The sequence below is a fragment of the Lutispora saccharofermentans genome, from assembly GCF_024363565.1.
Taxonomy (GTDB): domain Bacteria; phylum Bacillota; class Clostridia; order Lutisporales; family Lutisporaceae; genus Lutispora; species Lutispora saccharofermentans.
Window position 1 is genome coordinate 57,672 of record NZ_JAJEKE010000006.1, and the last position, 115,343, is coordinate 173,014.

A 115,343-nucleotide genomic window follows, 5' to 3' on the forward strand; every position below is an offset into this window, starting at 1 on the left:
GAGATTAAAATTATATACAGCGTCATACTTCATATATCTTTCCTTTAATACCAATGCCGAATCACCTACTAAGCCTATTCCCCTCCATAGACCTTTAGAAGCGGTGAATACCTCCCCCATCAATGATTTTGCCTTTTCATTGCCATTAAAGCTGACACAGCGCTTATATATATTCTTTAGTTCTGGCTTTTTGTCCCCGCATTTGCTTTGCACTATTAAATATATTGCCCCCAATATATCGGCGGCATCAAAGCCTGATATGACGGAGCAGATATCATGCTTATCAGGCAGGAAGCGGAAATATTCCTCCCCCATTACGGTGGCTACATGACCGGGGCATATCATTCCGCCGAGCTCTCCATCATGTTTTTCCAGCACTATTTCCAGAATCGGCGGCATCAGCCTTATGGAGGTCAATACGTTAATATTGTGTATCGATTTTTCTTCAGCATGCCTTATCATAGCTGCAATAGCAGGCGCTGTGGTTTCAAAGCCGACTGCAAGGAAAACGACCGTCCTATCCCTGTTATTTTCAGCTATTTCCAATGCTTCTAGAGGCGAGTAAACAACTGCCGGCTTTTTATCCTTTGTCCTGCTATTATCCAGACTTGTTTCTGTCCCTTTAACCCTTACCATATCTCCGAAGGTGGCTACAATGACATTGTCCATCATCATAAGCCTGACCGCATCATCAATAAAGCTTGCCGGAGCGACACAGATAGGGCAGCCCGGACCGGATAAAAGCTTTATACCGGGAGGCAGCACCGAGGAAATGCCGTATTTTGCAATAGATTGGGTATGAGTTCCGCAAACTTCCATTATTTTTATTTCTTTGACCTCAGCCATATATGTCCATATAGCCTTTATCAGCTCAGCAATAAGGTTGTTACCCATATTTCAATGAACCTCTTCCTGCATAACAGTAAATACTTTTTCCAGATAAGAAAAATGCTCTTGATCAATCCTTTGAATTGCACATCCTGCATGAATCAATACCATATCCTCTTCCTTCGGATCTTCCAATAATCCGATAAACACCGAAGCCATAACCCCCATAATATCAACAGCAGCATAATAGCCGCTTATTGATATTATTTTGCCAGGCACCGCAATGCACATTATGGCACCTCCCTGTTGTATAAGGCGGATGCTGCAGCCAACTGGCCTATGGATATGCCATTGTCATTTATTGGGATATGCTGATTATAATACACATCAAAGCCCTCCCCTCTCAGCCTCTCCAAAACGCCCTTCAATAGATACGTATTTTCAAAGCAGCCGCCGCTCAATACCACGGTCTCAACATTTGATATTTTCCTTATCTTTAACGCCATATCCAGCGTTATATCGCATATGGTATTGTGAAACCTTGAGGATATTGTCCCGATTGCTATATTATTATCCATATCCCTCATTATGCCTTCAATTATTCCTTTATAATCTATTTCAAGCCGTCCTCCATTATTTTCATATATTTTATATTCATAGCCTGCTTTCTCATAGGGGTTCAATATGCTCTCCAGCAATATTGCAGCCTGGGCATCATAATTAATCCGTTGGCAAATGCCAAGCAAGGAAGCTGCACAGTCAAACAACCTTCCAAGGCTTGAAGAAGCATAGCAATTATAGCCGGTTTTTAGGGCCTGCTCCACAACGGCTGATTTTTCCTTATTCCATTGGGAAATATTCCGCTTCTCTGCATAACCAATAGAATGCAGATAGCTTAATGCGGTTCTCCAGGGCTCCTTGACGGATTGATCGCCGCCTTGAAGGCTTACATACTTAAAATGCCCTGCCCTATGGAAGGCTTCTCTGCTGCCGATAAAAAATTCTCCTCCCCATATTGCACCGTCTGTTCCCCAGCCGGTACCGTCATATATTATCCCTATTGTCTTCCGGTGAAGGCTATGCTCTGCCATACAGCTTGCCATATGGGCATGATGATGCTGGACGGCCGCCTTTATCCCTTCCAGCTTTGATGCATATTGGGCCGTGGTATAATAGGGATGCATATCATAGGCAATGACTGAAGGCTGTGAACCTATATCCTGCAAATATCTGTCTAAGGCATGCTGATATATTTCAAAGACCTCCTTATTTCCTAAGTCTCCAAAGCATCTGCTCAAGTATCCATATCCGTCTTTTAAAACGCTGAAAGCGCCTTTTAGTTCCGAACCTAAGGCAAGTACCTCATATCTCCCCTTCCCCATATGGATTTTAAAAGGAGCAAAGCCTCTTCCTCCTCTTATTACGGATTCCCTGCCTTCAAAGACTTTGAAAACCGAATCCTCCAGAGGTATATCGATCTCATTATCATGATATAGAAAGTAATCAGCTATACCCGATAAGTGGGCTATTGCACCGGCATCCTTATATTGTATCGGTGAGTTGCTTATATTGCCGCTGGTCATTATCAATAAATCCAGGTCATCACAAAACAGCGAAGCATGGATATCAGTATAGGGCAGCATTATTCCCAATCTTTTCATGCCTGGCGCTATATTTCCGGTCAAGTCACAGGAAGCCTTTTTGTGAAGCAAGACAATAGGCATCCTGCAGCTTTGAAGAAGACATTCCTCTTCGCAGCTTACCAGGCACTCCTTTTTGACCGTCTCCATATCCTTAGCCATCAATGCAAAAGGCTTGTCTTTTCTTCTTTTTCTGTCTCTAAGCTTTTGGACTGCTCCCTCATTCCTCGCATTGCAGGCAAGATGATATCCGCTGATCCCTTTTACTGCAACTATATTTCCTCCCGCAAGAAGCTCCCCAGCTTTGACAAGCACATTGCTGCAGCTTATTTCTTTTCCATCGTTAGTTTTCAATGACAGCATCATTTCTTTTTCCTTCCAGAACATATATTATTGCCGTATTTTCCTCAATATCCTCTTTTCTTATATCCGCTGTTGTCCATTCTCCCATTATTGAATCGTTCTGCTCCTTTAGAAATTCAATAAACTCCTCCTCGTCAATATGGCTGTTTCTGCTGACTTCCATGACAACCCTATCAAGCCTTATGATATCGTACTTATCGCATATTTTTATTAATTCCTCATATATGCCCTTGATTAAAAATGTATCATGCATGATATCCCTCCCCCAAAATAAATATAATCTTATCCTTCACCCTCTCACAAACTATTGGCAGAATCTCCTCCATGGCCCGGCTCAATCCCCAATTCGGCTCAATGTCATAAATCTCAATAGCCAATACGGCGCCTTTAATCTCAATGCCGTATATATTCAGCCAAAGCAACAGGTTTGCTTCATGCTGGGAATTGCATCTACCGCATCTCATCATTGCTTCTTCGATAGGTATGAGCCTCACAGTTCCCGGTGTCTCTCCACTGCAGGCAGCGTCCAGAATTATTATAAAATCTCCTTTTTTTATTGTTCTCAAGCAATATTCAACATCCGTCTCTCCCAATACAACTTCAAAGCCGGATTCTACTAAAAAATCCTCCAGTTGTTCAGCCACCGATAAGCCTATAGCATCATCCCCCATGATCCTGTTCCCTATTGCAATTACCTTCTTATGCATAGGGCTTATACAATCTTAATTTTGAAGGGCTCTGCTTCATCGCTTATAACATGGGTAGCACAGGATACGCAGGGGTCAAAGGTTCTTGCAATTCTTCCAAGCTCAACAGGATTTTTTATATCTTCGACTCTTGTACCTGCTAAAGCCTTTTCAACCGGCCCCAAAAGGCCCTTTGAATCATGGGGAGATAAGTTCCAGGCCGTGGGAGTTATGATATCATAATTAGAAATCTTTTTATCCTCAATGGCGATCCAATGCCCCAAAGCACCCCGTGTTGTATCAATAAGTCCCGTGCCTTTTGCGCTTTGCGGAATGTCATATATTCTCTGGGATGACCTTTTCAATTCTATCCTATTCAGCAGGGCCTTCATTATATGCCCTATTTTATCAATCTCCAATACCCTTGCCATGGTCCTGTCCATTGCAGAGATGCCTCTTCTGTAATCGCCGCTCAGGAACATCCTTGCCAGGGGGCCCACTTCCATTGGCAGCCCTTCATAGCGAGGGCATTTCACCCATGTGTACGCATCATCCTTGTGAAAATCTTCCTCAACGGGCTGCCCCGGCGGCTGCCTTTCATTTACCGGAGCTTTGTACCAGGAGCTATAGATGCTTTCTGTAACCTTGCTCAGGTCAGCCTTTTCATATATTCCGTCATAAAACACCCTTGGACTTATATATCTGATCTCTTTGTCTTGATAATCAAAAACTCCATAGCTTAAAAGATTCCCATACCCTTCTCCCATAAAATAATATTCAGGGTAATACTCTCCAATGATATTTGCATCATAAATCATGACAATCTCAACGAAGGCAATTATTTTATCCAATATTGATTTCACTTTTATATATTTATCTGCTTCCATATCCACCGTGACCCCTCCGGCAAATATGCCGTGATTATGCGGAGCCTTTCCGCCCAAGGCCGCCAGCATCTCATGGGCCATCCGGCTGTATTCCAGGGATTCAAAGTAATGCTTGGTCAGCAAATTATCCAGCTTCTGAGGTAATCTGAAATCGTCATGGGATTCATACCTCAGAGCGGATATATTCACTCCTCTTACATAATCGGGTAAGGTATACTGGTAAAAATGCCTTATATGATTTTGTATAAATTCACATCCATGCATAAAGTCTCTGATATATTTATCATTTAGCTCCGGAAGTACTCCGAGCGCTTCTTCCAGGGCCAAAGACGAAGCCATGGAATGTGCCGTCGAACAAATGCCGCAGATCCTTTCTGTAAAATATATTGCATCTAAAGGCGGCCTGCCTTTAAGCATGCGTTCGAAGCCTCTGAACAAAAGACCGCTGCATTTCGCATCCGCAACTATATGGTTTTCTATCTCCACCTTTATCTCCATAAAACCGCTTATTCTTGTAACCGGATTGATGATTACGGTTTCTGCCATGATGCACCTCCACTCGTTCAATATCTCACAAAAGGTTCCATCCCATCAGGGAATCTTTCCTGAGCACATCCTATGCAGGGGGTATTATCCCTTATAGGCCAGCTCACATAGCTGTTCCACTGCCTTACAGGACAGTCCGTCTTGGTAGCAGGCCCCCTGCAGCCTATTTTAAACATGCATTCTTTATCACCCAGCTTTTTTGCAAATATTCCCCGGTCAAAATACGACCTCCTGGTGCAGCGGTCATGAATAGTGATCCCATAGAATATTACAGGCCTGTTTTGCTCATCAAGCTCCGGCCTGCCAAAGTACAGCAGGTGGGCAATGGTGCCGATAACCCAATCGGGATGGCCTGGACAGCCCGGAACTTTTATAACCTCTCTGCTTAGGACATTGTCTATGCTGACACTCCCTGATGGGTTCGGCTCTGCTGCCGACAGCCCCCCGTAAGAGGCGCAGGTTCCTGCAGCCAACACGTATTTAGCTTTCTCCCCGGCTGCTTTGATTGCTTCCAATGCAGTGATAAATCTGCCGCCATGGCGGGCTATAATATTGTAATTTCCGTTGTCCTTTGTTGCTGCTGCCCCTTCAACAACTAAAATAAATTCCGTGTTAAGAGTATCTGCGAGCTTTTCATAAGCCATTTCACCCTCAGCCTGCATCAAGCTGTTGGAATAAGTCATATTCACCATGCTTTTCAGCAGGTATCCCACACCCGGATTATCCGCATTCAGGAGTGATATGATATTTCCTGAACATCCCGCAGCCTCAAGCCATATCAGATTCATCTTGCTCTCCGGCATTTGCCGGCTCTTTTCTATGGCTAAATCGATTATTCTTGCTGCGGTCACATTTTTAGCATCAACAACAGGGCATAGAACAGGATTTTTCATCAACACACCTCCGAGTCTAAGCCTTTATTATGCCAACCTTAGGCAGTACGCTCAATATTTTGGGATTGCCATGGCAGCTTAGGAATTGACTTGTCAGGTCCTTGCCCGCATAAAGCCCGAAATGTGTGCCTCCGCCCCAGAAAGCTTCATTGCTCACATCATAAACAATACTATTTACAGCCACATATGCAGGCCTGCCTCCGCTTCCATTATACATAGCCAATTCATCCAGAGTAAATTCCTTTCGATAAGCTCTCATCATCTTATGTCCTAAATTGTAGTAATAACACCGTAAACATCTTCTATACAATGGACAATTCCACATCTGCTGACCTCCCCTTATATCTTTCTGTAAATTATATGAGATAAAATTTATATAAATTCAATTCAAAAACTATTTGACAATTTATACTTTCTTTTGTATACTTAATCATAAATATCAATGGCTATGAAGAGGATCAGTAAATAGAAGGATTCTAAAAGGAAGGAAGACTCACCGACTGAAAGGTTTTCCAAGATTATTTCTATTGAACCCGCCCTCCAAGCTGCAAATGAAAAGTTTGTCCGCTTCGCCTGCGTTATGGGCTTTGAGAGGAATAGATGCTTTTTTAGCTTATCTATTTAACTTGGGTGGCACCGCGAATTACCTTCGTCCCTTGTTTGGGATGAAGGTTTTTTTATCAGGTTGAACAAAAGACCATTCATTTTTAAATAGATGTATTAAGCTTATTTATTCAACTTGGGTGGTACCGCGAATTGCCTTCGTCCCTTGTCCGGGATGAGGGTTTTATTTTTTTGAATTAAGAGGAGGAAATACTATGATGGATGTCAACACTCAAAAATCAGTAATTTTAAAGGCTTCTGAAAAGGATAAAAATGTTCCCGACGATTTTTATTCAACCACTAATTACACGACTAAAATTTTTTATGGAAACAAATGGCTCACAGTTCATAATCAAAGGATGGATGCTCTTATAGTTGTGGACAACGGAATTGCTTCATGCAAAAAATTGAGAGAAATCAAAAAAGGAGATATGGTCGTATGCGGCGATACAGGTGTAAAACTTGTCATGGATAATGAAGAGGCCGATTCAGACGGTTCCTTTAACTTCATGAATAACTGCGTTTCTTCCGAGAGGAGAAATGAGCTGCTGATAAAGGAGCTGGCCGGTGAGCTTTTTAATGAAGACAAACGCTTGACAGTAGTAGCAGGACCGGTTGTCGTCCATACAGGAGGCGATTATTACCTGTCTCAGCTCATCCGCAGAGGATATATCTCCAGCATTCTTGCAGGCAATGCAGTTGCTGTACATGATATAGAAAAAAACCTTTTTGGTACTTCCCTGGGGATATGTGCTAAATCAGGAAAGGTAACTCACAACGGCTATAGGAATCATATGCGGGCTATAAACCAAGTAATGAGATATGGCTCTATAAAGAAAACCGCTGAAGCAGGAGTGCTCCGTTCTGGCATCATGTATGAATGCGTGAAGCATAATGTGCCCTTTGTGCTTGCCGGAAGCTTAAGAGATGATGGTCCCCTTCCGGATACGATCACCGATATGATAGAAGCTCAGAACGCTTACAATGATCAGCTTAGGAAAGCCGATATCGTTTTGATACTCGGCACAATGCTGCATGGCATAGCCAGCGGCAATATGCTTCCTGCGAAAATTAAGATGATATGTGTGGACATCAACTCTGCAGTAGTAACAAAGCTCAGCGACAGGGGAAGCGGTCAGGCTTTAGGAATCGTTACGGATGTTGGTTTATTCCTGAACCTTTTAGATAATGAGCTTTGCAAGCTTGAGAACATGCCGAAGTTCGCCGCACAAGGGATTTAGGAAGTATAATAAAAATAATGGTTGGCTGATATTGAGAAGCAATAATCAGTCAACCATTATTTGTCAGGGGGTCATATATTACATTGGTATCAATACTCCCATCAATGGCGCGTGCTGCTGGGCACCGTATACATCGGTCTCTCCTATGCTGCCTGAATCGATGGGTCTCCTGATAGTAATCTTAAATGCCATCGCAGGGTCGAAAAATACCAAAGTGGAAATATCCTTTTCTTCAATATTATAAAGCTTGCAGACCAACTCTTTTGTTATGATCCCTGAATCCTTAACCTTATTGTAATAATCTCTATTGTCAAATATTACATCCATTGTCAGCTCGAAGGGACCGGAGTTCTTGCTCCTCAGCACCTTCGCCAGCTCATACAAAGTCTTATTTTCTGTCATGCTAAAGCCTCCTTTTTAAAGCTCCACAAATTCTGTTGGGAATAGTTCGCAAGTATCATCTATATCCATAAGATGATATACAGTGAACTTATATACCGGGCCGAATTCTATATCTGAAGGTGAATACAACAGGGCTATATTGCCTGCAGTAGCTTTTCTTCCCTTATAGGGAAAGTGCATCAATGTGGATCTTGCACTGGAGCAAATGGTGTTTGCCAGTTCCTGGCTTGAGGCAATGACTTCCATGACTATGCCTAACTCGTGAGCCGGAGTTTGTACAGGCTCTAACGATCCCATTACCCCATTTTTGCCATACAAGTGGAATAAAATCTGATATTCTGATCTCGGAATGTCATCAAAATAAGCTGCTACCTGCTCCCTGATATCGTTTTGAATATCATCTATATTCTGTATAGCTATAGGGTCTCTCGTTCCGCCTATTACTAAAGTTCTATATGCTACCTTTGCGGAGCCTTCCAGCTTAACGGCATAAGGCTGTTTTACAAATTTGCTTCCTGATACCTTTACCACTCCATCTGCATGCTGCTCAAACTTGCAATCAGATAGATCCAATGCGAAGCCTGGCCCGTGAAGGTAGTACGGATGATCCTTTTCATATAGTGTGTGCGCGGCTACAGAGCTGATGTAGCATTTTCTTTTTGGATTTAGGGGTTCTACAAGAAAATGATCTTCTCTTAGATAACCCATCATGCAATCCTTGGTAGTGCCGGGTTCGGCACATAATGCACCGCATTCAAGTATCTTGCCCAAGTGATATGCCAGACCTGCATCAAAGCCCTTCATTATCGGATATGCCGCAAATACCGAAGGATCATAGGCTCTGCCCGCTATGACTATTTGAGCGCCTTCCTCCAGAGCTTTTACGATTGGTTCATGACCCATCTGAGCTACTACGCTGTTTGTCTTATCCAGGTCTTCTACGGTCAACTCAGGTACATAGTTCATGGGATGGATTTTATTTTCGGCCATTTTATTTTTAATATAGTTCTTATCAATATCTGCCCATACTATGGCGGTTTTCATCTTAAGCTTTTTTTCTTCAAGTATCTCTTTTATGACAGCCATGGTCCAGTCGACATGAGGCTTGGCTCCTGAACCTCCTGCAGAGCCCACTATTACAGGGATATTTAAGTCATATCCCGCCTGTATCATCAATTCCAAATCTTTTTTGGCTGCTTTTTTACTTACTATGCCTACTCCCGCACCTAATTTATGAGGACCCGCATCTGTGGAGCCTGCATCAACGGCTATTAAGTCAGGCTTCTTGCTTAAACCGTTATAAAAGGATTCTTTAGGATATCCATAGCCCAAAATTCCACATGGCGATAAGATCTTAAGTTCTTTCATTGCTATCCCTCCTGGTATTCTGCATGCGCCTTACAGCCTGCTGCATTTTAATACATCGCATCTTAAGCATCTATTTGTCTCTTTTAACATTGATTCTTCTTCATATCCTTTTTCTATTTCAGAGAAGTCTTTTATACCCTTGCATGCCATGTTTTCCATTGGCTGCCTTATTGCTTTGTTTTCATCTACAGGCCTTGACAATTCTCTTTTATGTTTCTTTATCGATATTACTTGCCCATCGCCGCCTAAGTATTTATCTATAGAGGCCGCCGCATATTTCCCTTCGCTTGTGGCCCTGACAACAGAATCCGGACCCGTTACGCAATCTCCTCCTGCAAATACATAGGGTATATTTGTGTAGCCTCCGAAGCTAGCCTTGATGTAATTGCCTCTCAGTTCAACTTTTTGATTTTCTTTTTCATTAAAGGTTCTTTCCATGGCTTGTCCAATAGAAACTATTATATAATCCGCTTCAACCGTATTTGTACTGTATTCATCGAAGCTTGGATTAAATCTGCCTTCACCGTCGAAAACATCCAGGCACTTTTTGAAGCTTATTGCTGCAGCCCTATTGTTTTTTGCTAAAATTTCTTTTGGGCCCCAGGAAACGTTGATTTCTACGCCTTCTTTCTCTGCATCCTCTATTTCCCATCTATGTGCAGGCATTTCCTCTCTTTTTTCAAGGCAGAACAGCATAACTTTTTCCGCTTCCAGGCGCAATGCACTTCTTGCTACGTCAATAGCTACATTTCCTCCGCCTATAACTGCAACTTTTTTATCCTTAAAGCTTATGTTTTCCCCTAAATTCAGCTTTCTTAAAAATTCTACACCGGATAACACACCTTCGGCATTTTCACCGGGTATGTTGAGCTTTCTGTCCCCATGAGTTCCCACGCCTATATATACAGCCTTATAACCCATGCTCTTTAAGTCCTCTATAGACATATCAGCTCCGAGGCGTTTATTTATTACAAACTCTACTCCCATTTCCCTGAACACATCAAACTCTTTCTCCAAGAGATTTCTTGGCAATCTATAAGCGGGCAGACCCACGGAAAGCATGCCTCCGATTACCGGCAAAGCCTCAAATACTGTAACACTGTAGCCTTTTTTCTGAAGAAAAAAAGCGCAGGACAAACCGGAAGGCCCGGAGCCTATCACAGCAACTTTTTTCCCATTCGGCTTTTCCATTTCAGGCAACGGCAGCTTGCCGTACTCTTCAAGCACAGCATCGGTAACATATCTTTTAATCCCTCTTATCGACATAGGCTCATCAATCTTAACCCTGTTGCACAAAGATTCGCATGGATGATGGCAAACCCTTCCGCATACAAGAGGAAGCGGATTTTCTGATTGTATGACCTGATATGCCTCTTTATATCTCTTCTGCGACGCCAAATCTATATAAACCGGCACTTCTACATTGGCCGGACATGCATTTTGACATGTGTATCTCATGCAGTGTATATACGCTTCGGGATCATGTCTTTCGTATAAACATTCTGTGCAGTACAGGCATTCTTTTATAAGGTCATACCTGTTTTCCTTTACCTTGCGGACCCACATAGAATCTGCAATCAAAGGCCTTGCCAAAGCCACCATGTCTGCTTTGCCCTCTTCGATTACACTCTTTGCTACTACTGGATTCCCCAGCTTGCCCACAGTTATTACAGGTATAGATATGTGTTTCTTTATGTCTTCAGCCAGATATACATTCGGACCGTCCGGATATTCTATGGTAGGCTTGCCCCTTTGGTCGCTATATCCCTTGAGTCCTCCGTCATCAAATCTTACACCGGCTGATACATCCATGCAGTCTATACCGTACTTTTCCAATTCCTTTGCGAATATTCTGGTTTGAACAAGAGTATTCCCGCCTACAATGAATTCTTCTGCACTGATCCTTACAAATAAAGGATAATCTTTGCCAACCAATTCTCTTATTCTCTTTAATATTTCAATATGAATAAACATTCTGCCATAGATATCTCCGCCGAATTCATCAGTTCTGGTATTAGTCCTTCTTGAAATAAAATCTGCCATAGTATAGGTATGTGCGTAATGAAGTTCTATGGCATCAAAGCCCGCTTCCTTTGCCCTCCTTGCTCCGTTGACAAAGTCTTCAATTATTTCATAGCACTGCTCGTTGGTCAAATCAGATGGCTTTAAACCTGCTCCATATATGGAATGGGCTATCTGAAGTCCTATTTTGCAATCCTCTTGATGAACGGCATCAACAAGTCTTTTAAACCCTTTGACATGCTCATCTCTGCTGATCTGAAGCCTGTTTCCAGGGTGAATATATATTGAGCTTACACTTGTATGCTCTGTCATAATAAGGCCTACACCTGACCTGGCTCTGTCTACATAATGCTTAATAGTATTATTTGTAACAAATCCATCCTTAGTTGCTGAATTTGAAAACATTGGTGACATTATAATCCTGTTTGGCAGCTCCAATGTATTTATCTTTATCGGCGTAAATAGTCCAACCTTTTGCATATGCTTCCCTCCAATCTCCATCATCTCTGGCAGTGTACCTTTTAAATCACATTACTTTTTATGAAGTTTCTCTGCTGCAATCCTTACCGCGTCTATGAATTGGACATAGCCTGTACATCTGCAGAGGTGGCCGGACAGCTCATCTTTTATAGTTTCTTCACCGGGCATCTCATCCAGATCCAGCAGAGCTTTCGCCGACAGGATGACTCCGGGGGTGCAAAAACCGCATTGTACAGCACCCGCTTCAATAAATGCTTCCTGTATAGGGTGCAATTCACCATTTTGTGATAAACCTTCTATAGTAACTACTTTCTTCCCCTCAACTTTGGCTGCAGGGACAATGCATGAATTTACAGGCTTGCCCTCCAAAAGGACTGTGCAAGCTCCGCACTCCCCCTCTTCGCAGCCTTTTTTCGTACCCGTGAGGGCCAGATTTCTCCTTAGCACGTTAGCCAAGGTATCCCAAGCATTTATTGACAGCGTAACATCCTTGCCATTTATATTAAAGGTCAGTGCCTGCATACTTATAGCACCTCCATATTCTTCAATATGTTTTTCGCTGCATTACCAAGGGCATTATTTACAAGATCCTCTGCCAAAGCTTTTCTATATTTGCTTGACCCTCTAAGCAGGCTATCCCTGGGGTTAGCCTCGCCGGCGGCTATTTTTGCGGCTTCTTTAAAAATCTCCGGCGTTTGTATATCTCTGCCCAACAGATATTGTTCAGCTTTTTTAGGTCTTAAGGGGGTGGTTGCAACAGGCGCCATAGCGATCCTTATATCCTTTATGATGTTATCTTCTATCTCCAGTTTCACTGCCGTATTTGCTATAGGGAGGGCCAGTGCTTCTCTCGGTGCGAATCTGGTCAGTGAAGTTCCATATCTGGAGTCAGGCCTTGGAACAATTATCCTGATAAGAATCTCTCGTGTACTGTCAATCTTGCTTTTTCCGACTCCTGCATATAGTTCTTCCAGTGGATCCTTCCTCAGACCATCTTCCGTCAAAATTTCACATACGGCGCCCAGAGCTATAAGAGGTATGGCCGAATCAGCAGCAGGCTGAGCACTAACGATATTTCCTCCGACTGTACCTATATTCCTTATCTGAGGAGATCCCACGTACCTGCAGCCATCCGACAGGCAAGGAAAGCATTTTTTTATATTTTCATTAGAAGCTATCTCTGCATGAGTAACAGCTGCACCAATGATCATTTCGCTTTCTGTAAATTCAATGTGTCTCAACTCATCTATCTCTGTAATATCTATCAATGCATTCGCCTGGACTTTTCCTTCTTTAATCCAAAGCATTAGGTCTGTGCCACCGGCAATCACTTTAGCCTTTCCGGAATACCGGCAAAGATAATCAATGGCTTCCTCCACATTTTTTGGTATGAGATACCTATCAACCTTCATCACCTGCCACCCTCTTCCTTTTCTTTAATTGCCCAGAATACCTTTTCTGAGGTTATCGGTAAGTCCTTGATTCTTATTCCTATGGCATCTTCAATAGCATTGGCAATTGCAGGAGCTGTCGGTATAAGAGTAGGCTCCCCGATGCCCTTTGCGCCAAAAGGACCGATGGGGTCATTTGTTTCAACCACTACGCTTGCAATTTCAGGCATATCCTTTATGGTCATCAGTATATAGTTTTTCAAACCGTTGCTAAGGGGCTTGCCGTCTTGAAACACCATATTCTCATACAGAGTCCAGCCTATACCCTGTGCGACTCCGCCGTTTATTTGCCCTAGGACGCCATTCTTGTTTATGATTTTCCCCACATCATGAGCAGCTACAATCCTGAGGACTTTTACCTTTCCGGTCATTGTGTCGACTTCCACCTCTACCCCGTGTGCCCCATAAGTATATGCACTGGAGTAATCTCCGTAGAAGCTTGCATCCGTGCCTTCTGTGGGCGGGTCATAAGTTATATAGGCAGTAAAGGGGATGGCATCTCTGGTCCTTATCCCGGATTCGCATAGCTTTTTGAGAGTAATGCCGATATTTTCATCCTCCATGAACATTATCCTGCCATTCTTTATGATCAGCTTATCCTCTGGCTTTTCCAATACTTTTGAAGCATATTCCATTATTTGCTTTTTAACTTTTCCCGCGGCCAGATATACCGCTTTTCCACCTACTGTAGTTACTCTGCTTGAGTAAGTGCCCAGCCCAAATGGACTGATGTCTGTGTCAAGAGGCATGACCGTAATATCGGCTATATCGACTCCAAGAACTTCCGCAGCAATTTGGGCAAACACTGTTTTTGCACCTTGCCCCATATCGGCCTCTCCTGAAAATACAAATACTTTTCCATCCTCGTGTATGCGTATCATAGCGGAAGAACCGTCAAATTTCGTTCCGCCTCTGTTGCCGGATACGTGATTCATGCACGCTATACCGATACCACGCTTAATGCGTCCATTTTGCTCCTCTTTAGGGAGCCTGTTTTCTTGAATATATTTATATGCTTTATCGATGCACTCGGTAAGACCGCAGCTTTTTATTTTCCATCCGTGCAATGTCAAGTCTCCCCGCTGTACCGCATTTTTAAGCTTTACTTTCACAGGATCGAGTCCTATACGCCTGCAGCATGTATCTATAAAGGATTCCAATGCGAAATGCATCTGGCTGTTGCCATAACCTCTGAATCCACTGGTAGGTATAAGGTTTGTATAAACCAGATAGGCATCTGTCCTGGTTGATTTAAATCTATACAGGCAATCCGTTCTCATGGCCATATTAAGCAGCACCTTAGGCGCGGCCCAGCTATAAGCACCATTGTCCGCTATTATTTTTGATTCCTTGCATACCAAAGTCCCATCCTTCATCATGCCCAGCTTCAGCTTGATCTTTGGCGCTACCCTTGGCCTGGTTGTCAGCATTTCCTCTTCTCTGGTCAGTACATATTTTACAGGTGCATTTGTTTTTTGAGCCAGCACTGCAACAATAGGATGGAAGTTTCTGATCCATATTTTTGCTCCGAAGCCTCCGCCAATGAAAGGTGATTTTACAGTTATCCTGCTGGGTTCAATTCCTAACGCCTTTGCTATCTCATTTCTTCCCTGGAACAAGGATTGCAGCCCGGTCCATATGGTCAGCCTTCCATTTTCTTCCCACTTTGCCACAGCCCCGAAGGGTTCCATATAGCAGCCGGACACTCTATGAGTACTGAATTCGCTTTCAAATACATAATCGCATCTGGAAAAATCCTCATCTACATTGTCTCTTGAAATGTGATATTCTTTAACTATATTGTTTTTTATATTTTCATGAACTAATGCTGACTCCGGGAGCATGGCTTTTTCTACATCATCTACGACATTAAGCAGCTCGTATTTTACATCTATAAGCTTTATGGCTTCTTCCGCAATTTCTTCTGAATCTGCTGCCAAAGCTGCGATTTCATCTCCTACATACCTTACCTTATCTATAGCCAGCATGGTTACATCGGCTATCTCCATGCCAAATTTATTAGCGGGGCAATCCTTGGCAGTTATTACTGCTTTGACCCCAGGCAGTTCCTCCGCTTTTGAAACATCTATGCTTAAAATCCTGGCGTGAGGATGTGGTGAACGAAGTATCTTTGCATAAAGCATACCGGGAAAATTCATATCATCCAAGTATTTTGCTTTTCCGGTTACTTTTTCCTTAGCATCAATAAAATCTTGCTTGCATCCAATATAAGAACAATCATTTTTCATGCATATACCTCCGTAATAATATTTTTGCCTAGTATATTGCACTGATAGCGAAATCTGCTGAATTTTCAGGATAAACAGCCATATGATCCTTGAGGAAAATCACTGCACCCAGTATCACTTTTTTTTCAAATAAGGCCTTTGCTCTCTTTAAGCCATTTCTAACGGCAATTTCAATATTTTCCTGTTTGATATGCCCAATATTCTTTGTTACCATCGCACCTCTGATATCCGTATCATAATCCAATTCTTCCGCCAAACATCTCTCAATAGGGGCGTCCTCGCAATATGTTGCATTGGCTATGGAAGTCGCAGCTGCATCTGCCAGACTTCCTGTGGCCGCCAGCGCTGTCACGGCTGACGCAATACCTTTAGTCAGACTTCTGCCTCCAAAGCCGCTTGTAGCAGCACCATGGATTTCACTACTGCCTTTTATCCTGATCACGTGTGTTGGCTTATTGCCTGATAAGTCGCTTATTATACCGATCCTCATATATTCACGATTATGAGGCATTTGATATGATATATCTCCTCCGTTATTTACAACTACATAGTCAGCACCGGCTTCGAACACTTTTTCCTTGACCAGATCCGAAAATGTGCCTGCTACAGAAGCCATTGGAGTAAAGTCAGATTCATCCAATCGTTCCACTGACTCTATCATTTTTTTGAGCGCTAAGGAGCATTTATTTTTTTCATCATATCCAATTCCTGTTATATACTTTTTAGCTACATATAATTCCTTTGCTAATTGTTCCAACAGTTCCAAGGCTTTATTGGCACCAGCAACAGCTGCATAGGTATAAGGTTCTTCCCTGAGCCCCGCCTCGATAACCATGGTTATGGGTCCGTGGTCTACCAATACCTTGCCTTCTTTTATTATTTTAAATCTTTCATCCAAATCAAATCCGATTCCCTTCCGATTGGATTGCTAACACTGACCTAATCTGTTGTGCCAGCTGATATAAGAGTGCAGCACTGAACTAACTCGCCCTAAGGCCCATACCGCTATAGGCGGCGTGTGCCTAAGGGCGGCTAAGTCCAGTATGGACTCGACTAACATTCAGTGGAGTTGAAACCCCACTGAATGAAGCCTCGTTTTCATATTCTAGAGCACGCCTTTTTCCTTATAGTATTTTTCAGCACCGGGATGCAGCAGCACTGGTGAAACCTCTGTCATCTTTTTTAAATCCAGATCAGCCAGGGAAGCATGTATGCCTTTGAAATAGCTCAGGTTTTCATCTAATGATTTAACTATCGCATAAGCTTCTCCATCACTAAGATCAGTGCTTGCAAATAGGATAACTGTTGCTGCTACAGTAGGAACATCATTCTCAAGGAAAGAATATTTATCCTTCGGTATTACTGTTTTATAAGTTCCGAGTTCTGCATTTACCTTCTCTATGGCTTCATCCGACAAAGGAAGAAGGTCCAGCTTTAAATTTGTGGAAGCATCTACTATGTGGCTTGACGGAACTTGAATGACATTGCTATATGCCTGTAACTTTCCGTCTCTCATCAAATCGATGGAATTACCCATTGACATGAAATCAACCGATCCACCCCAAGCCTTTATATCCTCGTAGGTGATACCGCTTGCCTTCAATGCTTCTTTGCCCACTATCTCCATAAAGGAGTCTGCAGTATTGAGGTTAAGCTTCAAGGGATATTTCTTCTCTCTTAGATCATCAAAGTTCTTGATCCCCGTATCTGCTTTGATGAGGAAGTGCTGTGCAGCCTCACCGTATAAAACAGTTAAAGCTCTCAGGTTGTCCATGTTTTTGTTAAAAGGTGCCTTGCCTTCGGAAGCCATCTTTATAAGACCTGTATGAGCTATGCCTAATTGAATCTTTCCGGCAGAGACCAGAGCGATATTGGCGGCTTCTTGTCCAACTTCATATGCTGTATTGGAGCCGGAATAGCTTCTGCGTATAACTTCTCCCACACCTTCTCCTATTGCAGCCCAGGCGCCTCCAATGGAGCCCCCTACAATCGTGACATCGATTTTATCTGGTACTTTGAATTCGGCAGCCTCACCGGATTTTTCTGCGGGAGCCTTGTCTCCCCCTGAGCATGCTGTTACCAAGCTCATCGCCATGATAATGGAAAGGATCACACTTATTAGTTTTGTAAATTTTCGTTTCATAAGATACCCCTTTCATAAATTTTTTTATAATAATAGTTTAGGCTGCTAAACTATTATTTTTTATTTTGATTCTTTGATAAGCATATATTGCAGCGAATACAATCAGTCCGGCAACAGTAGTCATAGTTTCCGGATATAGCATCATTAATCCTGATATGAACAGCGCTATACGGGTAATTTTTCCGGCCCTGTCCCTGAGCCAGCCTTCCATGCCTGCAGCCATGGCAATAACGCCCAGCATGCATCCAAACATTACAAATAAAGTGTGAAGGCTGAATGTCTTTATATTGATCAGTAGAACCGGTTGATAGATGAAAATGAAAGGTACGATAAAGGATACTATGCCCATCCAGCAAGCATACCAGCCTACTTTCGAAGCATTGGCTTCGGCAATGCCCGCTGCTGCATAAGCCGCAACGGCAACAGGCGGTGTAATAGCGGATAATGTCGAGAAATAAACTACAAACATATGTGCAGGCATTGGAGGTATTCCAAGCTCATATAGGGAGGGTACGGCTAGTGACACCGTAAGTGCATATGCTGCAGCTACAGGCATGCCCATCCCTAATATGGTGCATAAAACTGCGGTTATTAAAAGGGCGCCAAATATATTGCCTCCGCCTACGCTTAATACAAGACTTGCTATCTTGCCACCCAATCCGGTTATCATCAGGCCATTGATCACTATGCCTGCTATGGCACAGGATAAGGATACTATGACGGATTGAAGAGCTCCATCTTCTAAGGATTTCAATATTTTCTCCATCGACATCCTTGTTTCTTTTCTAAAAAAGCTTGCTGCAATTACGGATACAATGCCGGCAACAGCTGCGAGTGAAGGTGTATAGCCCTTTATAAGCATAGCAACTAGAACTACCAAAGGGAGAATAAAGGGAAAGCCCTCCTTCAGTGTTTTGCCGACGGGCGGCAGATCTTTGGGATCCACTGCGGTCAAACCTAATTTTTTGGCTCTGAAATGTACCATGAAGCCAAGTGCCAGGTAAAATAGTATTCCAGGAAGAGCCGCAGCAACCGCTATATCGATATAGGGAATGCCCGCCATCTCTACCATCAGAAAGGCTGCTGTGCCCATAATAGGGGGCATTATTCCTCCGCCTGTCGCTGCTACTGCATTTACAGCTCCTGCAAACTTAGAATCATACCCTACCTTCTTCATCATAGGTATCGTAAAAGAGCCTGTAGTAACAACGTTGGCTGTGGGGCTGCCATTGATCATGCCAAATAGTGCGCTGGCAACCACAGCAACCTTACCTGCACCACCTGTATACCGTCCTGCTACTGACATAGAGAATTTATAAAAGAAATCCCCCGCACCTGAGTTTGCGAAGAAAGAACCAAACAAGACAAAAAGGAATACATAAGTGGATGCCACAACTATAGGTGAAGTAAATACTCCATTGGTGGTAAATACCAACTGATCCAGCACATCTATAGGAACTATTCTCCTGTGCCCTATATAACCGGGTATCAGATGACCAAACAGTGCATACAAGAGGAATATTACCCCAATAGATGGCAGTACAGAACCCATTGTCCTTTTTGTCAGTTCAATCACAAATAGAACAATAATAATGCCTGCAACAATATCCAACGCAAGAAGCGGGTCCACTTGAGGCCATCTCAGCAGATATCTGGGTATCTGAGTAGCATAATATATACCTGATAATGCTGCCATTATAGCCAGCAAATAATCATGCTTAGGTATCTTGGTTATGTCACAGCCCTCATATGGTGTATAAAGCATATAGCCTAATACTAGGATAAAAGTTAAATGTATACTGTAATGAAGCAAAGGCTGTATACTGGAAAAAGTGCTTTGCCAAAGCTGATAAAGCGACATTATTATAGCTACGGCGCTGATTATTCTTTTATCTTTTCCGGTAAGTTTTCTCTTTTGACCTTCTTTCGTTATATTAGCTAAGTACTTTAGCATAACATTTATACACCTGCCTTTTTTTACTTAGATTTCTCTAGTCTAATTATTTGATAGCGGTCTTCTTTGATAACTTCATCCATTTTTCTTACAGCTTTTATATGTCCTCCAATATCTCCATATTTGTCTTTCACTATGGTATATTCGATTGGAGCGACTACCGCAGGTGATGCTGTATAATTGAAAGGCTTTTCCACCATTTTTTCCACATCCGCCAGGAAGGTTATTCCTCCCCCAGGCATCACATATGCAGGAGCTCCTGCAATGGTCAATACTGCATCGCCTTTATGCACGGCTTGAGTCAGCTTGATCGGGTCCACGGTCACTCCTGCTCTGGCGCTGCCGCCTACCCCGGCATAATACATAGCGGACACCCTGCTGTCCTCACAATTATCAGCCGCCAGCTTTCTGAACTCTTCAAGTTCTTTTGTCAGAGGTATCTGAACCGGCTTCCCTTCTTCGTTAACGCTGAACAACGCGACCTTTCTCCAGGTAGTTTCTGCTACAAGTATTTTCATTCCAGGTTTTGCATAATTCATATCTATGGATTTTATTGCTTCTATAGGTTCTTTGATATTTGTGCCGCCCCATCCGTCTCCATGCTCGAAGAAATACCTTCCCGGCGTTGCCAGCCTGCCTACAGGAGTTACGCCGCTGTATGGAAGCTGCTCAGCTCCTGCCGGATGTTTGGTAAACAAGCCTGTAATGTGGTGGTCCAGTATTATCGCCTCATCAATCAATTGACCCAAATGTTTGGCGAACAAACCGCAGCATGCCCCGCCGCAGCCGACTCTCATCTTTTCGTCTTTCACGCCGTTTATTATAGGCGCCTTACCTACTTCTAACTCTAGGACTGCTCCATTATCTATCTTTAAGATAACTTTTTCCTTATTGCCCAGCTGAGTCATGGTTTTTACTACCAACATTCCATCAGGCCCTTTAACCCTGTTGACTCCGCCTATGATAATGATGTGAGACCCATACTGTTCTGTAGTCACTATTCCCATTACCTTGCCGTCTCTTCTCACCAAAGCGCCTTCATCGCCTATATAGAAGTTTGTATCGATCTTGACCATCATAGAGCTATAGGATACCGGAGCTTCAGTAACTACGGTAACAACATCATAATCATCTATGTTTTCCTGCACTATGTAAGGGGCCGGATGATAATCCGGATAGCTTGCTCCGGCCCCTACAGCAGTGATCAAAGGTTTGCTGATAGCTATTTTTTCTTTGTCTACAGGTGTTTTTTCAGGTATTTGCAAGGGTCTGCTCCTTACTAAGCTTCCATTATCATTAACGAACCTTTTGCAGGCTCCAAATAATCCGTTAGGAATTTCACATTTTACACCGCAGTTGGTACAGACCACTATTTCCTCTTGCGCCTTTACTTCTGAGAGAGCATCAAATTTGCATACCTTAATGCAGGTTTTACAGTTTACGCATTCTTTGCTGACCTTCGCTTTTTTGTCAATAATCTTGATCGCATCCATAGGGCAGTTCTTTTCGCATGCTTTGCAACCCATGCACTTTTCTACATTAACCTGTATCATACTTCAATCTCCTCTTATTAAATTAAGCCTTCTTTCTTTGCTTTAAGTATTGCAAGCAATCTCTGCTGCTCGTTATTTACTATCATGACGCCTTCGTCAACACCCATTCCCGGCTTGCCTGCCATTGCAAAGGGCTGGGTAGCCACTGCCAGATTCACGCATACAAGGGCTGATTTGTCTGTTTCGTTGCAGGTACCGCCTTGATATGCCAGAACCCCATTCTTCTTGCAGTACAGAACTGCCTCTACTATATTATTGATTCCGCCTAGATCTATTGTCTTTACCTGGACCATATCAGCACCTTTTGCGTCGACCCATTGTACTATCTCTTCATAGGTGTTTGCATATTCATCGATTATAAGCTTCAATTTTGAACCGGCTTCGTCAAGTTTTTTGCGGAGATATTTCATTCCCTTTAATTGTTCTTCATTGGATTTTAAGTCTATAGGCATTTCAACAAATACCTCATAAGGCTGGCATGCTTTTTCTACTTCTATAAGATATTCCACAACTTTGTCCAGATCATTGTTGAAAGCTTTACCCATGCAGCCGTATACGTCATATCTCATTACCGGTTTGTAGTTCGGGTCACCGATATCCTGTATTCTATTTTTTACCCACTTGACCCAGTCAAGGAACTTCTTGCCGTCTTTGCCCAGCTTGTCTTCTACATTGTTTATGAGTCCATGAGGCATCATACCGACTTGTTTTAAGATCATCTTATCAACATTTGTATATCTTTCATCGCCTGACTGGGCATTGATCCTAACAGGCTTCAGCTCCAGTTTAAGGCCGTACTCATTTGCAATGACCTCGGTCATTGTAATATGCTGTTCTTTAGCCACAGTCTCCAATATGGCCTGTGTCACGCCATATCTTATGGGAGCAGGCAGCCTTACTCCGTCGAACAGCTTCTTGTCGAATTCTTCAGCTGTCTTTTTGAACTCTTTTATGTCCTTGCCTTCAAAATAAGGAATTACTTCTCTGTTTATAATTTTGATCAAGGCTTGGGCTGTGTTTGGGACTTCCCTTCCGCCGCTTGCAGCGTATTGAGCCACCGCACAATCTCCATAGGCTATGTCGCCGTTTTCCAGCACAAACATTACCGATACGGCTTGTCCCGACTGTCTTACTGTTTTGAAACCGGGAGTTTTGGGCTCGCCTCTGTATATAAAACCGTCCGGCTTAGCCCCCTCTTTTATTGCCTCTTTGTCATCCATGTAGAATCCTGTCAAACCTTCTGTGCATAATACTTTTTTTACTATCATCGCTGTCTTCCTCCTATAATTATTTATTGATCTGTTATGCTATATGTGAAAAATGTAAAGCATAAGGGGGAAACGGAGAACACGGATTAACACGGAATCTTCCGCTGCAATGGCTATAAAATCCTGCTTTAATGTCATCCTGAAGGAGGAACGACTGAAGGATCTTTTCGTGCTGGTAAAGATTCTTCGCTCACGCTCAGAATGACCGCAATGCTAGGCTTTTACGACATTTTATAAAAATCTCTCAGTGCTTTTTAGTGTAAAATTCCGTGTCCTTCAGTGTTCTCCGTAACCTTGGACTATGTCACATTTTTTATAAATTACGATTTAGAGTTTAATAACCGTTTCCCATCTTTAGCGACCAGCCTGCCATCGATATATATCCTCTCAACCTTTGATACCTGAGGATAAGCGGTAACCAATATATCCGCTGTATAGCCTTTTTGCAGCAGGCCTAAATTCGGTGCGAGCAACGGCAACGCTTCTGTAACATTTTTTGTGCCTTGAGCTATAGCCTTTGGAAGGCTTACAAGCTTTCTCTCAACGGCATGCTCAATAGCTTCAAGCATCGAATCAAAGCTTCCTGCCGCAAAGTCTGTAGAGATAATGTCTATAAGGTCTTCTTCATAGAAGGCAAATAAGTTATCCGGTGTTGCTACCAACCTCTTGGCACCGAAAGGATCATGTACTGCAGCATCAATGATCACGCCCGGATACTGTCTCAGCTTCTTTGTATTTTCAACAGCCTCGTCTTTTGTAAACAAATAGTTGGAATGGCAGGCTATGAATTTTTTAACCCCCACCTTTGCCACTTCATGAACTATTTTCATTGATGTAGGTGCATTATGGCACATCAGCGGGACATCCAGATCCTTTGCCAGCTTTGCTGCTTCCATATATCCGTCTAAAGCTACTTGTACTGACGCCAGTGTTGTTCTATAAACAATGTCTCTTGTCTGCTCAGGGGTGAGGAAGCTGTCAAGGTTGTGTTCTTTTAATGCTTTTGCTACCCTGTCCCTGTCGTAATAGGATTTCTCTATATATCTTCCTAAAACCGAAAGCTTCATAGCTCTTGCCTGGAGATAATCAATATCCCTTCCTGTTTCATTCTTTACTGCTCTTGGTATATAAAGATAATCCTGTCCTCCGCCGCCAAGGGTATGGCCTCCGCCAACCTCTCCGATACATACGGCTCCGTCTTCAAGCATTTTTTCAACTGTCATCCTTTTGTGTTTTTCAGTCAAGCCTTTTCCATCGCATAGCATTCCGGCCTGCAGATTAATAGGGGCGTGTGTAGTAGCGGTTTTTATCCTTATGGGATGATGTTTTTGTGTTTCTTCAACCTCATCCATGGTTACAAATCCATCAACATTCAATACTGTTGTATGGCCTTGAAGCAGGTTTCTGTCCAGCAATTCAAGGATTCTTTCCCTTCCATAGTTTTCAGCACCGCTTGCAAATATGGGGCCGAAGGTCACTCCATGCTGATGGTGATTGATCATACCGGGAATTATCGCTTTGCCTGTACAATCGATCACTTCATCTGCGTTTTGCTCGGCAGAAGGATCAAGCTTCTCTGTCACTTCCACAATTTTTGTTCCTTCCACTATTACATGGCCCTTCTCCAGCAATGTCTTACCATCACCTGTTATGACTGTACCGTTTTTGAATACTATCATCGATTCTTGCCTCCTTATAATTGGTGTTGTGCTAACTGATAACGATTGCGAATGCTCCGAAGCTAAGACTTTGTAAGCTTGTATAGGGTTGCGTCAAAACTCGCATGCAACGTTTGTTATTACTATTAAGGATCAAGTAAGTTATGTGGTTTTCTGATTTAATGCATATAGGCTCAAACAGTTGACGCAACTGATCCTATACTGCGCTAACAAACTCTAAGCTCCTTCACAATGCACTCTTATATCAGTTAGCACAACAGGTTATTACAATGCAATCAAATTTATATAAACTGATTGCATGAGATTATTTAGCGAATTATCATTCAAATACCACCGTGGCCTTTCTAGGATCAAAGCAGCAGCCTACCCTGAGAGATACTACTCTGACTCCGCTTGCCCTTTGAGGGCCGACCTTTATGAATGTGGCTAAAACCGTATTCTTGCCACCCAGCCCTAAAGCCCCATAGCCTTCTTTGTTAACAGCTTCAGTAACTCTTCTTTCCATATCCGACTGAACCAAGAAATTCCCATTTTTCATAGCCTCCAATGCTAAAGAAGCAGCCTCAACATTAGTACGCCCTATTCCGAAGCCTAAAACGCACGGCAAGCACCCAAGCTTCTGCGCTCCGTCTTTTGCCCATGCTATCATCTCATCCAAAACTGTATCCACAGAATGCTTGTGGAATACCCGCAATGTCTTGCCCCTTATTTCAGGACCCCCGCCCAGCATCAGTACCGTCAATGCTATCTTGCTCCCGGATGTGCGCCTCATTTGAACAGGTGCCATACTGAGGTCCCATGGATCATCAGATAGCCCTGCCGACTGGCTTATTCGCTGCTTATCATCTCCCAGCACAGCCATAGGTCTGCCTGGAAGATCCTTGAGGCCCTTTGCTATGCCTTCTTCCACAGCAGCAAAGAAACCCGCAGGCACCTCGCACTCATCACCAATTTCCAAAAATACATGGGGTATGCCTGTGTCATCACACAGCGGCAACATACCAACCTGTGCTATTCTTGCATTCTCTAATATGCTTTCCAGAACCCATTTAGCGTGGGGATTATCTTCATTAGCTGCTGCCCTTTCATAAGCTTCAATTTGGTCCGGCCTAAAGACAGTACTTGCTTTAACCAATGCTTCTGCCGTTTTATTTACAACGTCATCATATTTAAGCATTTTTCTCACCCCTTATTTATCGAATATTGATTTACCATGTGCCACAGCAATAATTACAGGAAATTTTACTACCTGGAGCATGTGTAATGCTTCCATTCCTTCTTGGGGAAAAGCTGCTATCCTTTTATCAACTACCGTTGAGGTAAGCAATGCTGTGACCGGTGGCGTAACGGCAAAAACAGAATTATATTCCTTCAAGGCTTCTACAGTATTTTTTCCCAGGCTGCCCTTTCCTATATGAATCTTTACGCCTGCTTTTGATAGCGCCGGTATAGAGCCCTCAATTTCCAGCTTATTGCTTGAAGTCGGCCCTATCCCGGCTACGCTGACCGCCGTATGGAAAACAGCAGAGCCATTTAAATCTATTCCTATTTCATTCAGCCTGTTGTTTTCGATTAGCTTTACTATCTTAGGCAAGACCGCATCCCTGCCCGTATATATCACCCCTGTAATTTCGAGAGTGTCATATACTTTTAGCTCTTTTAACAAAGCATTTGAAATTGGTGTCGAAACTTGCACTGTATTTCCTCCTTCATTTTAAATTTCGCCTGCGTCCGATTTTTGAACGGTGCTTTTCAAATTTTGAACATTATCTTTTTATAATAGTTCTTGCCGATTGTGATGGATAAGGGCTGATAAAGACGCCTTCCGGAACGAATGCCAACTTCAACATTACTGGTCTTGAAGCACTTCACACACATATATAATGCATATCTTATGCCAAAACATAAATATTCGCATAATTTTATAAATTTTTTCTTTTTTCATCATTTTTCGACATTTTAATGTAATAGAAAAGCCATGGAAAGGATGCCATTTCCTATTCCATGGCTTCTTATGGTTTAAAGCTATTTAATTTTTTCTATTTCCTTAAGCTTAGTCCAAAGGCTTGTCCTGCTTATGCCCAGCTTTCTTGCCAGAGATGCCTTATCCTCGGGATATTTCTGAGACAAAGCCTCTATTATTTCCAATTCCATATCTCTCATAGTCCCTATATTTATGCTTATCTTATCATCGCAGAAAGTCGATGCATGCATTTCAGAGCTTATGAGGTCAAAATACAATTCCTCCAGGAGCTTGAAAGAATCTTCGGTATCCTGAGATAATATCACGAATTTTTCAACAAAGTTTTCTAATTCCCTGACATTTCCGTACCATTCGTAATTTTGCAGCTTTTTCATGAATATACTGGGAATGTCTATGGACTTATTCCTCATATGCATTCCTATAAAATAGTTGATCAAATGAGGTATATCGTCTCTTCTTTGCCTTAAAGGAGGTATATGGAGATTCAATACATTAAGTCTATGATAAAGGTCCTCTCTAAATTGCCCCATCCTAATCCTTTCAGCCAGGTTTGCATTCGTCGCAGCTATTATTCTCACATCCACAGGTATGGGCTTATTACCTCCCACCCTCATGAGCACTCTTTCCTGAATTACTCTGAGAAGTTGGGCCTGAGCCGCTAAAGTTATTTCAGAAATCTCATCCAAAAATACCGTGCCTCTCTGAGCAAGTTCAAAAATTCCTATTTTGCCGCCCTTTTTAGCGCCGGTAAAAGCGCCCTCTTCGTAGCCGAACAGTTCACTTTCAAGAAGACTTTGAGGAAGAGCAGCACAATTTATTGCCACAAATGGTCCGCCTTTTCTGGGGCTTTCATTATGGACGCCATTAGCAAGAACCTCTTTCCCCGTACCGCTTTCACCTATTATCAGGATATTCGCATCTGTCTTACTATAGCTCTTTGCTTTTTTTATCAGGGCCTCGACCGCTTCAGATTTTCCTATATAATCATCAAAGGTATATCTGGCCTTTAACCCTGCTTTATTTGTAGTATTTTTAGCATTGCCTGCTTCCAGCTCTTTCATGCTCAAAACATCACTGCTATAGCTGGCATATTGAATTTTGATGGCATAACCTATTATTTCTCCATTGCTCTGCAGGGTAGTTTTCTTTACAAACAGATCACTGCCCATGCAATTTGCCTTATAACTGTTTTTATTATCCAGCAGCGGTTGAAATAATGGTATATCTTTAAACACATCATCTATACTTCTATCTATAAGCAGGCTTGGATTTATTTTTAAATACCGGGATATGCTTTCGCAAAGATATGTGATCTTCCTGCTGCTATCCAAAAATATTAAGCCCAAAAAGCTTTCTTGTATAAATGCATCGAAGGATTTGTTCACCTTTCGAAGATCATGAACCGCCTCAATCATTTTTTCGGCTTGGGTAAACGCATTATAGATAGCTTCGCTCTGGGACCGAACCATGGCAGTTTTCATCCCGTAGCCCTTCGCTATTTCAATTGTATATGCTCCTATGCCAATAACCGTGCCGATACCGTCATAATAAGCTTTTGCCACTTTTTCCTTTAGTTCGGATACATCCTCAAAATAATAAATGCTTAAATCCTCTTTGTTGATATTAAGGACTTTTCTTATGAAATCAAAATCATTATATCTTAAATCGCTGTCATATAAATAAAAAGCCATTTTTGTACCTTGCGCCTTGGCTTTATAAAGAGTCTTTATTATATCAAAATTTGTTATCTCTATATCTACTACAGGGATATCCACAGCTTTGCTTATCAATCTCCCGGTAGCCCCACGGCTTATGATAACATCAAAGCCCTTGGCTTCATATTCTCTGGCTACCTCAACCGCTTTATTCAAAACACAATTTTGAACCTCTACATGATAACCCTTCTTTACCTCATATTCATGTGCAATCTTTTCCAATTCAGGATAAGTAGAATATATTACTGCAATTTTATGCATATCCACAACTCCTTTTTCTGCTGCATTGATTGAAACCTTTGTATAAGTCCGTTCGAATTGCCGGACTTGCAAAGCATACAAGCCTTCCTGCAATTCAAACCTGCATCGAACTAAAACAGCCGGTTAGAAAATTAGTATATTATTTATTCTTTGCACCGGCATAAAAATCCTTCTTTCATCGTTATTTAATTATCAAGAAAATTTTATTAACCTTACTATTCAGTCATGCTTGCCTGATTTTTCTTTTTCCCGCTGTCAAAGATCCTGGCGAACAGCAAGATCGCAGTTATATATAATACAGCGGTTATATAATAGGGAAGCTCATAGCTGATGTTGGCCATTATAAAGCCTGCAACCGATGCGCTGATGCCTCTGGTTATATGATTGGATAAATTCATAAGGCTGCTTAAGGCCGATCTTTCTTCATCTCCTACAATCTCCATGGTGAGGCTTTGCAAGGCAGGCTGGGCCATATTCATAAGAGCGCTCCTCATGAAGAATACAAAGGTTGTGAGCCATACATTACCGGCTATGGATATGATCAATAGAAATGGAATGGACAATACCTGGCAAAGCTGAACAGTAAACACCCTCCCCAGCTTTTTAGAAACATAGGGCACCAAAAAGGCACCGATTATTGTAGCTACCTGAGAATAAGCCATTATTGTGCCGACTACTCCGGTTCCCACATTCAGCTTGTAATGAAGAAACAGGTTGAAAAAAGGTATAACAAGCCCGGCACCGAAGCCTATCAGCATATTATAAATTATTATCAACACTACGTTTTTTCTTTTTAAGAGAGAGAAAAAGCTTCCTTCTCTGCGGATACTATCACTTTTCTTCTCATTTTTGATCTTGCATAGAGGAACTAACGCGAGCAAGGCAAGCAATGCGAAAAACACTTGAGTACCTCTGAGGATGCTTATGCTTTCGCCGCCAAATAATTCAGGTATCCTTCCCCCGCTATAGGAGCCAAAAATAGAAGCAAGCTGATTTATTATAAAATTGATGCTAAACAGATTGATTCTTTTTTCTTCCTCACAATTCTCAGCCAGAAACGGCGCGTCATTAACATACATAACGGCTGATCCTATACCGTTCAGGCAAGCAAAAAAATAAATAAGCAGCTGGGATGTAAAAACACATTGCCCCAAATATCCTAGACTGCTTATTATCACTCCCAGCATTACTGCCCGCTTCCTCCCGATAATATCCGACAGCATTCCTACGGGCACAGCACTTAAGCCAATCAATACGGTCTTAAGCGCTATAACGTTCCCTATAAAGCCTTCTTCAAAGCCTAAGCCCTTAAAATATATGCCTTGCAGCACATTTGCGAAAGCCGACATTACAAGATAGCTGATGAAGGTGTTGGACATATATAGTTTTACTTGCTTGCTGAAGCTTCCATTATGTTTAAATCTATATAGAATGTTAGACATGTAAAATTACCTCTGCCATTTTAGTTATTAACAATATTCTTGATTATTCTTGGTTTGAAAGGGCTTGCATCGCCTATCTTCCGCTTGACAAAAGCCGAAGTATCAACGGCAATAGCCGGCGCATGAGTTCTACTATTAATTATAGCATAGCTGCATCCTATATTAACAGCATTCTTAGTTCAGATGGAGTTTTTAATGGTGGTTAGCCATGAGATAAATACGTAAAAGCAATATGCCGTAAATAGTTTTTGGTTGGTTATAGTTCAATTAACAATTTTCTATATATTTCTAATTCCTTGGTATTAAATAATTCTATTGAGGTGTGGCTTTTATTTGGTTGGTGTAATATAATAGTTATTGGTTGGAGACCTATACCGTTATGCATATTAAAATATATATGAATACTGAATTAGCAGCATCCATTGTCCAATTGAGGTTTATAGATCTACCTGAGGTTTAGAAGATACTATTCTAGAGCCTAGCGCTTCTTATCTCCTATTTTATGAAGGAACAGGAGTATCGGCGATAATCCACCAGGGGATAAGCTTTACAAAAAGGAGGGGTACGTAATGATTGATTATGTGCTTTTTATATTATATTTTTTTATACTGATATCTGTTTGTTCTTTTGGTACGGCTGTTTTAGCGAAGGATTTTGAAAGATGCAATGGGCTGAGGAGCTTCATACATATACTTTTCATTGCAAAGTCCGCCATATTGATAGGATATCATGGCTGGTTTGAGGTACTGCTAGATAAAGAAATGTTTTTTAGATACACTTTTGATACTATATTTGTGATACTTACCACGAGTTCCATTGTAGAGTCAAAGCTTAGACAGATGAGAAGTTGAGTGTTGAAATCGAATATGTCCATATAATATGCTATACTGTATATAATAACCCAATGATACTAAGCAGGGGTGGAAGCCATGTCCGTCAGTGAAAATTGGATGCCTGATAAAAGCTCCGGCATTCCTTTATATCAGCAGATCAAAGATTATATAAGATATAAAATTTCTAATGGTCATTGGGCAATAGGCACCCGGATTCCCACTCAAAGAGAGTTTGCCCGGATGTTTGACGTCAATAGGAGCACTATAGTAACCGCAATAGATGAGCTGATAGCCGAAGGCTTGCTTGAAGGCAAAACCAAAGGGGGCACCATTGTTAAAAATAACACCTGGTCCCTGCTTTCTAAGACTCCTCCTCCGGATTGGCTGTCTTACGTAAGATCCGGAACCCACCAGCCCAATTTCAGTACCGTACAACAAATAAACAGATATGAATTTGAACCTGAAATAATACGATTAGGTACGGGAGAGTTGTCTCCGGAGCTATTCCCTAAAAAGATGATGGATTTGGTAACCGGCAGCTTTTCAAAATCCGTCAAATCCCTTGGCTATGAAGAGCCTAAGGGTTCCTATGAGTTGAGAAGAGAAGTAAGTTCATATCTGAATACTTTGGGAATAAATGCATCACCCTCTCAAATACTCATCGTATCAGGAGCTCTTCAGGCTTTGCATTTGATATCCGTTGGGATTTTATACAAAGGTTCTACCATACTTACGGAAAACCCATCCTATATATATTCCATCAATGTATTTCAATCTGCAGGAATGAAGCTTTATGGCATACCAATGGATGAAGAGAGTATACAGATAAATAAGATAATCAGGTGCAGAAGGCAAACCAATGCTGCCATCTTGTACGCCATTCCTTCCTTTCAAAACCCTACGGGGGTATGTATGAAGGATGAAAGAAGAAAAAAGCTGTTAGGAATATGTGAGGACGAAAGGCTTCCCATCATCGAAGACGATGCTTACAGAGAGCTGTATATTGATAAAGAAGCGCCAAGGCCTCTAAAGTCAATGGACAATAAAGATTTGGTGCTTTTTCTGGGCAGCATGTCCAAGAGTTTGTGCCCCGGGCTTCGTATCGGCTGGGTAGTCGGTCAGGAGGCTGTGATCGAGCGTCTGGCAGACATCAAGATGCAGACCGATTACGGCTCCAGTTCATTATCTCAAAGGGCTGCAGCAGAATGGTTGTCCTCCGGATTATATTTCGATCATTTGGTCCGTATAAGAAAAGAGCTTAAAATTCGAAGAGATATCGCATTAGATATTTTGAACCAATATTTTTCAGACATAGCAGAGTGGAAAAAGCCCGAAGGAGGCTTTTATATCTGGCTGTGCCTTAAAAAGCCCCTTTCTCTCCAAAAGCTTTTCAACAACTGCTTGAAAAAGGGTATACTGATAAATCCAGGAAATGTTTACCAGCATATGTCAAATCAACACATAAGAATATCCTATTCCTATGCTTCCCACGAAGATTTGAAGCATGGTTTGGTTGTGCTTTCCCAGGCCATACGTGAATTATATTAAAAGGATTGAATTGGGCATGGTCATTTCTCCCTTCTGCTAATCAATTCTTTCCTAATGTCCTCTATGCCCACATTCTCATTGACCATCAATACCAAAACATGATATACCAGATCGCTTAATTCATAAACCAGCTCTTCCTTGCTCTTATTTTTTGCACCTATTATGACTTCACTGGTTTCCTCCCCAACTTTTTTCAGTATTTTGTCCAGGCCCTTTTCAAATAAGTAATTCGTATAAGAGCCTTCTATAGGATTTTTCTTTCTATCCTGCAAAAGGCTATACAATTCTTTTAAAACATCGGCTTTTCCATTTCCCGTTCCCGGCTTCAGAACTTCGTTAAAAAAGCAGGAGAACTCTCCTGTGTGGCAAGCAGCACCCCTTTGCTCCACAACAAGCAATATGCTGTCTTTATCGCAATCATAATAAAAGCCTTTTACTTTCTGTATATTTCCGGAGGTTTCACCCTTTTTCCAGAGCTTCTGCCTGCTTCTGCTGAAATACCAGGCTTCTCTTTCCTCAAGGGTCTTCCTTATGGATTCCTTATTCATATATGCAAGCATCAATACTTTTTGAGTTTCTGCATCCTGCACTATTGCAGGTACAAGTCCCCTATCGTCAAACTTTATTTCTTCAATTACTTTATCTATGTCCATTTCCATCCCCCTTAAAATTTTTCATTATACTCTGTATTAAGCAAGGCATCTATATATAACGCATTAAAAATTCTACATAGCTGTTATGCTGACTGATAACGCTTGCCAAAGTTCCGGGACTAAGACTTTGTAAGCTTGCATAGGGTTGCGTCAAAACTAACAAATTCTAAGCTCCTTCACAATGCACCCTTATATCAATCAGGATAACATTATTGCTGTAAAATCTTTTTCACGTTATATATACATATGGGGTAAATATATATGCTTATTCCTCAGCTGCAGCAGGCTCCGTTCCCCTATGACCCCGGAGCCCAGCCCTAATGCCAGAGGCTAGCGGCCAGAAGCTAGTGGCTTTTATATCCTTACTTCTACATTTCTATCTTTAAGATACTTTTTCAGATCCTCTATCTTAATTTGCCCATAGTGAAATACCGAAGCTGCCAACACTGCGTCTGCGCCGCCACATTCTATGGCATCATAAAAATGCTCCGGTTCCCCCGCTCCCCCTGATGCTATGACAGGCACATTGACAGACTCCGTTATCCTTTTTAGAAGCTCAATATCATAGCCCTTTTTCATTCCATCCTCATCTATGCTATTGACAACTATTTCCCCGGCACCCAGCTTAACACCCATTACAGCCCATTCCACCGCATCCAGATAGGTTTTTTCCCTTCCGCCTTTTACATATACGCTCCAGGAGCCTTCATCATTTCTCTTGGCATCAATGGATAAGACCACGCATTGAGCTCCATATTTCAAGGATGCTTCCCTTATCAGTTCAGGTTTTCTTACTGCTGCAGAATTGACAGATACCTTGTCTGCCCCTTTTCTTAAAATATCCGTAAAATCATCTACCGATGATACGCCGCCGCCTACGCAGAAAGGTATGTTTATATTGGCTGCCACCTTTTCGACAAATTCCAAGGAGGTCTTTCTTTCCTCATTGGAAGCGGTTATATCGTAGAATACCAGTTCATCCGCTCCGCAGTTGCTGTAATACTTGCCCAATATTTCAGGGCTGTCCACATCCACTATGTTTTTAAACTTTTGTCCCTTTACTACCCTTCCATTCCTGACATCCAGACAGGGTATTATTCTTTTTGCAAGCATCCCATTACCTCCTCAAAATCCAGCAAATTATCATAAAAGGCCTTTCCTATTATTCCGCCGTATATGTTCATTGATTTAAGCCTCTTAACATCTTCAATAGAGCTTATGCCGCCGGAGGCTATGATATCCAGGCAGGTTTCTTCTGCCAAAGCTTTATAGATATCAAAATTAGGCCCTTCCAGCATTCCGTCCCTGGCTATATCGGTGTATACTATAGTCTTTACACCTATTTCTTCAAGCTCCTTGCATAGATCCAACGAATCAACGGAGCTTACCACCTTCCATCCTCTTGTGGCTGCCTTGCCGTCCTTTGCGTCTATGGATACAACTATTTTTTCTTTATACTCCCCAACCAGTTTTTTTAGGAGTTCTCTATTTTCAATGGCCATGGTACCCACTATCACTCTGCTTACTCCCATATTCAGCAGTTCATCAACCCTGGCTTCACTCCTTATCCCTCCGCCGATTTGCACCGGGATATTTAAATTCTTTGCTATCTCCTCTATGGATTTTTTATTGACAAAGCCTTCACCCTTTGCTCCGTCCAGATCCACCAGGTGCAAGAACTCCGCTCCTCTTCGCTCCCATTCCGATGCTATCTCTAAAGGTTTATCAGAGTATATCTTGATCCTCTGAAAATCTCCCTGGCAGAGCCTCACACATCTATTATCCTTCATATCAACCGCTGGAAATATTATCATCTTATCATCTCCCCATACGCTTTTAGCAGGTTTAACCCGACCTGAGCACTCTTCTCAGGGTGGAATTGCATCCCGAATATATTGTCCTTCCTCACTATTGCAGGAACCGTCACCCCATAATCAGCATATGCCACCAGCTCACTGCCCGAGGATTTTATATAATAGGAATGTACAAAGTACACATAGTCCTTCTCATTTATATACCTTAAAATCGGGTCCTGCTTATTAAACTTCAGATCGTTCCAGCCCATATGAGGCACTTTCAGGCCTGCCCCCAGCTTCTCCACGCTGCCCTCTATGAGCCCCATCCCTTCATGCTCTCCATATTCGTAGCTTTTTTCATATAAAAGCTGCATGCCTAAGCATATCCCTATAATTTTTTTGCCTCGATCCGCCTGCTCCTTTATCACAGGTATGAGCTCCAGCTCTTCAAGAGACTTGATAGCATCCCTGAAGGCTCCTACTCCGGGAAGTATAAGCGAATCTGCATTTATTATATCTTCCTTGTCACTGGAAATTTTGCATTCTATACCCGCTTTATCAAAGGCCCTGGATACTGAAGCCAGATTCCCCAGGCCATAATCTATTATTATGTTCAATCACAGGACCCCCTTTGATGATGATATGGTACCGGATTGCACCTGCACTGCTTCCTTGAGCGCTCTTGCAAAAGCCTTAAATGCTGCCTCTATCTTGTGATGATCGTTTTCGCCATACAACACATTCAGGTGCAAGGTCACTCCGGCTTCATTGGCAAAGGCTCTGAAAAATTCCTTAAAGTCCTGGGTGCTCATCTCTCCGAGCCTTTCGCTTTTAAAATCTGCATCAAAAACCAAGTAAGGCCGGCTGCTGATATCCAATGCTGCCCTGCACAAGGCTTCATCCATAGGTATATAGAGACTGCCATATCTCTTTATTCCTTTTTTATTCCCTAAAGCCTTATTAAAAGCCTGGCCCAAGGTTATTCCCACATCCTCTGCGGAGTGATGTCCATCCACATGCAGATCTCCATTGCATTCTATATTCAAATCAAAGGAGCCATGGAAGGCAACCAAATTCAACATATGATCGAGAAAGCCTATACCTGTCCTTATTTGGCTTTCGCCCTTCCCGTCCAGATCTATTTCCACCTTCACCTTTGTTTCAAGGGTATTTCTCTCAACCTTAGCTTTTCTCATTTTTTACTATCTCCTTAAGCGATTTTATAAGCTCTGTATTTTCAGCCCTGCTGCCTACGGTAACCCTGTAATATCCCTTCAAATCCCCGGAAAAGCTTCGGATCAGTATGCCGTCCTCCTTCAGCCTTTTATCCAAATCATCGATACCAGAGCTGAAGAATATAAAATTAGCGTGTGACTTATATACTTCAAAGGGCAGTTCTCCTAATTCGCCGGACAGAAAATCTCTCTCTTTTTTCACTTCTTCCACATAACCGGTGATCTCATCTTTTTTTCTGAGTGCCATTGCACCTATATACTGGGTAACGGCATTCAGGTTATAAGGGGACCTTACATTGTTGATTATATTGATGATCTCTTCATTGGAAATCATATACCCAAGCCTTATAGCTGCAAGGCCCAATGCCTTTGACAAGGTCCGCAATACTATCAGGTTTTTGTATTTTAAGACCTCCTGTGCCATAGAGCCCTCTGCAAACTCCATATATGCTTCATCCACAACCACTATGGAATCAACCTCTGATAAAAGCTTCTCTATATCCTTCTTAGCTATCAAAAAACCCGTAGGATTGTTGGGGTTGCATATCAAAATGAGCTTTGGATTTATTTCCCCGGCCTTCTTTATCATGAGGTCCATATCAAGAGAAAAGTCCTCATTGCTTTCCACCCCTATGAAATCAGCCGAATATATGCTGCTGAATACAGAGTACATGCTGAAGCTGGGCACAAAGCTCATCATCGCCTCATCCTTATCCACAAAGGTTTTTATCACCAGCTCTATCATCTCGCTGGAGCCGTTGCCGGCAATGATATTTGAAGGGCTGATGCCAATATATCCTCCCATCTCTTTTCTCAGCAGCACTGCGTCATTGTCAGGATAAAAATTGATGTTGAAATCTTCTCCAAAGCTTAAGCCTTCTGATATATCCTTAAATAGAATATTTTTACCCTCATTGGCATCAAGCTTTATTCGAAAAGGCACTTGATTCGCATTATATGCCTTAAGCCCTTTTACACTCTCTTTTACCTTCTGCATTTTACCGCTGCCTCCTTGAACGAAACTTCACTGTCAAACCTCACTCTTATGGAATTTGCATGACCTGTCAGTCCTTCTTCTTCAGCTATCCTCATGATTGAATCCTTGGATCTTTCCAGAGCATTCTTGCTGTAATAGATCAATGAGGTTTTCTTTATAAAATCATCTACGCACAAGGGCGAAGAAAATCTGGAGGTTGAACTAGTAGGCAATGTGTGGTTCGGCCCTGCAAAGTAGTCCCCTACTGGCTCAGGAGAATATTCTCCCAAGAATATGGCTCCGGCGTTTTTGACTCCCCGGTATACATCAAAGGGATTTCTGGTAAGCACCTCCAGGTGTTCCGGTGCTATTTCATTTGCTACATCAACGGACTCTCCCAGACAGCTTGTTATTATGATTGCTCCGTAGCTTTCCAGGGATTTTTCTATTATCTCTCTCCTCTCAAGGCCCTGAAGCTGTATTTCCAGTTCCTCCGCTACCTTAGCCGCCAATGGTTCCCAATCCGTTACCAATATGGCAGCTGCCATTTCATCATGTTCTGCCTGGGAGATCAAGTCGGCGGCTATATACTTGGGATTCGCCCATTGATCTGCAATTATCAAAATTTCACTGGGCCCGGCTATCATATCTATGCCCACCAAGCCCATGACCCTCTTTTTCGCCATTGCCACATAAATATTGCCAGGGCCCGTTATTTTGTCCACTTTGGGTATGCTTTCCGTTCCGAAGGCCAAGGCAGCTATACCCTGGGCCCCTCCTGCCTTAAATATTTTATCCGCTCCCGCTATGGAAGCAGCTGCAAGTATTGAAGGCTTTACCTTACCATTTCTGTCTGGCGGTGTTATCATTATTATCTCATTTACGCCTGCAATCCTGGCAGGCACAGCATTCATCAGAACTGTTGAAGGATAAGCTGCGCTCCCGCCGGGAATATAGATGCCCACTCTTTCTATGGGCCTCACCAGCTGGCCAAGTATTATATCTTCTCCTTCATAAAGAGAGTAAGAGTTCTTCATCTGTTTTCTATGGTACTTTTCAATGTTTTCCCTGGCTCTTGCCAGGTCTTCCAGCAAAGCCTTGCTTGTGCAATCTATGGCCTCTTCTATCTCTTGCCGGGTTACCAGAAAATCCTCCAGTACAACTCCGTCAAATTCCCGGGTATATTCTCTCAATGCGCTGTCCTTGTCCCGCCTTACATTGGCTAGAATATCATCCACAGACTTGTTTACCTCGTCAATCTCCAGCTTATTTCTATCCAATAACTTTGCCAGGAACTCCCTGTCCTTTGAAATATCAATTATCCTCACAATACTGAACCTCCATTTCTTCCAAACATTTAATCAGATCATTTATCCTGTCAAATTTAAACCTATAGCTGACTCTATTGCAGATAAGCTTGGCACTGACCTCAAACATGTCCTCAATAACCTCAAGGCCGTTAGCCTTCAGCGTTTTTCCCGTTTCAACCAGGTCCACTATCACATCGGAGAGCCCCACCAAAGGCGCCAGCTCCACAGAGCCATTCAGCTTTATCAGCCTGATCTTCTGCCCTCTTTCGTCAAAGTACTTTTTTGAAATCCTAGGATATTTGGTAGCTACTCGAAGAATCTCATCCTTCTTATAAATTTTTTCTCCCTTCACTCCTGCTACTGCAAATCTGCATTTCCCAAAGCCTAGATCCAGAATCTCGTAAACATCATTATCGCTTTCCAGGATGACATCCTTGCCTGCTACCCCCAGGTCTGCAACCCCATTTTGCACATAGGTCACTACATCCGAGGGCTTAACATATACAAAGCTTATTTTTTTCTCTTCATCCTTAAAAATCAGCTTTCTCGAATCAGGATCTATGGACCCTCCCAATCCAGCCGCCTTTAACAGCTTATAAGCTTCGTCCCCAAGCCTGCCTTTAGCGAGTGCAATATTTATAAAGTCCAATTTATTGAGCCTCCTCGAATTTTATTTCCGTCAATTCATCTATGTCTATAGAAAAGCCTATTGCAGGCACCCTTTTCCCGAAAATCTCTGTAAAGGAATCGTATCTTCCTCCGCTTATGATAGCCCTATAAGAATTTGGCAGATATCCCTTGAATATCAGTCCATCATAGTAATCCAGTTCTGTCACCATGGATAGATCATAATGCACATAGCTTTTACCCCCCTCTTTTTCTATAAAGTCATTCAATTCCTCAAGCTCTTTTAAGGCTTCTTCCATCTCCTCATTCAGGCAATGCTTCCTCGCTGCAGCTTTTACAGCTTCGATGCTCCCTTGAATATTCATTATGTCAGCCAAAGCATCATATATTTCTTTTGACAGCTTCATATCCTCCATATGATTTATCATCTCATACCTGTTCTTGCGATAAATCAGTTCCTTTAGCTGCTTCTGCCGGACTTCGTCAGCATGGATTTCCTTTAAGAGTCCATTTATATATTTACTGCTCGACATTTCCAGGATGAATCTGCCGTTAAAGCTTTCTAAAACTTTCAAGGCTGATAATATTACATCCTTATCCGCATCCAATGAAGCCTCTCCCAAATATTCCGCCCCCATTTGCCTTATCTCCCTGACGTTCGAGGCTTCATTGCTCCGGAAAACCGTCGAGCTGTAAAACAGCCTGAGCTTTAAACCATCCTGCCATCTTGGAACCAAGCTTTTTATGATATTGGTGGTTATATCAGGGCGAAGTATCAAGACATCAGAGCCTCCGCTTATCACCTTCACCATGGATTCCCTTTTTATCCTTTTGTTTAATAATGTGTATTTGCTGAAATCCTCAAAGGCTGAAGGCTCGATTTGAATGAATCCTTCATTTAAGAACATATCCTCGATCCTTCTTCTGATTTCACATCTTTTCTTCGAATAGCCTATTTCATCCTCAATCCTCAAATATTGCATTTATTCCACCTGACCTTTGCTGTTTTTATTCATGTTGGCCGTAGAAGGCCTTATCCGGATAAAAAAAGAATCCATATAGGTATTACCTATATGGATTCTTTTTTTATCTCTCAACCATCATAGGTACAATCCCTAAATTCAAACAGAACCAGGGATTGCACCTATGAGTTATTATAGACTCAAGTTACAAACCCTCTTACTATGATGGTGATAAAGTTTTGTATTTAAATTTTTAAAAGCCAAAGTCAACATGGTTGACTCCCCTTTCACAGTTTAAAAATATTGTTTATAGTATACTACCATCAGAATAATATTGCAACACTTTTGCATAATTATATATAATGTATTAAATATTCTATATAGATGTTATCCTGACTGATAACGATTGCAAATGCTCCAGAGCTAAGACTTTGTAAGCTTGCATAGGGTTGCGTCAAAACTCGCTTCGGCTCAAACAGTTGACGCAACTCGTCCTATTGCCCCAGGGCACCTTCTCTTGCTCCTGTGTCGCAATTCACCTTGCCTTCGCTAACAAACTCTAAGCTCCTTCACAATGCACTCTTATATCAGTCAGGATAACATTATTGCTGTAAAATCTTTTTCACATTATATATATTTATCTGCTGTTTTACTGAAGCCCCTTAGACTCTAAATATTCGTCATAGGTCATCCTTCTGTCGATGAAGCCTTCGGAGGTTATCTCTATCACCCTATTGGCTATCGTCTGCATGAGCTGATGGTCATGGGATGCAAATAAAATATTGCTCTTATAGTCAGCCAGCCCGTTATTGAGAGCTGTAATGGTCTCCAGATCCAGATGATTGGTAGGCTGGTCTAAAATAAGCACATTAGCGCCGCTCAGCATCATCTTAGAAAGCATGCAGCGAACCTTTTCTCCGCCGGACAGCACCTTTGCCTGCTTTAATGCTTCCTCTCCGGAAAAAAGCATTCTCCCCAAAAAGCCTCTTACATATGTTTCCGTCTGATCTACCGAAAACTGCCTCATCCAATCCACCAAGCTCAGATCACATCCATCGAAGAACTCGGAATTTTCTTTAGGAAAATATGATCTGGTTATGGTCAGTCCCCATTTAAATTCTCCTGAATCCGCTTCCATCTCGCCCATGAGGATTTTAAACAAAGCGGTAATAGCTTTTTCATCCCCCACAAAGGCAATCTTATCATCCTTGTTCACCATAAAGCTTACATTGTTCAATAAGGTATTTCCTTCTACAGACTTGGTAAGGCCATCAACCTTCAGTATATCATTTCCAACCTCTCTATCCATTCTAAAGCCAACAAAGGGGTATCTTCGGGAAGAAGGCTGTATATCTTCCAATGAGATTTTCTCCAAAAGCTTTTTCCTCGATGTAGCCTGCTTCGACTTAGAAGCGTTGGCGCTGAACCTCTCGATAAAAGCCTGGAGCTCCTTTATTTTCTCTTCCTTTTTCTTGTTCTGGTCCTTTGTCATCTGCAGTGCCAATTGACTGGATTCATACCAGAAATCATAATTTCCTACATACAGCTTGATTTTGCCGAAGTCAACATCACACATATGTGTGCATACCTTGTTCAGAAAATGCCTGTCATGGGATACAACGATAACAGTGCCTTCAAATTCTATCAAGAATTCTTCAAGCCAGTTTATTGCCTTAATATCCAGGTTATTGGTAGGCTCATCCAGGATCAATATCCCGGGCTTTCCAAATAAAGCTTGAGCCAGCAAAACTTTGATTTTTTCTGCTCCGGTCAGCTCATGCATGTATTTCTCATGAAGCTCAGTCCCCAGGCCCAGGCCTTGGAGGAGTATGGAAGCATCCGACTCCGCTTCCCAGCCGTTCAGCTCGGCAAATTCAGCCTCAAGCTCCGCAGCCTTTATGCCGTCTTCATCGGTGAAGTCTGCTTTTGCATACAGCACATCCTTCTCCTTCCCTATCTCATAGAGCCTGGCATTTCCCATTATCACAGCCTCAATAACCTTATATTGATCATATTGAAAGTGATCCTGCTTCAAAACAGACATCCGGCTCTGTGCATCGATTATCACTTCTCCTGTATTCGCCTCTATTTCGCCGGACAGAATCTTGAGGAATGTGGATTTGCCGGCTCCGTTCGCTCCTATAACCCCATAGCAATTGCCCGGAGTAAATTTAATATTTACATCATCAAAAAGCTTTCTTTCTCCATATCTCAAGCTAACGTTTACTGCGCTGATCATATCTAATCCCCTTTATTAATTTTTGCATACTTGGCTATTATATCACAAAATTCCTGTATTGTATCATAAAAAATCACTGCCGGAAATATTGAAGGCAGCTCGTATTTAAATATCAGAAGCTTCAGAAAGGAATATGATAAAGGAGACAAAAATCAATACAGATTTGTCATATGTTAAAAGATTAGCGGAAAAATTCTTTTTCAAATATATATGATTCGGTAGGCTTGCTTATCAAATAGCCTTGAATCTGATCACAGCCCCTATCTTTAAGGAAGATTAACTGCTCTTCCGTTTCCACACCTTCTGCAGTGGATTTCATATTCATAGTTTTTGCCATGCTTATTATTGTGTTGGCTATAGCCTTTGCGGTTTCATCATCAGATAGATTTTTGACGAAAGAACGATCAATCTTTAAGGTATCTATGGGAAACTCCGTTAAATAAGCCATAGATGAATATCCTGTGCCGAAATCATCAATGGCGATGCCAACTCCCATATCCTTGAGTATTTTCATCTTCTGCAGCTTCTCAGACACCCCGTCCATAGCAGCGGTTTCAGTGATCTCCAGCTGCAGGTAGCCAGGCTCTAAATCGGTTTCATTGAGAACTTCCCTCACCATATTGACAAAGTTAGGCTGGTCAAATTGAAAAGCCGACACATTGACTGACACGGTTATAGGCTTCTTTCCTTTTGATTGCCATTCCTTATTTTGCCTGCAGGCCTCCTTTAAGACCCAATTTCCTAAATCGACGATGAATCCGCTTTTTTCTGCTATATCGATGAGATTGGGTATGGACATGCCGCCAAATTCCTTATGTCTCCACCTGAGCAACGCTTCAGCTCCTGTTGCTTCTCCGGTCCTGACATCGATAATAGGCTGGTACAGCATATACAGTTCATTCTTTTCAATTGAATGATACAGCTCGTTTTCGATATACTGTTCTTCTCTCACTACGTCGTCAATGCTTGAGCTATAAAGATTGTATTTATTTCCTCCGGCCTTTTTAGCCATAAGCTTGGCCAATGTTGCCTGATGTATCACTTCCGAATACTCGCGCTCCTTATCTGGAATCAGGCTTACGCCTATACTGACCTTTATGATAAATTCATATCCTTTGATCCTGATCATTCTGCAGCAATTCTTCCATAGGCTTTCGATGCGCTTTTCCATGGTTTCAGCATCCTTTTCCCATATAAGGAATATGAACTCATCGCCAAAAAATCTCCCTAAGGACTCGTCCGGATTTATAAATGCCTTCAGTCTGCGGGATATGATGGAAAGGGCTTCATTTCCGCCTTCATAACCGATGATGCCGTTTATCTTCTTAAAATCATCTACCGATACAATTCCGACAGCTATTGCTCCAAGCTTGTCTCTCAATAGTTCAACCTTGCTAGACAATTCTGCCAAAAAACCTATATAGTTATATAAGCCCGTCACTTCGTCTCTGTATGTAAGGTTTTTTATTCTATCAAGCATCAGATTAAAGCTTTTTCCGGCATCCCCAATTTCATTGGGCAGCCCTTCATCTGCTTTCACGTGCAAATCCCCATCGGCGGCTTGCTCAAAAACCTTTTTCAATTTCATAATCGGTCTGGTAACCCTGCCGGAATATATATAGTAAAACAATACGATCAATGCAAAGCATATAAAAAATAATGCCAGGATAGTATTCCTTACCTTAGCAACTTCCCTATAAACCTCATCCTTAGATATTGAGATAATAAAAGTCCAATCCGGCGAGCCTTTTATTTTCTTAAAGAATGCCAGCCTCTTGGAGCCATCGGCATTATTGTACTCAACTGTGCCTGATTCTCTGCTCAAAACAGATCGAACGGCTTCCTTATCATCAGATATGTATTCCCGGGCATTATTGCTTGCTACTACCAAGCCCTCGCTGTTCAATATTAAGCCGTATCCTGTATCACCTAAATTCATCTGTCCGATTATTTTATTTAGGAAATTTACTTCGATAACAATATTGACAAGGCCTGTAATTTCTTCTCCATCTTTTACGGAATGGGAAATAATGATTATCGGTGTGTCCGGCTCTGCAAAGGGACTGAGAAAGGGCTGAGAAATATGGTGTTCCTTTTTTTCCACGAATATTTTTTCGTATTGCTCCTGCTGCGATATGTCCACATCAACATCCAGAGTGCTCCAGCCTGTGCCATCCGGCCTGGCTATCGTCATATTCCTGATATTGTCACTTATTACAAACTCAGGAAGATACGTTTTTATTTTTTCCAGATCCATTGATTTTATCAAAGAGGCTTGAGAGACCACCTTTACCTGATCTACAAATCCGGATAATTCCTTCTCAACTTCCCCGGCTCTGGAATTTGCTATTTCATTATATTGAGCCTTTATTATTTCTGGCAGTTCTTTTAGTTCTGCATTAGTTGCTAATATTAGAACAGAAAAAAATACTATAGAACCGGCCAGCAGGTAAATAAGCATCTGCCACCTTATGGATTTAAGCATTTTGTCACCTGCAATATATAAATATTATCACTAAATTTTATAAATTTACTGATTACTTTTAGTTTTTTCTACATATTTATCAAAATTCTAACATTATTATAGCAAATTCTTCTAACCATTGGTAGTATGATTTATTCACGAATGATCTTTAACTTCACATGGCGATGTTCGAAAACTGGCTGGAGTAGAGCCTGTAGTATTTTCCCTTCTTATCCAGCAGCTCCTTATGACTTCCGCTTTCAACAATCTTACCATCGTCTACAAACATTATGACATCTGCATCTTTTATAGTGCTGAGCCTATGGGCAATGATAAAGCTGGTGCGGCCTTTCATAAGAGTCAGCATAGCTTCTTGAATCTTTGATTCCGTCCTTGTATCGATGCTGCTGGTGGCTTCATCCAATATCAGTATCGAAGGGTTCGATAATATGGCTCTTGCTATAGCCAACAGCTGCCTTTCACCCTGGCTGAGGTTGATGCCGCCCTCAGAAAGCTTTGTATCATAGCCTTTTGGCAATCTTGCTATGAATTGATGTGCATTAGCTACTCTGGCGGCTTCCATGACTTCTTCATCTGTTGCATCTGTCTTCCCGTATCTTATATTCTCTTTTACGGTATCAGAGAAAAGATATGTGTCCTGCAATACTATTCCAAAGCATTTTCTCAGGCTATCCTTTGTATATTCTTTAATATCCTTGCCGTCTATGAGTATCTCACCTTCGGTGACCTCATAGAAGCTTGTCAGCAGGTTTACAATCGTTGTCTTGCCTGCGCCCGTGGAACCTACCAGAGCAATGGTGCTCCCCGGCTTAACGGCAAAGTCTATGTCTTTGAGCACCGGTACGCCGGTTTTATACCCAAAGCTTACATTTTTAAACTCAACCTCTCCCCTCACATCTGCTAAAGTCTCCGCTCCCTCTTCATCCTTCCGTTCTTCCTTTTCATCCATGATGTCAAACACCCTCTCAGCCCCGGCAACAGCAGATTGAAGGGTATTGAATATATTTGCAATATCGTTCAATGGCCTTGCAAACTGTCTGGAGTAGCTCAAAAAGCTGGCTATCACTCCGATGGTTATGATGTCCTTTACGGCCAGGACCCCGCCTGCGGCGGCTACAACAGCAAAACCTATATTATTTATTACATTCATGAGGGGCATGATGTATCCTGACCATATCTGAGCCCTGATCCCCACATTACACAGGCTTGAATTTATATCATCAAATTCATCAATAATTTTATCTTCCCTGTTAAAGGCTTTAACGACCAAGATCCCCGATATGTTTTCCTCGATATGCCCGTTTAGTTTGCCCAGAGCCGCTTGCTGCTGTTTAAAAAGCGAGCTTGTTCTTTTAGCTACATTTCTTGTCATAATAAGCACCAAAGGTATGGTGATTATGCTTGCAAGAGTTAAAACAGGGCTCAAGACCATCATCATGGCAAAAGCACCTGCAATGTTTACTATACTGGACATAAGCTGTATGGTTGACTGGGATATGGTTGTGCTCACATTTTCTATATCATTGGATAATCTGCTCATTATCTCTCCATGGGTATGAGCATCGAAGAAGGCCACAGGCAGCCTTTGAAGCTTTCTGAAAAGGCTGTCCCTAAGGGAATAAACCACTCTCTGGGATAGGCCTGCCATGATCCAGCCCTGCATAAACACTATTAAAACATCAGATACATAAATAGCCGTTAAAATACCCACGATTGCAGCCAATGTCTTAAAATCAACCCCCATTTTCCCCAAGGACATGGCATCGATAGCTTTGCCTATGAAATAGGGCACCAGCAGCCCAAGGCCTGAGCTCAACATCACCAGTACAAATATCAGCATCAGCCTTTTTCTTTCTACTCCAAAATACCTCCACAGCCTTTTCATCGTTTCGCTGAAATTCCTGGGCTTCACCGCCGGCTGTCCATGCCTCCCTCTTATACTCCCAGCTCTAAGCATATGCCTGCTCCCTCCTTCCGATCTGCGAGCGGAATATGTCCTGATAGATCCGGCAGCTTTCCAGCAATTCTTCATGGGTGCCCATGCCTGCAACTGAACCGCTATCCAATACAACTATCCTATCGGCTCCCATAACCGAAGTTATACGCTGTGCGATCACTATACATGTCGCATCCTGGATATATTCCTTCAACCCTTCTCTGATTTTGGCTTCTGTGGCTGCATCCACAGCACTTGTGCTGTCATCAAGTATGAGCACCTTGAGTTTTTTTATCAAGGCCCTGGCAATGGAAAGCCTTTGCTTCTGTCCGCCCGAGAGGTTTACACCGCCCTGACCCAGCACGGTTTTGTACCCTTCCGGGAAAGCTGATATGAACTCATGGGCTTGAGACAGGATTGATGCTTTTTCTACTTCATCCATACCGGCATCATCATTACCCCATTTTATATTTTCAAGGATTGTTCCCGTAAAGAGGACGGTCTTTTGAGGGACTATGCCGACAGCCTGCCTCAGTTCCTTGATATCCATGTCCCTCACATCTATTCCGTCCACTTTTACAGTTCCGGAAGAAACATCATAAAAGCGCGGTATCAAATTGACGAGACTGCTTTTTCCCGAGGCTGTGGGCCCTATTATTCCGATGGTCTCCCCCGGTAAGCAGGTAAATGATACATTCTTAAGGACAGGCTCGTTATCATTGCCGTCATATGCAAAGGTGACATTTTCAAAATCGATCCGTCCTTTTATCTCACTTTTCTCCATGCTATGCTCATCGGCCTTCATGGTGCTTTCCTGGGAAAAAACCTCGTCTATACGCTCGGCAGAAGCCTTGGCTCTGATAAACATGTTGAATACATGGGAAAGCATGACCAGCGAAAACAGTATCTGAGTCATATAGTTTATAAAAGCGATGATCTGGCCCACTTGCATATTGCCGTCGCTGACCCGCAGGCCTCCGAACCAGAGGATGAGGACAATGCCTGTATTTACCGTAAGCGTTATGGCAGGATTGAACAACGCCATAGCTCGCATCCCCTTGACGGACACATCTGTGAGCTGCCTGTTTGCATCTTGAAAACGCTCTACTTCGTAATCGTAGCGGTTGAAAGCCTTTACAACCCTGACCCCTGCAAGATATTCCCTCATAACGCTGTTCACGTTGTCCAGCGAGCTTTGTATCCTCCTGAAGAAGGGATAGCTGACGCGCATATTGATAAAGATGATCAATCCTATTATCGGCACTATCCCCAGAAGCACCACAGCTAAATGCGGATTTATAAGAAATGCCATTATCAGGCTTCCGATACATAAGATGGGCGCCTTGACGAATATCCTCATCATTCCGTGAGCAAAATTCTGAACCTGAGTTATATCATTGGTCAATCTGGTGATAAGCGAAGCAGTATAGAACTTATCGATGTCACCTAAAGAAAAGCTTTGTATCTTCTTGAACAGATCTCCCCTGAGCTGGGCTCCGAATTTCTGTGATACTATGCTGGATACGGAATTGCGTCCGACAGCCGCTCCGGCTCCTATTGCCGTAACTAAAAGCATGACTCCCCCCATGCTGAGCACGTAAGTCATGTCTTTACCGGCTACTCCATGATCCACGATCCTCGACATTATTGTCGGCTGCAGAAGATCACAAAGAGCTTCTATCGTTAAAAATACCAAAGCTGCCATGAATCTTCTCCAATATATTTTTATATACTTATTTAAAAAGCCCATTTTATTACCTCTATATTTCATACTTATATATAACGCATTAAATATTTTACAGCAGTAAATTTATATTAACTGATAAAAGAGTGCATTGTGAAGAAGCTTAGAGTTTGTTAGCGAAGTCAAGGTGAATTGCGACACAGGAGCAAGAGAAGGTGCCCTGGGGCAATAGGAAAAGTTGCGTCAACTGTTTGAGCCTAAGCGAGTTTTGACGCAACCCTATGCAAGCTTACAAACTCTTAGTGCCGGAACTCTCGCAATCGTTATCAGTCAATATAAAAAGTTATGTAACGTATTTTTGCAACTTATATAGCAAGCTTCGCATATGCCGCCATACAGTATGATTATAGCAATTTTTTCGGATAGAAAAAAGACTGACTTATAAAGCAAAAGATTCTGAGGTGCTCTTTTCCCCAGAACCTTGAACTGTTTTTGATTTTATACGCTCTTTTTTTTAGATTTGCTCTTCGGCTTGATAAGCTTTATTATCAAAATTCCTGCCCCAATTATTATGATGTTGCCCATCTTTAACCCCGCATCTCTTTCTAATGCGTTTATCTCCGGCAAAGCTTTTAAATATCTGATGTGAGCGGTGTTCATGTTTGAGCCGGTCACCTTGACATAAACAGCATTTCCGATTTTATAAGCAAACCCGTCTATGCTTCTGCCATCGGGAAGATTAAAGGAATAGCTTATAACATATGTGTATCTGTTGGGCACCGGCTCATTTCTTTCGCCGCCTTGCCTTCTTATGCCTGTGATGACAGCCCTGTCCTTCACCCCGAAAAATCCAAGATATATATGCATCGAGCCGTATAAAACAAACATAATAGCAATAAACAAAACCAATATCTGACCAATTTTTTTATTCGCTTTAATCTTAAACATATGCCTACTCTCCGTTCAGGTCTGCCTTGCTCAAAATGATGTCTCTAACAAGCTCAAAATTATCATCATTGCAAAACAAAGCTATTCTCTCAGTAAAGCCTCCCTTGACTATTATGGATTTTGACTTTGAATAAATCTTAACCCGCTTTATTCTTTTCCATTTAACGAATACAGCTTGCCTGGATTGAGCTAAAATGCCTGCTCCTGCCGCAGAGGGCCTGCCTGAAAATATTCCCGTAAGGACTAGCAAAGCATTTATTATTTTATTCCTCTTGGCCTGTTTTTCCTGAGTATAATTCAAAATTCCTTTGCTGTTTATCACATAACCCGCATCATATTTGCCGCCATAAATGAGCATGATGAATAGAAATGCCGCAATAAAAAAGATACCTATGAAGATCAACGGATAAGCTATTCCATCGACGAATAAGTCTCCCTCTGATGCGATCAAAAGCATTATGATCAAAATCCCAAAAGGAATCCCTAATGCTAAGCCCAGCTCCTTCAAAATGATCATATTTTTAAATAAAGGGATCTTGATCTCCCAGCGAAGCTCTTCTTCATCCCATCTTTTCACAGCCTTTTCACCCCGTCCGCTCAAGCAGATATAAATAAGTGGTTAATATATGCCTGGTCATGATTCTAAGATTTATTCCTCATATACTATAACTATTTCCTTGGTGCTGTTGATCCAATCCACCTTGCAGTTTAGATTTTCTGCCGCAAACCTGATGGGTACAAAGGTCCTGTTGTTCTTTCCCATAGGCGCTACGTCCATTTGACTGCTCACTCCGTTTACCTTCAGGTCTTTTTTGTTAAGCCACATTTCAACCGTGTTTTCTCTTGCCTTCATAGTGATCTTCTGGGTGCTTCCTTCCCATTCTATGGTACCGCCCATGGCTTCAACAACGGCCTTTATGGGGATCATGGTCTTTCCGGTCAAAGCCAAAGGTGTTGTGCCTCTGCCCGGGTCCACCTCTTGATTTACACCGTCAACACTCATATATGGGCTTTCCATCTTCAGCACGATAAAGTGCTTGTAGCTTCCGGGCTTATAGGTCTGATCACCTGTTGTTACGGTAAATTTGGCTATGACATTCCCCAGCTTTTCTGCTGCGCCTTCAAAGGGTTTTGCTTCTGTAAGCACCGGCTTGACGGAATAATAGTAGGTAGTATTGGGCTCCACATTTACATCCGCATAGGAGGTGCTGGTCAGATAAAAGTCCGTTACCGATGCACCAAGGCTGTTTGGCGAGATAGACCTGAAAAGTCTGTATCCAAGGCCATCAGCCGGCTGCCACATTATCCTGGCTCCAGATTCAAAGGCTTCCGCACCGCTGCCCGCTGCCGGAGTTGGGGCTGTCGGAGCTGCCGGAGTTGTAGGCGCCAATATAACCTCAGTTATGCGCTTGCCGCCTTCCCAGTTGCCCCAGCTTCCTTCAGAGCCGTAACGCCACTTGCCGGAAAAGCTTTTCCCATCAGCGGCCATAGTGAATTCGATGTCTCCTGCATCACTGGGCGGTGCATAGGAAGGAGATTCAGACCAGGTACCTGTGAGAGTATTTCCAGAAATAGTTCCGCTGATCTTTCCTTTATCATGAGTATATGTTCCTGTGACAGCAGATCCGCTTTGAATCAACACCATCTTGCCCCAGTTGCTGTCCCATTCGCCTTCCCATGAATATTTCCCCAAGTCTGAGCTTCCTGTAGTTAATGCTGTTACCGTTATAGTAGTAGGATTGCTAATTTGCTTCCATTCGTAAGTGTATCTTACGCCTACTTTACCCGGAGGTCCTGCATAGGCACCAATATAAAGCGCCCATCTATCACCTGCGGAACCTTTATCTTTGAACTTCAAAGTCATATTAGCACTACATGAAGTTTGAGATCGGTCGTCTTGGCCATATCCTATACCAAACCACCTTGTTTCAGTACCATCTTCATAAATAACCTTAGCCTCAACTCCACTTGCAGTTCCATAGCCTAAACCTATTAGGTCCGCTACATCCAAAGATAAAAACGGGCTTATAGCTACGCCGAAGTTTCCTGTCTTATTGCTAAAAACCTCTTGTTCAAAAGCTATTGATATGGTTTCATTAGCTTGGATAATGGTGGGAGGATTGCTCCAGGTATATTTTACATGAAGATTTCCGGGATTGCTTTCATCTTTTGAAGCGTAAATTCCTAACCCATAGGGTATTGTAGTTTGAAGTTCAGCAGTATTCCCCTCTAAGCTTGCAAAATAGCTCCATGGATCTCCCGGTTTAAAATCTTCAGGTATTGGAAATTGATAAGTATCTACTAATACCCAAGCATAACCGCTTTCATCTGCAGATACATTTATTGCAAATCCATTCACCATGCTTAGAATGATTGTTAATGCAATAAATAATGATAATAATCTTTTCATGCTTTATCTCCCTTCTTAATCTTATATATTGAATAATTGTGCCTAGATTTAAGTTAATAACCAAGTATGCTGTCAGTCTTAAATATAGTTTATATATTTGGAAAAGTCGCCACCTAAAAAGGGTGAATCATGCATAAAGCTCCTCACCCATTTCGGGTGAGGAGCTTTATAGCGCCCTGTTTTCAAAGGTTTCTTCATCAGTTTATGTACTGTTTTTTTCCGTAAGCAGATTCACAAGTTCTGCTTTGCTTTGAATATTGAGTTTAGAATAGATATTTTTAATATGGGTTTTGACCGTATTTTCGCTCAGATGCAGTTCATCGGCGACCATTTTATAAGTCCTTCCCTTTAACAGCAATGCCACTATCTCACTTTCCCGTACAGTCAATTTGCCCATGATCGTTAAGCTGTCTATAGCGTCATTTTGCTTTGATGGTGCTATTTCATACAATGCCGATAAAAAAACATGACTTTTCAGCAGCATTGAAAGATATTTATTAAGCAATGGAAGTATAACAAGAATAATAAAAACTATAACCAGCGCCAGCACTGACGGACTATACGCCCTTGCACCCGAAGCAACAATAGCATTTCCCAGCATTCCTCCGATCAATACGCCCAGTACATTTGCCGAAAGGCCTATCCCCAGGATTTTTACCGGATTATCATGGAAATCCAGCATTTCCCCCAAAATACTCCACCAGAAAAGGTCATAGACCCCGCAGGCTCCCAGCATCAAAGTATTTACAACAAGGTAGCTGGCAACGGAGCGATCCAACACCATGAATGCTGTAAAAGAAAGACCTATCATAGCAATGGCAACATATAGCAGGTAATTTCTATCGGTTTTGCCGGGAAGATTCTTAACAATATATAATGCAACTATATAAGGAATGGCCCAATACCAGCTTACAAGCCACTTATGATGTGCAAATGCAGGATTGATGACTTGATACATCAGACCGGAATTGATAGTGATTATTATAATAAATATGCACAAGAAAGCAAGAGGCTTTATAGGGCTTATGGTTTTTTTATATTCGGCACCGGAACACCGTGAATCCGTCTCCGCATCTTCCGGTAATCTGGCTGCAAAAAATAAAGCTCCGCAAAGCATGATAATGGACAATCCAAGGCCCGCATATGCAGACAAATGTATAGCCGTCATGTTTATAAGGATCATTAATATATTTGAATATATCAATGCATCTGCAGCAGTCTTAATTCTTCCACTTGAGGGTGTATAGGCATTATAATAAAAGCCCCAGGCTGCCACACAGCAGCTTGCCATAAGAGACAGCAAAAACAATAAAATATTCCAGAGAATTGAAGGCGATAAAAAGAAAGGCAGGCTCCCTATTATGCAAAATATGATAGAAAATATCATCAATTTTTTTGTGGCTTTAATGGATTTAATGAAGAACCCGCAAAAAAACAAACCTATAAAATGAGCAGCTATCGCCCCAAAAACCATTGAGCGGGCATTTATATTGAATTTACCGGTGACAGCATACAAAACCTGGCCTTCAAAGGGGAAAGCCAGCAACCAGGAGAAGAACAGCGAAAATACAATGACCGATAATGTCTTTTTATCCATATTTGATATTTTTTCAGTTATTTTCTTCCTTGACAAATATATCCCCCCGCAAAATGACTCATAGCAGTCACTATAATTAATTATAATTGCTTATAAAAAATATTCCAAGCCATATAAATTAATTTTTAAAAACCGGGGAAGATCCCCGGCTGTTCTACTGTCTATCCTTCTTGCATTTATTATACTGAGGCATTATCTTTCTTATTTCCTCAGCTTGCTTTTCATTTATGACCTTGTCATCTATCATTTTCTGAACCACATCTTTGCGTGACTTTTTATAATTCTGGAAGAATTCCTTTTTCTGCTCTTCAGTCATATCCTTAAGCTGCTCAAACATTTTTCTGCGCTCTTCTCTTTCAACCTTCAAATAGTCTTTTATTTTTTCAACATCCCTCGATTTAATGATTCCTTTCTCAACTAAGCCGTTTAAATCCTTTGCGATCTTCTCTTCATGGATCTGCCTTCGCTTTTCCCTTATCAGGCCGGCTTCCTCATCTGTGATGATCCCTTCTTTTTTCAGCTCATCCAGCAGGCCTATCCTCTTAGATTTTATCTGGGCCTTCCTTTGTTCTTCGGTCATATTTTTTCTTTCTTGATTTCTTTTCTCAATATATTGCATTATTTTATCTGCTTTTTCACGGGTTATGGTTCTTTCTTCCACCAGACTGTCCAAAACCGCTTTCATGCCTGCACCATTTTTCTTATATGCGCTTTTGAACTCAGGACCGGCTTTATAATCGACAGATATACCATATTTTATATTTCCATATTTTTGCGAAGCCTCATTGGCATGTTCTCCAAAAACCGGAGCCCCCATAGGAAATAGCAAAGCTACAGACAGCAGTCCGATGATCAATTTGTTGCTGCTTGGATTTTTATCCATTTCATATCTCCTTTCTTCACGTGATTGTCATTCAATCTGACAAATATATTATTTGCTTTTTGGCTTATTATGTTGTGATGAATGATATGGATATTTTATTATTAGCAGCACATTGCTTCAAATGGTTTTTAGGTAAAATATGGAAATGCAAAATTTGCTTTAAGAGCAAAAGGAAATGGTGAGGATTAAATATTATCCCTCACCATTTTTTATTCCTACTGAACTTTGGCTCCCAGATAAGCTTCCCGTACTGCCGGGTTGTCAGCAATATACTTTGCAGAGCCTTCCATCTTGATCCTGCCCTGCTCCAATACATATGCCCTGTCAGCTATAGACAAAGCCTTATAGGCGTTTTGCTCAACCAGCAATATGGTTTTATCCATTTTCCTTATGTCTATTATTATATCGAATACCGTCTGTACCAAAAGCGGTGCCAACCCAAGGGAGGGCTCATCCAGAAGCATTATTTCAGGATCGCTCATAAGGCCTCTGCCCATAGCAAGCATCTGCTGCTCTCCCCCGCTCAAAGTCCCTGCTATCTGCTTTTCTCTTTCCTTCAATCTTGGAAAGAGCTCATATACCTTCTCAAGATCTTCTTTTATCTTGTTCTTATCCTTCCTCAAGTATGCTCCAAGCATAATATTATCCTCGACAGTGAGGTTTGCAAAAACCAGTCTCCCCTCAGGCACCTGGCATATTCCCATTTTTACTACCTTATTAGGGCTTATAGGCAGCTTTTCGCCTTTATATTCTATAACTCCCTGCTTATATTTCAAAAATCCGGATATTGCATTGAGCAGCGTTGATTTGCCTGCCCCGTTTGAACCGATTATAGTCACTATCTCGCCCTTATTTATATCCAGGCTGACGCCCTTTAGTGCGTGAATGCCGCCATAGAATACATTTAAATCTTGAACCTTTAACATTCTCTACCCCTCCACTCCCAAATATGCTTCAACTACCTTAGGATTATTCTGAATATCCTGAGGGGTTCCTTCTGCCAGCTTGCATCCGAAATTGAGGACCATGATCTTTTCACATATTCCCATAACCAGGTCCATATGATGATCGATTATTAAAACGCTCAAATCAAACTTGGGGCGCATCTCGGAAATCAAGCTCATAAGCTGAGCCGTTTCATCCGGATTCATACCTGCCGCCGGCTCATCAAGAAGCAAAAGCTCGGGGTTCAATGCCAAAGCCCTGGCAATTTCCAGCCTTCGCTGCAGTCCATAGGGCAAGTTGTTTGCGATCAGATCCTTCCTGTCCTGAAGCCCCATTATTTCCAATAAATTATCTGCTTTCTGCTTCAGCTCCCTTTCCTGTTTTCTGCACCTGGGAAGGCGAAGCACGGATTCCAAAATATTATAGCTGCCGTTGCTATGACAGGCTATCAAAACATTTTCATATACGGTGAGCTTCTTAAAAAGCCTTATATTTTGAAAGGTTCTCGTGATCCCTTGACCTGCAATGAAATGGGGCTCCTTGCCGGTGATATCCCTATCCTTAAACATTATCTTCCCTTCTGAAACCTTGTAGACACCTGTTATAAGATTGAATATGGTGGTCTTGCCTGCACCATTGGGGCCGATGAGCCCGCTTATTTTTCCTTTCGGGACTTCAAAATCAACATTGCCGACAGCAGTAAGGCCTCCAAAGGTCTTTGTCAGATTCTGCAGCTCAAGAATATTCATAGTGGCTTTCCTCCTTCCATCTGACTTGGAAGGTCTTCCCGCTTATTCTTCAATCTTGTAAGAAGCCGCTTCATGCTTGATGGGGTAAATTCATATCCGCCCATAAGACCTTCTGGCCTTGATATCATTATTATGATAACTGATAATCCGTATATTACCAGACGCCAATTGGAGAAGCTTCTTAATATCTCCGGCAGAGACGTGAGCACCAAAGCCCCCAATACGCTTCCGGATATGCTTCCCAAGCCTCCGAATATAACGATTATTGTTAACTCTGTAGATTTAACAAGGCTGAACATTTTAGGCTGGAGAAAGGTCATATAGTGGGCCATAAGGCCTCCCGCTATTCCCGCATAGGCTGCGCTTATCATCAAGGATATGAGCTTATACTTAAATACATTTATTCCTACTATTTGAGATGCAAGCTCTTCCTCCCTCACAGCTATCATATTCCTTCCATGCCTTGATCTTATTAAATTAGCTAAAATTATAACAGCTACCACATTTATTATTACAACATTTGTCAGGTTTGTATAATTAGGTATTCCGGGCCAACCCCTTGCTCCTCCAAAATACTGGACGTTGTCCAGAACAAGCCTTATTGCCTCTCCAAAACCCAAGGTAGCTATACAGAAATAATCTCCTTTAAGATTCAATGTAAGCTTGCCTATTATTGCACTGACCAATGCTGCTGCCAAAGCTCCCATAAGCAATGCAGGTATAAAGGGCCAGCCATACTTTACGGTCATCATGGCTGAAGCATAGCCCCCTATGGCCATAAAACCTGCATGACCGAAAGAAAACAACCCTGTAAAGCCGGTGAGCAAAGACAGGCCGAGGACTGCCATAAGATTTATGCCTGCCAGCAGCAATATGCCCTGAATGTAATATAGATCCATAGTATTGCCTCCCTCCTAAGCCTTATCTTCAGTTACTTTGCCCATCAAGCCCCTGGGTCTGAATACCAATATAGCGATGAGCAAGACAAAAGCAATGAGGTCTCTATAATTGGAGGATAAGTACCCGGAGGTCATGGTCTCTATTATGCCCAGCAATATGGAGCCGACAACCGCTCCTGGAAGGCTTCCCAGGCCTCCGAACACCGCAGCTATAAATGATTTGTTAGTTATTATCCCTATTTGGGGATAAACAGTGTATTTCATTCCGAACAACACGCCTGCAATGCCTGCAAAGAATCCGCCAAGGGCAAATACAACTATTATTACAAGGTCAGTATTGATTCCCATCAACGCACTGGCCTTTACACTATAGGAGGTAGCTTGTATAGCTTTTCCCATCTTTGTAAAATCAATAAAAAATACCAATAGCGCCAAGCAAATAGCAGAGATGATAAACATGGCCAAATCCAGTCTGCCCAGTGTCACACTGCCCAATTGAATAGGAGTCCTGGATAAAATCTCGGGATAGCTTTTGAATGTAGGACCTATTGTTGCTATTACGATATTTTCGAGAAATATTGAAGCTCCCATGGCAGATATTATAAAGTACAAAAATGGAGCTCTTCTTTCTCTCAGAGGTTTATAGGCCCCTCTTTCGATCACTACTGCAAGGACACAAGTGGTCAATGCAGCTGCAATAAAAGCCGCAAAAAAGGGTAAGCCCAGCTTGGTCAGATAATAATATCCAAAATATGCCCCCAGCATTATTACACCGCCATGGGCAAAATTACTGAAATTCATTATGCTGTAAACCAGTGAATATCCTACCGCCATAAGTGCATAAACACTGCCTATAGACAGGCCGTTGATAAGCTGCTGTAAAAAAAACTGTGACATCCCTTCACCCCTAACTGTTAAAATAGAGGCTGTTGCAAAATTCAAATGTTGAACGCGTTATGCAACAGCCCCAGCCCATTCATACTGTTGATAGACTATTTAGCAGAGTATTTCTGCTGGAATACGTATTTGTCTCCTTCGATTTTAACGATAGCAGCATCCTTGCCCTCAGGATTATGAGTCTCCTTGCTTATATTGATCTGCCCTGTAACACCCTTAACCTTTGTGGTTTCCAGAGCCTCGGTTATCTTAACAGAATCTGCTGATCCGGCTCTCTCTATTGCGTCTACCAATACAACTACCGCATCATGAACCAAGTAGCCGTTTAATTCTAATTCTTTATTATATTTTGTTCTGTATCTGCTCTTGAGATCCTGAACTTCCGGATCATCATAGTCTACGTGGTTTACTATATAGGTGCCCTGAACTGCATCCTTAGCCATTGTGAACAGCTGCTCGGAAGGCAGTCCATCTCCGCCCATCAACGGTATAGTTATTCCTAATTCCCTTGCTTGATTCGCGATCAATGCTGCTTCTTTAAAGAATATAGGCAGGAATAAAACTTCCGGATTTGCTTCTTTTATTTTGCTGAGCTGTGGTCTGAAATCCACATCACCGAATTTGAAAGCTTCCTTGGCAACTACGGTGCCGCCCTTGGAAACGAAGAATTCTTCAAAGAATTGAGTTAAGCCTTGTGAATAATCATCAGCTACGTCATAGAGTATAGCAGCTTTCTTAAAGCCCAATACATCGTAGGCATAGCCTGCTGCAACTGCACCTTGATAGGGGTCTATAAAGCATACTCTGAAGTTGTAAGGTTTAACCTTGCCATCTAATACAGTAACCTTGGGATTTGTAGCAACAGTGGCTATATCCGGCACCTTGGCCTGCTCCAATACCGGAGCTATAGGAATAGCATTGCCGCTTGCATTTGGCCCTAATATTGCAACAACTTTATCTTGCCCGGTAAGCCTCTTAGCTACGTTTACCGCTTCCTGCGGGTCTCCCTTGGTATCATAGCCTATTACTTCAAGCTTTTTGCCCAGAAGGCCGCCTTTGGCGTTTATTTCTTCAAAGAGCATCTTTACCGTGTCAAGCTCACACTGTCCCCATACTGCCTGGTCCCCTGTCAATGAACCCATCCAGCCGACTTTTATGATTTCTTCTGCCGGAGCAGCAGTCTCTGTCTGCGGCTTTGAACAACCTGTGAAAGCCATTGTCAGAATCATTAAGCTCACTAATAATAATGCAAGAGTCCTTTTATACATCCTTACCCCTCCTTATTTAAGCAAAGCTTTTCAGCTTTTATTCACTATATGATTGAATATTCAAAAATCTTCAAAAATACTCATAATTGTTCAAAATATTTTTTAATTTTTATCGCAAAGCAATAGCAAACCTTCAAAAAATTTGCTCATATTTACCTTTCCGCCGCTGTTTCTCTTACCTCTGATAAAGTCCATCTCAGCTTTTACATTTTCAAAATCAAACAGCATATTTGAGTATCTTTGAAAATTATCGGCGAAATAATCTTCCAGTCCTGCATTTGCAAGATTTGTCAAGCCTTCCTTCATCGCTCTTCTCATTCTTTGCTTTACGGTTTTGGAGTTGTCCGGCAGGTATTTGCATAATTCGTCTATGGCACACTCATCATAGGTTTTCTTCGCATTGATTATATAGGCGCATACATTTATAATATCGTTGGTGCCCTTCTCGCCCAGCATCCCAAGCATGCTCAAAATATATTTTATTTCTTTGATTTTATCCTCGCCTTGATTGTTCTCTTCCTTGCTCATTGTACTGTTGAACACCTTTTTTATATTGTTCAGCATATCTTCCAGCCTTATTTTTTCAGCAACCTTTTTAGCAACCTTTTCCACTTCGATCTTATTTAACGGCTTGCTTATAAAGAACTCTATTCCCGATTCATAGGATTCTGTTATCAGCTCATGGTCAGAAACCTGGGAAATCATTATAAAGTTAATTTTGGGCCTCATCGATTTTATCTCTTTTACCAAAGTATTGCCGTCAAGCTTCGGCATGAGAAGGTCCACCAGTACAATATCGGGATTATTGGCTAAAATTTCATTGTATGCTGTATCTCCATCATAATCGCACCCAATTACCTCGCCTAAATTATTGTCTTCAATGATATTGCTCAAAATTTTTACAACATTTATATCATCATCTACAATATAGTATCTCAAAGCTCTTTCCTCCCAAAAATTCTGCCGGGAACAGTTATATTAAAGCTTGTCCCCTTATTTAATTCAGACTTTACTGAAATGCTCCCCTGGAAAACATCTCTGGTCAAATCTCTTACTAAAGCAAGTCCAAGACCCCTTTCAATATCTCCTGTATTTTCATCAAATTTGGTTGAAAAGCCGGGATTAAATATGTAATCTATATTGTCTTTCTTTATGCCCTCTCCGTTATCAACTACAGAAATTACATAGTCATCCCCATCCTCAAATATATTAAGCTTGAGCACTCCCTTCCTTCTTTTCTCCATAGCCTCTATGGAGTTATTGATCAGATTTCTTAAAACGGACATGAGATAAAAATGCTCCGCTACATTAAAGTCAGCTTTGATATTAAATAATAATTCAATGTCCAGTTTATTCAATCTTATATATTCCTTGGTATCAATCTCTAGAATATTGATGATATCCTTGATGCTCATGCAAGTGCCGTCGGTTTTATCCCTGGCCATCTGTTCCAAGCCGTTTATTACCCTTATATAGCCTTTTTTTATCTCATGGACATCCTTGGCAATATCCAATGCCAGATGCTTGAGCTCATGAGGGTAGTCATTTTCAGATATGACCTTGTAGGCAAAATATGATTTCTTCATTACGTCTTCTATTTCGCTTATATTCTTATTCATAAAATATATCTCGCTCTTGAAGCTTGAAGTGAGAAGCATCAATCTCCTATATCTCTCTTCATGCTCCTGCTTTGCCAAAAAGCCTCTGTAATGCTTTATGGATATGATCACTCCCATGGCTATGAAGGCTCTCACCGCTGCAATCACTATCAAATTCTTTATTATCTCCATAGTCATGCCCACGATGCTGGTCCTTACGCTCATCTCCACCATGTTGGACAGAAAATCACAGAAAAATGCCGTGACGGTAAACCTTGTAATATTCTTCTCGACCGTATTGAAATATAAAAAATAGTATATTACACCATAAGCAAAATAGAAAAAAACATCCGGACCTACCATTATCCAGGTAATAGGCAGGTCCTTGATCTCCATGTATTCAATAATCCCTCTGAACAGAGGAGATACTATGCCGGTGACAAAGCCAACGATTATCGGGTTCAGTTCTGCATAGTTATATAAAAATATCGGAAGCAAAATTACTGAAAGTGTTATTATGAATCCTTGAACAAAATAATTAAAATGAAATTGGGATGCTAAGGCCACACAAGCTGCTATAAGTAATGTGTGCTTTAATTTATTCATCAAATTCACCTATGCATATTTATAGAGTTTAATGCAAGAATTGTCTTTATGCGTTGAAATAATAATAACATACTTGAAAGTCAAATAGAAGTGAATATATTCTCAATTTTCGCAACTGTCATGCAAATATAGTCTGAGGTACTGCTACTCTCTGAGAGTAGCCTTTAATCTGCTGTCTTTAAGCAAAATATCAATAGCATCCATGATCGAACACACCACCACGTCCGCATGAGCCAAAAGCTTGCCGCTGCATCCTTCACGCTCAATAACAGCTATGGATAGCCTGGCTGATTTAAACATTTCTATGTCATTAAAGCCGTTGCCTATGCAAATAGTCTTGTCTGCTCCTATGCTTTCGACTATTTCTTTTTTAAAATCGGCGGCCTTTCCTTTAGGAAAGGTCCTGACAGATACGCTGGATTGAGCGCATTCGGCTTCAACGGTTCCATAGGTATCGGCAGTCAATATGTAAATATTGGCACGAGATTTAAGCTCCGCCAGAAGCCCCTTCACCCCGTCTGTAAGCTTTCCGTCCGTCGCTATCGTGCCGTTATAATCAAACACTATGTTTTCTATCTCAATTACTCCTAAACCTGGTATATCGTAAATCAGCATTCAATTGTCCCTCCAAATTTTACCCATATATGCCTTCAATATATTCTCTCGTCCTTCTGTCCTGAGGCGAAGAAAACATCCTGACTGTCTCATCATATTCCACCAGTTCTCCGTCCAGCATGAATGCGGTGTAATCCGATATCCTCTTTGCCTGATAAAGATTATGAGTGACTATTACTATAGTATAATCTCCGGCTAAATTTATCAACATTTTTTCGATATTAGCAGTGTTTTTCACATCCAGAGCGGAGCAAGGCTCATCCAGAAGCAATACCTCCGGCTCCACTGTCAGCGCTCTTGCAATGCAAAGCCTCTGCTGCTGGCCTCCCGAAAGCTTCAATGCAGACATGCCAAGCTCGTCCTTCACTTCATCATAAAGGCCCGAAATCTTAAGCTTATCAAGGGCTATTTCTCTCAATCTGCTTTTATCCCTTATTCCATAGAAAATTGGAGCATAGGTCAGGTTCTTATATATGGAAAAGGGAAATGGCGCAGGTTTTTGAAAAACTATGCCTATCCTCTTTCTTATTTCTTCTTTGGCCATGGAATAAATATCCTTGCCGTTAAATAAAATATTGCCTGCAGCTCTTCCTCCGCTTTCCTCCAGCATCCTGTTCAATGATAAAAGAAATGTGGATTTGCCGCATCCCGACGGGCCTATTATTGCAGTTATTTTATTCTTTTCTATTTTCATATTTATATCATTTATTATCTTTTTATCTCCATAATAAGCATAAAAGGATCTTAACTCCAGTACATTCATTTCGCCGCTTCCTTTCTCCAAAAGGTTAAGGATATTGAAACCGAGTTTATGATGAATAGCAATAATATGAGCACCAATGCTGTCCCATAGGATTTCTCTGTGGATATGCCCTCCCCCGTTAAAATATACAGATGAAAGGGCAATGCCATAACAGGCGAGGACAACGATTTGGGAATAGGTGCAAATATTACAGCGCCTGTAAGTATGATAGGTGCGGCAGCACCCATTGCAAAGCCTCCTGCCAGGGTCACTGAAGATACTATATCCTTTATGCTTTGGGGCAGCACCAATCTTAATAATGTATAAAGCTTAGTTGTCCCCAGAGCATATGAAGAAAACAGCATCGAACTGCTGAATTCCCTGAAAGTCTTCTCAACTCTGGCCTGTATGAAAGGAAATATCATTATGCCCGAGGTCAGGCCCGCGGATATAAGGCTTCTTCCCATTTTCAGATTAGCCACCATAAACGTATAACCAAAAAGGCCAAGTATAATGGACGGAACTCCTGCCATGCATTGTATCACCACATGGGCAAGGCTCTCCATCCTTTTGGATTTGCAATAAAACACTATGTATACAGCAGTTGAGATTGCCAGTATAGACGCAAAAACGCATGAGATAAGCATGAGCAGCAGGCTTCCTATGATCGCAGGCAATATGCCGCCCTCAGATCCCAGGGGTATGCCCGCCGGATTGGATAAAATAAACTCCCAGGTCATCGCCTTGAACCCGTTTTTTACAATATAGATGAAGATGAAAGCTGCACTCAAAAGAGCCAAAAGGCCGCTGAGCAATATCCATGCATTGAAAAGTATTGAGCTTATCTTCTTCATAATTGACTCATGCTCCTTTTAATATAAAATAGAGCTATATTTATTATGAGCAATATAGCCATCAGCACAAAGCCTGCCGCAAAGAGGGCATGATAATGCAGGCTGCCTACCTCTGCCATGCCCATTTCAAGGGCGATGAGCGAAGGTATGGTCTGACACTTTCCTAAAAGCTTAGGCATTATCGGTGCATTTCCGATAACCATCATCACCGCCATGGTTTCCCCCATGGCTCTTCCCAAGGCTAAAACTGCAGCTGCTGTTATTCCCTTTATGCTCTGAGACAGCACTATGGTCCTGATAATGTAACCTTTGGATATGCCTAATGCCTTAGCGGCTATCGAATACTTTTCATACATCTTTCCCATGGTTTCATCACATGTAGATATTATATACGGCAAGACCATGATCGAAAGCAGTATCCCTCCTGCAAGAACGGATTCACCCGAGGAGAAGTCAAATACCCTCTCAAAAAATTTGACCAATACAAGCAACCCGATGAACCCATATATTACTGAAGGCACTCCTGCCATCACATCTATCAATCCTCTCAATATCAGCCTCGGCTTTTCCTTAACATAGCCGGACAGCAAAAGCGAGCTTCCTACCCCTATCGGCAAAGCAATGATTATGGCAACTATGGATACATACAAAGTGCCGAGTATGATATTGAGTATCGATAGATTTTCCGGAGCCGCCAGAGGATTCCATGTGTTTCTAGTTATAAATTTCAATATGGGCACCGCTCTGAAAAATATCAAGCTTTCTTTAAATATAAAAAGTATTATAAAGGATAACAGCAATAATGAAATAAAAGCCAACAGTTTAATACTTTTTTCAAATAACCTGTCAAGGACCTCCCACATTCTATCACCTCAAAAAAGGGGCTGTCGCATAACGGATTCAACCTGTCATTCCGAAGGAGCAAAGCGACTGAAGAATCTTTTTTATTGCAATGTCTTAAAGATTCTTCGCTGTGCTCAGAATTACTAAATTATCATTTTGCAACAGCCTCAACGATCAAATTCTATTTTACAGGCACAAAGCCCATCTGTTCTATAATTTCCGCTCCCTTTTCCGATGTCACAACATCCATGAAGGCCTTTTGTTCAGGAGTCAATTCTCCTCTTTTTACCACTATAAGGGGTCTTGAGATCTTGTAGGAGCCATTCACTATGTTTTCCTCTGTGGGCTCTACTCCATCCACTTTAAGCGGTATCAGCTTGCCTTTGTTCTGATTGACCATGCCGAAGGACGCATAACCAATGGCATCCTTATTTTCAATTACCTTGGTCACCAGCGCTCCCATAGAAGGAGACTGTATAGCGTCAGGCCTTATTTGAGTTTCGCCCATCACGCTCTTTTGAAAGACTTCATGTGCTCCGCCGCTTAAATCTCTTATAACCACAACAATTTCCTTATGAGGAAGCTTGCTGTCGAGCTCATCCCAAAATTTATACTCCCCGGCAAAGATTTTTTTCACTTCTTCCGTCGTCAAGCTGTCTCTCAGCTTTACCAATGGATTTTCCGGGTTTATCGATATGGTAAGAGCATCTATTCCAAGTGTGAAATCTTTTGCATCTCCAATTTTCTCTTTTTCTTCGCTCTTGATTTCCCTGGCCAACATACCAAAATCGCTGGTGTCTTCCAGCACTGCTTTAACTCCTGCTCCTGAACCGCCGGCAGAAACATAAATAGCTATATTTTCTTCCGGAAAGCTTGGATCTACCTTGTTCCAGGTAGTATATCCTTCGATAAAATCAGTGGCAATAGCCGATATTACCGGTGCCAGTGTGGACGAGCCGTTAAATGTTATTTGTGCTTTAAATTCAGTTTTCATTTCATCCGGCTTATCTCCGGCAGCAGGCTCGCTATCTGCAGGCGTTGTTGGCGCCTGGCTTGTACAGCCTGTTAAAGCCATCGTAAAAACCAGCAGCATACATAATAAAATACTCCAAAATCTTTTCATCGTAAATCCCTCCACGTTGATATATTATGACAACTATCCATAGTGATTTTATTATGATTGCCAGGATTTTACCAATCGATATAATTTATAGCTCTTCACCTTTGTATAGATTTTATCAATGAGAAGTCCAAATTGCCGCCGCTTATGATTATCGCAACGTTTTTATTTTTGAATAATTCCGGTTCAGCCATGACTGCGGCTACCCCCACTGCTCCTGCAGGTTCTGCAATCACCTTTTCCTTATCCATAAGGAAAAGCACAGCCTCTTTGACGCTTTCTTCCTCAACCAGAACTATATCGTCAATGCATTGTCCTGCCATTTTATATGGTATTTCCCCCACCCCGCCAACCAAGGCATCACATATAGAGGGCTGCGAAGGGAAATCCATATAGCACACTCGATCCTCTAAGGCTTTGACCATAGCCGGGCAAGCACTGGTCTGAATCCCTATAACCCTGATCGAAGGCTTGATATGCTTGGCCGCCACAGATACACCGGTTATAAGCCCTCCTCCTCCGATAGGAGCCAATATTACATCGATATCCGGATTGGCCTCGAGTATCTCCATAGCAATGCTTCCTTGACCTGCTATCACTTCTATGTCGGAACAGGGATCTATAAATATACGTTTTTCCTTATCCAGCGCCTCCAGGGCTGCAGCATGGGCTTCATCGTAATTGCTTCCCACTGCGACAACCTCAGCTCCATAATATTTTATCTTTTCCAGCTTTGATTCGGGGATGCTTACGGGCACAAATATTTTAGCTCCGATACCTCCCAAAAGCTTTGCAGCGTAGCTGACACCAGCACCGTGATTTCCGGAGGAAACAGCCAGAACTCCCCTGGCTTTTTCTTCATCTGTCAAACCGGTCATCTTGCTCAAAGCACCTCTTATCTTGAAGCCTTTCAATCTTTGCTGGCATTCAAGCTTTAGAAACACATCAGTATATCTATTGCTCAAATACATTGAAAAATCCAATGGGGTTTTATATATATATCTGCTTATTCTATCTCTTGCAAATTGAATATCCTTAAAAGAAACCATCATCAGCACTCCCTAATCTCAGTTGATACATATAATATTATCATAAAAATCAAATAAATATCTATAATTATGCGATGAATTACAAAAAGGAAGCCGCATCGTTTTGACCCGCAGCTTCCTTTTTATATTAAAACATTTAACCTTGCTTTTCTATATATAACGCATTAAATATTCTACATAGCTGTTATGCTGACTGATAACGATTGCTGTAAAATCATTTTCACGTTATATATAATCTAAGGATGATCATTTAGTGTATACCAATTGAATGTTGTATTCTGCCGATTTAGCTTCATCATCCTGAACACTCCCATTGATATATATTTGATATTTCCCGGATTCGCCTTGCAGAGTGAATTCTGATGAGCTTAAGTCTTTGGATTTATTCTCAATGCCCTGCCAATTCTTATCATAGCTGTCCAGAATATCCTTCATTGTCTTGTTCGATATCAGATATACATAATATGAAATATCGCTGTCGCTTTCACTATACTGGCTGTCAGTGATCTTATCCTCTTGGAGTATGGGGAATTGTTCCGCAGGATATCCGTCGGAAAGCACCACTGTTTCTGCAGCGTCATAGTAGCTCTTCTTTTCCAGTGCCTCTTGCTCTTTCATAGCTTTATCATAATAAGATACATCCAGATAAATGCTAAAATTCCCATCATTGGTCTTTGCAATCGAAACTATAAACCCATAGTCTTCCTTCTTCCCCGACATAAAGAAACTGTTCTGGTCTGACTGCTGCGAAAGGTTCTTAGCATCCCCCAAAGCTTCTGTATAAAAAGCCACTGCCTCCTCATATTTTTTCCCCGTTAGATATATAATGCCGATTGCTTTAGAATCCTTATTGTCATTTACATTGACTATGTTAGCATCCTCCAGTATTGGCACTACATCTTTAGGGAAGCTATCAGGAGCTTTGAGATTGCTTCCCATCTCTCCGAGGCTTACCTTTACATCCGAGCCGGCTTCCTTTGCAGCTTCATTTATTTCTTCTTCAACCTTTTTCACTTCTTCATCAGCGGCCTTCAGGCCCGCCTGCTTTGAAGGTCCGCCGCATCCGCCAAGCATTGCCATTATTATTATGATGATCATCAGGATATACCATATCTTCTTCAAAATACTACCTCCTCCAGAATTATAACGGTATATAATAATTATAGGGGATACCAGAGGCTTAGGCTTCCAATAAATTGCGCTGCACTTTCAATAAGTTGACAAATTAAAATTAAAATTTATCAGCCGGAATATGCTTTAGTGCATACAATTGTAACTTTCTTTAAAATGGTGTATCATTATTTAATGTTTATGTATTGCAAAGGGGTACATTCAAAATGACAAATTTCCTTCTTACACTGGCAATAGGACTTGCTTTCGGATATGCTTTTTATAAGATGAAGATCCCGGGAGGCATGATGGTTGGGGCAATAATCGGGGTTGCTTCCTTAAATATAATCTGGGGGATATCTTATGTTCCATCATACGCAAAGTACACGGCACAGATAATTGCAGGGGCTTTCATAGGCTGTTCGATAGACAGAAATGATATTCAACGGCTGAAATATCTTATTAAGCCTTCATTGGTACTGCTTTCTTCTATGCTGATATTGAATATCTCGCTGGGCTTTTTGATCTATATGATAAGCCCTCTGGACCTTATTACTTCTTTAATGAGCTGTGTGCCGGGGGGCATGAGTGATATTCCCATCATCAGTGCGGACATGGGTGCAGACGCGCCGAAGGTTGCGGTGCTCCAGTTTGCTCGTATGGTTGCAGGTATAGGTTTATTCCCCACATTGATCTCTATTATTGGTAAACATGACAACAGGATAAACTCAGATACCCAATCCGATATAGATGCTTCTTCTGTGAAAATCACCAGGCCCAAAGGGAAAACCGCGGCAATTTTTATCCAAACCATTGCAGTAGCTTCAATATTCGGCATCATCGGCAAGATGCTTAAAATTCCCGCAGGGATTATGCTTTTCTCAATAATCGGCGTTATTTGCTTTAAGCTGCTATTTAATAGATCCTATATGCCCATGTGGGCAAAGAAGCTGGCCCAAGTGCTTTCCGGCACATATATAGGCTGCGGCATAGGTTATGAAGATGTGCTGCAGTTAAAATATTTGATAGTGCCTGCTGCGCTTTTAGTTCTGGGATACTTCGCGGCTTGCTTTATAGTGGGCAAGCTGCTCAGCAGATACTTTGAAATGTCTTTGAAAGAAGCTATGCTGGCAGCCACACCTGCCGGTGCATCGGATATGGCGCTCATATCTTCCGATCTGGGCGTTCAGAGCACCGATCTCATGGTGCTGCAGATCATACGCATGATAATCGTGGTATCATTATTCCCTCAAATCATCAATTTGATCGTCAAGCTTCTGGCATAAGAAAAAGCATCTACAAGTATAATGGTATGTATATCTGAGCAGGCCGGGGGACGGAAACCACTGAAAGACACGGAATTTTGCACTGAAAAACACGGAAATGTTTTTTTAATGCCATATCACCACAGGACTGCGAGTTAATCCGTGTTCTCCATTCCCCTATGACCTCAGCGGCATACTCAAATACCATTTGCCAGAATATATTGCACTACAGTAAAATAGCATCCATGTATAGACTAAGTATGCTTATATAAAAATTGCCAATGACCCTTATGAGCTGAGCCTTAGAAAAGCCGTAAGCGAGGCACGGACGCCGAGCAAGCTTTCCAGGTCATGGATGACCTTTGGGAAGCGTAGGATTTTCTTAGGCTCAGTGAATTAGTGTCATCAATTTCTATATACTATACGAAGCTATACATGGATGCTATTGCTTATGCAGCTTGCCATTAGTCTGAAGGGATTATTTTAAAACCCTTCCTATTTTTTTATAGAATAATATATGTGCTTGCATACTTCAAAAACTGTGGTAAGGACTATTATTGCTATGAAGATTTTAAAGCTTGTCGTGCCTATATCCCCCAGCCTTTGCAAAGGAGCAAAATCCGTGTTCATGATGCTTTCCTTTACGGCAGGATTCAATATCCCGGGATTGCCTGCCATCATAAGAAATATAGCTAGAGAGCCTATGTCAACTCCTATCTGGATGAATCTTAAAGCATTAGTCCATTTGCCTATCCTGAGTTTATATGCATTCAAAAGCACATTGCCTATCCAGAATATATTCAAATACGGCATATAGAGCCTTAAGGTATCAATGGAGAATATTGGAACGGAAATAGTCTGCGCTCCCTGATTATAATATATGGCGATTATATGAGGAAATCTGTTGAAGATGATTATGCCCAATATCGTAAAGCATATAGCAGCGTATACTTCCGATGCTTTTATCACCTCATAGGATACAGGCACAGGCTCCAGATCCTTAGGGCTCCACTTGCTATTAGGATTCATATCCTTTATATCTTCTTCCTTCGCAAAATACTGTATAATGGCAAACACAATGGTGACAGAACCTACAGCACTTATAGCGGCTGATATCATCTGCATCGGCAGCTTATACAGCAACTCTATAAAGTGGCCCTGTGTGCTCAATATGGAGACCAAAGTTGCAATACAGATTCCCAAAGCTACGGCCCCCAGTACAATGGTGAGAAGCAAACGGTATAGATCATATAATTCAGGGCCGATCAGGTACCTGCCGCTAGATTTATATTTTGCCGCAACCTCTGCAGGAGGGCCGAATGACTCTAAAATCGACAGTACATCCTCTTCCTTTTCTTCATAAGCTTCTCCTTTAGCCAATCTGTCACTCGTGGTCTTTTCATCCAGGGCATCCAATATCAGAGATCTCAGCTCTTTTGTTATATCTTCTCTCTGGGCTTTTGGCAGCTTTTGGCCCACCGCATATAGGTAACGATCAATCCAATTTTTCATTATTCCCATCTCCATTCTTAGTTTCGAGAAGCTTTGTAATGATATCATTCAGGTGAACCCACTCTGTCATAAGACTATTCAATACTCTTTTGCCTTTTGCATTCAAGATATAGTATCTTCTCGGCCTTGCTTCATCCAAAGACCAGCTGCTATCCAGCAGTTCCTGCTTTTCCAGCCTTCTCAGGAGGGGATATAGTGTGCTCTGATCGATGGATAGTCCCCTTTCTGTCAAACGCTGAACCAGAGAATAGCCGTATTGCTCTTCCTCCAGCTGACTCAAAACGCTCAAAACCAAAGTGCCTCTTCTTAACTCCATGGCCAGACTTGATACAATTTCATCTACTTCAGACATTTTGATCACTTCCTTGTGATTTGATTATACTGTACGACACATAGTATCGTCAATCATATAATATTATTTTTGTAAAATATTAATAAATATAAATCATTATAAATCAAAAGCTATTCATAGCGCCCTTGCTGCTAAATTTGCTTCATTTCATATGATGCTTGCCAACATCTTTCATCAGTGCTATAATCATAGTTGAAATTTAATACATAGTGCTGGGGGTGCCATACGGCTGAGAGAAGTTCTATACTTTAACCCTTTGAACCTGATGCGGGTAAAACCGACGGAGGAAAGCCATTAAAATATATGGATGGACGCCTTAAGCACTGTTGCAATACAGTGCTTTTTTTATCGCATAGGAAAAAATAAATTTCCTATGCGATGGGGGATGCAAGGGGGAAGCCCCCTGCCGTACAAGGAGGGTGCTCAGGATGCCGTGCATCCGTCAAAGGGAACCATAGGGTTCCCTAGTGAAAGAAGTGCGACGTGAGCCGTTCTTCTTATTTGGAGGTAATTATGTATATCGATGCTCACAACCATATAGACTTCTATGGAGAAAAAATAAAGCAGGCTTTGAACATAATAAAGAAAGATGAGATATTAACCCTTGCCTGCTCTCAAGATGAAAAAAGCTATCTTTATGCCAAAGAAATTGCCCTCCAGACCCCCTTGATAGTGCCCTGCTTCGGGATTCACCCCTGGACAGCCCATGAAAATCATAGGGATCTGGATCGCTATGAAAGATATATCGAAGAAACTTCCATGATAGGCGAGATCGGCTTAGATTTCCACTGGGTACCGGAAAAAGAAAAATATCCTCATCAGGTAAAAGTCCTTAAATATTTTTTTCAGAAGGCAAAAACCTATGATAAAATTACCAATTTGCATACCAAAGGAGCTGAGGAAGAAATATTGAGCCTGATAAAAAAGTATAGCTTGAGGTCTCCCCTAATACATTGGTATAGCGGACCTTTTCATGTGCTCAAAGAGCTTCTTGACTATGGCTGCTATTTTACTGTAAGTGTAGACATAGGCTATTCTGAGACTACAAGGAAAATTGTTGAGTACCTGCCTATGAATAGGATCCTGACAGAAACTGACGGTCCCACGGCTCTTCAATGGGTCAATGGGGAATATGGCTATCCCAACTATGTAATAGCTGTTTTAGAGAAGATATCAGAGATAAAAAAGCTGCCAATAGAAGAGTCAAAAATGGCTATTTGTGATAATTTTAATAGCCTGTTAAAAATTGAAAGTAGGTGTTCTCGTGAAAAATATCAATCTTAGTCTTCAAATAATTCCCTGCGTTCCGGAGGAAAGGATATATCCGGTGGTGGACAAGGTCATAGAGTATATAGCTTCCACAGGGGTTAAATACGAGGTGGGGCCTATGGAAACCACCATGGAAGGGGATTTGGATCATCTATTGGAAATCGTGAAAAAAGCTCAAGAGATTTGTGTAAAGGAAGGATGCAGCAGGGTTTTATCTCAAATAAAGATTGACTATAAAGCAGAAGGAGTAACCATGGATGAAAAAATCCACAAATATAGATAACAGGTTGTACCCAATAGCAAGCATGATAATAATGACTCTGCTATGGCAAATAATAGTGGATTTTTATGATGTGCCGAATTATATACTGCCTTCTCCTGCAGATATTATGGCTGCTTTGGTAAGGGATCACAGCCTCATACTCTCCCATACAAAGATCACCCTATACGAATCCTTCGTGGGATTTGGATTTTCCATAGTGCTGTCCTTTATACTGGCTATTATCATGGACAGCTTTGAAGTGATAAAAAAGGCCTTCTACCCCATATTGGTGATATCCCAGACCATACCGACAATAGCCATTGCTCCGCTTTTCATAATATGGTTCGGCTTCGGAACCTTGCCGAAAATTGTTGTAGTGATCATGGTCTGCCTCTTCCCCATAGTCATCAGCCTGGTAGACGGCTTAGAGAAAATAGACAGGGACTTCCTCAGATTGTTTGAAGCTATGAAAGCCACAAAGCTCCAGACCTTTTTCCACCTCAAGCTGCCTTATGCATTGATAAACCTGTTTTCCGGCTTAAAAATTGCCGCCACCTATATGATAATGTCTGCAGTTGTGGGAGAATGGCTGGGCGGTGACAAGGGCATCGGGGTCTATATGGTGAGAGCAAAGAATGCATATGCCTTAGACAAAGTATTTGCCTCTATTTTGGTGATAGTGCTTTTGAGCATCATCACAATTTACATCATCGACTTCATAGGCAGGAAGCTTATTCATTGGAAATAAAACATAAAGTAAAACATGATAGGAGGAACATAAAGAAATGAAAAAAATACAAATTTTAGCCTTGATAACAGTTTTAGTATTCAGCATATCTTTAGTTTCAGGCTGTTCGACGCAAAGCACCGCAGAAAATACAAAGGAAGAGTTGGAGCCGGTAAAGGTGATCTTGGACTGGACTCCTAATACAAATCACACCGGCCTTTATGCAGCATTAGAAAACGGATATTATGAGGAAGAAGGCCTGAAGGTAGAAATAATCCAGCCTACGGAAGGCACCTCTACGACTTTAGTAGCTGTAGGGCAAGGCGACTTTGCCGTAACATATCAGGAGGATGTGACCTATGCCCTGACAAGCAAGGATCCTCTGCCAGTCAAAGCCATTGCGACGATTATCCAGAATAATACCTCCGGCTTTGCTTCACCTAAAAGCAAAAATATAGAGACTGTCAAAGACTTTGAGGGAAAGGCCTATGGAGGCTGGGGCTCCCCTTCCGAGGAAGCGGTCTTAAAAGCGGTGATGATGAAAAACAATGCGGATTATTCGAAGGTAAAAAATATAACTCTGGGCAATGATGATTTTTTTGCCGCTACCCAAAAAGAAATAGATTTTGTATGGATATTTGAAGCATGGACGGGTATGGAAGCGAAAGTAAGAGGGGTTGAGCTCAACTATATCCCCGTCAAGGATTTAGACCCGGCATTGAATTACTATACTCCTATTTTGATCGCAAATACCAAAACCATAAAGGAAAACCCGGATAAGGTGAGAAGGTTTTTAAAAGCCACGGAGAAGGGGTATAGATATGCTATAGAAAACCCTGAAGAAAGCGGCAAGATATTATTGAAGTATGCTCCGGAATTGGGAGAAGAACTGGTGATTGAAAGTCAAAAATTTTTGACCGGTGAATATACCAAGGGTGCTCCGAAATGGGGCATGATGAAGGGAGAGATCTGGAGAGATTATGCAAAATTCTTATTCCAGAACGGTTTGATAGAAAAGGAGCTAATCGTTGAAGATGCATATACCAATGAATTCCTACCCGAATAATGAGGACCTCCCGCTTATCTCGGCGGAAAGCATAAAAAAAAGCTTTGGCGAGATAAAGGTTCTTAAAGACATTTCCATAAAAGTAAATAAAGGTGAGTTCGTGACTCTGTTAGGGCCCAGCGGCTGCGGCAAAACCACCATATTCAATATCATCACAGGGCTTGTCCGCGAGGATGAGGGTAAAATAACCATCAGGGGAACCATGGGATATATGCAGCAAAAGGATCTGCTGCTGCCCTGGAAGACTATAATGGACAATGTAGCCCTGCCTCTGATATTAAAAGGGGTCGGCAAAAGCACATGGGAGGCTAGGGTAAGAAAATACCTCCCGGTTGTGGGCCTGGAAGGCTATGAAGAAAAGTATCCTTCCCAGCTTTCAGGGGGCATGAGGCAAAGAGCAAGCTTTTTGAGAACCTTCATGGCCTCTGAGGATATCATGCTGCTGGACGAGGCTTTTGCATCTTTGGACTCCATTACAAAAGAAAATATGCAGAAATGGCTGCTGGAAATGAAAAATAGATTGAATAATACCATACTCCTGATAACCCATGACATAGATGAGGCTATATTTCTTTCGGACAAGATATATGTATTGTCGCAAAAGCCTTCTACAATAAAAAAAGAAATCTCTGTGGATTTCTGCAAAGAAGATAAATTAGAAAGGCTTTTATCTCCCCAATCGCTTTTATTAAAGCAGGAAATACTGGGTTTATTGGGATAAGCAATAATACCCTATAATCAATAGCATCCATGTATAGTTCTGCCTTGCCAATACAACAGCTATAAGTAGAATGGTATGTATATCTGTACACAGTTATGCATTTTGACAGGGCTATTGCTCGCCTTTGGAAAACTCCTAACGGTTCCAAACAGGCCTCCTGCCTGGTGGAACCTAAGCTGTCGTCCGTGACAGCTTTACGAAGTTTTCAACAAAGCCATCGCAAAGACCTGTTAGCAAAATACATATAAGTGACATCTATACATACCATTTACTTATTCCGCTATGCAAACAATAGTATCTGTTGTATATATGCCTTAGGAACTTATTCCGCTGCAGTAAAATAGCATCCATGTATAGACTAAGTATGCTTATATAAAAATTGTTAATGACCCTTATGAGCTGAGCCTTAGAAAAGCCGTAGGCGAGGCACGGACGCCGAGCAAGCTTTCCAGGTCACGGATGGCCTTTGGGAAGCGTAGGATTTTCTTAGGCTCAGTGAATTAGTGTCATCAATTTTTATATACTATACGTGACTATACATGGATGCTATTGACTTGGTTGCTATTCCTATGGTTATTAGAATTTTTCTTTATGCACTTTGTTATACAGCAAAGCATTTTCATCATGGGGTGCTTTTTCTTCATCCGGATATCCTATTGCAATCATGCATTCCACCTTGGCGCTTTCGGGCATGCCCAATATATCCTTTATGTAGGCCTCGGAAGTTGTGTCCCCATCATATTGTCTTCCTCTGACCTGCACCCAGCAAGTGCCGAGTCCCAATGAATGAGCAGTGAGCTGCATGATAACGGCTGCTATGGAAGCATCCTCAATCCATACGTCGTATGGATCTCCGTCAATGGCTACAATGATTGCCAGAGGAGCTTCCGCCAAAAGCTGAGAGCCTCTGTCCCTACATTTTGACAGTTTCTCAAGCTTTTCCCCATCCTCTACGGCAATAAACTCCCATGATTTCCTGCCGTTAGACGAAGGCGACATCAGCGCACCCTTCAATATGGCCTCGAGCTTTTCTTTTTCGACCTTTCTTTTCTGGTATTTCCTTATGCTTCTTCTTGTTCTAAGCAAATCTAACATATGATATGATCACCTCTAATAGTTTTCTTTAAATATATTATATATCATTATCGAAGATTTTAAAATTCCCTATTCTTATAGAACCTGACTGACAGCATAAAGGATATGAGCAGAAATACCGATATTGAGGCTATGAAAATCGCAGCTATAGCGGCATCGCTCCTAGAACTGAAGAAGTTTACCATGCTTTGAAGCCATGCAGCATCTTGATTCTTCCGCAAGTAATCCGATATAAATGAAATACCGAAGAAGAACAAGAAAAATACTACAAAGTTGACCACCCTAAGCTTCATATACCCGTATTTAAAAAATATGGGAAACCATATTCCCGTCATCAAACCGACGCTGATCAAACCGCCTATAAAGATTTCCAGTGATAAAGGATAAACCTTGAGAGGGATTTGTGCCATAATTATAATACTGGTCGATGCCATGTATACAATAGTGCCCATGGCAAGATAAACGATGACCGACAGGTACTTAGCGGCTACAATGCTGCTTCTTTTTACCGGCAGGCTGTTTAGCATGACATCCGATTTATTCTTATCTTCATAAGCGCAGGAAGTCATAGCAAGCATATAGGTAAAAGCGACTAATCCTGCCGAGAACATGGAAGACCCCATTCCCTGAAAGGCAACTAATACAAATACCATATAGGCAAGGCTGAATATCATCTGCTTCTTTTGTATCAACATATCTTTTACTATGAGATTATACATTTTGACACCTCCTGGTATAATAGAGCATGATATCTTCAAGGTTAGGCTTTTCAATAATAAGCCTGTCGCCGTAGCTTTTTTGCGTATCCTTCCTATCGCTTACCAGGGCTTCGAAGCCGAACTGATTCTCCCTGATGCTTATAAAGTCCTTCCTGCTGTTATTATTCAGGAGTTCCTTGCTTCCTTTCACCAGACCATAGTTGTTCAATAGGTCGTCTTTCTCCATGCTCAGTATGATTTCTCCCTTATCGATAAGCGTCACATAGTCTGCAATCTTATCAAGATCAGAGGTGATGTGGGTAGAGAAAAATACCGCTTTGTTCTCATCTTGTATTGTTTCAGAGAGTATGTCCAAGAGCTCGCTCCTCACCAATGGGTCCAACCCGGAGGTAGGCTCATCCATTACCAGCAGGTCCGCTTTATGGGATAAGGCTATCGCCAGGGAAAACTTCATTTTCATGCCTTTAGACAGATCCTTTATTTTCTTTTTGGGCGGCAGTTGAAAATCTCTGATATATTTTTGAAAGACCTTTTCGTCCCAGGTTTCATAAAAAGGAGCCACTACCCATTTCATCTCTGAAATCATCAATTCCTCATAAAAATGGTTTTCATCGAATACAAATCCGATCCTATTTTTTATTTCTTTCTCATGCTTTAGGTGATCCATGCCGAAAATTTTAATTTCACCGGCATCCTTTTTGAGCAGATTCATCATGAGTTTTATAGTAGTCGTTTTGCCGGCTCCGTTTGGCCCGATAAATCCCATGATATATCCTTTTTCCATGGTTATATCTATGCCCTTGAGACTAAAATCCTTGAAATCCTTTCTAAGTCCCTTTATTTCCAGAATAGGTGCCATAGTTTAATCCTCCTCATACAACAGTTTTAACATTTCCTGAAGTTCTCCATATGATATGTCTATTGTCCTGGCAGCCGATACAGCCTCTGCCAGTTTTTCTTCCACAATCCGTATCCTTGCCTCTTTGAGAAGCTCCTTGTTTTGAGCACCTACGAAGGAGCCCTTGCCCGGAACGCTGACGATATAGCCTTCTCGTTCCAATTCTTCATATGCTCTTTTTGTAGTAATAACACTTATATGGAGCTCCTTAGCCAAATTTCTTATGGAGGGAAGCAGCTCCGTTTCTTTCAGTTCTCCATTTATAATAAGGCTTTTTATTTGCTCAGTGATTTGGTCATAAATAGGTTTATCCGATAGATTGGATATAACTATATTCAATAATCCCCACCTCCAATAAAGGCTATACTGTATATATCGTATATATACAGTATAGCCTTTATGCATTGTTCTGTCAATAACTATATTTATGATTTAAGCTCTTCTTAAAAGCATGTCTATTTTGGATTGATCAAAGCCTATTACTATGTTTCCATCAATATCTATCACAGGCACTCCGCTTTGTCCTGATTTTCTGATCATCTCCATTGCGCCTGGTCTGTCGACTGCCACATTGATGTCTTTGAATCTTATCTCTTTGAATTCTAAATAGTCCTTAACTTTATGGCACCAAGGACATGACGGAGTAGAATATACTATAACGCTCATGAAATCACCTCCTCAAAATCTATCAATGCACCCGCAGGACATACCTTCACAGAAGGACAGGGATGGTTCTGCGGGCACCTTGCTTCATTAATAGTAATACTCATATATACATTTCGTCATTATACGTATACCCCCCACAGGTATATGATAGCACGGTTTATATCTCAAATCAATACCCAATGATATTATTTTATGAATTCTATATAAATCTTATTTCTTTTAGGCTGTCAATCATATTTTATTTAGTTATTGACCTAATCAAATGTCTGCGCTATAATCCAATTAGGTAAACATCAAATTAGATTCCGGAGGTATCCTAAATGGATAGGACATCAGTATTAAAAGCCATTGCCGATGAAACGCGAATGAAGATTCTGACGCTGCTCTTGGAACATAATTGTTGCGTACGGGCATTGGCAAGGAACCTTGAGTTATCGGAAGCCACTATATCACAGCACTTGAAAATATTACGGGAAGCAGGATTGATTTCTGGCGAAAAGCGCGGCTATTTTATGCACTATGATGTGAAGCGCTCGGTATTGCGTGAGTTGGCCGGAGAGATTAAAGCGTTGGCGTCCATAGAGCGCGAAATCTGCACTCCGGAAAAAGGCAGGTGCCTTTCATCTGAACAAGAAAAATGCCATGTCAAAGATGAATGCATTGATGACACCAAAAATCTTTGCCATGGCTCTATTCCTGATGATAAGGAGGACATGCATCATGGACATTGTAAGTGTCACAAACCTTAAAAAGACTTATGGAGATTTTGCAGCGGTAAACGGAGTGGATTTTTCTATAGGCCGAGGCGAGATATTCGGATTTTTAGGCCCGAACGGTGCGGGCAAAACGTCAACCATCAATATGATGATCGGTCTGTCGAAGCCGACTGAGGGCACCATAATTATAAAAGGAATTGATGTAAGAAAGCAGGTGAAAAAAGCACAATCCATCATGGGAATTGTGCCGGATGAAAGCAATCTGTATGATGAACTGGACGGCTTTGAAAATCTTTGTTTTTGTGCTTCCCTATATGGTATGAGAAAAGAAGAGCGGGAGTCCAAAGCAAAACAACTTTTAGATAAGTTTCGTTTAACCGAAGCGGGCAAGCGCCCTTTTAAAGCATACTCAAAAGGTATGCGACGCAAGCTGGTCATTGCGGCAGGCATCATTCATTCGCCGCAAATCTTATTTCTTGATGAGCCAACAACTGGCATTGATATTGAAAGCGCACGACAAATACGTGAGTTGATCGTTGAATTGAAGAATCAAGGTACTACGGTTTTTATCACCACGCACTATATAGAAGACGCGGAGCGTATTTGTGACCGCATCGCCTTTATAGTATCAGGCAAGATAATAGCTATAGGAAGCGTACCCGAATTGATGGAAAGCATATCCCACGGTTATATGATACGGCTTTCGGCAGAAGAAAGCATCATGAAATATGCAGTTGATTTGCAAGCTCGTTTTGAAGGTTGCAACATCAATGCAAGTCAAAATAATTCGCTCGTGTTGGCATCGCAAAATAGGATACCCTTGCTCCCCGTGATACAATATTTTGATGAAAAGGGAGTTTCAATTTACGAAGTAAAGCAATTGCGCCCTACGCTGGAAGATGTATTTGTAAAAGTCACTGGGATTGAGGCAGAGAAGTTGGAAAAGGAAAAAGGAGTTGCTGGCAAATGAAAAGCTGGATTGCATTTTGGAACATCTTAAAAAAGGACATTCAAAATTACTATCTAAAACCGCCTAATATAAGCTGGGGCATTATTTTCCCTTTATCGTGGACCCTTATGCAATTTATCCGCTCAGGCAGCTTGAATATCATAGAGTTTTTGCCTGGCTTAATGTCAATGAGCATACTGTTCGGAACCACATCCATGCTTGCTGTGACCATCACCTTTGAACGCAAAGGACGCTCTTTCGAACGCCTTTTGTTGGCTCCCATCAGTCTGAATACGATGGTGCTGGCGAAAATTACAGGGGCTGTGCTTTTCGGGATTTTCAATGCTTTTACTCCCGCCGTGGTCGCAGCTTTTTTTGCAGATCTCACCGGAGTAAACTGGGGCGTCGTTCTTCTGGCGGTATGTTTAATCTCCATAACTTCAACGCTGCTCGGCTTGCTAATCGCAGTTTCTGCAAAAGAGGTGTTCGAGGCACAGACCTTTTCAAACTTTTTCCGTTTTCCAATGCTTTTTCTTTGCGGTTTATTTATTCCAATTCATGAGTTGCCTGCATTTTTCAGGCTTCTTTCCTACTGCTTGCCGCTCACCTATGGTACGGATATTCTAAACGGTGCAATCGCTCAAACAAATACCCTGTCATCATTGTTATGTATTCCTGTTCTTTTAGTCTTTGCAGTATTCCTATTTGTAATTTGCCGGTACAATATTAACCGCAAATGGATTTTATAAAAAATATACGATATTTGCAAATCCACTTTATATGGGCTAAATTATTCTCTTGGTTTTTCATTAAAATTACCTTTCTTTTTGTTGCTATAGTGGCTTGAACAACTCCATTACTTCTAAAGTCCTCTCAAGCTTTAGTTTAAGTTAAAGCTTGAGAGGGCTTATGCCTATTTTCCTCTTTCATATTGATATGGCCACGGAATTTCCTCTCTCAGCTCCTTGGCTGAATTGAGCGGAAAATATGGATTTCTCAGCAGTTCACGTCCCATGAACACCATATCCGCTCTGTCATTTTGCACTATCTCCTCCGCCATTACAGCCTCAGTGATCAATCCGCCCGCAATGACATATAATCCGGTAATCCTCTTTATGGTTTCTGCGAATTTTATCTGATATCCCGGGTAAACCTTCATCTTCACAGGCACCACTGCTCCGGAGCTTACATTAACAATATCAACACCCTCCGGCTTGACCATGTTAATCATCTCCGCCAGGTCGGTATCATGGTTTCCGCCTTCAGCATAGTCCTCCGCAGACACCCTCACAGCCAGAGGCTTTGCTGCCGGCCATACCGTTCTTACCGCCCGTATGATTTCCTTCAGGAGTCTTGCCCTATTCTCAAGGCTTCCTCCATATTCATCGGTCCTGCGATTCGATAAAGGCGACAGGAATTGGTTTATCAAATACCCATGAGCTCCATGAATTTCTATTACATCAAACCCTGCTTTATAAGCCCTGGATGCAGCTTCCTTGAATAAAGCCACAGTCCTTCTTATATCTTCTTTGGTCATCTCAACAGGCGTCTTATAGCTTTCATCAAAGGCTATGGGGCTTGGAGCTATGATCACATCCTCATCGGCGCCGCATTTTCTCCCTGCATGATTTATCTGTATCCCTATTTTAGCTCCATGTTTTTTTACCTCCTCCACGATTTTGCCCAAGCCTTCGATCTGGGAATCATCCCAAAGCCCAAGGTCCCTGTCTGATAATCTTCCCCTTGGCTCAACCGCTGTCGCTTCAACGACTATCAATCCTACGCCTCCTATGGACCTGGTGGAATAATGAATAAAATGCCATGAATTTGCTCTGCCCTCGCTGTCCGAGCTATACATGCACATCGGAGGCATAACGATCCTGTTCCTCAGATCCATATCTCTAATCTTTATGCTTGAAAAAAGCTTTGGCATAAGCAGCGATCTCCTTTCATCCTTCTATTTTTTACATACCTCATATATGTCATTTCTGAGATGCTTTAACAAAGGCAGCTCTTTCCTGACCTTTTGAACCATGTCCAAATCAAGCTCTCCGTAGAGTATGCATTCCTTTTCATCCGCTTCCTTTATTATGGCTCCCCATGGATTTGCAATGCATGAATGTCCGTAAGCATGGTAAGTGAAATCCAAATTTCTCGAGGAAGATGCTGCGATAAAATATACTTGATTGTCCAGCGCTCTGGTCCTGACAGTTATCTCCCAATGTGCAGGCCCAGTAGTAAGATTGAATGCTGCAGGTATCACTATTATTTCTGCTCCTGCTTTGCACATGAGCCTCATCAGCTCCGGGAACCGCATGTCATAACAGATGGCTACTCCGATTTTGCAATACTCCGTATCAAACACGGTTGCTTCCTGCCCGTACCCTAAAACATCCGATTCCTTGAATCTCACTCCGCCTTCAACATCAATGTCAAACAGGTGCATCTTTCGATGCTTTCCTATAAGCTTCCCATCTCTGTCAAATGAATATGAAGTGTTATATACGGCATCTCCGTCCTTTTCCGGTACAGAGCCTCCGATTATGTATATCCCAAGCTCTTTGGCCAGATGAGAAAGCATACTTGCAGTATCTCCCGGATAAGCTTCTGCAAATGCGGAGAAATACTTGGTATCATAGGGGCAATTGAACATTTCAGGCAAAATCACAATATTGCTGCCATTTCCTGCCGCCTCTCTTATCATGTTTTCCGCCTTTTGTAGATTCATACTTTTGTCCAATTCAACCTGCATCTGGCATATGCCTGCCTTCACATTTCTCATAAAAAAACCTCCTCGTATGCTGTGCTCCTTTTTTCCTTTGCTTTACTCCACTTTCTTGCTCATGCTCCCCTCCTTACATATCATTATACAATATATAAGTATAAATAATATCTCTTATTATGCATGTGGAACTGTTGAATGAATACATTAAGCGCCTATTTTTGTGGAACCATATTCAGAGAAATATATAGTACGCGGAGGAATGTAAATGATTAAGGATTCTGAACTAGTAGACAGGATAAAGGAAGAACTAAAGGAAAAAATGCAGCTCAGCTCCATGGATATCAATGTGGATTCAAAGCAAGGCAATATAATACTTTCAGGAATTGTTGATGTCCTGTCGGAAAAAAACTTTGCAGAGGAAATTGCAAAGAAAATAGATGGCGTGGTTTCTATAGAAAACAGCATAACCATAGGGATGGACAGCAATATTACTGACAGCCATATCAGACATGAGATAGAAAATAAGATATACCAAGGAGAGGAAAGCCGCGGCCTGTTAAATGTAGGAATAGACGTTAAGGGCGGTACCGCCGTATTAATGGGACGTGTAGAAGATGAGTCAGACAAAAGGAAAGCGGCGGAGCTGGCATCCTCGGCCAGGGGCGTAGTCAATGTTGTGGATAGCATCAAAATAGACCGGGAATGATCCTCTCATACCGGTTCAGAGTTTTATAAAGCCCATAGCATATACAAAACATATACGCTATGGGCTTTATGCGCTTTATTAATGCCCGCATCCTCCGTGATGACTGCAGCAGCTGCTGGCTGCAAATTCGGGCAATTGGTTTTTCTTAAAAAGATCAATATTGTCAGATACTGTTCCCGTCATTACCTTATAGACTTTTACTCCCTGATTGTTCAGCTTTGTCAATGCTCCCGCTCCTATGCCGGCTACCAAAATGGCATCTATCTTTTCTCCCCCAAGGGCCTTTAGCGGCTGGCACATCCCATGCTCATGATGCAAGTCTCCATTGTCGATCACCTTCATTTTCTGATCATTCAAATCATATACAAGGAAGAAAGGGGCTGAGCCGAAATGATTATAAGCGACGCTTTCCAAGCCTTTATTTTCTTCCACAGGAATACATACCTTCATATTCATTCTCCTTTCAACATTTATGGTTTTTACAGCATCTTGCTTTTCTTGATTGGCATAATACTTCACAGTCATCCGGGATATGCAGGCCAAGGTTAAAGGCTATGGATGGATCATCATCTCTCAATTGATCTATAAATTCTATCATTTGCGATAAAACCTGCTTCTGAACATCATAGTGGACAAAGTATCCTGCCTTTCTGCCTTCTATCAGTCCTGCATCCCTGAGGATCTTCAAATGTTGAGAAACAGCTGCTTCCGAAAGATTCAAATGCCTTGCTACTCCTTTGGCGCATATCCTCTTTCTTGAAAGAATGATGAGTATTTTAAGTCTGGTTTCATCTCCAAGAGCTTTAAACAGCTGTAAAATAGGATCCATTGGTTCCTCCTTTTAGTTAAGTATTTGCTTAATTAGATAATATAACTCTTAAGTATTTTTGTCAACCAGGAATTATATGAGGTAATAAAAATACCCCTGCAATTTGCAGAGGTATTTTTTGTAATGCTTATTAATCAATAGACTCAGATACCTTCACGTCTACCAGCTTGATCCTATCATTATCTATCTTCCATATAGATTGTACATAGCCTAGGGTATCTGCATTCGCTGTTCCGAGAGCCCTCTGCGTACCAACAAGTTCCAATATTCCGTCATTATCCGCATCAACAGCTTTAAGATCGCTTAAGGGATTAGACATACCACCCGGCTGCATTAGCATCTTACCCTGTTCATTGTAAATTCCACCCTCTACATAAAGGGATTTCTTGCTGCTTATGTCCAAGGTATAAGTTTTATTCATTTCCTTAACAAATATGTCTGCTTTAAAGTGATCTTTGTATATTACATCAAAATCTAAGCCTTTGCTGAATTTATCCTGATCTAGCAAATGCACCGCTTTATTTCCCTTAAAGGATATAAGGCTGTATGTTGACATTCCGCCACTCCCGCCGCTGTAAACACTTATCAGCATTTCTTCTGCTTTATCATCATTGAAAATCCCTAAGAATAATTCAGGTGCATAGCCTTCGTTATTCCCGGTTAAGGTAAATTCCTCATATATGAAGTCCTTCTCGTCATTGATCTGAATTTTTAAGTCTCTTACATACAGCGAGTCGCTGCCGAATTCCTTTGTTCCCATTAATGTAACCTTATCTATGCTGCCATTGCCATTGACATCTCCTTCTTTAGTCATAAGAGGCATAGCAATACCAGCTTGCTCCAGGTTCATCTTCTGCCCGGCCCATTTCCAGGTGGTTATCAAATAGGCAATAGAATCCGCATGGCAGCATCCGCAGATTCTCTGGGTACCTATCAATTCAAAGCTGCCGTCAAGGTCAATATCAACAGGCTTGAGCTCTCCGTAAGAATCTGTCCAGCCTTCGGTGCTCTGCAAAATCTTGCCTTCATTATCATAAATGCCTGCTCCAACATACATAGCTTCATTATATGCCAAATCCAATATTTCTGTTTTATCTAATGTGTCACTTCTAAGCTCGGTTTTGAAGTCCGGTAAAAATTTAACCTTTAGGTCAATTCCTTGATTGAACTTTTCAAAATCAAACAAAGAATGAGGTTTATTCTCTTTAAAAGAAAACAGTGCATATTGTATTATACCTCCGCTTCCTCCCGTAGGCATACCGATCAATACATCATCTACTTTATCGCCGTTGAAATCTCCGACAAAAGCAGAAGCTCCATATCCCCCGGCATCTTTATCAATGGCTGCTTCCATATATTCCCTTGTTTTGCCGTCCTGAACAATTAATATCACATCGGAACAATAAAGTGAATCATCATATTCTCGAACTCCGGCAACAATAATATGATCCTTAACCTTGTCCCCATTAATATCTTCAAATTTGTAATCGCTTACATATGTATTGCCGCTCAATTTCAACTCAGGTATTGATAATTTATCATTAACTGAATACTTCGGACGATTAATGCTGATTTCAGCATTTTCCTTTGACATATCAACATCGCATTTTAAGACTTCTGTAAAAAATTCCAAGGGCACATATGTACCTGATTTTTTCATTTCAGGCGCTGCACCTAGTTTAAAGGGTGCCATTTTTGTAAAGAAATAGCTGTCTTCTCCTATTTTTATTTTTGTCCATTGAGCTTTCAGGTTAAGCTCTACGCTATTCTCACTGCCAATCCATTTTACATCGTAGCCCAATGCCTCTGCTGCCGCTCTGAGAGGAACCATCACATGTCCGTTTTTCTCATATATGGATGAATTGTTTAAATTCAATGCCTTTCCATTTACCCATATGCTTTCAGGTATTTTCACCAAATCTGCTGAGGCTTTAGTCTCTGAAGACTGAGCCACAGCCATTGCAGGCTGTCCTGCCAATAAAACGCTTACCATAAGCAATGCCGCTAAAACTAATTTCTGCTTTTTCATATTTCGTCCACCTCTAAAAGTATATTTATCACTGAACTAACATTCAGTGGGGGTTGAATCCCCCTCTGAATGAAGTCTCGTTCAATATGCATTGGAAATGCATAAGACTTCATCTCAAATGCACTTGTTATTATTTTGACGGATTCAATCAAAATAAAGTTTCGAATTGCACACTCCATGTTCATGATTATTATTTTTTAAAAATTGACCGCACCGAAAAAAGAGTGCCCTTGATGTAAGTAGAAGCAGCTTTTACCAGATACGGAAGGCGGCTGAACTGATCGGGACTGTCATTCATAAGATATGTCCAGGTAGATGATGGCCCTTTCAGGATCTTATCATCCAGCAAAACTCCATTTTCATCCGCTTCAGCGCTGTTGAATATATTAACTATCTCTGAATCTATCTCCCTCACCATATTTTCATAAGCCTCAGCAGCAATCCTGTGAAATTCATCCAAAGGATTTTTATTTCCTAAGGAGACCAAATGTATCCCTTCCTGCACATATGATATATAGTCAAGATAATCGGCCCAGCATTTGTTTATGCAATATAGAGTGATCTGTTTTTCTGCTTTACGTAAAGCCTCTTCCCCCACTTCTGCCATAAGAGAATAATATCTGTCGGCAGCTTTAACAGACAGCAGCTCCGGGACAATCCTATCATGCAATATTTCCTGCCGCCTATTATGGATGATGCGGCGCTGCTGTTCAATGATATAGGAATATTTCCAAAGCTGCCTTCTCACATCTGAATTATATCCCTCTACCATTCTTTGCCCTTTTTCTATGGCACGCTTTATTGAAGCATCTTCATGAGGGTCTTGCTGCTTTGCTCTATAATCATGGATATCTGTTGTTCTTATGATTCCATACTTTTTTATCAAACCATCCTCAAAACTTATAAAGAATCTGCTTTCTCCCGGATCGCCCTGGCGTCCTGCCCTGCCTCGGAGCTGGTCATCAATCCTGCTGCTTTCGTGACGGCTTGTTCCGATCACATATAACCCGCCCAATGCAGCAACCCCATCTCTCTGCTCTTCATTCATCCCTCCCAGCTTTATGTCAATGCCGCGCCCAGCCATATTGGTAGAAACAGTTACAGCTCCAAGCTCCCCTGCTTTTGCAATTATTTTTGCTTCCATAGCGTCATTTTTTGCATTTAGTATCCTGCATTCCACTCCAGCCTTATTTAAATCATTTGCAAGGTTTTCTGATTCCTCTATACTCGCTGTGCCTATCAATACAGGCTGACATCTTTTGTTTGCTCTGATGACTTCCTTTATAATAGCCTTATTTTTTGTATGTATGTCAGTAAAAATTACATCTTCATGGTCTATGCGGATGCAAGGCTTATTGGTTGGGATCACCAGCACCTCCAATCCATATAATTCATTGAGCTCTCCTGCAGCTCTTTTGGCAGTGCCGGTCATGCCGCAGAGCCTCGGGTATAAGCTCAAAAAATGCTGAAGCGCTACAGAGCCCATTATTTTCCCTTTATAGTCAGATGCTATGCCTTCCTTTGCCTCCACTGCACCCTGCAAATTATCAGGCCAGTGCCGCTTATCCGCTATGCGCCCTGTAAACTCATCAATAATCTCGATCCTTCCGTTTCGTACAATGTAATCCTTATCCTTGTAAAGCAGCTTTTCAGCATGAAGGGCGCAGTTGATTTTGGTCAGCAATTCCAGATTCTTTATGTCATAGAGGTTTCCGGATCCCAGCATTTCTTCAACCCGCATAAGGCCGGCATCTGTGAGATATATATTTCTTTCGTATTGGTCTATCTCATAATCTGCATCAGCTTCAAGCCCTTTAACAATATTGTGAAAACGCGCCAATCCTTCCGCTTCAGTCTTTACATTCCCTGCAATCACCAGAGGTATGCGGGCTTCGTCAATGAGTATGGAATCAGCTTCATCCACTATGGCGTAATTGAACCGGCGCTGTGCGACATTCTTCCGGTCTGCGCATAAGAAATCTCTTAAATAATCGAAGCCCGATTCCTTAGCCGTCACATAGGCAACATCACAAGAATAGGCTTTCTGCCTTTTCTCTATGCTCATGCCTTCTCTTATATAGCCTGCCCTTAATCCCAGAAATTCATAAACAGGCCCCATCCACTGCGCATCCCTGAAAGCCAGGTAATCATTAACGGTCAATATATGAACTCCCTTCCCGGATAGTGCATTCAAATAGGCAGGTGACACAGCCGCCAGGGTTTTGCCTTCTCCGGTCTGCATTTCTATGATTTTGCCCTTATGCAGGGCAATACCCGCAATGATCTGCACATCGAAAGGATACAACCCTAATACACGGTATGAGGCTTCCCGTACAAGAGCAAAGGCTTCTGCCAGCAGTTTATCCAGGGATTCTCCTTTTTGAGCCCGCTGCTTCAGCTTCCGTGAGACAGTCTTCAGCTCATTATCGCTTAAAGTTTTTAGTTTTATATCATTGATCTCATTCAAGATCTTATAATAAAGCTTTAAATCATATTCAACGGGATTATACCAATCCTTGATAAAGTCATTAAAGTGTCTTAGCTTTTTAAGCATAAAAAAACTCCTCCTTCTGTAAATGGCAAAATAAACATATGATTCATGAAACCATATGAGTGTATATATGCTTGATTATTTTACAGAAAGGGAATCGTCTAATTTTAAGATATTATAAAGGATAAGCATAAGGCTGCTGAAGAAAAAGATTATATCCAAAGAAAGTATGAAATGATTTGAAGAAGTAAAAAAACGGCAAGCACTCGCAGCCAAAGAGGCCAATTCTATTTTTATCAGAAAGCACTGATACAAAACCTGCATATTTGGGGCAAGTAAAAGAACACATGATAATAAAGCCTCATTCTTAAATGAATAAGCCAATTGCCTGGCTATCAGAGTCAAGCCTGCTGCTATCGTCAGAAAGGCAATAGTATATATCATGCGCTTATTTCACCCCCTGTTTCTATCAAAATCCCCTGCTGTATTCCTCAAAGCAATCCAGGCAAACCTTTTTGCCATCCATAAACCTGATTTTATGGTCTGCCGCTCCTTCTCCGCAATTTTCGCAGATGATGGTCTGGAATATCTTCGCCCTCTGAGGTATAGGGTAATGAGGTACTTTAAATTCAAATAAATCCTCTGCCGGAGAGTTCAGCAAGTATTCTTGCTTCTCTTTTCTATCCATACTGCGGCTGAATGGCTTCAAAACCATCCTTATACTTTTCCCGGTGCTTCTTTCAAAAAAGCTGTATGCGCTTTTCCCCCTGTCTCTGAATATAAGGTTCCCCTTGCCGCAGGTGCAGCCTGTCATGACCTGTATAGCATCTACGCCGCAGGCATCATTCTCAGTAACGCATACTATTTCCTCATCCGGTGAAAATCCTATTCCTAACCTGGCTATTGCGGCTTCGGCGGCCTTAAATCCGATAGCCAGCCCGGGGCATTCATGACCATGGAACTTCACACATTTATCCCATAATTCTTTATTCATGTTTAAACCTCCGTATTGCAGCTATAAAAAGCTTCCTATTAATTCAATAGCATCTATTTTGAAATCTTTATGCCATGGCTGTCGCTCCACTTCTCAATTGCAGTCATCATGGCATTCTACCTCTAGTTCAAATATATCCATAGTATATACATTAGTCAATAACTATATAAGACACTTCATTGGATGATATCGTATATACAAAAAACATGGACGGTGATCCATGTTTTCCAAATAGCATTCCTAGCCCAGCAAAGCTTGAGCTATACCCATAAAGTCAATTTTATTTCTATGCTTGATCTCTTCTATCCACTTGCTGCTCAGACTGCCGGCTCCGCTGAAGGCTCCGCAGATCCCCCCTGTTATAGATGCATTGGTATCTGCATCGTTGCCTACGTTCACCGCTGCTATGATGCCTTTTCCCGCGTTGCCTTCCGCAGCATAAAATATTCCGAGAGAAAGAGGTATGGATTCGTAGCTTTTCATATCGGAGCCTATGTACCGGTACAGCTCATAGCAGATATGCTCCAGGCTCTTCGGCCTGTTGCTGTCGACTATATCTATGGCCAGCTGTATCCTGGCAGCTACAGAAGGAGCGGGTATGTCAAAGCCTACCTCTTCCCCTCTTTGGGCAGCATAGATCGCGGCCTCCATGACCTGCCTTGAAGTATAGCCCCCTTCTACGCCCAGGGCTACAGCCGCGGCCACAGCACAGGTGGATGCTACCCCCGGCTTGCTGCCGTGGGAAGGCAATGCAGATTGTATGGCATCCGCAACGGCATCCTCTATTCTGCCATGATTGAAGATACCTATAGGCATTGCTCTCATGGCCCCGCCGTTGGTATCGCCTTTTTTGCCTATCTCCAAATAATCCTTGCCCTTTATTATCGCTTCCAAAAATCTGCGGGTGCTGGGCCCTATAACAGTAGAATCCAGCATTTTTTTATCTATGGCCCATCTTCTCATCTTTTCAACAAAGAGGTCTGCGTCAAATCCTTTAGCCTCTATCAAGACAGAGGATATTATCAAAGATTCCTCCGTGTCATCTGTTATCTCGCCTTGCTGCAAAGAGCCGTGAGCAATCTGCTCCGCTGCCGGCTTCATAAAATCCGTAATCTTCCCGTATACTCTCTTTATCTGATCCGGCGACATGAATGAAGCCGGCATTCCCATGGCGTCTCCGATAGCCGCCCCCAATAAGCTTCCATATGCTCTATCTATCATAAGCCTTATCCCTTTCCATATTCGTTAGATTTTTAATGTCTTCTATTCCAAATTTCCCGTGAGGCCCTTTAAAGGTAGCGGTGATTGCGCCGCAGGCGCAAGCGACATTGACGGCTTCACAGGTGGACAGGCCATGGGATAATCCGTATATGAGGCCTGCTGCAAAGCTATCTCCCGCACCTGTAGTATCTATGACATCTACTTTAAAGGAAGGCATAACAAAGCTCATATCTTTGCTCCACACCTTGACCCCCCTGCTTCCCTGTTTGAGCACCAGCAGCTCTATTCCCGTGCTCTTGAACCAATTCTCAGGCTCCGCATCCAATGCCAGAATGCTTTTTATTGTTTCTGCTTCAGTCTCATTGGGAGTGATTATATCGGCTTTGGACAAGATCCAGAGAAGGGTATCCTTCTCTATCAGCTGCGCTAAGGGTCCCGGATCAAATAAAATCTTGCTTCCCATATCTTTGAGCCTTCCAATGGCCTCTATAATATTGCTGGAATATCTTTCATCCAGCAAGTAATATCCTGTTACATATACATAGGATATTTTTGCCATCAATTCATCTGCTGTCATATAGGGAGAAAAGTACGATTCGCAGCCCTTATAGGTCAGGAAGGTCCTTTCTCCGGCACCCTCCAGGATCGTGACACAGTACCCGGAGCTCTCGCCTTCAAGCTGCTTTATGCAGCTCGCATCGAACCGGTTATCCTCGATATAGCTTTTGATCATATCGCCTCTGATATCTCCGCCCACGGCGGACACGATATAGGGCTGCATCCCAAGATTCTTCAAGGTTTGAGCCACATTTACGGCACAGCCCCCGATCCTTTCAAAGCTATCATTTATGAGGACATCCTGTCCTCTTACGGGATATTCCTTTACCATCATATAGCTGTCTACAATAATGCCCCCAAATATCAGAACATTTCCTCCATCCAACTATTCCTCACCATCCCATTCCAGAACCAGGCTGTTTTCAGGCTCCCAGCTTAAATATACTTCATCTCCTATATCGTACTTTTCAGCGTTGCCTGTATTCTGGCGCTGCACAATTACCTCCTGGCCCATGGAATCTACCCTGTATATGGATGTATCACCCACATAGGTAACAAATAATACAGTCCCCTTAAGGCTCAGCTCCTTAGCCTGCCTGCTCACTTCTATCTTTTCCGGCCTTACTGTTATGGCAGACAATTGGCCCGGCTGAATATTTTTCTCAGACACAAACCTCATAACTCCATCGTTTTTCAGCCTTAATGCATAGATATTGTCTTGTTTTTCTGCTATGCTGCCCTTAAAGAAGTTTGCCTGGCCCAGAAAGCTTGCTACGAAAGTATCCTTTGGCGTTTCATATATTTCTTCCGGTGTCCCTATCTGAATGATTTTTCCCGCTTTCATGACGGCGATTCTATCGGATAATGTTAGCGCTTCCTCCTGATCATGAGTAACAAATATGGTAGTTATCCCAATCTTTTTTTGTATTTGGCGGAGCTCCACCTGCATTTCGACCCTAAGCTTTTTGTCCAGCGCACTGAGGCTCTCGTCCAATAAAAGGAGATCAGGCTTTATTACCAGAGCCCTTGCCAATGCCACCCTCTGCTGCTGGCCTCCGGACAGCTGCTTGGGCCTTCTTTTTTCATAGCCGGCAAGCCTGACCATCTCAATTGCCTTGGCTACTTCTTCCTTTATATCCTTCTTGCTCATTTTCCTTTGCTCAAGGCCATAGGCTATGTTCTGCTCCACTGTCATGTGCGGAAAGAGGGCATAGCTTTGAAATACCATGCCGAAGTTTCTGCTGTAAACAGGTATATCGTTGATTATATTGCCGTTTACCTCTATGATTCCCCCGTCACATTTTTCAAAGCCTGCCAACAGCCTTAAGGTGGTGGTCTTGCCGCAGCCGGAAGGGCCCAAGAGCGACAGGAAGCTTCCTTTTTCTATATCAAGGCTGATGCTGTCCAAAACAGTGTTGCCGTCATATTTTTTTGTTAGATTTTTTATACTGAGAAAAGCCATTTCATCCCTCCTATATCTATCTGAAAAGGTTCTTTAAGGAAGAACCCATTATAGCCGCAATTATGCTTATGACCAGCAATGATAAAGCAAGAATTATAGTCGATATTGCATTTATCTCCGGTGTGAAGCCGAATTTAATAGATGAATATATCTCGATCGGCAAGGTAGTAGTGCCGGTAGGTATTAGAAAATACGACAATACAAAGTTATCAAAGGAAACCATAAAAGCCATAAAACCTCCTGCCAGCATGGCAGGGGATATCATAGGGAAAATCACCCTTATAAAAGTTGTCCATTCGTTTGCTCCAAGACTATAGGACGCCTCCTGGACAGATTTGTCCATATCCTGCATCCTGGCGCTTATCACAAGCACCGCATAGGGTAAAGAAATGACGACATGGCCTATGAGGAGCATTAAAAAATTTCTATCCAGTCCCAGGGATTTGAGAAGCAGCAGCAAGGACAGCCCCATTATCAGCCATGGTATGGTTAGAGGCAGGACCACCGCAGAGTTTACAAGAGCCTTGATCTTAGCGCTGGCCTCCTGATTTCCAAGCATCAATGCCGTTGCCAATATGACGCAGATAATCCCTGTGATGGCTGCCAAGTACAGGCTGTTCATGGTAGCATCAATAAGCTTTTCATTCTGCGCCAAAGCCTCAAACCATCTCATGCTGAATTTGAAGGGCAAAGCATTATATTGAGACTCATTGAAGGACATGGCCATCAGGACCGCTATGGGAGCATACAAAAACACAAACACCGCTGCAGTATAAAACCAGTTAAATATCTTCTTGCCCATATTACTTCTCCTTATTTAAAAGTATTGACATGCCTCCCATGGACAGTAATACCATGGACAGCAATATGAAAGCTATGGCCGCGCCAAAGTTCCAGCCGTATATCTCAAAAAATTGATCCTCTATAACGGTGCCTATGACCGAGCCGTTGACACCGCCCAATATCCTTGGCTCCACGAAGCTGCCGAGGCAGGGGACGAAGACCAATATGGAGCCTGTTATTATGCCCGGCTTGCTCAGAGGCAGTATTATGCGCCGGAAGGTTTCTACAGGTCCGGCTCCCAAGCTTCTTGATGCATCTATTATTGAATTGTCCAGCTTCTCCAAAGCCATATAGATGGTTATTACCATATATGGGAAAAATATATGCACCAAGCCTATGATTGCAGCTTTGCTTGTAAAGAGTATGCCTAAATCCGTACTGCGTATCAGCCCCATGCTGTTCAGGAACTGTGCCAATACTCCCCCATCCCGCAGGAATACGAGCCATGAGTATGCACGCACCAGCTGACTGGTCCAGAAGGGTATTATGATGAGCAGCAGCAGCAGATTCTTGCCTTTATTTATGGCCTTGGCCATTATATAAGCCATCGGATAAGCCAGTATCATGCATATGAAGGTTACGATAAGGCTCATCTTGATGGTTTTCCAGGTAAGCTTTAGATAAAAGCCCTTGCTGAAAAACTTGGCATAGTTTTGCAGGGTCAATCGGGCTGTTTCCCCATCGCTCAAAAAGCTGTAATAAAGCATTATAAATAGTGGGACTATAGCAAAGGCAAATAATATAAACATTGCCGGGCTCATCAGGAGCACTTTCTTTTTCACCGACTTACCTCCTTGAAATATTATCCGTTTAAGCAGCAATGAGGCTGCTTAAAAGCAGCCTCCAAAATCATTACTGAGCTTTGACCTCCTGCCACAGCTCGTTCCATTCCCTTTTCACATCTTCGCCATGGTATGATATGAAGAACAGCTTATTCAAGCTTTCTTCGCTCAGGTTCATCTCTTGTATGGTTTTTTCATCAAGAGCCTTCACCGCTTCTGAGTTTACAGGAGCCGGACCGCCCTTTTTGACCCAATCCTCTTGGAATTCCTTGCTTATCATATAATCAATAAATTTAAATGCCAGATCTTTATTCGGAGCATTTTTTACCACTCCCCAATAGTCCACCCATCCGATAGCACCTTCATTGGGAACTACGTATTCAATAGGCTCTCCCTCCTGCTTCATGGCTGCGGCCTGGCCGCTCCACATCATTCCTATGGCTATCTGCTTGTTTGCAAAAAGCTTGGACCATTCATCCCCGGTTTTCCAATATGTCCTGTTCAGCGGCTTTTGTTCAATAAGCTTTTTCTTTATTGCTTCCAGGTCCGAAGGATTGCTGGGGTCCTGGCCCAAAGCGATAGCCGCCGTCATCACTGCGTCATTGAAGTCATCCCTGAAGGCTATCATGCCTTTGTATTTTTCATCCCACAGCACATTGACGGAATCAACCTTTTCCTTCACCAGTTCGCTGTTATAAGCAATGGCTGTAGAGCCCCACACCCAAGGCACTGCATAGGTCTTGCCGTCCTGCTTGTTTTCCGGAAGAGTCGTAAACTTATCAAATATGTATTTATAGTTTTCCATACTGCTGCCGTCTACCTCTTCCAAAAGCCCTTCCTTTATCGCTACCGGCAATATTGACGCATTGGGCAGAATCACATCTATCTTGCCTACGCCGCCTGTTCTCAGCTTGGTCAGCAATTCTTCCTCGGAAGCCATATACTCATGGACAACCTTGCAATCATATTTCTGCTCAAAGTATTCGATGACTTTGCTGTCATCAGAGCCGTAGTCCTTCCAGTTGACCACCACGAGAATAGGCTTGCTGCCTTCAGCTGCCTTATTGCCTTCATTTCCTCCTTCAGTTTTGCTTCCACAGGCAGCAAGAGCCATTGCCATGCTCAATATGATGATCGCTGCTATGAAGCTTTTGATGATTCTCCTCTTTCTCATTCCTTATTCCTCCATTCAAAAAATTATTGGATAAATTTATGCTTATTTTTTATTTGCCTAGGGTATATATGTATCCATATTGGCCACAATATTGAAATCCATCTTGGGACCATATATCACTTTTACCCTTTCAACCTCCACATTGTTCATATCATACACCTTCCCTTGGGCTGTCAGCAAAGGCATAGGCCTGTCGAAGGAAAAGATCTCCCTGGATAATTTGTCGCTTTGTATGCAAGTCAGCTTGAGTTCGGCCCTTTTAGGATGTATGTCATATTTTGTGCGCATGATATTGTATAATGACTCTACGGCAAAGTCATGATCTTCTATGGCCGGAAATAAATCCAATGGGATCAATGAAGCATCTATAGTGAGATATAAGGGTCTATCATCATCCTTCTTTACGCCTCTGGCTCTTTTGATCTCCAGATACTCCCTGCCATCCGCTATCGTCTTGCGGATGCTTATAAGCTTCGATACCGGAGTCTCGTTCCTGCTCTTGAGGTAATCGGTAAACCCTCCGAAATTCCAAACATTGTACTTCATTTGCTTAAAGCATACGAAAGTACCTTTGCCATGCACTTGATGCAGGTATCCCTCATTTACCAGAGTGGATATGGCCTTGCGCACGGTTGCCCTCGTTATCCCAAACCTGGAAGACAACTGAGTCTCGGAGGGTATCATATCGCCTTCCCCGTATTTGCCCTTCAATATGTCCTCCTTCAATATGCGCTGCAATTGGACATATAAAGGTAAGGGATCATTCTTATTCAGCAAATTTTCACCTCCTCTTGTATACATGTCTATACAAGTTTAGCTATAATATATATTAGACATAAATAAAAAAATTCCTTCTTAAATGCCCCATATCAATAAGAATACTTTTGGTCTTGAGATTTGCCGCAGGATTTTCAGTCCCGCGGCTTTTCTCTTACCCTAAATTCTGCCCATAAAGTTGAAATAGACATCAACCTGCTGGGTATAGTTTTTCTTTTTCCACGGTTCGGAACGCTCATGCACCCCAATCTTCTCGATAAAAACTCCTGCACAATTTCAGGCGTTAGCCCCTGAATATCGGTATAACTGTCCACGATTGCCATAAAACGGTCGGCGTTGAACATTTTGTCCTGCCCCAGCTTGCAGGAATTGCTGGGTATGCTCCTTGGCTTCGGCTGTGACCCGCTGAATCTCTGCCAGCATGATTTGGTGCAACGCCATGGCCTTGATGGTGTGGGGTGTACACGCCTCCTTGTACTAGTGGTATTTTCCGCAGACATAAGTAAATTGGCTTTCGTTCCAACTTCCGCATCGGCACAGGTAGTGCTTTGTTCCGCAGGCGGTATGGTGCCGCTTCGCTCCAAAAGCCGAAAACCATGTTCACACCTCCTTTCGGGGAAAAATATAAAGTATGAATATCAAAATGGGAAATTTACCGTTTCACCCTTTAAGATATAGAAATAGAAGGCGGCGACGGAGTCCACTTTGCATCCCCTTGAACTACTAAAGTTAACAATAATAACGAACGAAATAATAAATAATCTTTTCTCAATGTTTTTGAAATCGCATAAAATTAAATTTTCTGCTATATCAAGCTGTCATGAAATGTGGCGGCGGCTGCAACCAGAATATCGGCATTTACGGACAGAATTATATCGAGGGCAACGAACAGAGCTATGAAGGAGTCGCATTCACGGAAGGCGGCATGGAGGTGTTTTAATTATAATCAGCTTGACAAACGCTGGGCTGAGACATGATATACGGCACTTCCGGCACCATCGGTGAGGGCAGCTGTGCCCCGCCAGCCATAAGCGCGGTCAGCAGAAGTGGGATCTGTCGCTGATTATGAACGAAGCCCGGAAAGGCGCTGCCGCAGGCGGCCCGTTTTGGGCAATTGGCAATTGGCAATTGACGTAAGGTAAACAACATGATTTATATATTCCATCCACAGAACATACCAACCTTTTGGATTTTACATGCTTATGCGCTGCAGACAGTGATATGCCCATCAAAAATATGGTGGACAGCTTTGTTTTGAAACAGTTTATCATCTATAATATGCGCAATTTTTTCCACTTTACTGAGGTGGTTCTGGACAGCGGCATGGGCAATATCGTCTGCGGCACGAATATGGAAGCGATTCAGAGGGAGATTACCGAATGTCTGAGTGAGCAGGGCATGACCCGACATCACCCCAAGGAACGGGTGAAAGAGACGGAGGGTATCCGGCAATACTGGTTTGAATGTGAAAATGTACATATTGCCGTTCTTTCCTCCCAGCCGAGAATGGAAGCCACCACTGCGGCTATCGGACTTTCCTCTTGGCTCTCCGCTGTCGGCGCTTCCGTCTGCTATGTAGAGGAAAATCAAAGAAGTTGCTGCAATGTTTGTTCAGAGGACGTAACGCCGCATCTATTGGATAGATACACATCCTGACTGCCGCCTTCAACAAAATCAAGAAAGAAGCTGTGTAAATCCAACAGGAGAACCGATGGATATACTTGTAATTTCTCTAGCAATAGCTTTTCGAGAGCCTGATGGTAAGGCTGATAATATTGGATTACTCGTCGGTTAATCTCATTCTCATCTAGCGGTGAAGAGTACAAAGAGCTGCCTTGTGTGTTCTCATGATAGACAACTGTCTTGCGATAATCTCCACTTCTTGCACTCTCAATTGAGCGATTCATATCCACCACATATCGGCTTAGCTGATTGATGATTGTGGTGCATCCCATTGCGGGAAGAAAGTCGTAAAGTTCCGGCAAGAACCAATCCGAATTTGACAAGCATGCGCTACCAAGGAGGCGTTTGCGAATATCTTGAGGAACAAATACTCCGCTGTGGGGTAAATCAATTACCACTGGAAACTGATGTACATTTTCATTCAAGATTTTGTAGTGTTCCATATTCATTCATCCCAATCTTACTTATACTTTGTGTCGTTTTTGGACCCTATGGATGACCCATCAATTAGTTCCTTCAGGCCATGTTGCTTCCTGAAAATCCCCAACAGCACGGCTACAAAATATGCCTTAACCGTATTGCCCAGGACTTCTTCAATCACGCGGGGAATCCATATAGCTGCAAACGGAAGTACCTTCCATGCGGTAAAGATTGTTTCCCGCAATACGACTGTGTTTAGGGTAGTTACAATCAGACCAGAACCAATCATAACGATAAGAAGCTGGGGTATTTGCCCTCTGCTTGTGTCATGAAGAAACTTCTTTGATATAAAAAGATCAGCGGTTAGCAAAAGAATACCGAGAGCAGCGCTGCCGATAAGCCCTGCTGTTACGAAGGTAATGTAGGTCGCCAGATTTCCTGATGGGTCTTTCGTGTCAATTGTTCTTGTAATAAGCATTTTGCTGACAAGGTGCATATTGTCTGTATTGATGTTTTCTTTTTGTACATGGTCATAAAAGCCATTGTCAATACCATCGGCAGACAGAAATGCAATATTAAAAATGCCTACTAACAATAAAAGAGCGGAACATACTGCAACTGCAATTCTCATTTTCTTACTGTCTTTATTTCGCAACGCATTCCATAATGCGCCCCTGATAAATCCACCAGCAGCTACTACCAGCGTCATGAGGGGGATATAGGTTCCCACAGGCTTCAATAAATAGCCTAAAAAGTCAGAAAGCCCTGATACAATAGCGCCATACACAGGCCCAAATAAAAGGGATGGCATGATGGAGAAAATGCCGGAAATTCCAATGCTCATTCCATTTTGTCCAAACATGGGTATGTAAAAGAAAAATGTTGTTTTCAAAGCGAGTGAAATACTGAGGAATACCGCAGATATTGTGATGCGGCGCACATATAAAGATGAGCCTTTCAATTTAACTTCTCCCTTCTTAATAAGCGTATTCTAGAAAGTTTATCGTTAAATTGATTTGCTAAGTTGCGACCATAAAAAACACCTCCTGTTATGCAGCACAGCTACATAACAAGAGGCATAATGATTACACCGCTTCTCCTTATGTAGCAGCGGGATGCGAATCTTGTACCGTAAGCCTGCAAAGGCTTTTCGTCCCTCTGACAACTCCCCGTTCAGAAGGCACTGAAAATCAATGATTTACGCACAAAATCCTACTCTGCTCTTATATTCATAATTCTTTCTGAATGAAAATCACAACATTCAGAAAGAAATAAAAAAACCCACCAATCCAAGCATCATGCACAGACGGTCGGCTTCATAAAACGCTATACTTCCTGTGGTTATTTCCACTTCCGTCAGTCATATAGCATATTCATATTATCACTACTTGTTAATATTGTCAATTTCAATTCCGAACCAAGTTCAGAGATGTTGATGATATTTGTTTCATCAGATATAATAAGATGCGTAATTTAACATTTCATAACATAAAGGCGGCATTCCGCAACAATTCTATTGAAAACGGCTGTATGATTTGAAAAAATAATAAAATGGGCTGCATACAAAAAATCAAGTCAAATACACCTAATTTCTTTTTATGCAAGCAGAGCCGTACGGAGATTGTTAGGAGAAAATGATGGTGAAAATTGCAATATGTGATGATAAGAAATCCGCATGTGAAGATTTAAGACATAAGATACTCACCTATATGGAAGAAAGAAAAGATCATTGTAAAATAGAATGCTTTTTTAGTGCTGCAGAACTTTTGCAGACTTCATGTCCTTACGATATTTTTTTCTGGACATACAGATGCCAGAACAAGATGGACTTTCATTAGCAAAAAAGATATGGGAGAAAGGAAATCAATGGCAGGGATTGGACATTCCTGTATGTTCTTCTGGGAATTTTACTGCTGTCAGCTTGCGGCGCGCTTTTTCAAAAGTGCAAATTTGCAGAAGCGTTTGCCTTATCATCGTTGGTTATTTCCATACATAGCATTGCGGACGGAATGATGCAGTCTTTTACCTATTGGATTCTTTCGTTAATCAACGTAAAATTTGCCCCGATGTGCGCTGATTTTGTCCGGTATTCATCTGTCATTTTATTATTGATTTTCACATTCCATATTGTTAGAAAGTTTTTTTCGGGCAGTGTAAAGAACGTGTGTATATCCATATTATTGGTTCTTATAGTCCAAGTTTTATTTATTACATTAGCAGAAGCTGTGGTATAAGATTCTATCTGCAGATTCTGCTTCAAAAATGGAGCCGGATGCAGATGCCGAAATTAATAAGCTCACTTCCGATATTGAAAAAGAAGAAAGTAAGCTTTCAGAATTACAAAAAGAAATGGTACAGCATATTTCTATTGTCGACACTATCTAAAGTTGTGGTTAATTTCAGACGCTTTTTCTTTAAAGATTAAATTCGATTAACCGCTGTGGACGTCCAGAGGCTTTTTGCCGTTTCCCAACCACGTTCGCATGGTCTGCCAACTCCAGCTTTTTAATTATTCGGTTGATACATCTTTCCGACACGCCGCATTCCCTCGCCACCTCACATGCAGTATATAATCGTCCAGGATTGTTTATCACCATATTTTTGAGCTGAAATAGACGGTTTATTCCAATTCCTGTAGCATCAGAAATCCGCTTTAACTTGGAATCTACGGTCTTTGTTTCCTGTTCAGTGCTTGTGTCCATATGGTTTCCAAATACTGGGCCCCAGCAGTTCTGATTTGGATACAATACCATTGCAGTATTGGAGTTGTACTCCCGCTTTTTCACTTGCTCCATTGCCAGCACAGCATTGCATTTGCTTTCCATTATCGTAGCCCCGTAGCCAATTCCCATACACACCCGTTCGAGCGATTCCTTTTCCAACTGGTTGAGCAGCGAAATGCTTTTGTAATAGTCTGTCACATTTTCCAAGACTTCCTTAGTACAGAACAGCAGATATCCGTCGAACTGTGCTTGTGTGATTGCAGCGTCAATTGACGCTGCAAATTGATAGAGCCGTTTTTCGATTTCTAACCGGTTTATTAGACGATCATGCTCTTTTTGTGTCAGAATAGAGTTCATGCTCAAAGAAGCAAAGCCGACAGCTATTACTATGGTCTGATTACTTTGCTGCATACCAATTTGATATCTGTAATAAAGCTCCCGCAGCTTTTGCCGATAAGCGCTGGCATCATGCACAATACAATAAGCGGGTATCTTCTCTTCTCTTAAGCGTTTTTCAACCATGGACAGTGTTGTAAAACAGCAGGATACTTTACCCGATTCGTAGCACTGCTTATGAAATTGATAGACCGTTTTCAAATCAGATATCCGAAAGTTTTCGTAATCGACGCTGAGTAATCTATCCTCACCGATGTCGAGACAGATATCCTGCAGTTCTTCTCTGGTAAAAGAATCAAGGCTGTACCTTTCAATATCGTAACCATCTTGATTAGCCTGAAGCATAACACGCAACAAAGAAGAAGTTTCCCTTATCACATAATCCCAGAGACAAGTGGGGGCGATCTGCCTGAGCGCACAATAATATGGTATGCGTCCGGCAAAAAGGAGAGCATCATATTTCCTCTGGTAAACTTGGGCAACTTCTCCTGCTTCTTCATAATTATTGATATTAACAAAGTCCACTGTAATGCGCGGGTTGCTATTCATTGCTTTCAAAATATGTTCTATGCCTAAATCTACTACTTCACGGTTTATTTTAGGAGAAGACTGACAAACTATAAACGCAATCCTCAATACTTACCCCATCCTTAAACAAACAAATTTTTATTCTGAATATACCCCAATCATAAATCTTCCTTTGTGATTTTGCAACACTGTTTCAATAAGTATAAGAGCAAATAATTAAAATTTTTATAATATTTATTTAAATGAGTTAATATTTTTTATTAAAGTCAATTTTAAGGCTCTTTAAAGACTCCTTTTTTTAAGCTAAGATCTTAACAAAGGCCATGCCGTTTAATATCGGACTGATTATTAACATGGCTGTAAATTGTTAAGAAATGAAAGGAGAAATCATTATGACACCTGAACAAATCCTACGCTCTCCTGGCATGTGGATAGCATGTATTATTACTCCGCTAATTCTGCTCGCCATGACCGCCCTATACTTTCGGCTTTCATTAAAAGCCGCCAAGCACCTTGGTATTAAAAGTGTCAAGAATATTGTCCGTGCAGCAGCAGTTACATCTATTGGCCCGTCTTTTTCTAACATCTTAATTATTGTGTCGATGGTGGCGATGTTGGGTCCTGCATTTACTCTGCAAGGTTCTAACTATGCTGGTGCTCCTCGTTCCAAACTTACCCTCGCATCTATGTGCACAGAATTAATCGGTCAAACGCTAGGGGAAAATCTAGATCTTACTGGTCTATCTTTTCTGCTGTGGGGCATTCCAATGGGGTGTGTGGGTTGGTTTATCGTTACCCTATTCTGTACGCCAAACATGAATAGCGCTATCGGATTTTTAGAGCATAAATTTGATCCAAAGCTGATTAAGATGATTCTTGGCTGCTCTTCACTCGGCGTTTTTTCTTATCTTTTATGTAACAATGTTATTGGTAAGCCCAACTATTATTACGCCTTGGCATCAATTCTGGGCTGTGCTGTTGTTCTGATTATCAATGCACTTTTTAAAAATAATAAATTGATCGTACAGCTTGGTAGCGGTATAGCTATTCTTGTCAGTGTTATAATCACCGGAATTACTCAAAATATGATTGGTTAATTTGGATTGGAGGAATAATCAAATGAACAGCTTTAGCAAAAAGGCCGTAAAGATTGGCACAATGTTTATGCTATGCGCGGCAATTTCGGTATTTATCCCTGCGCTTTATCTATGGCTTCGATATGGCGCATGGCCCGGTTGGAGTGGACTTGGATCGTTGGCAAGCCTTCTGGTGCCTATGAGTATAGTTGGTTGGATCGTGCAACCTATCTCTTATTTCCCCGCGCTGGGTGTTGCCGGCACATATATGACTTGGATGGCTGGATCTGCCGCCGACGTTCGTGTTCCCGCCTCAGCGGCAGCACAAAATGCTGCTGAGGTAGAACCTGGCTCAGCAGAGGCTGAGGTTGCTTCTACGCTGGGCGTGTGCACATCCATTGTAGTTACTGTTTTGGTTATGTTATTGTTTGTGATCGCTGGCGCCGCCATTGTTAATATACTGCCGCCATCGGTCACAGCAGCTTTTGTTTATATATTGCCAGCTCTGGTCGGTGCTCTTTACACTACCCTAACATTGGCAAATAGAAGAGTTGGCTCAATTACTTTGTTCATAAACGCCATTTTATATTTTGTTCTCAGAAAGGCAGGCATTCCCACTGCTATTATTATGCTGCTAATGGTAATTAGCGGAATTATAATAACTATTGCTATATTTCGATCCCAAAACAAAAAATCGCTTATAGAAAAGGAGTAAAAAATGTTTGATATAAAAATTATCAATGGTATGGTGATCGACGGATCCGGTAAAAATCGTTATCGAGCTGACGTGGGCATTACGGGAGATTTAATTGCTGCCATTGGAGACCTTTCCACCGCAAAAGCAAAAAAAACTGTTAATGCAGATGGAAAAATTGTCACTCCCGGCTTTATTGACATGCACACGCATTCCGACCTTTCTCTGCTATACGATTCCTTAGCAAGCGCTCGCATATATAACGGCGTGACCACGGATGTGATTGGAAACTGCGGTGTGGGAGTTGCTCCGGTTTCCGAGAAAACTAAAGATTTACTGCTTAAATATTTGACAACTCGAATTGTCGGTTCCATCCCGGTGGATCATCTGGATCTGCCTTGGACCACATACGAGGAGTATCTGGACTATGCAGACAAAAAGCCTACCGCTATTAATATGGTACCGCTTGTAGCGCAGGGTGCCATTCGAATCCATGAAATGGGGTTTGATGGTACGCCCGCCACTGCTGAGCAGATGGCGCATATGCAGGAAGAGATATATAAAGCAATGGAGGCCGGCGCGTGTGGTCTCACAAGCGGCCTTGTATATTTACCGGGGCTTTATACTGATGAGGACGAGTTAGCTGAATTATGCAAGGCGATTAAACCTTACGGCGTCAAATACATCACACATCAGCGAGACGAGGGATCCGGAATTTACGAATCAATGGAAGAGGCATTTAACATCTGCCGGAAAGCAGATGTTGGGTTGCATATTTCGCATTTAAAGCTTACAGATCCTAAGCATTGGGGCTGTGTGGGAAAGCTGTTTGCTAAACTAAAGGAGGGTTCCGATTCCGGCTTGGACATTACATACGACACTTACCCTTATACTAGCGGCATGTCCTCGTTGGCCTCTCTCGTGCCTGCGTGGTGCTTCGAAGGCGGCGGTGTGGCCCACATGCTTGAACTGCTGCGCGATCCGAATCAGCGCGGAAACGTTCAAGAGGGGATCCGCAAAAAGATGATTGATTTTGGCTATAATACCTGTGAAGAAGCTGCTGCTTCCTTTAAGGTTGCAAATGTTACAGCCGACAGCGGGAAATGGATGGAAGGAAAATCTCTTCCGGAGCTAGCGGAACTGCGAGGCACAGATGTTGTTACCAGTATCTGCGATATTCTTTTGGAGCAAGATTCTAAAATACAGGTGCGCATGATTTGCCAACAGGATAGTGATATGGAAGCCATCACAGCTAATCCCGAGTCCATGGTTGGATCTGACAGCATGTGTATGTCCAACAAAGGTATTATGGCAGCGGGACAAACACACCCGCGCGCCTATGGCACACAAGGAATGATTTTACGCCATTTTGTGCGTGAAAAAGGGCTGCTTACATTAGAGTCCGCCGTACGAAAGATGGCAGCCCTGCCAGCTCAAACTTTATGTTTGGATCGTCGTGGCCTTCTGCGAGAGGGCTACTTCGCTGATGTGGTCGTGTTGGATGCGGATACGGTACGTGACAACGCAACCTATGAGCACTCCAAAGTATACACCAGCGGTATCGATTGTGTAATCGTCAACGGGGGGGTTGCCATGGAAAACGGAGTTCAAGATAACAACGTTCTGATGGGTCGCGTACTTCGAAGAAAGCGCTGATTCAAATTGCTTTTATACGCTTTTGTAATTAAAAGGAGAGTGATTATTATGTATATAGTTGACAACGCAAAAATTTTTCTCAAAAAAATACCCAGATTGTCGCTAGGCTTTTATCCAACGCATTTGCAAAAGTTGGAAACGCTTTCTAATGAAATAGGCATAAATATTTTCCTTAAACGCGAAGACCTGTCTGGCAGTAATTTGTTTGGTGGAAATAAAATGCGCAAACTAGAGTATCTGATGGCAGATGCACAAAATAAAGGCTGCAAATATGTGTTTACATTTGGGGCTACACAATCAAACCACGCCATGCAAACCGCCGCTGCATGCCGTAAGTGTGGACTTATTCCGGTACTTTTTTTGGTGAATCTGGTGGATACTGATGAAGGTGCCCCAAAGGCTAACCTTTTGCTCGACAAAATTTTTGACGCTGAAATTCATATTGTTTCTGTACAACCAAACGAAAATGTGATGGAGGCTATGCAACGAACAACGGCTATAGCCGCCAGCTATCAGAATCAACTGGAGGACGCCGGTCATAAATGCTACATTATACCCGGTGGAGGCGCTTCTCCGCTTGGCTCTGTGGGCTTTTATAGCGGTTATATTGAGTTATGTGAACAATTGAACTCTCTTGGATGCACGGCAGATTACTTGTTCCACGCTACAGGGTCCAGCGGCACGCTGGCAGGCCTTGCTGCAGCACGCGCGATGATAGCACCTCAAATGCAGCTTGTGTCAGTAGCTGTAGATAACCCCGGTGATGATTATGCAGAAAAGGCCGCTGCACTGGCAAATGAAACGCTTGCCCTGCTAGGCGCGGACAAGACTGTTTCTGCAGGCTCTCTTTGTATTTCCGCAGACTATTATGCTCCCGGCTATGAGCAACCCAACGAGTTATCTTCCGCTGCAATCAGACGATTGGCACGCACTGAAGGTATCCTATTGGATCCGGTTTATTCCGGGAAGGGATTCGCCGGCCTGTTAGATTATATTGAAAAGGGCATTGTCGGTAAAGGTGAAACAGTCGTGTTTCTACATACCGGTGGAGTAACCGCCCTTTTTGCCGAACAGGAGATTGTTGGCGATTTAACATAAGAACCCAACACGAGTAGCTGAATGTAACCCTTCCCAATGTTAAAATCTAACCTATGGGGCTATTGCTCAGCATAAGAGCAACGGCCCCATATTTTGAAATGTTGAGGACGATATGAATCATACTATTATTCACTCTGTAACAGAAAAAGAAATGGCTGTTGTACAAAAGTTTATCCTGGCAGGGATGATGATCGGCTCAAGTGCTATAGGTGTTGTCGAAAATGCCCGGAGTAATTTGCTTCCCACCATATTGACACAGCTACACGCACTTCCTTTTTATTCTATTGTTCTTGTTTTAGCTGGTGCATCCACCGCTGTGGTTTTGCCAATTGCAGGAAAAATAAGCGACTTGATCGGTTATAAGCGCGTTTTTATTTTAGGAGTATTAGTATATGCCATCGCTTGTACCGGTTGCCTTTGCGCCACGGCCTTTTTTGTATATTTGCTTTTCACAGTGTTGGCAGCCTGCGCATTTGGCTTTCTATTTGGCGTATACCGTACTATTATCGTAGCCATTAGCTTACCTCAGGTTAGAGCTAAACGTATTGCAATTTGTACGATTATCGATAATTTCTCTATATGGGGTGGGCCATTCATAGGTGGACTGCTTTGCGACTTTTGGAATTGGAGAATTATCTATGCTGTGGTGCTGATACCGCTTCTGACCTCAGCGACGCTCGTTTTTCGTTTTTTACCCGAGTCAAAGCACTTCAGTAAAACAGAAAAAGTGGATTGGCAAGGAATGCTTCTATTTGCTGCTTTTTTGTTTCCATTGATGCTTTGGCTTGCAATGGGCGGCACCCAGTTTGCCTGGTGGTCATTTCCCGGTGTTACTCTTCCGTTCACCGTCACTATCGTTTTTCTTTTTCTTATAAAATGGGAGAAAAAATCGAAAAACCCGATGGTTCCACTGCAGCTTTTTAAAAAGCCTGTGTATTGCAGTATTTTTATTATGGCTATCCTTGCCAATATGTGCGAAGCCGCAAATGGATACCTTTTGTTATATCTACAGTATCTATTCGCAAGAAGTGCCACGACTGCAGGACTAATGCTTCTTCCCAAAGGAGTTCCTAGCACCGTAATTGCACTGCTAATTGGCCGATATCTTTCTAGATACAAAAAATACACACATGCGCTGGCTTTGTCCCTGCTTTGCAGTATAATCGCATACTTGCTGATGGCACAACTATCTATGGATTTCCGTGAGAGCTACTTTTTTATTATTATGTTGTTTTACGGTGCGGGCACCAGCTCTTTGTTAGCTATTTCTATGTTGCTGGCGCAGCACTATATCGAGCATTCACACCTAGGCGTCGGCACTTCTTTTATTATTTTTGCTGGGCCATTTGGCATGGCCGCTGGGTATGCAGTGGGAAATATAGTTATAAGCAGCTTTTGGAAAGGAGAAAAGAACATTGCTGCAGGGTTGGCGGAACTGCTTTTACCTGATCAGTTGATACAATTGTCCAAGATGGGGGTTCTGAAAGATCGCTCTATTTTTGAGGAGATACGCAAAACGCTTCCTTCGGAAGCTTATTTTTTGCTGGACACCACCGTTGCGCAGATAGAACAAAATTTTTTACACTGTCTTTCCATATTGTTTTATTTATTTACTTTTCTTGCGCTAATTGCTCTGGGCATTACGGCATATATCCGCTTTTGTGAAAAATCGTCACGTTGCACAATGGTTGACTAAATGCCTCTATAGCATTTTTGATATGGATTGGTGCATCGAAAGGACATTCCGCAACAATCCTATTGAAAACGCCGGTTATATTTGTAGAATGAGAAGTATAAACGCTAATTTCACGTGACAAAGGAGGAGCCCCCATGTTAATAGGAGCAGTAAATAATACCATTTCCCAACAAAATCTCTACGCAAATAAGGCTGAAGACAACCAGAAGGCAGATGCCATTGACAAAGCAGAGGATGTTTCCAAAACGGGATTTCAAAAACCATCGGGCGCATTGAATGAGCCCCGCGATGAATATATTCGGGGCGGTGATAAGCCCAATGAAACTCCGGGCATTTACCGCATGGAAAAAGATGAAAATGGTCAGCCCAAAATTGTGTTTGACCGTCCCGATTCGCCTGAAAAAAGCGAGCAAGCGGCATCAGAAAAAAAAGAACCTGATATTGCTTCACCGGAAGTAGCACCAAAGCAAAGTGAACCTGAGGACAAATCACAGGCTCCAGAAAAAGCAGATGACAAGAAAGCGGACATGAAATGCACGGTTGATACGGGCAATGTTGACCATGAGATTAAAAAGCTCAAGGAAGAAAAAAAGCAGATCCAACAAGAACTGAAAAATGCAAGTGATGATGAAGACAAGCACAAGGATTTGGAAAGACGGCTTTCCCAGGTAGAAGCTGAATTGAGCGCCAAGGATAACGATGGCTATAGAAAGCAAAATTCGACTTACACCAATGGCTGACCGGGAGCATTTTTAAATAAGCCGCTGAAACAACGTATATGTGAACCGTTGTTTCAGCGGCTTATTTCTTATATGCTGCAATGCGTAATCGATTGTAAGCAACGGTTTTGAAAAGGTATATGAAAAAGAAGCGTACTTAAGGCAGTCCTTGATAAACCAGTATTTGAACGAAGTATGGCGTAGCGTAAAAAGCTACGCCATTTCTTCATGTATCGGGTTATTTAGTTCTGGTAGAATCCAAACCAAATCATAGCTAATGTGAATATTCTGCCTGCGTCTTCCATCCGATTTGTCCGGTGCTTCTACAAACACCCTGCTTTCCAAGTCAGCCTGTTCTGCTTCGTAACCGTTGGACCGTAAGTTTTATTCACTTCATCACTCCAGTTTTCAAGCTTCGATGCCAGACTAACGCAGTCTAAATACTGTGAATACGTCTGCGAATTCTGTAAATAAAGCTGTGACATCTGTTGTAACATTGCCACCCAGTCTATTTTAGCAGATGCATTATCCGGATCTTGCAAATCTATTCCCTTTCCTATATAGGCTGCATTGGACGCATACGCCTTCATTCTTGTAAATGAACCATAGGTTCCCCCATCTGTGATTCCCTGATCATCCTGATAACAGGATAATGCAAACATTTCTAACTGTGACGCATTCTTAGGATCTACATCTTTAACATGAACATCATAATACCGCTGTTCCCCACCATAGTTTGATGAAATCCTTACGATTGGATCAGCTTCGGTAGAAGCGGTAGAATAAGTTGCCGACATTCCATAATGAATACTGTCATTATATTTTATCATTGTTAGTCCAAGCACCTCTCCTGTGCCATCCGTAGTAGACTTCTCCACTGCTGACGAAAGACAACTGTAGAATTCATCTGTTTTCTTATCTCCTGTCGCTTCATAACCTACGTAGTCCGTTCTGTAATTCGTTGAATGTAATGCGCCTATTCTCATAGCTCATTTCTCCTTTCTTGCAGTTCTTCTGTCAGTCGGAACTGCTCCCGCTTTCCTGAAAGGTCCAAGCGGTATTGTAGTTTCATTATGCATAAAAAAGATTGCAGCCCATTATTATAATGATTTGCAATCCATTGCATTCTATCCATCCATGATTTAATTGTCTCACTTATATATTTATCGACACTACCATTTAAAATCTTAACACCATTATTCACAATTGAATGCAATCGTCAAATAATAAATCTGCCACGAAAAGTAATATATTATATGAGCCGTTGTTTGGGCGGCGGAGTTCATATTTGCTGCATTAACAGCGGTTTTGACAAAATCAAAGCCGCTGTTTTGCTGTTGGCTTTAGCGAAAGATAAAGGTTTAATTCAGCAGCTTACGGTAGTATTTCTTTTGCTTGTCATAGACATAGCCGTTTGCCAGTAAAACCCCATTTGAAGCACCGTTATCTTCATCCGGCTGCACAACGATTTCACGGGCATTCTCTATATCTTTGATATGTCCTGTCAACACACGAACGGTCTCTTTTCCATAGCCTTTACCCAAGTATTCTTCGTTGCCAATCAGGTAGTCTATGCTATAGGTATCACCGCACTGGGTGACGGTATACCAGTTCTCAAGATCTTTTGCATCGTAGCAATCGTAATGTTGGCAAAAGCCAATGGATGTTTCACTGTCCATGACAATGAAGTGATGTATCCAAGCATATTCATCATGCCGTCCATTGATTTCAGTCAACCAATCCTCCGGGTCTTGATACCATTTCAGAATATAGTCCTTGTGAAGCCATGTGGTGAACATGGCAACATCTGTATCTTGAAATGGGCGAAGCAGTATTTTGCTTTTTTCCATAATGAAGTTTCCTCCAAGCATTTCAGGTCAGAATAATATTTTAAAGTTAATCAGATTTACCAACTAAACTCTGTGCAGAGAATTTATCAAATCCGTTGCATGATATACCGAGAGCTTTTAATGATTTCGGTTACCTGAAATCCAAACTTTTGATATAAAGCAATGGCCCTCTTGTTGTTTGCGAAAACATATAGGAAAATGGGGAGTTTTGTTTCAGAAATACACCTTTTCAGCATTTCCGTTCCTATGCCCATATTTCGATATTGAGGGAAAACATAAAAATCATCAATTCCCATTTTTCCATCTGCATCATGGAAATAGTAATATCCAACCTTTTTTTCGTTAAGCACGACACATATGTACTCTTGTATATGAGTTTCAATCTTATTTCGTACCCATGACAAAACTTTTTGATAATCAATCGTTTCCATGTTTTCGTATTCGTCAATGAGTGCCTTGTTCAGCTTAAAAACAGGTTCAATATCTGTTTTGTCAGCACTTTTATATTTTATATTTATCATTACACATGCTCCATAGCATATCAGGCCGTTATGTCAATCATTCCGGCAGATGTATCGTAAACCGTTGGGGTAGTTGCTTCGCCTCTCGCCACATTCCACGCTTCTCTGTATATACCGTAAAATTCAGAGGTGCGGGCATCCTCCGCCGGTGTCCCCATAGCATGCCATGTACCGTTTGAAAAGGTCGCAACGATTTCTCCGCTGCTGCCCGTCGGCCTGAATCTGCTCCTTGTCATTCCCGAAGTTTTGGTAACCAACACGCCGCTTTGGATCATCTATCCTTATTGCTACAGCGGCTATCTGGTGTCCTATTCACTGCACGAATTTACAACGGAAGCGGCCGACACAGCATTTCATCTGTTCCCGTTCCTGCCCTGTGCGGTCCTGATCTTTGCATTGGTGCTTACAGTGGCGGTAACACAGTTTGGAAAGAAAGAAATGAGGTAATAGATGGAAAATAAGAAACTGCAAAAAGTAAGCATGACGGAGCTGATCGTCAGCTTCCTGCCGCTGGCAACTTTTATCCAGGTTCTGTTAAAAATCACTTTGCTGGACAGAGTACATAGCATTTGGGCCTTTGCCTTTCCATCGTTTGTATGCGAGGCCGCGAAAGCCGCAACGCTGTAAATGTTACTTCTACGGTAATCAGCATCTTTTGGGTACTGCTGGTGGCTGGAATTGTCGTTCTGGCTTTATTTCTGAATTTCCTGCAATAAGGGGTAGCTGGCTATGCTGATTACTTAGAAAGTTTTTTTGTCTGCCAGTCCGTGTCAACGAAACAGTATATCAAAGCTATTGATGAGTTTTCTATATCGTTTTGTTGACGAACAGGAGAGAAATAACTGATAAGAGATAAATTGTTAAGCCCTAATCATATTTAAAATTGCCTGATAATTAACAACAGAATAAGCAAGGGCAAACCCAGTGAAAGCCGGGGGCTCAAAACTGAGGATCTAAGGCATTATTTGCGCTATGATAGTCTGGCTGCCAAATTAAAAAGCCTGCCCTTTGTATTAGAGGGTGGGCTTTGGTCCTGCTAAGTTCTAAACCTTTGACAGTTGTTAAAAGAGATGCAGCTTTCGCCACGCTCTGGAGGAGGTGTAGTTTTATGAAAATATATCTTATTCATTCTTATTCAGCAAGCTTTCACCTCCTCTTGTATACATGTCTATACAAGTTTAGCTATAATATATATTAGACATAAATAAAAAAATCCCTTCCTAAAATTTCAGTAATTTTTTTATTTAAAAAGTGAACCAAATCCCTTCCTGGATACTCTAATTATCAGAGCTCAAAAACATTATCGGTCGATAAGGGAAAGAACTACACAATATATATAAAGGAATAAAAGCAATGAAGAAAAGTGATTTTGCCGAGCAGGTAATGGCAGCCGAGGCCACATTGTATCACATATCCAAATCCATCCTGAGAAATGACTGCGATTGTGCCGATGCCGAAATAAGAGGCTGGCGGTTTACACCGCCAGCCTCCTATTTCATCATCTTTTCAATGGTCTTCAAAAGCTCATCGACCACTTCCATCTCTCCCGCTTGAATTCTATTTATCAGGCAGCTTTTCATATGGCTTTCCAGCAAGAGCTTGCTGACCGAGTTCATTGCAGCCTGGGCTGAGGCTATCTGGTTGAGGACATCATCACAGTATGCATCCTTTTCTATCATGCCTTTTATGCCTCTTACCTGGCCTTCTATCCTGTTCAATCTTGATATCAGGGATGATTTCATCTTTTCAGGCCTGCTTGTGGTTCTGTGGCAGCATGCTTCGTCCTTGCAGCTTCCGCAGTCGGCTGCTTTGCAATCATCATTCATATGCTATAACCTCCGGAATTTGATGCGGTACCCTACAGGCTCTTAATGCCGGTCACATCGTATCCTGCTTCTTCAACCGCTTCCTTGAGCTTGGAATCCTCAATCTCGCTGCTTGATTCTGCGATGGCATATTTTCCTTCCAGGCTTACCGTCACATTTGCTGCTCCGATTTCTTTCAGAGCCTCTTCCACATGCTTTGCGCAATGGCCGCAGCTCATGCCTTCGATATTGATCTGTTTCTTCATTTTATTTTCCTCCATTCATTTTTAAATTCAGAATATATAAAAATTGCGGAAAGAAAGGAGACGGAAACCACTGAAAGACACGGAAGTTTACACTAAAAAACACTGAAGTTTATTTATTGATAATCTGTAGCTTTTAATTACTGACTTTTAGTGTTCCCCGTTCCCCTTTGCAATGGCCTCATATAGCACAACATTTATTTAATGCGGTTTGAATCCTCTTAATCTAAGGGCATTGGTCAAAACTGAAACTGAGCTTAGGGACATGGCTGCTGCTGCAAATACCGGGTTTAGCAGCGGCCCGCCGAACAGATGCAGTAGCCCGGCTGCAAGGGGTATCCCGGCTGTATTATAACCGAAAGCCCAAAACAGGTTTTGCTTGATGTTTCTTATGGTGCTCTTGCTTAACTGTATGGCAGCAGGCACATCCATAAGATCGCTTCTCATCAATACTATGTCTGCAGATTCCATGGCTACATCTGTACCTGAGCCGATGGCTATACCGATATCTGCCTGTGCAAGGGCCGGAGCATCGTTTATGCCGTCTCCTACCATGGCAACCTTCTTGTTCTCCGCCTGCAGCTTTTTAACCTCATCAGCCTTATCCTGAGGCAGCACTTCGGCAAGGACCATGTCGATCCCGACCTGCCTTGCTATTGCCTCGGCGGTCCTTCTGTTGTCGCCGGTTATCATAGCCACTTCTATTCCCATGTCATGGAGCCTCTTTATCGCCTTAGCGCTGCTGTCTTTGACTACATCGGCTACGGCAATTATGCCGGCAAGCTTATTATCCACGGCAATATACATCGGGGTTTTTCCCTCGGATGCAAGTCTGTCCGACTCGCCTTCCAGGTGCTTCAGCCCTATATTTCTGTCGTCCATGAGCTTCCTGTTTCCAAGGAGTATATCTGAGCCTTCGATCTGAACCTCTATCCCATGGCCCGGTATTGCAGCAAACTTATCGACCTTTAGCATTTCCAGGTTCTCTTTTTCTGCGCCCTTTACTATGGCTTCACCCAGAGGATGCTCGGAGCCTTTTTCCGCTGATGCAGCTATTTGCAGCAGCTTATTTCTTCCAATCTCGCCGGACGCAATTACGTCCGTCACTTCAGGATTGCCTTCAGTTATGGTACCCGTCTTATCAAATACTATGGTATTGATCTTGTGGGCAGCTTCTAAAGCTTCCCCTCCTTTTATCAGTATACCATATTCTGCGCCTTTGCCTGTGCCTACCATAATGGCTGTAGGTGTCGCAAGCCCCAAAGCACATGGGCATGCAATGACCAGTACGGATATGAATATGGTCAATGAAAAGACTGTGGATTCTCCGCTCAAGTACCAGGCCACAGATGCTATAATGGCGATGGCAAATACTATGGGCACGAAGTAGCCTGAAACTATATCAGCCATTTGGGCTATGGGAGCCTTAGAGCCTTGCGCATCTTCAACAAGCTTTATTATCTGGGCAAGAGCAGTATCACCGCCTACCTTTGTAACTTTGAATTTGATCGAGCCGTTCTTGTTGATGCTTGCGCCTATTACCTTATCCCCCACATGCTTTTCTACCGGAATGCTTTCACCCGTGAGCATCGACTCATCTATGGAAGTATAGCCCTCCACCACTTCACCGTCCACAGGTATCTTTGCCCCCGGCTTAACCAAAATTACGTCTCCGACTTCCACCTCTTCTATGGGGAGCTCTATCTCCCTGCCATCCTGTATCACTATGGCCGTCTTGGGTGCCAGGCCCATCAGCTTCTTGATAGCTTCGGAGGTCTTGCCCTTTGACACAGCTTCAAGGGATTTGCCCAGCAAAATCAATGTTATAATAACGCCCGCCGATTCAAAATATAAATTCATGACGCTGTCATGATCACCCATATAAATCCTGTAAGTAGAATACAGACTGTAGATCACAGCCGCCGATGTGCCCATCGCTATCAATGAATCCATGTTTGGGCTTCTTCTTATTATTGCTCTGAAGCCTACGGTATAAAACCTGTATCCCGCAATGATCACCGGAGTCACCAAAATTATCTGAACCAGTGCAAATGCCAGCGGGTCATGCATCGGATCTAAAAAAGCCGGCAACGACTTATTTAAACCCGGTATCATATGCGCCATTGCATAAAATAATAAGGGAGTGGTGAATATTGCCGATACAATGAATTTAGTCCATAATACTTTTATCTCTTTTTCTTTTCTGGCCTTGTCTTCGTCAACCTTATTGCTGCTTTCGATCTCCAATGCTTTATATCCGGCTTTTGAAATCGCCTGCTTTATTTCTGAAAGCCTCGTCGCTTTCGGATTATATTTTATATTTGCTTTTTCT

General features: G+C 42.0%; 111 protein-coding genes, 1 pseudogene, 4 riboswitches and 1 other annotated feature (2 of these 117 cut by a window edge). Of the genes and pseudogenes, 22 read left to right on the forward strand and 90 right to left on the reverse strand.

From position 1 onward, the window contains the following. The 8 genes in view from hypD to LJD61_RS08575 are tightly spaced (at most 17 nt apart) and all read right to left on the reverse strand, a layout consistent with a single transcriptional unit that may run on beyond the window. Positions 1-894: the 5' portion of a hydrogenase formation protein HypD gene (gene hypD / locus LJD61_RS08540; RefSeq protein WP_255227112.1), read on the reverse strand. 177 nt of this gene lie to the left of the window's left edge; the window shows 894 of its 1,071 coding nt (coding positions 1-894); the start codon lies at positions 892-894; its stop codon lies off the left edge, out of view. Between the two features lie 3 nt (positions 895-897). Further along, entirely contained in the window at positions 898-1,119 is a 222-nt protein-coding gene (locus LJD61_RS08545) for a HypC/HybG/HupF family hydrogenase formation chaperone (protein WP_255227113.1), read from the reverse strand. After that, on the reverse strand, positions 1,119-2,834 hold the full coding sequence (gene hypF / locus LJD61_RS08550; protein WP_255227114.1) for a carbamoyltransferase HypF: 1,716 nt from the start codon (positions 2,832-2,834) through the stop codon (positions 1,119-1,121). Before hypF ends, LJD61_RS08545 begins: the two co-directional genes overlap by 1 nt. After that, positions 2,812-3,084, reverse strand: a complete 273-nt coding sequence (locus LJD61_RS08555) for a hypothetical protein (protein WP_255227115.1) — start codon at positions 3,082-3,084, stop codon at positions 2,812-2,814. Before LJD61_RS08555 ends, hypF begins: the two co-directional genes overlap by 23 nt. Further along, positions 3,077-3,538 (reverse strand): hydrogenase maturation protease, encoded by a 462-nt coding sequence (locus LJD61_RS08560; protein ID WP_255227116.1) that lies wholly within the window; start codon positions 3,536-3,538, stop codon positions 3,077-3,079. Before LJD61_RS08560 ends, LJD61_RS08555 begins: the two co-directional genes overlap by 8 nt. Positions 3,539-3,543: 5 nt before the next feature. After that, the gene (locus LJD61_RS08565) at positions 3,544-4,950 is read right to left on the reverse strand and encodes a nickel-dependent hydrogenase large subunit (RefSeq protein ID WP_255227117.1); all 1,407 of its coding nucleotides are present in this window, start codon (positions 4,948-4,950) and stop codon (positions 3,544-3,546) included. A 17-nt stretch (positions 4,951-4,967) separates the two neighbouring features. Further along, positions 4,968-5,843 (reverse strand): hydrogenase small subunit, encoded by an 876-nt coding sequence (locus LJD61_RS08570; RefSeq protein ID WP_255227118.1) that lies wholly within the window; start codon positions 5,841-5,843, stop codon positions 4,968-4,970. A gap of 16 nt (positions 5,844-5,859) precedes the next feature. Continuing rightward, positions 5,860-6,168, reverse strand: coding sequence for a cytochrome b5 domain-containing protein (locus LJD61_RS08575; RefSeq protein ID WP_255227119.1), 309 nt, complete (start codon positions 6,166-6,168; stop codon positions 5,860-5,862). Positions 6,169-6,282: 114 nt separating this feature from the next. After that, positions 6,283-6,503, forward strand: a binding site (T-box leader). Positions 6,504-6,661: 158 nt separating this feature from the next. Between LJD61_RS08575 and LJD61_RS08580 the strand changes: the two genes are divergently transcribed. Beyond that, complete coding sequence (locus LJD61_RS08580) at positions 6,662-7,687, forward strand: ornithine cyclodeaminase, nickel-pincer nucleotide-dependent (RefSeq protein ID WP_255227120.1); 1,026 nt, start codon at positions 6,662-6,664, stop codon at positions 7,685-7,687. A gap of 78 nt (positions 7,688-7,765) precedes the next feature. Here the strand turns inward: LJD61_RS08580 and LJD61_RS08585 are convergent, their stop codons facing one another. The 16 genes from LJD61_RS08585 to LJD61_RS08660 all read right to left on the reverse strand — a co-directional run bounded on the left by LJD61_RS08585 (position 7,766) and on the right by LJD61_RS08660 (position 29,658). Further along, positions 7,766-8,089: a DUF4387 domain-containing protein gene (locus tag LJD61_RS08585; RefSeq protein ID WP_255227121.1), complete on the reverse strand. Its 324-nt coding sequence runs from the start codon at positions 8,087-8,089 to the stop codon at positions 7,766-7,768. Between the two features lie 15 nt (positions 8,090-8,104). Next, complete coding sequence (locus tag LJD61_RS08590; protein ID WP_255227122.1) at positions 8,105-9,457, reverse strand: acyclic terpene utilization AtuA family protein; 1,353 nt, start codon at positions 9,455-9,457, stop codon at positions 8,105-8,107. A 30-nt stretch (positions 9,458-9,487) separates the two neighbouring features. Continuing rightward, positions 9,488-11,959 carry an oxidoreductase gene (locus tag LJD61_RS08595; protein WP_255227123.1) on the reverse strand — a complete coding sequence of 824 codons (2,472 nt, stop codon included), beginning with the start codon at positions 11,957-11,959 and terminating at the stop codon, positions 9,488-9,490. A 51-nt stretch (positions 11,960-12,010) separates the two neighbouring features. Beyond that, the gene (locus tag LJD61_RS08600; protein ID WP_255227124.1) at positions 12,011-12,481 is read right to left on the reverse strand and encodes a (2Fe-2S)-binding protein; all 471 of its coding nucleotides are present in this window, start codon (positions 12,479-12,481) and stop codon (positions 12,011-12,013) included. A 2-nt stretch (positions 12,482-12,483) separates the two neighbouring features. After that, positions 12,484-13,371 (reverse strand): FAD binding domain-containing protein, encoded by an 888-nt coding sequence (locus LJD61_RS08605; RefSeq protein ID WP_255227125.1) that lies wholly within the window; start codon positions 13,369-13,371, stop codon positions 12,484-12,486. After that, positions 13,371-15,659 carry a xanthine dehydrogenase family protein molybdopterin-binding subunit gene (locus tag LJD61_RS08610; RefSeq protein ID WP_255227126.1) on the reverse strand — a complete coding sequence of 763 codons (2,289 nt, stop codon included), beginning with the start codon at positions 15,657-15,659 and terminating at the stop codon, positions 13,371-13,373. The genes LJD61_RS08605 and LJD61_RS08610 overlap by 1 nt, the downstream gene beginning before the upstream one ends. Positions 15,660-15,687: 28 nt before the next feature. Then, on the reverse strand, positions 15,688-16,557 hold the full coding sequence (locus LJD61_RS08615; protein WP_255227127.1) for a UPF0280 family protein: 870 nt from the start codon (positions 16,555-16,557) through the stop codon (positions 15,688-15,690). A gap of 207 nt (positions 16,558-16,764) precedes the next feature. Next, the gene (locus LJD61_RS08620; RefSeq protein ID WP_255227128.1) at positions 16,765-17,802 is read right to left on the reverse strand and encodes a TAXI family TRAP transporter solute-binding subunit; all 1,038 of its coding nucleotides are present in this window, start codon (positions 17,800-17,802) and stop codon (positions 16,765-16,767) included. A gap of 37 nt (positions 17,803-17,839) precedes the next feature. Continuing rightward, a complete protein-coding gene (locus LJD61_RS08625; RefSeq protein ID WP_255227129.1) occupies positions 17,840-19,756 on the reverse strand; it encodes a TRAP transporter permease in 1,917 nt (638 codons plus the stop codon). Positions 19,757-19,779: 23 nt separating this feature from the next. Then, positions 19,780-21,309, reverse strand: coding sequence for a 4Fe-4S binding protein (locus LJD61_RS08630; RefSeq protein ID WP_255227130.1), 1,530 nt, complete (start codon positions 21,307-21,309; stop codon positions 19,780-19,782). Positions 21,310-21,326: 17 nt separating this feature from the next. Further along, on the reverse strand, positions 21,327-22,577 hold the full coding sequence (locus LJD61_RS08635) for a methylaspartate ammonia-lyase (RefSeq protein WP_255227131.1): 1,251 nt from the start codon (positions 22,575-22,577) through the stop codon (positions 21,327-21,329). 320 nt (positions 22,578-22,897) lie between these two features. Further along, entirely contained in the window at positions 22,898-24,256 is a 1,359-nt protein-coding gene (locus LJD61_RS08640; RefSeq protein WP_255227132.1) for an amidohydrolase family protein, read from the reverse strand. Positions 24,257-24,575: 319 nt separating this feature from the next. After that, complete coding sequence (locus LJD61_RS08645) at positions 24,576-25,433, reverse strand: fumarate hydratase (RefSeq protein ID WP_255227133.1); 858 nt, start codon at positions 25,431-25,433, stop codon at positions 24,576-24,578. Positions 25,434-25,445: 12 nt separating this feature from the next. Then, complete coding sequence (locus LJD61_RS08650; RefSeq protein WP_255227134.1) at positions 25,446-25,952, reverse strand: fumarate hydratase C-terminal domain-containing protein; 507 nt, start codon at positions 25,950-25,952, stop codon at positions 25,446-25,448. Between the two features lie 329 nt (positions 25,953-26,281). Then, the gene (locus LJD61_RS08655; RefSeq protein WP_255227135.1) at positions 26,282-28,216 is read right to left on the reverse strand and encodes a sigma 54-interacting transcriptional regulator; all 1,935 of its coding nucleotides are present in this window, start codon (positions 28,214-28,216) and stop codon (positions 26,282-26,284) included. A 215-nt stretch (positions 28,217-28,431) separates the two neighbouring features. Further along, positions 28,432-29,658: an MFS transporter gene (locus tag LJD61_RS08660; RefSeq protein WP_255227136.1), complete on the reverse strand. Its 1,227-nt coding sequence runs from the start codon at positions 29,656-29,658 to the stop codon at positions 28,432-28,434. A 569-nt stretch (positions 29,659-30,227) separates the two neighbouring features. Between LJD61_RS08660 and LJD61_RS08665 the strand changes: the two genes are divergently transcribed. Continuing rightward, positions 30,228-30,509 carry a hypothetical protein gene (locus LJD61_RS08665; RefSeq protein WP_255227137.1) on the forward strand — a complete coding sequence of 94 codons (282 nt, stop codon included), beginning with the start codon at positions 30,228-30,230 and terminating at the stop codon, positions 30,507-30,509. A 78-nt stretch (positions 30,510-30,587) separates the two neighbouring features. After that, positions 30,588-32,039 carry an aminotransferase-like domain-containing protein gene (locus tag LJD61_RS08670; protein WP_255227138.1) on the forward strand — a complete coding sequence of 484 codons (1,452 nt, stop codon included), beginning with the start codon at positions 30,588-30,590 and terminating at the stop codon, positions 32,037-32,039. A 20-nt stretch (positions 32,040-32,059) separates the two neighbouring features. Here the strand turns inward: LJD61_RS08670 and hisIE are convergent, their stop codons facing one another. The 32 genes from hisIE to LJD61_RS08830 all read right to left on the reverse strand — a co-directional run bounded on the left by hisIE (position 32,060) and on the right by LJD61_RS08830 (position 67,087). After that, the gene (gene hisIE, locus LJD61_RS08675; RefSeq protein WP_255227139.1) at positions 32,060-32,698 is read right to left on the reverse strand and encodes a bifunctional phosphoribosyl-AMP cyclohydrolase/phosphoribosyl-ATP diphosphatase HisIE; all 639 of its coding nucleotides are present in this window, start codon (positions 32,696-32,698) and stop codon (positions 32,060-32,062) included. 348 nt (positions 32,699-33,046) lie between these two features. Beyond that, on the reverse strand, positions 33,047-33,805 hold the full coding sequence (hisF, locus tag LJD61_RS08680; RefSeq protein WP_255227140.1) for an imidazole glycerol phosphate synthase subunit HisF: 759 nt from the start codon (positions 33,803-33,805) through the stop codon (positions 33,047-33,049). Further along, complete coding sequence (gene hisA / locus LJD61_RS08685) at positions 33,787-34,506, reverse strand: 1-(5-phosphoribosyl)-5-[(5-phosphoribosylamino)methylideneamino]imidazole-4-carboxamide isomerase (RefSeq protein ID WP_255227141.1); 720 nt, start codon at positions 34,504-34,506, stop codon at positions 33,787-33,789. The genes hisF and hisA overlap by 19 nt, the downstream gene beginning before the upstream one ends. Further along, entirely contained in the window at positions 34,503-35,105 is a 603-nt protein-coding gene (gene hisH / locus LJD61_RS08690) for an imidazole glycerol phosphate synthase subunit HisH (protein WP_255227142.1), read from the reverse strand. Before hisH ends, hisA begins: the two co-directional genes overlap by 4 nt. Then, positions 35,106-35,684, reverse strand: a complete 579-nt coding sequence (gene hisB / locus LJD61_RS08695; protein ID WP_255227143.1) for an imidazoleglycerol-phosphate dehydratase HisB — start codon at positions 35,682-35,684, stop codon at positions 35,106-35,108. Beyond that, complete coding sequence (gene hisC, locus LJD61_RS08700; RefSeq protein WP_255227144.1) at positions 35,671-36,720, reverse strand: histidinol-phosphate transaminase; 1,050 nt, start codon at positions 36,718-36,720, stop codon at positions 35,671-35,673. The genes hisB and hisC overlap by 14 nt, the downstream gene beginning before the upstream one ends. Further along, positions 36,708-38,030: a histidinol dehydrogenase gene (gene hisD, locus LJD61_RS08705; RefSeq protein WP_255227239.1), complete on the reverse strand. Its 1,323-nt coding sequence runs from the start codon at positions 38,028-38,030 to the stop codon at positions 36,708-36,710. The genes hisC and hisD overlap by 13 nt, the downstream gene beginning before the upstream one ends. Next, complete coding sequence (hisG, locus tag LJD61_RS08710; protein WP_255227145.1) at positions 38,014-38,658, reverse strand: ATP phosphoribosyltransferase; 645 nt, start codon at positions 38,656-38,658, stop codon at positions 38,014-38,016. The genes hisD and hisG overlap by 17 nt, the downstream gene beginning before the upstream one ends. Position 38,659: 1 nt before the next feature. Then, complete coding sequence (locus LJD61_RS08715; protein WP_255227146.1) at positions 38,660-39,619, reverse strand: ATP phosphoribosyltransferase regulatory subunit; 960 nt, start codon at positions 39,617-39,619, stop codon at positions 38,660-38,662. Between the two features lie 628 nt (positions 39,620-40,247). Then, positions 40,248-41,837 carry an ABC-F family ATP-binding cassette domain-containing protein gene (locus LJD61_RS08720; RefSeq protein ID WP_255227147.1) on the reverse strand — a complete coding sequence of 530 codons (1,590 nt, stop codon included), beginning with the start codon at positions 41,835-41,837 and terminating at the stop codon, positions 40,248-40,250. A 181-nt stretch (positions 41,838-42,018) separates the two neighbouring features. Further along, positions 42,019-44,322, reverse strand: coding sequence for a bifunctional diguanylate cyclase/phosphodiesterase (locus LJD61_RS08725; RefSeq protein ID WP_255227148.1), 2,304 nt, complete (start codon positions 44,320-44,322; stop codon positions 42,019-42,021). A gap of 154 nt (positions 44,323-44,476) precedes the next feature. Next, on the reverse strand, positions 44,477-46,279 hold the full coding sequence (locus tag LJD61_RS08730) for an ABC transporter ATP-binding protein (RefSeq protein WP_255227149.1): 1,803 nt from the start codon (positions 46,277-46,279) through the stop codon (positions 44,477-44,479). After that, a complete protein-coding gene (locus tag LJD61_RS08735) occupies positions 46,272-48,008 on the reverse strand; it encodes an ABC transporter ATP-binding protein (protein WP_255227150.1) in 1,737 nt (578 codons plus the stop codon). The genes LJD61_RS08730 and LJD61_RS08735 overlap by 8 nt, the downstream gene beginning before the upstream one ends. Positions 48,009-48,440: 432 nt before the next feature. Then, entirely contained in the window at positions 48,441-48,890 is a 450-nt protein-coding gene (locus tag LJD61_RS08740) for a hypothetical protein (RefSeq protein ID WP_255227151.1), read from the reverse strand. A 4-nt stretch (positions 48,891-48,894) separates the two neighbouring features. After that, positions 48,895-49,467: a hypothetical protein gene (locus LJD61_RS08745; protein WP_255227152.1), complete on the reverse strand. Its 573-nt coding sequence runs from the start codon at positions 49,465-49,467 to the stop codon at positions 48,895-48,897. A 72-nt stretch (positions 49,468-49,539) separates the two neighbouring features. Beyond that, a complete protein-coding gene (locus LJD61_RS08750) occupies positions 49,540-51,300 on the reverse strand; it encodes a stalk domain-containing protein (protein ID WP_255227153.1) in 1,761 nt (586 codons plus the stop codon). A 202-nt stretch (positions 51,301-51,502) separates the two neighbouring features. Beyond that, entirely contained in the window at positions 51,503-52,933 is a 1,431-nt protein-coding gene (locus LJD61_RS08755; RefSeq protein WP_255227154.1) for a helix-turn-helix domain-containing protein, read from the reverse strand. A 118-nt stretch (positions 52,934-53,051) separates the two neighbouring features. Then, on the reverse strand, positions 53,052-53,780 hold the full coding sequence (locus LJD61_RS08760) for a hypothetical protein (protein WP_255227155.1): 729 nt from the start codon (positions 53,778-53,780) through the stop codon (positions 53,052-53,054). A 215-nt stretch (positions 53,781-53,995) separates the two neighbouring features. Beyond that, a complete protein-coding gene (locus LJD61_RS08765; RefSeq protein ID WP_255227156.1) occupies positions 53,996-54,706 on the reverse strand; it encodes an ABC transporter ATP-binding protein in 711 nt (236 codons plus the stop codon). A 3-nt stretch (positions 54,707-54,709) separates the two neighbouring features. Beyond that, a complete protein-coding gene (locus LJD61_RS08770) occupies positions 54,710-55,474 on the reverse strand; it encodes an ABC transporter ATP-binding protein (RefSeq protein ID WP_255227157.1) in 765 nt (254 codons plus the stop codon). Then, positions 55,471-56,373 carry a branched-chain amino acid ABC transporter permease gene (locus LJD61_RS08775; RefSeq protein ID WP_255227158.1) on the reverse strand — a complete coding sequence of 301 codons (903 nt, stop codon included), beginning with the start codon at positions 56,371-56,373 and terminating at the stop codon, positions 55,471-55,473. Before LJD61_RS08775 ends, LJD61_RS08770 begins: the two co-directional genes overlap by 4 nt. 15 nt (positions 56,374-56,388) lie before the next feature. After that, positions 56,389-57,270, reverse strand: a complete 882-nt coding sequence (locus LJD61_RS08780) for a branched-chain amino acid ABC transporter permease (protein WP_255227159.1) — start codon at positions 57,268-57,270, stop codon at positions 56,389-56,391. A 95-nt stretch (positions 57,271-57,365) separates the two neighbouring features. Beyond that, complete coding sequence (locus LJD61_RS08785; RefSeq protein ID WP_255227160.1) at positions 57,366-58,538, reverse strand: ABC transporter substrate-binding protein; 1,173 nt, start codon at positions 58,536-58,538, stop codon at positions 57,366-57,368. 102 nt (positions 58,539-58,640) lie between these two features. Further along, entirely contained in the window at positions 58,641-59,477 is an 837-nt protein-coding gene (locus LJD61_RS08790; protein WP_255227161.1) for a DNA-binding domain-containing protein, read from the reverse strand. After that, positions 59,474-60,742 carry a sensor histidine kinase gene (locus tag LJD61_RS08795; protein WP_255227162.1) on the reverse strand — a complete coding sequence of 423 codons (1,269 nt, stop codon included), beginning with the start codon at positions 60,740-60,742 and terminating at the stop codon, positions 59,474-59,476. Before LJD61_RS08795 ends, LJD61_RS08790 begins: the two co-directional genes overlap by 4 nt. 144 nt (positions 60,743-60,886) lie before the next feature. Continuing rightward, positions 60,887-61,357, reverse strand: a complete 471-nt coding sequence (locus tag LJD61_RS08800; protein WP_255227163.1) for an HAD family hydrolase — start codon at positions 61,355-61,357, stop codon at positions 60,887-60,889. 19 nt (positions 61,358-61,376) lie between these two features. After that, positions 61,377-62,120, reverse strand: a complete 744-nt coding sequence (locus LJD61_RS08805) for a phosphate ABC transporter ATP-binding protein (RefSeq protein WP_255227164.1) — start codon at positions 62,118-62,120, stop codon at positions 61,377-61,379. Next, positions 62,117-62,956 (reverse strand): PstA family ABC transporter permease, encoded by an 840-nt coding sequence (locus LJD61_RS08810; RefSeq protein WP_408615145.1) that lies wholly within the window; start codon positions 62,954-62,956, stop codon positions 62,117-62,119. Before LJD61_RS08810 ends, LJD61_RS08805 begins: the two co-directional genes overlap by 4 nt. Continuing rightward, positions 62,950-63,816 (reverse strand): phosphate ABC transporter permease subunit PstC, encoded by an 867-nt coding sequence (pstC, locus tag LJD61_RS08815; RefSeq protein WP_255227166.1) that lies wholly within the window; start codon positions 63,814-63,816, stop codon positions 62,950-62,952. Before pstC ends, LJD61_RS08810 begins: the two co-directional genes overlap by 7 nt. Positions 63,817-63,977: 161 nt before the next feature. Further along, positions 63,978-64,919, reverse strand: a complete 942-nt coding sequence (locus LJD61_RS08820) for a phosphate ABC transporter substrate-binding protein (protein WP_255227167.1) — start codon at positions 64,917-64,919, stop codon at positions 63,978-63,980. 95 nt (positions 64,920-65,014) lie between these two features. Further along, positions 65,015-65,965 (reverse strand): threonine ammonia-lyase, encoded by a 951-nt coding sequence (locus tag LJD61_RS08825; protein ID WP_255227168.1) that lies wholly within the window; start codon positions 65,963-65,965, stop codon positions 65,015-65,017. A 246-nt stretch (positions 65,966-66,211) separates the two neighbouring features. Continuing rightward, complete coding sequence (locus tag LJD61_RS08830) at positions 66,212-67,087, reverse strand: hypothetical protein (protein ID WP_255227169.1); 876 nt, start codon at positions 67,085-67,087, stop codon at positions 66,212-66,214. A 215-nt stretch (positions 67,088-67,302) separates the two neighbouring features. Between LJD61_RS08830 and LJD61_RS08835 the strand changes: the two genes are divergently transcribed. Further along, entirely contained in the window at positions 67,303-68,361 is a 1,059-nt protein-coding gene (locus LJD61_RS08835; protein WP_255227170.1) for an AbrB family transcriptional regulator, read from the forward strand. A gap of 474 nt (positions 68,362-68,835) precedes the next feature. On the opposite strand, the gene LJD61_RS08840 is transcribed toward LJD61_RS08835, so the two are convergent. Next, a complete protein-coding gene (locus tag LJD61_RS08840; protein ID WP_255227171.1) occupies positions 68,836-69,852 on the reverse strand; it encodes an HAAS signaling domain-containing protein in 1,017 nt (338 codons plus the stop codon). After that, positions 69,836-70,204, reverse strand: coding sequence for a PadR family transcriptional regulator (locus LJD61_RS08845; protein ID WP_255227172.1), 369 nt, complete (start codon positions 70,202-70,204; stop codon positions 69,836-69,838). Before LJD61_RS08845 ends, LJD61_RS08840 begins: the two co-directional genes overlap by 17 nt. Positions 70,205-70,408: 204 nt before the next feature. After that, a riboswitch (TPP riboswitch) is annotated at positions 70,409-70,510 on the forward strand. Positions 70,511-70,717: 207 nt separating this feature from the next. Here LJD61_RS08845 and LJD61_RS08850 point away from each other — a divergent pair. From LJD61_RS08850 to LJD61_RS08870, 5 genes are read left to right on the forward strand one after another with little or no spacing between them, the layout of a single operon-like run. Next, positions 70,718-71,488 (forward strand): TatD family hydrolase, encoded by a 771-nt coding sequence (locus LJD61_RS08850; protein ID WP_255227173.1) that lies wholly within the window; start codon positions 70,718-70,720, stop codon positions 71,486-71,488. Further along, positions 71,469-71,756, forward strand: coding sequence for an MTH1187 family thiamine-binding protein (locus LJD61_RS08855; protein WP_255227174.1), 288 nt, complete (start codon positions 71,469-71,471; stop codon positions 71,754-71,756). The genes LJD61_RS08850 and LJD61_RS08855 overlap by 20 nt, the downstream gene beginning before the upstream one ends. Beyond that, complete coding sequence (locus LJD61_RS08860) at positions 71,731-72,483, forward strand: ABC transporter permease (RefSeq protein WP_255227175.1); 753 nt, start codon at positions 71,731-71,733, stop codon at positions 72,481-72,483. Before LJD61_RS08855 ends, LJD61_RS08860 begins: the two co-directional genes overlap by 26 nt. A gap of 37 nt (positions 72,484-72,520) precedes the next feature. Next, entirely contained in the window at positions 72,521-73,528 is a 1,008-nt protein-coding gene (locus LJD61_RS08865; protein ID WP_255227176.1) for an ABC transporter substrate-binding protein, read from the forward strand. After that, positions 73,497-74,249 (forward strand): ABC transporter ATP-binding protein, encoded by a 753-nt coding sequence (locus tag LJD61_RS08870; protein WP_255227240.1) that lies wholly within the window; start codon positions 73,497-73,499, stop codon positions 74,247-74,249. Before LJD61_RS08865 ends, LJD61_RS08870 begins: the two co-directional genes overlap by 32 nt. A 576-nt stretch (positions 74,250-74,825) precedes the next feature. On the opposite strand, the gene LJD61_RS08875 is transcribed toward LJD61_RS08870, so the two are convergent. The 5 genes from LJD61_RS08875 to LJD61_RS08895 form a co-directional block, all read right to left on the reverse strand. Then, on the reverse strand, positions 74,826-75,344 hold the full coding sequence (locus LJD61_RS08875; protein ID WP_255227177.1) for a nitroreductase family protein: 519 nt from the start codon (positions 75,342-75,344) through the stop codon (positions 74,826-74,828). Positions 75,345-75,403: 59 nt separating this feature from the next. Next, the gene (locus tag LJD61_RS08880; RefSeq protein WP_255227178.1) at positions 75,404-76,063 is read right to left on the reverse strand and encodes an ABC-2 transporter permease; all 660 of its coding nucleotides are present in this window, start codon (positions 76,061-76,063) and stop codon (positions 75,404-75,406) included. Then, positions 76,056-76,922 carry an ABC transporter ATP-binding protein gene (locus tag LJD61_RS08885; protein ID WP_255227179.1) on the reverse strand — a complete coding sequence of 289 codons (867 nt, stop codon included), beginning with the start codon at positions 76,920-76,922 and terminating at the stop codon, positions 76,056-76,058. Before LJD61_RS08885 ends, LJD61_RS08880 begins: the two co-directional genes overlap by 8 nt. A gap of 3 nt (positions 76,923-76,925) precedes the next feature. Next, positions 76,926-77,300: a GntR family transcriptional regulator gene (locus LJD61_RS08890; protein ID WP_255227180.1), complete on the reverse strand. Its 375-nt coding sequence runs from the start codon at positions 77,298-77,300 to the stop codon at positions 76,926-76,928. Positions 77,301-77,393: 93 nt separating this feature from the next. Then, positions 77,394-77,627, reverse strand: a complete 234-nt coding sequence (locus LJD61_RS08895; RefSeq protein ID WP_255227181.1) for a glutaredoxin domain-containing protein — start codon at positions 77,625-77,627, stop codon at positions 77,394-77,396. A 320-nt stretch (positions 77,628-77,947) separates the two neighbouring features. Between LJD61_RS08895 and LJD61_RS08900 the strand changes: the two genes are divergently transcribed. From LJD61_RS08900 to LJD61_RS08910, 3 genes are read left to right on the forward strand one after another with little or no spacing between them, the layout of a single operon-like run. Beyond that, complete coding sequence (locus tag LJD61_RS08900; RefSeq protein ID WP_255227182.1) at positions 77,948-78,376, forward strand: ArsR/SmtB family transcription factor; 429 nt, start codon at positions 77,948-77,950, stop codon at positions 78,374-78,376. Next, entirely contained in the window at positions 78,348-79,313 is a 966-nt protein-coding gene (locus tag LJD61_RS08905; protein WP_255227183.1) for an ABC transporter ATP-binding protein, read from the forward strand. The genes LJD61_RS08900 and LJD61_RS08905 overlap by 29 nt, the downstream gene beginning before the upstream one ends. Then, a complete protein-coding gene (locus LJD61_RS08910; RefSeq protein WP_255227184.1) occupies positions 79,310-80,041 on the forward strand; it encodes an ABC transporter permease in 732 nt (243 codons plus the stop codon). The genes LJD61_RS08905 and LJD61_RS08910 overlap by 4 nt, the downstream gene beginning before the upstream one ends. A gap of 164 nt (positions 80,042-80,205) precedes the next feature. Here LJD61_RS08910 and namA read toward each other — a convergent pair whose 3' ends face one another. Together namA and LJD61_RS08920 are read right to left on the reverse strand one after the other, a co-directional pair. Continuing rightward, a complete protein-coding gene (namA, locus tag LJD61_RS08915) occupies positions 80,206-81,225 on the reverse strand; it encodes an NADPH dehydrogenase NamA (protein WP_255227185.1) in 1,020 nt (339 codons plus the stop codon). A 24-nt stretch (positions 81,226-81,249) separates the two neighbouring features. After that, positions 81,250-82,074: a carbon-nitrogen hydrolase family protein gene (locus LJD61_RS08920; RefSeq protein ID WP_255227186.1), complete on the reverse strand. Its 825-nt coding sequence runs from the start codon at positions 82,072-82,074 to the stop codon at positions 81,250-81,252. Positions 82,075-82,282: 208 nt separating this feature from the next. Here LJD61_RS08920 and LJD61_RS08925 point away from each other — a divergent pair, with 208 nt between their 5' ends. After that, complete coding sequence (locus tag LJD61_RS08925) at positions 82,283-82,723, forward strand: BON domain-containing protein (protein ID WP_255227187.1); 441 nt, start codon at positions 82,283-82,285, stop codon at positions 82,721-82,723. 78 nt (positions 82,724-82,801) lie between these two features. Here LJD61_RS08925 and LJD61_RS08930 read toward each other — a convergent pair whose 3' ends face one another. From LJD61_RS08930 to LJD61_RS09010, 17 genes are all read right to left on the reverse strand, one after another. After that, a complete protein-coding gene (locus LJD61_RS08930) occupies positions 82,802-83,173 on the reverse strand; it encodes a NifB/NifX family molybdenum-iron cluster-binding protein (RefSeq protein ID WP_255227188.1) in 372 nt (123 codons plus the stop codon). A 13-nt stretch (positions 83,174-83,186) separates the two neighbouring features. Next, the gene (locus tag LJD61_RS08935; protein WP_255227189.1) at positions 83,187-83,552 is read right to left on the reverse strand and encodes an ArsR/SmtB family transcription factor; all 366 of its coding nucleotides are present in this window, start codon (positions 83,550-83,552) and stop codon (positions 83,187-83,189) included. A gap of 130 nt (positions 83,553-83,682) precedes the next feature. Further along, positions 83,683-85,581, reverse strand: coding sequence for a stalk domain-containing protein (locus tag LJD61_RS08940; protein WP_255227190.1), 1,899 nt, complete (start codon positions 85,579-85,581; stop codon positions 83,683-83,685). Between the two features lie 190 nt (positions 85,582-85,771). Continuing rightward, complete coding sequence (gene secA2, locus LJD61_RS08945; protein WP_255227191.1) at positions 85,772-88,135, reverse strand: accessory Sec system translocase SecA2; 2,364 nt, start codon at positions 88,133-88,135, stop codon at positions 85,772-85,774. 75 nt (positions 88,136-88,210) lie between these two features. Beyond that, positions 88,211-88,516, reverse strand: a complete 306-nt coding sequence (locus LJD61_RS08950) for a hypothetical protein (RefSeq protein WP_255227192.1) — start codon at positions 88,514-88,516, stop codon at positions 88,211-88,213. Between the two features lie 25 nt (positions 88,517-88,541). Beyond that, a complete protein-coding gene (locus LJD61_RS08955; protein WP_255227193.1) occupies positions 88,542-89,066 on the reverse strand; it encodes an FmdE family protein in 525 nt (174 codons plus the stop codon). A 240-nt stretch (positions 89,067-89,306) separates the two neighbouring features. Then, positions 89,307-90,287, reverse strand: coding sequence for an ADP-ribosylglycohydrolase family protein (locus LJD61_RS08960; protein ID WP_255227194.1), 981 nt, complete (start codon positions 90,285-90,287; stop codon positions 89,307-89,309). Beyond that, entirely contained in the window at positions 90,277-91,230 is a 954-nt protein-coding gene (locus tag LJD61_RS08965) for a carbohydrate kinase family protein (RefSeq protein ID WP_255227195.1), read from the reverse strand. Before LJD61_RS08965 ends, LJD61_RS08960 begins: the two co-directional genes overlap by 11 nt. Further along, a complete protein-coding gene (locus tag LJD61_RS08970) occupies positions 91,231-92,307 on the reverse strand; it encodes an ABC transporter ATP-binding protein (RefSeq protein ID WP_255227196.1) in 1,077 nt (358 codons plus the stop codon). A 16-nt stretch (positions 92,308-92,323) separates the two neighbouring features. Then, entirely contained in the window at positions 92,324-93,109 is a 786-nt protein-coding gene (locus LJD61_RS08975) for an ABC transporter permease (RefSeq protein WP_255227197.1), read from the reverse strand. 1 nt (position 93,110) lies between these two features. Beyond that, positions 93,111-93,932 carry an ABC transporter permease gene (locus tag LJD61_RS08980; protein ID WP_255227198.1) on the reverse strand — a complete coding sequence of 274 codons (822 nt, stop codon included), beginning with the start codon at positions 93,930-93,932 and terminating at the stop codon, positions 93,111-93,113. 70 nt (positions 93,933-94,002) lie between these two features. Next, the gene (locus tag LJD61_RS08985) at positions 94,003-95,106 is read right to left on the reverse strand and encodes an ABC transporter substrate-binding protein (protein ID WP_255227199.1); all 1,104 of its coding nucleotides are present in this window, start codon (positions 95,104-95,106) and stop codon (positions 94,003-94,005) included. Between the two features lie 57 nt (positions 95,107-95,163). Beyond that, positions 95,164-95,883, reverse strand: a complete 720-nt coding sequence (locus tag LJD61_RS08990) for a GntR family transcriptional regulator (protein ID WP_255227200.1) — start codon at positions 95,881-95,883, stop codon at positions 95,164-95,166. Positions 95,884-96,017: 134 nt separating this feature from the next. After that, positions 96,018-96,467 carry a DUF4368 domain-containing protein gene (locus tag LJD61_RS20870; RefSeq protein WP_333783077.1) on the reverse strand — a complete coding sequence of 150 codons (450 nt, stop codon included), beginning with the start codon at positions 96,465-96,467 and terminating at the stop codon, positions 96,018-96,020. A 616-nt stretch (positions 96,468-97,083) separates the two neighbouring features. Next, positions 97,084-97,362 carry a hypothetical protein gene (locus tag LJD61_RS09000; RefSeq protein WP_255227201.1) on the reverse strand — a complete coding sequence of 93 codons (279 nt, stop codon included), beginning with the start codon at positions 97,360-97,362 and terminating at the stop codon, positions 97,084-97,086. A gap of 107 nt (positions 97,363-97,469) precedes the next feature. Then, positions 97,470-98,009, reverse strand: a complete 540-nt coding sequence (locus LJD61_RS09005) for an N-formylglutamate amidohydrolase (protein ID WP_255227202.1) — start codon at positions 98,007-98,009, stop codon at positions 97,470-97,472. A 17-nt stretch (positions 98,010-98,026) separates the two neighbouring features. Next, a complete protein-coding gene (locus LJD61_RS09010) occupies positions 98,027-98,947 on the reverse strand; it encodes an ECF transporter S component (protein ID WP_255227203.1) in 921 nt (306 codons plus the stop codon). Positions 98,948-99,092: 145 nt separating this feature from the next. Beyond that, positions 99,093-99,208: riboswitch (THF riboswitch) on the reverse strand. A gap of 71 nt (positions 99,209-99,279) precedes the next feature. Beyond that, a riboswitch (ZMP/ZTP riboswitch) is annotated at positions 99,280-99,360 on the reverse strand. Positions 99,361-99,623: 263 nt separating this feature from the next. Between LJD61_RS09010 and LJD61_RS09015 the strand changes: the two genes are divergently transcribed. After that, a complete protein-coding gene (locus LJD61_RS09015) occupies positions 99,624-99,824 on the forward strand; it encodes a hypothetical protein (RefSeq protein ID WP_255227204.1) in 201 nt (66 codons plus the stop codon). 576 nt (positions 99,825-100,400) lie between these two features. Here the strand turns inward: LJD61_RS09015 and LJD61_RS09020 are convergent. Continuing rightward, complete coding sequence (locus tag LJD61_RS09020; RefSeq protein ID WP_255227205.1) at positions 100,401-101,654, reverse strand: hypothetical protein; 1,254 nt, start codon at positions 101,652-101,654, stop codon at positions 100,401-100,403. A gap of 371 nt (positions 101,655-102,025) precedes the next feature. On the opposite strand from LJD61_RS09020, the gene LJD61_RS09025 reads away from it, so the two are divergent. The 6 genes from LJD61_RS09025 (at position 102,026) to LJD61_RS09050 (ending at position 108,593) form a co-directional block, all read left to right on the forward strand. After that, on the forward strand, positions 102,026-102,730 hold the full coding sequence (locus LJD61_RS09025; RefSeq protein ID WP_255227206.1) for a DUF5058 family protein: 705 nt from the start codon (positions 102,026-102,028) through the stop codon (positions 102,728-102,730). 22 nt (positions 102,731-102,752) lie between these two features. After that, positions 102,753-103,424 (forward strand): hypothetical protein, encoded by a 672-nt coding sequence (locus LJD61_RS09030; RefSeq protein WP_255227207.1) that lies wholly within the window; start codon positions 102,753-102,755, stop codon positions 103,422-103,424. A gap of 3 nt (positions 103,425-103,427) precedes the next feature. After that, entirely contained in the window at positions 103,428-105,059 is a 1,632-nt protein-coding gene (locus LJD61_RS09035) for an N-acyl-D-amino-acid deacylase family protein (RefSeq protein WP_255227208.1), read from the forward strand. A gap of 48 nt (positions 105,060-105,107) precedes the next feature. Further along, a complete protein-coding gene (locus LJD61_RS09040; RefSeq protein WP_255227209.1) occupies positions 105,108-106,157 on the forward strand; it encodes a 1-aminocyclopropane-1-carboxylate deaminase/D-cysteine desulfhydrase in 1,050 nt (349 codons plus the stop codon). Positions 106,158-106,269: 112 nt separating this feature from the next. Further along, positions 106,270-107,853, forward strand: coding sequence for an MFS transporter (locus LJD61_RS09045; protein WP_255227210.1), 1,584 nt, complete (start codon positions 106,270-106,272; stop codon positions 107,851-107,853). 134 nt (positions 107,854-107,987) lie between these two features. Then, a complete protein-coding gene (locus LJD61_RS09050; RefSeq protein ID WP_255227211.1) occupies positions 107,988-108,593 on the forward strand; it encodes a hypothetical protein in 606 nt (201 codons plus the stop codon). A gap of 302 nt (positions 108,594-108,895) precedes the next feature. Here the strand turns inward: LJD61_RS09050 and LJD61_RS09055 are convergent, their stop codons facing one another. The 4 genes from LJD61_RS09055 to LJD61_RS09070 form a co-directional block, all read right to left on the reverse strand. After that, positions 108,896-109,558 carry a hypothetical protein gene (locus LJD61_RS09055; RefSeq protein ID WP_255227212.1) on the reverse strand — a complete coding sequence of 221 codons (663 nt, stop codon included), beginning with the start codon at positions 109,556-109,558 and terminating at the stop codon, positions 108,896-108,898. Positions 109,559-109,933: 375 nt separating this feature from the next. Next, the gene (locus tag LJD61_RS09060) at positions 109,934-110,422 is read right to left on the reverse strand and encodes a GNAT family N-acetyltransferase (protein ID WP_255227213.1); all 489 of its coding nucleotides are present in this window, start codon (positions 110,420-110,422) and stop codon (positions 109,934-109,936) included. A gap of 86 nt (positions 110,423-110,508) precedes the next feature. Beyond that, positions 110,509-110,943 carry a GNAT family N-acetyltransferase gene (locus LJD61_RS09065; RefSeq protein WP_255227214.1) on the reverse strand — a complete coding sequence of 145 codons (435 nt, stop codon included), beginning with the start codon at positions 110,941-110,943 and terminating at the stop codon, positions 110,509-110,511. 20 nt (positions 110,944-110,963) lie between these two features. Continuing rightward, entirely contained in the window at positions 110,964-111,218 is a 255-nt protein-coding gene (locus LJD61_RS09070) for a hypothetical protein (protein WP_255227244.1), read from the reverse strand. Between LJD61_RS09070 and LJD61_RS20750 the strand changes: the two are divergent. After that, positions 111,103-111,390, forward strand: a pseudogene (locus LJD61_RS20750) (ABC transporter permease); the annotation flags it as partial. The gene LJD61_RS09070 and the pseudogene LJD61_RS20750 sit on opposite strands and share 116 nt — an antisense overlap. A gap of 3 nt (positions 111,391-111,393) precedes the next feature. Continuing rightward, the gene (locus tag LJD61_RS09080; RefSeq protein ID WP_333783078.1) at positions 111,394-111,570 is read left to right on the forward strand and encodes a hypothetical protein; all 177 of its coding nucleotides are present in this window, start codon (positions 111,394-111,396) and stop codon (positions 111,568-111,570) included. Positions 111,571-111,847: 277 nt separating this feature from the next. Continuing rightward, positions 111,848-111,935: riboswitch (cyclic di-GMP riboswitch) on the forward strand. Positions 111,936-112,433: 498 nt separating this feature from the next. Here the strand turns inward: LJD61_RS09080 and LJD61_RS09085 are convergent. The 3 genes from LJD61_RS09085 to LJD61_RS09095 all read right to left on the reverse strand — a co-directional run. Then, the gene (locus LJD61_RS09085) at positions 112,434-112,769 is read right to left on the reverse strand and encodes a metal-sensitive transcriptional regulator (RefSeq protein WP_333783079.1); all 336 of its coding nucleotides are present in this window, start codon (positions 112,767-112,769) and stop codon (positions 112,434-112,436) included. 32 nt (positions 112,770-112,801) lie between these two features. After that, a complete protein-coding gene (locus tag LJD61_RS09090; RefSeq protein WP_255227215.1) occupies positions 112,802-113,014 on the reverse strand; it encodes a heavy-metal-associated domain-containing protein in 213 nt (70 codons plus the stop codon). A 198-nt stretch (positions 113,015-113,212) separates the two neighbouring features. Beyond that, positions 113,213-115,343 carry the 3' portion of a heavy metal translocating P-type ATPase gene (locus tag LJD61_RS09095; protein ID WP_255227216.1) on the reverse strand. Its footprint extends 332 nt past the window's final position, so only the last 2,131 of its 2,463 coding nucleotides appear in the window; the start codon falls outside the window, past its right edge; the stop codon is at positions 113,213-113,215.

What these genes read in the sequence shown, in the direction of transcription:
- LJD61_RS08545 (WP_255227113.1), bottom strand. Translation starts at nt 1,119, where the DNA reads ATGTGCATTGCGGTGCCTGGCAAAATAATATCAATAAGCGGCTATTAT.
- hypF (WP_255227114.1), bottom strand. Translation starts at nt 2,834, where the DNA reads ATGATGCTGTCATTGAAAACTAACGATGGAAAAGAAATAAGCTGCAGC.
- LJD61_RS08555 (WP_255227115.1), bottom strand. Translation starts at nt 3,084, where the DNA reads ATGCATGATACATTTTTAATCAAGGGCATATATGAGGAATTAATAAAA.
- LJD61_RS08560 (WP_255227116.1), bottom strand. Translation starts at nt 3,538, where the DNA reads ATGCATAAGAAGGTAATTGCAATAGGGAACAGGATCATGGGGGATGAT.
- LJD61_RS08565 (WP_255227117.1), bottom strand. Translation starts at nt 4,950, where the DNA reads ATGGCAGAAACCGTAATCATCAATCCGGTTACAAGAATAAGCGGTTTT.
- LJD61_RS08570 (WP_255227118.1), bottom strand. Translation starts at nt 5,843, where the DNA reads ATGAAAAATCCTGTTCTATGCCCTGTTGTTGATGCTAAAAATGTGACC.
- LJD61_RS08575 (WP_255227119.1), bottom strand. Translation starts at nt 6,168, where the DNA reads ATGTGGAATTGTCCATTGTATAGAAGATGTTTACGGTGTTATTACTAC.
- LJD61_RS08580 (WP_255227120.1), top strand. Translation starts at nt 6,662, where the DNA reads ATGATGGATGTCAACACTCAAAAATCAGTAATTTTAAAGGCTTCTGAA.
- LJD61_RS08585 (WP_255227121.1), bottom strand. Translation starts at nt 8,089, where the DNA reads ATGACAGAAAATAAGACTTTGTATGAGCTGGCGAAGGTGCTGAGGAGC.
- LJD61_RS08590 (WP_255227122.1), bottom strand. Translation starts at nt 9,457, where the DNA reads ATGAAAGAACTTAAGATCTTATCGCCATGTGGAATTTTGGGCTATGGA.
- LJD61_RS08595 (WP_255227123.1), bottom strand. Translation starts at nt 11,959, where the DNA reads ATGCAAAAGGTTGGACTATTTACGCCGATAAAGATAAATACATTGGAG.
- LJD61_RS08600 (WP_255227124.1), bottom strand. Translation starts at nt 12,481, where the DNA reads ATGCAGGCACTGACCTTTAATATAAATGGCAAGGATGTTACGCTGTCA.
- LJD61_RS08605 (WP_255227125.1), bottom strand. Translation starts at nt 13,371, where the DNA reads ATGAAGGTTGATAGGTATCTCATACCAAAAAATGTGGAGGAAGCCATT.
- LJD61_RS08610 (WP_255227126.1), bottom strand. Translation starts at nt 15,659, where the DNA reads ATGAAAAATGATTGTTCTTATATTGGATGCAAGCAAGATTTTATTGAT.
- LJD61_RS08620 (WP_255227128.1), bottom strand. Translation starts at nt 17,802, where the DNA reads ATGAAACGAAAATTTACAAAACTAATAAGTGTGATCCTTTCCATTATC.
- LJD61_RS08625 (WP_255227129.1), bottom strand. Translation starts at nt 19,756, where the DNA reads ATGCTAAAGTACTTAGCTAATATAACGAAAGAAGGTCAAAAGAGAAAA.
- LJD61_RS08630 (WP_255227130.1), bottom strand. Translation starts at nt 21,309, where the DNA reads ATGATACAGGTTAATGTAGAAAAGTGCATGGGTTGCAAAGCATGCGAA.
- LJD61_RS08635 (WP_255227131.1), bottom strand. Translation starts at nt 22,577, where the DNA reads ATGATAGTAAAAAAAGTATTATGCACAGAAGGTTTGACAGGATTCTAC.
- LJD61_RS08640 (WP_255227132.1), bottom strand. Translation starts at nt 24,256, where the DNA reads ATGATAGTATTCAAAAACGGTACAGTCATAACAGGTGATGGTAAGACA.
- LJD61_RS08645 (WP_255227133.1), bottom strand. Translation starts at nt 25,433, where the DNA reads ATGCTTAAATATGATGACGTTGTAAATAAAACGGCAGAAGCATTGGTT.
- LJD61_RS08655 (WP_255227135.1), bottom strand. Translation starts at nt 28,216, where the DNA reads ATGCATAAAATTGCAGTAATATATTCTACTTATCCTGAATTGGAAAAG.
- LJD61_RS08660 (WP_255227136.1), bottom strand. Translation starts at nt 29,658, where the DNA reads ATGTCTAACATTCTATATAGATTTAAACATAATGGAAGCTTCAGCAAG.
- LJD61_RS08665 (WP_255227137.1), top strand. Translation starts at nt 30,228, where the DNA reads ATGATTGATTATGTGCTTTTTATATTATATTTTTTTATACTGATATCT.
- LJD61_RS08670 (WP_255227138.1), top strand. Translation starts at nt 30,588, where the DNA reads ATGTCCGTCAGTGAAAATTGGATGCCTGATAAAAGCTCCGGCATTCCT.
- hisIE (WP_255227139.1), bottom strand. Translation starts at nt 32,698, where the DNA reads ATGGAAATGGACATAGATAAAGTAATTGAAGAAATAAAGTTTGACGAT.
- hisF (WP_255227140.1), bottom strand. Translation starts at nt 33,805, where the DNA reads ATGCTTGCAAAAAGAATAATACCCTGTCTGGATGTCAGGAATGGAAGG.
- hisA (WP_255227141.1), bottom strand. Translation starts at nt 34,506, where the DNA reads ATGATAATATTTCCAGCGGTTGATATGAAGGATAATAGATGTGTGAGG.
- hisB (WP_255227143.1), bottom strand. Translation starts at nt 35,684, where the DNA reads ATGAGAAAAGCTAAGGTTGAGAGAAATACCCTTGAAACAAAGGTGAAG.
- hisC (WP_255227144.1), bottom strand. Translation starts at nt 36,720, where the DNA reads ATGCAGAAGGTAAAAGAGAGTGTAAAAGGGCTTAAGGCATATAATGCG.
- LJD61_RS08715 (WP_255227146.1), bottom strand. Translation starts at nt 39,619, where the DNA reads ATGCAATATTTGAGGATTGAGGATGAAATAGGCTATTCGAAGAAAAGA.
- LJD61_RS08720 (WP_255227147.1), bottom strand. Translation starts at nt 41,837, where the DNA reads ATGATCAGCGCAGTAAACGTTAGCTTGAGATATGGAGAAAGAAAGCTT.
- LJD61_RS08725 (WP_255227148.1), bottom strand. Translation starts at nt 44,322, where the DNA reads ATGCTTAAATCCATAAGGTGGCAGATGCTTATTTACCTGCTGGCCGGT.
- LJD61_RS08730 (WP_255227149.1), bottom strand. Translation starts at nt 46,279, where the DNA reads ATGCTTAGAGCTGGGAGTATAAGAGGGAGGCATGGACAGCCGGCGGTG.
- LJD61_RS08735 (WP_255227150.1), bottom strand. Translation starts at nt 48,008, where the DNA reads ATGGGCTTTTTAAATAAGTATATAAAAATATATTGGAGAAGATTCATG.
- LJD61_RS08740 (WP_255227151.1), bottom strand. Translation starts at nt 48,890, where the DNA reads ATGTTTAAGATTAAAGCGAATAAAAAAATTGGTCAGATATTGGTTTTG.
- LJD61_RS08750 (WP_255227153.1), bottom strand. Translation starts at nt 51,300, where the DNA reads ATGAAAAGATTATTATCATTATTTATTGCATTAACAATCATTCTAAGC.
- LJD61_RS08760 (WP_255227155.1), bottom strand. Translation starts at nt 53,780, where the DNA reads ATGGATAAAAATCCAAGCAGCAACAAATTGATCATCGGACTGCTGTCT.
- LJD61_RS08765 (WP_255227156.1), bottom strand. Translation starts at nt 54,706, where the DNA reads ATGTTAAAGGTTCAAGATTTAAATGTATTCTATGGCGGCATTCACGCA.
- LJD61_RS08770 (WP_255227157.1), bottom strand. Translation starts at nt 55,474, where the DNA reads ATGAATATTCTTGAGCTGCAGAATCTGACAAAGACCTTTGGAGGCCTT.
- LJD61_RS08775 (WP_255227158.1), bottom strand. Translation starts at nt 56,373, where the DNA reads ATGGATCTATATTACATTCAGGGCATATTGCTGCTGGCAGGCATAAAT.
- LJD61_RS08780 (WP_255227159.1), bottom strand. Translation starts at nt 57,270, where the DNA reads ATGTCACAGTTTTTTTTACAGCAGCTTATCAACGGCCTGTCTATAGGC.
- LJD61_RS08785 (WP_255227160.1), bottom strand. Translation starts at nt 58,538, where the DNA reads ATGTATAAAAGGACTCTTGCATTATTATTAGTGAGCTTAATGATTCTG.
- LJD61_RS08795 (WP_255227162.1), bottom strand. Translation starts at nt 60,742, where the DNA reads ATGAATAAATTAAAGCACACATTACTTATAGCAGCTTGTGTGGCCTTA.
- LJD61_RS08800 (WP_255227163.1), bottom strand. Translation starts at nt 61,357, where the DNA reads ATGCTGATTTACGATATACCAGGTTTAGGAGTAATTGAGATAGAAAAC.
- LJD61_RS08805 (WP_255227164.1), bottom strand. Translation starts at nt 62,120, where the DNA reads ATGAATGTACTGGAGTTAAGATCCTTTTATGCTTATTATGGAGATAAA.
- pstC (WP_255227166.1), bottom strand. Translation starts at nt 63,816, where the DNA reads ATGTGGGAGGTCCTTGACAGGTTATTTGAAAAAAGTATTAAACTGTTG.
- LJD61_RS08820 (WP_255227167.1), bottom strand. Translation starts at nt 64,919, where the DNA reads ATGAAAAGATTTTGGAGTATTTTATTATGTATGCTGCTGGTTTTTACG.
- LJD61_RS08825 (WP_255227168.1), bottom strand. Translation starts at nt 65,965, where the DNA reads ATGGTTTCTTTTAAGGATATTCAATTTGCAAGAGATAGAATAAGCAGA.
- LJD61_RS08835 (WP_255227170.1), top strand. Translation starts at nt 67,303, where the DNA reads ATGACAAATTTCCTTCTTACACTGGCAATAGGACTTGCTTTCGGATAT.
- LJD61_RS08840 (WP_255227171.1), bottom strand. Translation starts at nt 69,852, where the DNA reads ATGAAAAATTGGATTGATCGTTACCTATATGCGGTGGGCCAAAAGCTG.
- LJD61_RS08845 (WP_255227172.1), bottom strand. Translation starts at nt 70,204, where the DNA reads ATGTCTGAAGTAGATGAAATTGTATCAAGTCTGGCCATGGAGTTAAGA.
- LJD61_RS08850 (WP_255227173.1), top strand. Translation starts at nt 70,718, where the DNA reads ATGTATATCGATGCTCACAACCATATAGACTTCTATGGAGAAAAAATA.
- LJD61_RS08860 (WP_255227175.1), top strand. Translation starts at nt 71,731, where the DNA reads ATGAAAAAATCCACAAATATAGATAACAGGTTGTACCCAATAGCAAGC.
- LJD61_RS08865 (WP_255227176.1), top strand. Translation starts at nt 72,521, where the DNA reads ATGAAAAAAATACAAATTTTAGCCTTGATAACAGTTTTAGTATTCAGC.
- LJD61_RS08870 (WP_255227240.1), top strand. Translation starts at nt 73,497, where the DNA reads ATGCATATACCAATGAATTCCTACCCGAATAATGAGGACCTCCCGCTT.
- LJD61_RS08875 (WP_255227177.1), bottom strand. Translation starts at nt 75,344, where the DNA reads ATGTTAGATTTGCTTAGAACAAGAAGAAGCATAAGGAAATACCAGAAA.
- LJD61_RS08880 (WP_255227178.1), bottom strand. Translation starts at nt 76,063, where the DNA reads ATGTATAATCTCATAGTAAAAGATATGTTGATACAAAAGAAGCAGATG.
- LJD61_RS08885 (WP_255227179.1), bottom strand. Translation starts at nt 76,922, where the DNA reads ATGGCACCTATTCTGGAAATAAAGGGACTTAGAAAGGATTTCAAGGAT.
- LJD61_RS08895 (WP_255227181.1), bottom strand. Translation starts at nt 77,627, where the DNA reads ATGAGCGTTATAGTATATTCTACTCCGTCATGTCCTTGGTGCCATAAA.
- LJD61_RS08900 (WP_255227182.1), top strand. Translation starts at nt 77,948, where the DNA reads ATGGATAGGACATCAGTATTAAAAGCCATTGCCGATGAAACGCGAATG.
- LJD61_RS08905 (WP_255227183.1), top strand. Translation starts at nt 78,348, where the DNA reads ATGGACATTGTAAGTGTCACAAACCTTAAAAAGACTTATGGAGATTTT.
- LJD61_RS08910 (WP_255227184.1), top strand. Translation starts at nt 79,310, where the DNA reads ATGAAAAGCTGGATTGCATTTTGGAACATCTTAAAAAAGGACATTCAA.
- namA (WP_255227185.1), bottom strand. Translation starts at nt 81,225, where the DNA reads ATGCCAAAGCTTTTTTCAAGCATAAAGATTAGAGATATGGATCTGAGG.
- LJD61_RS08920 (WP_255227186.1), bottom strand. Translation starts at nt 82,074, where the DNA reads ATGAGAAATGTGAAGGCAGGCATATGCCAGATGCAGGTTGAATTGGAC.
- LJD61_RS08925 (WP_255227187.1), top strand. Translation starts at nt 82,283, where the DNA reads ATGATTAAGGATTCTGAACTAGTAGACAGGATAAAGGAAGAACTAAAG.
- LJD61_RS08930 (WP_255227188.1), bottom strand. Translation starts at nt 83,173, where the DNA reads ATGAAGGTATGTATTCCTGTGGAAGAAAATAAAGGCTTGGAAAGCGTC.
- LJD61_RS08935 (WP_255227189.1), bottom strand. Translation starts at nt 83,552, where the DNA reads ATGGATCCTATTTTACAGCTGTTTAAAGCTCTTGGAGATGAAACCAGA.
- LJD61_RS08940 (WP_255227190.1), bottom strand. Translation starts at nt 85,581, where the DNA reads ATGAAAAAGCAGAAATTAGTTTTAGCGGCATTGCTTATGGTAAGCGTT.
- secA2 (WP_255227191.1), bottom strand. Translation starts at nt 88,135, where the DNA reads ATGCTTAAAAAGCTAAGACACTTTAATGACTTTATCAAGGATTGGTAT.
- LJD61_RS08950 (WP_255227192.1), bottom strand. Translation starts at nt 88,516, where the DNA reads ATGATATATACTATTGCCTTTCTGACGATAGCAGCAGGCTTGACTCTG.
- LJD61_RS08955 (WP_255227193.1), bottom strand. Translation starts at nt 89,066, where the DNA reads ATGAATAAAGAATTATGGGATAAATGTGTGAAGTTCCATGGTCATGAA.
- LJD61_RS08960 (WP_255227194.1), bottom strand. Translation starts at nt 90,287, where the DNA reads ATGATAGATAGAGCATATGGAAGCTTATTGGGGGCGGCTATCGGAGAC.
- LJD61_RS08970 (WP_255227196.1), bottom strand. Translation starts at nt 92,307, where the DNA reads ATGGCTTTTCTCAGTATAAAAAATCTAACAAAAAAATATGACGGCAAC.
- LJD61_RS08975 (WP_255227197.1), bottom strand. Translation starts at nt 93,109, where the DNA reads ATGGGCAAGAAGATATTTAACTGGTTTTATACTGCAGCGGTGTTTGTG.
- LJD61_RS08985 (WP_255227199.1), bottom strand. Translation starts at nt 95,106, where the DNA reads ATGAGAAAGAGGAGAATCATCAAAAGCTTCATAGCAGCGATCATCATA.
- LJD61_RS09000 (WP_255227201.1), bottom strand. Translation starts at nt 97,362, where the DNA reads ATGTACATTTTCACATTCAAACCAGTATTGCCGGATACCCTCCGTCTC.
- LJD61_RS09005 (WP_255227202.1), bottom strand. Translation starts at nt 98,009, where the DNA reads ATGGAACACTACAAAATCTTGAATGAAAATGTACATCAGTTTCCAGTG.
- LJD61_RS09015 (WP_255227204.1), top strand. Translation starts at nt 99,624, where the DNA reads ATGGTGAAAATTGCAATATGTGATGATAAGAAATCCGCATGTGAAGAT.
- LJD61_RS09020 (WP_255227205.1), bottom strand. Translation starts at nt 101,654, where the DNA reads ATGAATAGCAACCCGCGCATTACAGTGGACTTTGTTAATATCAATAAT.
- LJD61_RS09025 (WP_255227206.1), top strand. Translation starts at nt 102,026, where the DNA reads ATGACACCTGAACAAATCCTACGCTCTCCTGGCATGTGGATAGCATGT.
- LJD61_RS09030 (WP_255227207.1), top strand. Translation starts at nt 102,753, where the DNA reads ATGAACAGCTTTAGCAAAAAGGCCGTAAAGATTGGCACAATGTTTATG.
- LJD61_RS09035 (WP_255227208.1), top strand. Translation starts at nt 103,428, where the DNA reads ATGTTTGATATAAAAATTATCAATGGTATGGTGATCGACGGATCCGGT.
- LJD61_RS09040 (WP_255227209.1), top strand. Translation starts at nt 105,108, where the DNA reads ATGTATATAGTTGACAACGCAAAAATTTTTCTCAAAAAAATACCCAGA.
- LJD61_RS09045 (WP_255227210.1), top strand. Translation starts at nt 106,270, where the DNA reads ATGAATCATACTATTATTCACTCTGTAACAGAAAAAGAAATGGCTGTT.
- LJD61_RS09050 (WP_255227211.1), top strand. Translation starts at nt 107,988, where the DNA reads ATGTTAATAGGAGCAGTAAATAATACCATTTCCCAACAAAATCTCTAC.
- LJD61_RS09055 (WP_255227212.1), bottom strand. Translation starts at nt 109,558, where the DNA reads ATGAGAATAGGCGCATTACATTCAACGAATTACAGAACGGACTACGTA.
- LJD61_RS09060 (WP_255227213.1), bottom strand. Translation starts at nt 110,422, where the DNA reads ATGGAAAAAAGCAAAATACTGCTTCGCCCATTTCAAGATACAGATGTT.
- LJD61_RS09065 (WP_255227214.1), bottom strand. Translation starts at nt 110,943, where the DNA reads ATGATAAATATAAAATATAAAAGTGCTGACAAAACAGATATTGAACCT.
- LJD61_RS09070 (WP_255227244.1), bottom strand. Translation starts at nt 111,218, where the DNA reads ATGATCCAAAGCGGCGTGTTGGTTACCAAAACTTCGGGAATGACAAGG.
- LJD61_RS09080 (WP_333783078.1), top strand. Translation starts at nt 111,394, where the DNA reads ATGGAAAATAAGAAACTGCAAAAAGTAAGCATGACGGAGCTGATCGTC.
- LJD61_RS09085 (WP_333783079.1), bottom strand. Translation starts at nt 112,769, where the DNA reads ATGAATGATGATTGCAAAGCAGCCGACTGCGGAAGCTGCAAGGACGAA.
- LJD61_RS09090 (WP_255227215.1), bottom strand. Translation starts at nt 113,014, where the DNA reads ATGAAGAAACAGATCAATATCGAAGGCATGAGCTGCGGCCATTGCGCA.